This is a genomic window from Mesorhizobium sp. NZP2298, from assembly GCF_013170825.1.
In the GTDB taxonomy this organism is placed as follows: Bacteria; Pseudomonadota; Alphaproteobacteria; order Rhizobiales; family Rhizobiaceae; genus Mesorhizobium.
This window is the reverse complement of record NZ_CP033365.1, coordinates 1,980,785-2,093,662: the sequence shown is the minus strand read 5'-3', so window position 1 is coordinate 2,093,662 and position 112,878 is coordinate 1,980,785. Positions and strand designations below refer to the sequence as shown.

Sequence of the window (112,878 nt, the reverse complement as noted above, 5' to 3'; positions counted from 1 at the left end):
CAATCGCGGCGCCGCCAATCTGCGCAAGGCCCATTCCAACGTCATCGGCATGGTCATCAACGATCTCACCAATCCGTTCTTCGCCGAACTGGCGGTGGGCATGGAGCGCGTCTTCCAGTCGGCCGGCATCGTGCCCTTCATCGCCAATACGGCGGAAAATCCGGTGCGACAGGAAGAGGTGCTGAAGTCGCTGATGGAGCAAGGCGTCGCCGGCCTCATCGTGTCACCGGCACGCGGCACCACGCCAGGCGCTTTCCGGCGGCAGGAGATGGCTGGCGTGCCGGTTGTCTTCGCCATGCGCCGCTTGCCTGATAGCCGCATCCCGGTGATCGCGCCCGACAATCATCGCGGCGCCTATCTTGCCGCTGCTCATCTCATCGGCAAAGGCCATCGCCGGCTGGCCTTCTTCGGCGGCACTTCGGACCTGGTGGTCTATCAGGAACGGCTGGGCGGGTTTCGCGAAGCCTGCGAGACGCTGGGCATCGCCACTCGCGACGTGCTCGTCATCGAGGGCGAGACCAGCCGCAAGGGTGGCATTGCTTGCCTGGAAACCGCACTCGCAATGGTCGAGCCGCCGACATCGGCGCTTTGCTTCAACGATGCCGTCGCCTTCGGCGTGATGCTGGCATTGCGCAAGCGCCGGCTTGAGCCGGGACAGGATTTCGCCGTCGTCGGCTTCGACGACGTGGTCGAGGCCGAACACTACATGCCGGCGCTGACCAGTGTCGCGGTTGACACAGCCGGTCTTGGCGAACGCGCAGCACACGTCATGCTCAAGATGATCCAGTCGCGCACCACGCGTGCCGAAGACCATATCGGCGCGGTCAATCTCGTTGTCAGGGAAAGCTGCGGCCCGGATCGCCGCACACGAAACAGGCCCGCAGGAACGGGAGGCGCGGCATGAGCGTCAAGTGGGGACTGATCGGCGCCAGCACGATCGCCAGGCAATTCATGATCAATGCCATTCGTACGCAGGCCGATGGCAGGATCGCGGCGGTGATGAGTTCCAGCCCAGAGCGGGCCCAGGCATATGCCGTGGAAAACAACATTCCGCTTGCGGTCTCGACGCTTGACGAGCTCCTTGGCGAGGATATCGACGCCGTCTACATCTCGACCACCAACGAGTTGCATCTCGAGCAGGCGCTTGCCGCCATCAAGGCCGGAAAGCATGTGCTGTGCGAGAAGCCGCTGGCGCTGACCAGCGCTGATGCGCGCAAGATGGTCGCGGCCGCCAGCGCCGCCGGCATCGTGCTCGGCACGAACCATCATCTGCGCAACGCCGGCGCGCATCGCGCCATGCGGGACGCCATCGCCACCGGACGCATCGGCAAGCCGATCGCCGCACGCGTTTTCCATTCCGTCTATCTGCCGGAAAGCCTGCAGGGCTGGCGCATCACCAAGCCCGAAGCGGGCGGCGGCGTGGTGCTCGACATCACCGTGCACGATGCCGACACGCTGCGCTTCGTGCTCGGCGACGATCCGGTCGAGGTCTCGGCCTTCACGCAAGCCGCCGGCATGGCCGACAGCGGGCTGGAAGACGGTGCCATGTGCATCTGGCGCTTCAAATCGGGCCTCATCGCCCAGTCGCATGAAGGCTTCACGACCAAATTCGCCGACACCGGTTTCGAGGTGCACGGCTCGGAAGGCTCGCTGATCGCCGGCAATGTCATGACCCAGAAGCCGGACGGCTCGGTGCTGTTGCGCACGGCCAAGGGTGAGGAGCAATTGAGCTTCGACCGCGAGGATCTCTACGCCAGGTCCGTGCGTCAGTTCCATGCCGCGATCCACGGCGACGGCCAGCCCTCCGCCACCGGCGAGGACGGCATCTGGTCGTTGGCCTCGGCCGAGGCGGCATTGCAATCGGCCAGCTCCGGCAAGGCCGTCAAGATCGACCCGAAACTCGGGAGCATGAAGTGAGCAAGGTCGTTTCCGCAACGCAGGCAGCCAGCCTGATCAAGGACGGCATGGTTGTTTCCGTGTCGTCGTCGAGCGGTCTTGGCTGTCCGGACGCGGTGCTGGCCGCCATCGGCGAACGTTTCGACGCGGAAGGTCACCCGAAGAACATCACCACGCTGCATCCGATCGCCGCCGGCGACATGTATGGCATCAAGGGCATTGATCACCTCGCCAAGCCCGGCCTGTTGAAGCGCACCCTGTGCGGCTCCTATCCATCCGGCCCCTCCTCCGCCGAGCCGCCGCAGATCTGGAAGATGATCGGCGACAATTCGGTTGCCGCCTACAACGTGCCGTCCGGCATCCTGTTCGACATGCACCGCGAAGCCGCCGCCAAGCGGCCGGGCGTGCTGACCAAGGTCGGTCTCGACACGTTTGCCGATCCGCGCCATCAAGGCTGCGCCATGAACGCGGCGGCAAGCGAGCCGATCGTTTCGGTGCAGCAATTCGACGGCGAGGAATGGCTCTATTTCCGCTCGATCGTGCCGCAGGTGTCGATCATCCGCGCCACCACGGCGGACGAACGCGGCAACCTCACCTATGAGCATGAAGGTGCCTATCTTGGCGGCCTCGAGCAGGCGCTCGCCGCCCGCAACAATGGCGGCATCGTCATCGCGCAGGTCAAGCGCGTCGTCGAGAACGGCACGCTGAAGCCGCATGATGTGCGCGTGCCGGGCGTGCTGGTCGATCATATCGTGGTGGCGCCCGACCAGTTGCAGACGACGTTGACGCCTTACGACCCGGCGATTTCGGGCGAGATCTTCCGGCCGCTGTCGACCTTCCGCAATGCCGAGATGAACGTCCAGAAGGTGATCGCCCGCCGCGTCGCCATGGAGTTGCGCGACGGCATGGCCGTCAACATCGGCTTCGGCATCTCGGCCAATGTGCCGCGCATCCTTCTGGAAGAAGGCCAGCACGGCAAGGTCACCTGGGTGATCGAGCAGGGCGCGGTCGGCGGGGTGCCGCTGCTCGACTTCAAGTTCGGCTGCGCCTCCAACGCCGAGGCGATCATGCCGTCGCCGCACCAGTTCATCTATTTCCAGGCCGGTGGCTTCGATGCCTCACTGCTCTCCTTCCTGCAAATCGACCGCCACGGCTCGGTCAACGTGTCGAAACTCTCGGCACGGCCGCATGTCACCGCTGGCGCCGGAGGCTTTGTCGACATCACCGCGCGGGCGAAGAAGATCGTTTTCTCCGGCTTCTTCAATGCCGGCGCCAAGCTCTCGCTGGCCGATGGCGGCATCCGCATCGACCAGGAGGGCAAGGTCAAGAAGATCGTCAACGAGGTCGAGCACATCTCGTTTTCGGGCAAGCGCGCCGTCGCCCAGGGCCAGGATATCACCTATGTCACCGAGCGCTGCGTGATGAAGCTGACGCCTGATGGGCTGATGGTGACGGAACTGGCGCCGGGCATCGACCTCGAGCGCGACGTGCTGGCGCAGTCGGAAACACCGCTTGGCGTCGCAACCGACCTCAAGGTGACGCCGGCGACGCTCTATCAGGATCGGCCAATCGGCCTGTCGCTCAATCGCGGCGCCTCGCTCGGAGGCGCGCATGGCTGAGCCTCTCGTCACCTTCGAGCGGGACGGCGCCATCGGCATCGTTACCTTGCGGCGGCCTGAAAAATTCAACGCGCTGGATATTCCGATGCTGCGGGCGCTGGAAACGGCGCTCGACACGGCCGAGGCGGCTGAAGGCGTGCGCGTCGTGCTGCTGCGCGGCGAAGGCAAGGGCTTTTGCGCCGGCGGCGATGTCGAGGCGTGGGCGCAGATGAACGCGGCCGACTTCCAGGTGCAATGGGTGCGCTATGGCCACCGGGTGTTCGACCGGCTGGCGAGGCTGCGGCAGCCGACGATCGCCGTGCTGTCGGGCCATGCGCTGGGCGGGGGGCTGGAACTGGCCGTCGCTTGCGATTTTCGCGTCGCCGAGGCGCAGGTGAAACTGGGCTTCCCCGAAACCTCGATCGGCGTCGTGCCCGGCTGGTCCGGCACGCAGCGCGCCGTGCGCCGCTTCGGGGCCCAGACCGTGCGCCGCTTGGCTTTGGGTGGCGAGATACTTCTCGCTCCCGAAGCGCTGGCCCTTGGCGTGGTCGATAGGGTGGTTGAAACCGGCAACGGGCTGGCCCACGCCAGCGCCTGGGCGCAGACGATCGCCGAGCGCGGGCCGTTGGCGACCGAAGCCGCCAAGCTGATGATCGCCGTGGCCGAAGGCGAGGAAAGTGCGGCGGCAACGGAAGCACTGGCCAGCGGTTTCATCGCGCTCTCCGGAGACCTCAAGGCTGGTGTAAGCGCTTTCAAGACCAAGCAGAAACCCGCATTTTCTAGAAGTTAGAGAAAAAATCCTGATGAACGCCCCCCTCAACATCGCCATGCCCGTCGAAGCGTCAGCCGCGCCAAGAAACTATCGGCTGCTGATCGACGGCAAGCATGTCGATGCGCGCGACGGCCGCGCGATCGAGCGCAAGAGCCCTGGCCATGGCTTCACCGTTTCGCGCTATGCACAGGCCGGCGAGGCCGAGGTGGAAGCAGCCGTGCAGGCCGCGCACAGGGCGTTCGAGACCGGTCCCTGGCCACGCATGAAGGCGGCCGAACGCGCCGCGATCCTTTTCAAGGCGGCGGACCTGATCGAGACGCGGCTGGAAGACATCGCCCGGCTCGATGCACTGGAATCGGGCAAGCCGATCGCCCAGGCGCGCGGCGAGATCGGTGGCGCCGTCGACATCTGGCGCTACGCCGCCTCGCTCGCCCGCACGCTGCACGGCGAGAGCTACGCCAATCTCGGCGACGCCATGCTGGGCGTGGTCGTGCGCGAGCCGATCGGCGTCGTCTCGATCATCACGCCGTGGAATTTCCCGTTCCTGATCGTCAGCCAGAAACTGCCCTTCGCGCTTGCCGCCGGCTGCACGGCGGTGGTGAAGCCGAGCGAGATGACCTCGGCCTCGACTTTCGTGCTCGGCGATATCCTGCTTGAGGCCGGCGTGCCCGCTGGCGTCGTCAACATCCTTGCCGGCCTGGGCGGTGATGTCGGTGCGCCGATGGTCAGCCATCCCCTGGTCGAGATGGTGTCGTTCACCGGCTCGACCCGCGTCGGCAAGATGACCATGGCATCCGCTGCGCAGTCGCTCAAGAAGGTCTCGATGGAGCTCGGCGGCAAGAACGGCCAGATCGTCTTTCCCGATGCCGATCTCGAAGCGGCCGCCGACGCGGCGGTGTTCGGCGGCTTCTTCAATGCCGGGGAATGCTGCAACGCCGGCAGCCGGCTGATCGTGCACGAGGCGATCGCCGACGATTTTCTTGCCACCGTAAAGGCACTTACGTCGAGAGTAGCAGTGGGAGATCCACTGGACGATCGAACCAAGGTCGGCGCGATGATCTCGTCCGACCATCTGGCCAAGGTGACCGGTTACGTCACGGCAGCCGCAAGCGGCGGCGGCAACGTCTACAGCGGCGGCCGGCAGCTGGCCTCCAATGCCGGCCAATATCTCGACCCAACCATCATCCGCGGCGTCACCGAGGACATGGCCATCGCACGCGAAGAAGTGTTCGGGCCGGTGCTCTCCGTGCTGACTTTTGAAACGATTGAAAAGGCGTTGCACATCGCCAACAACACGCCCTATGGTCTGTCTGCAGGCGTGTGGAGCGCCAGCATCGACACTTGCATGTCGGTGGCGCGTGGGGTGCGTTCGGGGACGGTTTGGGTGAACACATTCATGGAAGGTTATCCCGAGCTGCCTTTCGGAGGCTACAAGCAGTCCGGTCTCGGCCGCGAACTCGGCAAACGCGCCGTCGAGGACTATACCGAGGAAAAGACAATCCAGTTTCATCGCGGCCAGCGCACAGGATGGTGGGTCGGCTGAGTTTGGAAGAACCCGGTGGGCTTCCACCGGTCGTGTAATGCAACAAGGGAGGAAGTACATGTTGCGCAAACTGCTTATCGGAACGGCTCTCGCATCGGGTCTGGCCTTCGCCGCCCATGCCGAGGACGTCAAGGAAGTGCAGATGCTGCATTGGTGGACGTCGGGCGGCGAAGCGGCCGCCCTCAACGTCTTGAAGGGCGATCTGGCCAAGGAAGGCTATGCCTGGAAGGATGTGCCGGTGGCCGGAGGTGGCGGCGACGCCGCCATGACCGCGCTGAAGGCGATGGTCGCGGCCGGCAACTATCCGACCGCCTCGCAGATGCTCGGCTACACCGTGCTCGACTATGCGGCGGCCGGCGTCATGGGCGACCTGACCGAGACGGCGAAGAAGGAAGGCTGGGACAAGTCGGTTCCGGCCGCCCTGCAGAAGTTCTCGGTCTATGACGGCAAGTGGGTCGCGGCCCCGGTCAACGTCCACTCGGTCAACTGGCTGTGGATCAACAAGGCTGTCATGGACAAGATCGGCGGCACCGAGCCGAAGACCTTCGACGACTTCGTTGCCCTGCTCGACAAGGCCAAGGCTGCGGGCGTGATCCCGCTCGCTCTCGGCGGCCAGAACTGGCAGGAAGCCACCATGTTCGACTCGGTCGTGCTGTCGACCGGCGGACCCGAGTTCTACAAGAAGGCCTTCAACGACCTCGACGACGCTTCGCTCAAGTCGGACACGATGAAGAAGTCGTTCGACAACCTGGCCAAGCTCGTCACCTATGTCGACCCGAACTTCTCGGGTCGTGACTGGAACCTCGCCACCGCGATGGTTATCAAGGGCGACGCCCTGGTGCAGGTCATGGGCGACTGGGCCAAGGGCGAGTTCCATGCCGCCAAAAAGACCCCGGGCACGGACTTCCTGTGCTATCGCTTCCCGGGCACTGACGGCTCTGTGATCTACAACTCCGACATGTTCGGCATGTTCAACGTTCCGGACGACCGCAAGGCCGCCCAGGTCGCACTGGCCACCGCCACCTTGTCGAAGAGCTTCCAGTCCGCCTTCAACGTCGTCAAGGGTTCGGTTCCGGCCCGTACCGACGTTCCCGACACCGACTTCGACGCTTGCGGCAAGAAGGGCATCGCCGACCTCAAGGCAGCCAATGACGGCGGCACGTTGTTCGGCTCGCTGGCCCAGGGCTATGGCGCGCCTCCGGCGGTCGCCAATGCCTACAAGGACGTCGTCTCGAAGTTCGTCCATGGCCAGATCAAGACCTCGGACGAAGCCGTGACCGAGTTGGTCAAGGCGATCGACGACGCCAAGTAAGCGCCGGCCACGAAAACACCTTCCCCGCTTCGGCGGGGAAGGTTTCATCCCACGATTGGCCGGCTCGACACCATGCCGACCAAGGACCCGTCCGCACGGGCCGCCTTGCCGCCTGACGGCAGCGCACGGACGACCCGAAAACGGGAGGAGCTCATGAGCACGCTAGCAACAAGCCAGATCAAGCCGACGCCCGAGCATGCACGGCCCCGCGCCACTGTGCGTTCGCGCCTGCAGGACGCCTTGCCGAAGATCGTGCTGGCGCCGAGCTTCGCCATCACGATCGTCTTCGTCTACGGCTTCATCCTGTGGACGATCTATCTGTCCTTCACCAATTCCAAGACCTTCCCGTCCTATGTCATCACCGGTCCGCGCGCTTATCAGCGGCTGTGGGGCTGGACCTTCGACACCGACCCGCCGTCGAGCTGGTACACGTCGATCACCAACATGGGCATTTTCGGCTTTCTCTACATCCTGATCTGCCTGGCGCTCGGCCTGTTCCTGGCCATCCTGCTCGACCAGAAGATACGCGGCGAAGGCGTGCTGCGGCCGATCTACCTCTATCCCATGGCCTTGTCCTTCATCGTCACCGGCGTCGCCTGGAAATGGTTCCTCGATCCAGGACTCGGCCTCGAGCAGACCTTGCACCAATGGGGCTGGACGAGCTTCCATTTCGACTGGATCAAGAACAAGGATTTCGTCATCTACACCGTGGTCATCGCCGGTGTCTGGCAGGCCTCCGGCTTCATCATGGCGATGTTCCTGGCCGGCCTGCGCGGCATTGACGGCGAGATCATGAAGGCGGCGCAGATCGACGGCGCCACCACCTTCCAGCTCTACCGCCGCATTGTCATTCCGCTGCTCAGGCCAATCTTCCTGTCGGCCTTCATCGTGCTCGCCCACCTCGCCATCAAGTCCTACGATCTGGTGGTCGCGCTGACTTCTGGCGGCCCCGGCGGCTCGGCCTGGCTGCCGTCCAACTTCATGTATGAGTACACATTCAAGCGCAACGAGATGGCTGTCGGCTCGGCCAGTGCCGTGATCATGCTGATGACCATCGTCGCCATCATCGTGCCCTATCTCTATTCCGAACTCAGGGAGAAGCCGCGATGAGCGCTATCACCGCTCCCGCCCGCCAGGCTTCCGGCGGCGTCAACGTCAAACTCGTCAACCGCATTGTCATCTACGGGCTTCTGGCGCTGTTTGCGCTGTTCTACCTGATGCCGCTGTTCGTCATGCTGGTCACCTCGTTCAAGACCATGGACGAGATCCAGAACGGCAACATGCTGGCGCTGCCACAATCGCCGACGTTCGACCCGTGGCTGAAGGCCTGGGGCGAGACCTGCGTCGGTCTCACCTGCGCCGGCATCAAGGGCTATTTCTGGAATTCCATCAAGATGGTGGTTCCGGCCGTGCTGATCTCGACCATGCTCGGGGCACTCAATGGCTACGTGCTGACCAAATGGCGTTTTCGCGGCGCGACACTGGTGTTCGGACTGATGCTGTTCGCCTGCTTCATCCCGTTCCAGTCGGTGCTGCTGCCGATGGCGACGATCCTCGGCAGCCTCGGCCGCTTCGGCGTCTTGCTGCAGAACTCGGTCGGCACCAGCTTCGGCCTCGGCAACCCGACGGTCAATCTGGTCTTCGTCCATGTCGTCTACGGCATCGGCTTCACCACTTTGTTCTTCCGCAACTATTACGAGGCCTTCCCGACCGAATTGATCAAGGCCGCACAGGTCGACGGCGCCTCCTTTTTCCAGATCTTCCGCCGCATCATGCTGCCGAACTCGATGCCGATCTTCGTCGTCACCGTCATCTACCAGTTCACCAACATCTGGAACGACTTCCTGTTCGCTTCCGCCTACGCCGGCACCGGCGACGCGATGCCGATGACGGTGGCGCTCAACAACGTCGTCAACACCTCGACCGGCGTCGTCGAATACAACGTCAACATGGCGGCCGCGATGATCGCGGCTCTGCCCACCCTGATCGTCTACGTCGTCGCCGGCCGCTATTTCGTGCGCGGGCTGATGGCGGGCGCGGTCAAGGGCTGACCACATTCAGAAGGAACGACCATGGCTTTTCTGGAAATTGATGGGCTGAAGAAGCGCTTCGGGAATGTTGAGATCCTGAAGGGCATCAATGTCGAACTCGAAAAGGGTGGCTTCCTGGTGCTGGTCGGCCCGTCAGGCTGCGGCAAGTCCACTCTGCTCAACACCATCGCCGGCCTGGAGCAGATCACGGAGGGCGAGATCCGTGTCGACGGCCGCGCCATCAACGATCTGCACCCGTCCAAGCGCGACATCGCCATGGTGTTCCAGAGCTATGCGCTCTACCCGAACATGACGGTGGCCGGGAACATCTCCTTCGGCATGGAAATGCGCGGCGTGCCCGCCGACGAGCGCCAGAAGGCGATCGACAAGGTGGCCAAGGTCCTGCAGATCGGCCATCTCCTGCAGCGCAAGCCAAGCCAGCTTTCGGGCGGCCAGCGCCAGCGTGTCGCCATGGGTCGGGCGCTGGTGCGCGACCCCAAACTGTTCCTGTTCGACGAGCCGCTGTCCAACCTCGACGCCAAGCTGCGCGTCGACATGCGCATCGAGATCAAGCGCCTCCACGCCACGACAGGCACAACCATCGTCTACGTCACCCACGACCAGATCGAGGCGATGACGCTGGCGACCAAGATCGCCGTGATGCGCGATGGCGAGGTGCAGCAGTTCGGCACGCCGGCCGAGATCTACAACAACCCGACCAATCTCTTCGTCGCCGATTTCATGGGCTCGCCGGCGATGAACCTCATCCCGGCGACGATCGGCACCAACGGCAATGCGCTGTCCGTCGTGCTGCAGCGCGAGGCGCGTCAGCCGATCACTCTGCCGATGGCCAATGCGCCAGCCGGGCTGTCGGCGTTCAAGGGCAAGCCGGTCATCTTCGGCGTCCGGCCGGAGGCCCTGACCGATCCGGAGGGTGCGGAGCGCAACGCCTCGCATATCGCCACCGCCGACTGCCATATCGAGGTTGTCGAACCGGCGGGCTCGGACACATTCGCCGTCACCAACCTCGGCGGCAAGGGCGTGGTCGCGCGTCTGCGCGCCGACGCCAACATCCAGCCCGGCACCAACACGCCACTAGCCTTCAACCTGACCAAGGCGGTGTTCTTCGATCCGGCGACCGAGAACCGCATCCGCTAATGTATGTCGCCCAAAAGTGGATCCGGTTTTGGGGCAACGACATGCATCAAAACAAAAACCCAAAGCGCGTCGGGACGCGATTTAGGCCATGACGAATCCGGACATCGTCATCATCGGCTCCGGCATCGGCGGCGCCACGATCGCCTCCGGTCTGGCCGGCAGCGGCGCCTCGATCCTGATGCTGGAGCGCGGCGAGCCCTTGCCGGCAACGCCGCATGCGCGCGACACGCGCTCCATCTTCGTCGACGGCCACTACCGGCCGAAGGAGATGTGGCGCGAAGCCGGCGGAGCCGCCTTCAATCCTGGCAACTACTATTATGTCGGTGGCAATTCGAAGTTCTACGGGGCGGTGCTGATCCGCTACCGCAAGGAAGACTTCTCCGCCATGGAGCATTTCGGCGGCGTCTCGCCGGCATGGCCATTTTCCTATGACGAGTTCGAGCCTTGGTATTCGAAGGCAGAGCAGCTCTTTCGTGTGCGCGGCACGCTGGCGGAAGACCCGACCGAGCCGTTCCACTCGATCCCCTACGCCTACAAGCCGGTGCCCGACGAAGCACCGATCGCGCGCGCCCGCGCCGAACTCAAGGGGCTGGGCCTGCATCCGGCCTCGCTGCCGCTCGGCGTCGATATCGACACCTGGCTGAAAGAAGGCAGAACCGGCTGGGACGCTTTTCCAAACACCGGTCAGGGCAAGATGGACGCCCAGACGGCACCGCTCGCCGCGGCGTTGAAGGACAGCAACATCCGGCTCGAGACCGGCTGCTATGTCGAATATCTCGAAGCGGCGCCCGATGGTAAAAACATCGCCGCCATTCACTACCGGCAGAATGGCGAGGCGAAGAAAGTCACGCCAAAACTGGTCATCCTGTCCGCCGGCGCGGTCAACTCCGCCGTCATCCTGCTGCGTTCGCCGTCATCCAACAACGGCAAGGGCCTTGCCAACCGCTCCGACCAGGTCGGCCGCAATTTCATGAACCACAATTCCAGCGCCATGCTGGCCATCGACCCGCGCCGCAGAAATGATGCCGTCTACCAGAAGACGCTGATGCTGAACGACTACTACCTCTCGGATGGCAAGGGCGGCAAACCACTGGGCAATGTCCAGTTGCTTGGCAAGATCGACGGCAACATGCTGAAGGCCAATGTGAAGACGATGCCGAGATTCGCGCTCGATTACATGGCCGGCCATGCCGTCGATTGGTACCTGATGTGCGAGGACCTGCCGGATCCCGAAAGCCGCATCATGGTCGACGGCAAGGACATCGTCATGCAGTGGCGGCGCTCCAATATGCAGTCGCTCGACGGGCTGACCAGGGTGATGCGCGAAAACTTCCGCGCCTGCGGTTATCCCATCGTGCTGTCGCGCCCCTTCGACAAACGCACGCCCTCGCACCAGTGCGGCACGGTCAAGATGGGCAGCGATCCGGCGACTTCACCGCTCGACCCGTTCTGCCGGTCGTTCGACCACCAGAACCTGTTCGTCGTCGACGGCAGTTTTCTGCCGACATCGGCCGCGGTGAACCCGGCGCTGTCGATCGCCGCCCAGGCGCTGCGGGTGGCCGAGCATATCCGCAAGAGCGAGCTTGCCGCATGACCCGCCCTGCGGCCATCGTCACCGGCGGCGCGCGCGGCATTGGCCTTGCCTGTGCCCAGGCGCTGGCCGATGCCGGCTTCGACATCCTGGTCGCCGATCTGGCCGAACAGGCGCCGGACGATCTGGCTACCGACATCACGGCACGCGGCGCGAAATTCGCCTATGTTCGCTGTGATATCGCCGATCTTGCCAGTCACAGCGCACTCGTCGACGCCACGTTGCGTGCCTTCGGCCGCATCGACTGTCTCGTCAACAATGCAGGCGTCGGTGCCGTGGTGCGCGGCGACCTGCTGGAGCTGAAACCGGCGAATTTCGACCATACGCTCGGCATCAACCTGCGCGGCACCGTATTTCTCAGCCAGGTCGTCGCCAAAGCGATGTTGGCCAAACCCGGCGACGACACAAGATCGATCATCACCATTACCTCGGTCAGCGCTGACATGGCCTCGCCGGAACGCTCCGAATACTGCATCTCGAAGGCAGGGCTTTCCATGTGGGTGAAGAACCTGGCGCTACGGCTCGCCCCGGAAAACATCGGCGTGTTCGAGCTGCGGCCCGGGATCATCCGCACCGACATGACGGCAGGCGTCACCGCCAAATACGATGCCCTGATCGACAGCGGCCTGGTGCCGGCCAAACGCTGGGGCGAGGCATCTGACATCGGCTCGGTGGTGGCGACGCTTGCCACGGGCAAGCTTGGCTTTTCGACGGGCTCGATCATCAATGTCGATGGCGCGCTCTCCGTGCCGCGATTGTAAGTGGAAAAGACATGACCGATTACATCATCGTGGGCGCCGGCCCGGCCGGCTGCGTTCTGGCCAACCGGTTGAGCGAGGATCCGGCGAATTCGGTGCTGCTGCTCGAAGCCGGCGGCAAGGACTGGCATCCCTACATCCATATGCCGGCGGGCTTCGCCAAGATGACCAAGGGCATCGCGTCCTGGGGCTGGTCGACAGTGCCGCAGAAAAACATGAAGGACCGCGTCTTCTGGTACACGCAAGCCAAGGTGGTCGGCGGCGGCTCCTCCATCAACGCCCAGATCTACACGCGCGGCAACGCCCGCGACTACGACGCCTGGGAGAAGGAAGAGGGCCTCGCCGGCTGGGGCTATCGCGATGTGCTGCCCTACTTCAAACGCGCCGAGAACAACCAGCGCTACGCCAACGATTTCCATGGCGACCAGGGGCCGCTTGGTGTTTCGAATCCGATCTCGCCGCTGCCGATCTGCGAGGCCTATTTCCGCGCCGGCCAGGAGATGGGTATTCCCTTCAATCCGGATTTCAACGGCGCTGCCCAGGAAGGCGTCGGCTATTACCAGCTGACGCAGAAGGACGCCCGGCGCTCATCCGCTTCGGTCGCCTATCTCAAGCCGATCCGCGCGCGCAAGAACCTCACCGTCCGAACCGACGTGCTGGTGACCCGCATCGTCGTCGAGAAGGGCCGCGCCATTGGCGTCGAGATCGTCGACAAACCGGGGGGCGAGAAGAAAATCCTGCGCGCCGATCGTGAGGTGATCGTCTCGTCCGGCGCCATCGGCTCGCCGAAACTGTTGATGCAATCGGGCATCGGTCCGGCCGATCATCTGAAATCGGTCGGCGTCACGCCGATGCACGACCTGCCCGGCGTCGGCTCCAACATGCAGGACCATCTCGATCTGTTCGTGATCGCCGAGTGCACCGGCGACCATACTTACGACAACTACGCCAAGCTGCACCGCACGGCCTGGGCCGGCCTGCAGTACCTGCTGCTCAAGAAGGGGCCGGTGGCTTCCAGCCTGTTCGAAACCGGGGGCTTCTGGTACGCCGACCCGACCGCCGCCTCGCCCGACATCCAGTTCCATCTCGGCCTGGGCTCGGGCATCGAGGCCGGCGTCGAGAAGCTGAACAACCCCGGTGTCACCTTGAACTCGGCCTTCCTGCGGCCTCGCTCGCGCGGCACTGTGCGGCTGAAGAGCGCCGACCCGGCCGACCATCCGCTGATCGACCCGAACTACTGGTCCGATCCCTATGATCGGGCCATGTCGCTCAAGGGGCTCCGGCTGGCGCGCGAGATCATGCGGCAGAAGGCGCTTGCCCCCTACGTGCTGCGCGAAGTGCTGCCCGGCCCGTCGCTGGCCAGCGATGACGAGCTGGTCGACTATGCCTGCCGCACCTCGAAGACCGATCACCATCCTGTCGGCACCTGCCGCATGGGCCATGACGAGATGGCCGTGGTGACGCCGGACCTGCGGCTGCGCGGCATCGAAGGCCTGCGCGTCTGCGACGCCTCGGTGATGCCGCGCGTACCTTCCTCCAACACCAATGCACCGACCATCATGGTTGGCGAAAAGGGCGCCGATCTGATCCTCGGTCGCGACCCGCTGCCGCCGGCTGTGTTTTCCGGAAACCGGGCTGCTTGAAAGGAAAGAAAATGATCAGGCACTGTGTGTTCGTCAGGTTTCGCGATGATGTCCCCGACAGCGAGCGCGCGGCGATCCATGCCGACCTGGAAGCGCTGCGACAGGTGATCGACGGCATGGACACCGTCCACTTCAGCGCCAATGTCAGCCCGGAACCTTTCGCGCGCGGCTTCAATCATGGCTTCACCATCGACTTCCGCGATGCCGCCGCGCGCGACGCCTATCTCGTGCATGAAGCGCACCAGCGCGCCGGCGCAAGACTGGTCGCCGCACTCGAAGGCGGCACCGATGGATTGATGGTCTTCGATCTCGATCTTACGAAAAAGTGACCGGCGGCTCTTCGAAAGCCGGCTGATCGCTGTTCTCTTTTGCGAGCAGGGCGACATATCGTTCCTTTGGGGGACCAAAGGAGGATGCCTTGAATCTTACTGCCGAGCAGAAAAAAACCGTTCTGGCCTCATTTCTGGGCTGGACGCTCGACGCTTTTGATTTCTTCCTTCTGACATTCCTGCTCACCGATATTGCGAGTGAATTCCACACAGATGTCCCGGCGGTCTCAAAGGCACTGTTCCTGACCTTGGCGACGCGCTTCATCGGCGCGTTCTTCTTTGGCATGCTCGCCGATAAATATGGGCGTAAACCCATGCTCATGCTCAACATCGTCAGCTATTCGGTGATCGGCGCGCTCGCCGCCTTCTCACCCAATCTCGGCATTTTCCTGGCGCTGCGCGCTCTGTTCGGCATTGCCATGGGCGGCGAATGGGGGCTCGGCAGTTCGCTCGCCATGGAATCCATCCCGCCGAGTGCCCGCGGCATGGTGTCGGGCATCCTGCAATGCGGCTATCCGGCAGGCTACCTGCTGGCGGCGGTGGTCTATGGCCTGCTTTATCAGCAGACCATCGGCGGCTATACGATCGGCTGGCGCGCCATGTTCCTGCTCTCCTTCGTGCCGGCGCTGATCGTGCTCTTCATCCGCTCGCATGTGCCGGAATCGCCCGCCTTCGTCGAGGCGCGGAAATCGGTGAAGCCGGGGCTGCTGGAAACGCTGCAGAAACACTGGGGTGTCGCGCTCTATGCCGTCGTCCTGATGATGTTCTTCAACTTCTTCAGCCATGGCACGCAGGATCTCTACCCGACCTTCCTGAAGAAGCAGCACGGCTTCGACCCGCACACCGTGAGCTGGATCACCATCGTCGCCAATCTCGGCGCCATTGTCGGCGGCCTGGCGTTTGGCGCGCTGTCCGAGAAGATCGGCCGCGTCAACGCCATCACGCTCGCTTGCCTGATTGCCCTGCCGTCGATCCCGCTCTGGGCCTACAGCACCACCCCCTTCATGCTGGCCATCGGCGCCTTCGTCATGCAGGTCGCGGTCCAGGGCGCCTGGGGCGTCATCCCGGTTCATCTCAACGAACTGTCACCGGGTGCGGTCCGCGCGACCTTGCCCGGCTTCATCTATCAGGCCGGCAATCTCGCCGCCTCCTACGGCGGCCCGTACCAGGCGGGAATCGCCGAGGCGGCTGGCGGCAGCTACGGCTACGCGCTGGCGCTTTTCGCCGGAGTGGTCGCCGTCTGCATCATCGTCGTCATCCGCTTCAGCCCGGAACGACGCGGCCAGGTGATGACGGTCCTGGGTTGACGAGGACTAGCCCAGTCTGAGGGCGATGACGCCGGCGACAATGCTGAGCGCGGCCGCGCCGCGCCAGCCCGTCATCTTCTCGCCGAGCGCGTAGACCGAGATCATCATGGCGAACAGGATCGAGGTCTCGCGCAGCGACGCCACCGAGGCGATGGGCGCCTTGGTCATCGCCCACATCACGATCCAGTAGGCCGCACCGCTGAGCACGCCGGTGAACAGCCCGGTCTTCCAGTCGCGCGCCAGAACGGGAAGCGCCTTGGGGCCACGAAAAATCAGGCACAGCACCAGCGCGCCAAAAGCATCGCAGATGAACAGCCAGGCGGCGTAGCTCTGGGCCGTTGCCGCCAGCCGCGCGCCGCTGCCGTCGGACAACGTGTAGCTGGCGATGAAGACCGAGGTGCCGAAGGCAAAACCGACCGCGCGCAGATTGAGCTTCTCCAGATGCGCGCCGCCGCGGAACGACATCACCAGCGTGCCGGCCGACAATAGCAGTATGCCGACAATGGCGAGTGGCGCGGGCACTTCGGCGACGACGAACATGCCGCCAATCGCGGCCAGCAAAGGTGCCGTGCCGCGCGCCAGCGGATAGGTCTGGGCGAAATCGCCGGCCTGGTAGGCGCCGATCAGGAAGGTGCGGTAGCCCATGTGGAAGATGACCGAGGCGATGATGTAGGGCCACACCTCAGCCTTCGGCACTTCGACGAAGGGCAGCACCGCGAGTGCGGCGGCGCCCATGCCGAGCGTCATCAGCGTGATCGACAGGAAGCGGTCGAGATGAACCTTGACCAGCGCGTTCCAGATCGCGTGCATGGCGGCGGCGGCGAGCACCGCGAAGAAGACGAAAAGCGTCATTTCAGGCTTATCGACCTCCCAAGCCGAAGGGCGTCTCGAGATCGATATCGATCCGGACCGGGAAGTGGTCGGAGGCCACCTCGCCTATGTCGGATCCCACCGAGCGCACCCGTCCGGCGAACACCCCGCCGACGAAACAATGGTCGAGCCGGCGCTTTGCCAATCTGCCGTCGATGATCTTCTCATGCGTGTGGAAATCCGCCGCCGGTTCGCTGGCAACGGAAGCCGCATCGACGAAGCCGTCGAGATAGGCGGCACCGCGATGATAGGGCGTGCTGCCGACGATGCGGCGGTATTCGGCGCTGCCCGGCTCCATATTGAAATCGCCCATCCAGATCGCCGCCAACGGATTTTCCGGCTCGGCCTCGCCGCTGGTCCAGTTGCGCGAAGGTTCGTCATCAGCGCCGCTCCACGGCCCGCCGTCAGACGGTGCGCGGCGATGCTCGGCCAGCAGATAGTCGATCTGTTCAAGCCGCTCTTCCGCGGCGATATGGGCGAGATGCAGGGAAAACACCCGCACCGGGCCGGCGGGCGTGCGGATCATGCATTCGAGTGCCGCGTTGCGGGTGTTGAGCGGCCGCAGCGTCCGGCGCATCGGCAGCGCATGCAGCCGAGACCAGACGATCGGCAGCCTTGACAGCACCATGGTGCCGAACTGCCGGCGCCGGTTGATCAGGCGGCCACCGCGCCGCTCGCTGGCATCCATGTCGAAGGCCGGCCCGTAAACCCAGTGATAACCGGGCAGCAGGCGCGACAGCAGTTCCGGCTGGTCGTCGAAATTGCTGCGCTGCCAGTGGCGTTCGACCTCCTGAAGCGCAATGATGTCGGCGCCGTCGACGACCCGCGCCGCGCGCGAAAGATCGTAGCGCCCGTCGCCGCCGAACCCGTACTGGATGTTGTAGCTGACCAGCTTCATTGCTTATCCGGCTCACTTTCGGTGATGGCAGTAGCGGTTCGGTGGATTGGTTGCAATGTGCAGGAGAATGGAAGCGGCTTGTGCCAGAAGCCTCCCCCTGCCCCTGCTGTGCGATCATGCACCGATTCCGGATCGCTTCGGTATTCTCCGCGCGCCGGAAAACGCCGCGAGGCGTCTCCTGCGTACGCAAGCGTGTCAGGTCCGGCGGTGGACCATCCTAATCCGTCGTCAGCGGCTGGAACCGGCCCGCCGGCGACGCCGCCAGTTCCGCCCAGTCGATCTCTTCCTCCAGCCGATGATAGGCCTCGTCGCCGATCGTGCCGTTGCGGCGCAACTCCTCCAGCGTGTCGCGCTGGCGATTGATGGCATAGAGGCGCAACCGGTCATATTCGGTTGCCGCCTGTGCGTCCTCCGGGTTTTCCGCGATAACGCGTTGGGCCTCGTACTGCTCTCGCACGACAGCCGCCGCAGCCGAATTCTTGCGGCTCAACACGTCGAGTGCTGCCTGCATGATGGCCACGCGTGCCTGGGCCACCTCGCGGTCTATCGTGGTATCCCGTTCGAAGTTGAGTATCCGCAGCAGGGGTTTCAGGCTCATGCCCTGCAGCACCAGCGTGCCCAGAACCACAGCGAAGGCGGCAAGCACGATCGGATCGCGGCCGGGAAAACCGGCCGGCAGGGCAATGGCCACCACCAGCGTCACAAGCCCGCGCATGCCGCACCAGCCGACAAGCACCGCGCCGCGAAACGTCGGCACGTCCGGCCTCCCGTCTTCGCCGCCAAAGCGGGCGAACCATCGGATGATGGCAACGTAACTCGCCACCCAGACCAGGCGTGCCACAATCACGACAACCAGCACCGTCGCGGCAAAGAGAAAGGCTTCGCCCTGCCCTTCGCCGGAGAGCCGGCCGACGATCGAACGCGCCTGCAGGCCCATCAGCACGAAAGCCAGCACGTTAAGCACGAACACCGCCGACTCCCAGACCGAATAGGTGCTGACGCGGCGTCTCGCCGATATGCGGCGCGGCGCCCGGCGCGCGATGGTGATCGCGTAGACGACGATGGTGATGATGGCGGAAAGACCGAGCCTGTCGGCCAGGATCCACACGCCGAATGTTCCGGCAAACTGCACCACGGTGCTGCTCGCCGCATCCTCGATGCGGGTGAGCGTCAGCAGCGAGAAGCGACCAAGCACATATCCCCCCACCAGGCTGCCAATGGTCGACAGCAAGATCGTCGGAATGGCGTTGCTCAGCATGATCGAGCCGAGCGCCGCCGAAACGGCCAGCCGGTAGATCAGGAGGGCCGTGGCATCGTTGAGCAGGCTCTCGCCCTGCAGGATGGCGGTGATGCGGTGCGGCACCTTGAATTGCCCCAGCACGGCGGATGCCGCCACCGCGTCCGGCGGCGCGACGATGGCGCCGAGCGCGATCGCCGCCGCTATTGGCAGGCCGGCCATCTTCCAGCCGACGAAGGCAACGACGACAGTGGTGAAGACAACGGCGCCAAGCGCCAGCAGCACCAGCGACAGCCTGTAGCGCTTCAGGTCGCGCAGCGAGGTGTCATAGGCGGCATCGAGAAGCACCGGCGCGATGAATAGCGCAAGCGCCAGTTCCGGATCGATCTCGATCATTGGCGCACCAGGCACGAAGGCAATCGCAACCCCGGCCAAGGCCAGCAGCGACGGATAGGGAATCTCCAGCCGCCGCGACAGCGCCGTCAGCGCGACCGCCGTCAAAAGCAGGACAAGCGTCAGTTCGAAAAGAGCCATGAGCGGTGCTTCCGTGAGACGGGATTGCCGGCGCGGATATGCCTGCAGGATGCGGTGGATTGGCCATCAAACTCAAGCCCTCTGGCAGTAGGCTTCAAACCACCTCCCGATTAAAAGACCGGTATGATCCTCATCGGCCAATATGGCTCGCCTTTCGTGCGCCGCGTCGGCATCGCGCTGATCCTGTATGGCATCTCCTTCGAGCACCGTCCGTGGTCGGCCTTCGGCGATGCCGAGAAGATCCGTCCCTACAATCCGCTGACGCGGGTGCCGACCCTGGTGCTGGACAATGGCGAGGTGCTGATCGAAAGCCATGTGATACTCGACTATCTCGACAGCCTTGTTCCTGCCGATCGCAGGATGTTTCCGGTGAGCGAGCCGATGCGTCATCAGGCGCTGAAAGTGTCAGCTCTGGCTACCGGGCTCGGCGACAAGGCGGTCAGCCTGTTCTACGAGAAGCGGCTGCACGAGAAGATTTCCCATGTCTGGGTCGGGCGCTGCCGCATGCAGATCGAGGCGGTGCTCGCCGAGTTGGAGGCCGAACGGGCCGAACGCCCGACAGCGTATTGGTTCGGCGACCATATCGGTCATGCCGATATCGTGGTCGCCGCGGTGCTGCGTTTTATCGGCGAGGCGCATCCAGGCTTGGTGTCGCTGGCCGATTTCCCGGCCCTCGGCGCGCACGCCAAGCAAATGGAAGCCTTGGCGGTCTTTCAGGAGATATCGCAGCCGTTCATTGCGCCGGCTTGAGGTCGGCGCTCAGCGAAATTTCAATGAAGGACCAGCATATCCCCCGACGAGAACGAAATCTCGGCCTTTTCGCCAACGGCGGGCGGCGGTGTGGCCGGACTGTTGAACGTATCGAGCGACACCGTGTTGCCGCCAATGCCGACACGAACCCGGATTACCGAGCCGAGGAAGTGCACTTCGGAAATCTCGCCGGACAGACTGGAATCGCGGCCGGGCTGGCGGCCGAGCGAAATCGCTTCCGGCCGCAGCGCCAGCGACAGCGTGTCGCCGGACTTCGAGCCGTTGAGCTTGCCCTTGAGCGAGACTTCCTGCGTGTTGACCTGAACCGTGCCGGCCGCGGCGTCGGTGACCTTGCCTTCGAGCACGTTGAGCGTGCCGACGAAATTTGCCACGAACTTGGTTGCCGGCCGGTTGTAGATCTCGAACGGCGTGCCGACCTGCTCGGCCTTGCCGCCATACATGACGGCGATGCGGTCGGAGATCGACAGCGCTTCTTCCTGGTCATGGGTGACGAAGATGGTGGTTATGCCGAGCTTCTTCTGGATGGAGCGTATTTCCTCGCGCAGCGACACGCGCACCTTGGCATCCAGCGCCGACAGCGGCTCGTCGAGCAAAAGCAGCTTCGGTTTCGGCGCGATCGCGCGCGCCAGCGCGATGCGCTGCTGCTGGCCGCCTGAGAGCTGGTAGGGATAGCGGTCAGCCATCTGCGGCAGCTTGATCATGTCGAGCATCTCGGCGACGCGCTTGTCGGCATCGGCCTTCGACATGCCGGCGACCTTCAGCCCGAAAGCGATGTTCTGTGCCACGGTCAGGTTCGGGAACAGCGCGTAGGCCTGGAACACCATGCCGACGTTACGCTGGTTGGGCTTCAGCCGCGTAATGTCCTTGCCGGCAACGACGATCTTGCCGGCCGACGGCTCCTCGAAGCCGGCGACCATGCGCAGCACCGTCGTCTTGCCGCAACCGGACGGTCCGAGGAACGAAACGAATTCGCCCGGCTCGACGTCAAGGCTGAAATCCTGGACCACGGTGTTGGAACCGTAGGACTTTCGCACATGCTGGATGGACAGGAATGGCTCGGCCATGGCTTTTTCTCTCAGGTCAGTTCGGTCGGTTAGCCGATTTCGGCGCGAAGCGGGACAGGATCTGGATGAGCGACATGCAGCCCCAGGTAATGGCGAAGGCGATGATGGCAAGGGCCGCGGGCTCATAAGCACGGTTGGCGCCGATATTCTGCAGATAGGGACCAAAGGCCGGGCGGTTGAGCAGGCTCGCCATGGTGAACTCGCCGATGACGATGGCAAAGGTGAGGAAGGCGCCCGACAGCACGGCAATCAGAACATTGGGCAGGATGACCCGGCCAATGATCGTGCCCCAACCGGCACCCAGGATCTGAGCCGCTTCCGTCAACGTGCGCACATCGATGGTGCGAAGGCCGGTGTCGACGGCGCGGTACATGTAAGGCAGTGACAGCGTTGCATAACCGATGACCAGCAGGGCGTTCGCACCCATATTGCTTCCCAGGAACGGCAGCGGCGAATTCGAGCCGTACATCCTGATATAGCCGAAGACGATGACGATGGCCGGAATGACCAGCGGCAGCAAGGTGATGAACTCGACGATCGGCCTGAGCTGCGGCAGACGCAGCCGGATCCAATAGGCCGCCGGCACAACGATCAGCACACCGAGTATGATGGTGAAGACGGCCGCGATCACCGAATACAGGAAGGTCGACTGGAAGCGCGCGTCGCCGAGCACGATCCGATAGGCGTCGAAGGAATGAACGCCGCGGCGCATGCGCAACGAGAACTCGACCGTCGCCATCAGCGGAATGAAGAAGTACGCGGCCCCGACAATGAAGATGACCCAGGCCCAGAACTTACCCGACTTCATTTGAGCCACCTTTCGGAGCGTGTCCGGAACCAGATGTAGAAGACGTTGGCCAAACCCGTGATGACGATCATGCCGAAGGCGATGGCATAGCCAAGCTGCGGATTGTGCAGCACGTCACCATTGATCTGCGAATAGAGCTTGATGGGAACGATGTTGAGCGCCGGACCGGCAAACGCGTAAGCCGTGGCGATGGCGCCGAAGGCGTTCGCGAACAACAGGATGACCGTACCGAGGAAGCTCGGCCATATAACCGGGATGACCACCATGCGCCAATACTGCGCCTGCGTGGCGCCGAGCGTGGCGGCCGCCTCGCCCCATTCCTTCTTCAATCCGTCGATGGCCGGCACGATGATGACCACCATCAGCGGAATCTGGAAGAACAGATAGACCGCGATCAGGCCCGACGTGGTGAGGAAATTGAAGCCCATCGCATAGATGTTGATATTGAGGACGTCACGCAAAAGCGTGGTGACGATGCCGACGCGGCCAAGCGTTGCCAGGAACGCGAACGCCAGCGGCAAGCCTGCGAAATTCGACGCGACGCCCGAAAAAGTCAGGGTTGCGGAGCGCGTCCAGCTTGGCAGTCCGCCGCGCACGATCGCGATGGCTATTGCGAGGCCGGCAAAGGCGCCGATGATGGCCGACCAGAAACTGATCTTGATCGAAACCCAATAGGAGGCGCTGATCGACGGGTCGGTCACCAGCTGCAGGATGTTGTCCAGGGTGAAGGAGCCGTCACCGCGTTGAAACGCGCCCAGCACGAGATAGAGCGTGGGCAGGATCAGGAACATCAGGGCAAAGATGAAGAAGGGCGCCACGCCGATCCATTGCGTCGGCAGGCGGAAGGCGGTCGCCTCGTTCGGCGGCGCGGGTTTGGTGGCAAGTGCCTGATTTGAAAGCGTAAGATCGGTCATGCGCCGGCTACCGTCTTCGAGGGAAAGCCGGGCGGCCTCGCGGCCGCCCGGTGGATTTCAAGTCTTACTTGACGTTGGCGCCGACAACGGCGTCCCAGTTCTTGCTGATCGCTTCCTTGGCCTTGCCCTGCTCGTCGAGCGTCGGGAACGCGGCCGAGGCATAGGATTCAGCCGGCGGCAGCTTGGCCAGCACGTCCGCGGGGATCTTGCCGTTCTTGGCGAGATCGTTGAAGCGGATCGGGTGGCAATAGCCCTTCAGCCAGCCAATCTGGCCTTCGTCGGAATAGAGATATTCCATCCACAGCTTCGCTGCGTTCGGATGCGGCGCATACGCGCTGATCGCCTGCACGTAGACACCGGCGACCACGCCGGTCTTCGGCACGATGACGTCGACGGGCGGGTTGCCCTTCAGCGTATCGCGGCCGGCGAGCGCATTGTAATCCCAGTTGATCAGGATCGGGGTCTGGCCCTGGGCGAGCGTTGCCGGCTTGCCGACGACCGGAACGAAATTGCCGGCGGCGTTGAGCTTCTTGAAGAAGTCGAGGCCAGCGGTGCCGGCGGCTTCACCAGCAGCCGCGCCACCGGAAAGGCCGGCGGCGTAGACGGCCTGGATGGCCTGGTTGGAAGCGCGCGGATCACCGGCAAGCGCCACCGAATTGGCGAATTCCGGCTTCAGGAGATCGGCCCAGTCCTTGGGCGATTCCTTGACCAGGTCCTTGTTCACCATGAACGAAAGAACGCCGTAATAGTCACCATACCAGGCGCCATCGGCATCCTTGGCGCTGTCCGGGATCGAGTCCCAGGTCGACACCTTGTAAGGCAGCAGCAGGCCGTCGGCCTTGGCGGTCGGGCCGAAGGACAGGCCAACGTCGATGACGTCGGGTGCCTGCGGACCCTTGTTGTCCTTGTTGGCCTTGATCGCCTCGACCTCGTCGCCGGAACCGGCATCGGGGTTGAGTTCGTTGATGGTGATTTCCGGATACTTCGCCTTGAAGCCGGCGATGACGTCGCCGTAGCCGCACCAGTCATGCGGCAGCGCGATGGTGGTGAGCTGGCCCTCGGCCTTCGCGGCCTTGACGAGATCGTCCAGCGAAGCCGCGGACGAAATCACCGACGACACCATAAGGGTCGCGGCCGAAAGGGAAAGCACCTTCCCCGTGAATTTGAACATGTGTTCTCTCCGTTGAACTGACGCTGTTGAACGCCTGCGATGCGGTATCGTTTTCATGTGACAGCCAGATGAAAGCTTTGTGAAACCCTTGGCCGGCAGCAGAAAAAGTTAACTCTTTTTAACCGACTGTAGCAATTAGCCGTCACTTATTTTTCCGGCTAATCACTTTCTGCCTTGCATCTCATCCTTCCCCCTTGGTTTGCCCTGATTTTCCAGATCAATTTTCTGGCAGTCATACGCCGTCAGATCGTACCGGCGATAGCGTTTTCCAGCAGCGTCAGCGCCGCCTTCTTGGTCAGCTTGACCGGGTTGCCGCCGGCCGTCGGATCGACCACCGCCATGTCCGCGATCAGCGCCTTGCGCTTCTTGTCCATGTCGAGCCCCTTTATCAGGCCCGGCAGCGCGTGCGGCACCTTCAACTCCTTGCGCAGCTTGATGATGGCCTTGGCAAAGCCATCGAAGCCGCCCTTGATACCGCAATAGGCGGCGAGCCGGGCAATACGCTCCTCGATGGAGTCGCGATTGAAGGCGAGCACGTAAGGCATGAACACGGCATTGGTCATGCCGTGATGGGTATCGTAGAGCGCGCCGACCGGATGCGACAGCGCGTGGATGGCGCCCAGCCCCTTCTGGAAAGCGGTGGCACCCATGGCGGCCGCACTCATCATATGGGCGCGCGCAACGAGGTCCTTGCCGTTGGCGAAGGCTTTCGGCAGGTTCTCGAACACCAGGCGAATGCCTTCCACCGCGATGCCGTCGGCCATCGGATGGTAGCCCGGCGCACAATAGGCTTCGAGGCAGTGGGCAAGCGCATCCATGCCGGTGCCGGCGGTGATGAAGCCCGGCATGCCGACCGAAAGCTCCGGATCGGCGATCACGATCGCCGGCAGCAGCTTCGGATGGAAGATGACCTTCTTGGTATGCGTCTCCTCATTGGTGATGACGCCGGCGCGGCCGACTTCCGATCCGGTACCAGCCGTGGTCGGCACCGCGATGATCGGAGCGATGGCGTCGGAGTTGGCGCGCGTCCACCAGTCGCCGACATCCTCGAAATCCCACACCGGCCGCGTCTGGCCCGCCTGGAAGGCGATCAGCTTGCCGAGATCGAGCGCCGAGCCGCCGCCGAAGGCGATGACGCCGTCATGCTTGCCCTTCTTGAAGACGGCAATGCCGGCGGTGAGGTTGGACTCGACCGGGTTCGGCCTCACCTCCGAAAAGACGCCGTATGGCACCTTGGCATCGTCGAGAATCTTCAGCGTCGAGGCGACGACCGGCAGTTTCGCCAGGCCAGGATCAGTGACGAAGAGCGGCCGCTTGATACCGGTGGCCGCCAAGACCTCTGGCAATTCCTTGATGCGCCCGGCGCCGAAGCGGACGGTGGTGGGGTAGTTCCATTTGGAAATCAGCTTGGACATTGCTTGTCTTTCGAAAAATCAGATGGCTTCGCGCAGGTGGAAGGATTTTGGCCGGGTCAGATTGTCGTAACCGATGGCTGACAGTGCCGCACCCTTGCCGGTGTCCTTGACGCCGGTCCAGACCAGGGCCGGATCGAGATAGTCGCAGCGGTTCATGAACACAGTGCCGGTCTCGACGCGGTTGCCGATCGCCACCGCATGCTCGGTATCTCTGGTCCAGATCGAGGCCGTCAGCCCATAGGGGCTATCGTTCATCAGCGCGATCGCCTCCTCGTCGTTGCGCACCTTCATGATGCCGACGATCGGGCCAAAGCTTTCCTCACGCATGACGCTCATCTGATGGTCGACATCGGTCAGCACCTCCGGCGCCAGATAGGGCGAGCCCGCCCTGTCGTTAGCCACCTTCATGTTGATGTGCGCCTTGGCGCCCTTGCGCAGCGCTTCGGCCTTCTGCTCGCGGATCAGGTCGGCGAAGCGCGCCTGCGCCATCGGCCCCATCGTCGTCGCTTGCTCCAGCGGATTGCCGACGACATAGTTCTTGGTCTCGGCGATGAAGCCCTCGACGAACTCATCATAGACATTCTCGTGCACATAGACGCGCTCGATGCCGCAGCAGCACTGGCCGGAATTGTAGAAGGCGCCGTCGACCAGGTTGGCGACAGCATGATCCATCTTGGCGTCAGGCAGCACATAGGCCGGATCCTTGCCGCCGAGCTCGAGGCCGAGCGTCATGAAGGTGCCCGCCGCCGCCTTCTCGATCGCACGGCCGCCGCCGACGGAACCGGTGAAGTTGACATGGTCGATCTTGCCCGAGCCAAGCAGCTTTTCGGTCTGGACATGGTTGAGCACGATATTCTGGAACACGCCCTTGGGCAGGCCGGCCTTGTCGAAGGCCTGCTGAAAGCGCTCGCCGACCAGCAGCGTCTGCGCCGCATGCTTGAGGATGACGGCATTGCCGGCCATCAGCGCCGGCACGATCGTGTTGACGGCGGTCAGATAGGGATAGTTCCAGGGCGCGATCACCATGACCACGCCGAGTGGATCCTTCTTCACATAACGCCGAAAGCCGTCCTTCGGGTTGGATGCCGGCACGGATTTCAGCGCCGCCTCGGCGATCTCGACCATGTAATTGGTGCGTTCCTTGACGCCGCCGAACTCGCCGCCATAGCGCACCGGCCGCCCCATCTGCCAGGCGATCTCGGGTACGATCTCGTCGGTCATCGCCACCAGCGCTTCGAGCATCGCCAGCATGTACTTTCCGCGCTCGACGATCGGCGTCTCGGCCCATTTCTCCTGCGCCGCCTTGGCGCGCTCGACAGCGGCATTGATCGCCTGGTCCGTTGCCACGGGCCGCTCGGCATAGATCGAGCCGTCTATGGGGGTAATGAGTTTGACCGTTTCGGTCATTTTGTAAGTCCTCGCACTTTTACAACAATCGAAAATCACATGGCTTGGGGCTACCCCCCATCCGCCTGCCGGCACCTTCTCCCGTACAGTGCGAGGAGAAGGGAAGCGCTCCAACGGCTGGCGCACCCTTTCCCATTCTCACCGGGGAAGGGTGAGGGCAGCGCCAGACGTTGGCTGCTACCCTAATACCGCTCGAACCCTCTGTGCAGTTCCCAATCCGTAATGCGGCGGTCGTATTCGAACTGCTCCCATTTTGCCGTGTGGACATAATGTTCGAGCACGTCCTCGCCGAGCGCCTGCTTCAGCATCTTGGACTTGGCCAGCGTCTCGGTGGCGTCACGCAACGTCTTCGGGATCTCCGGCAAGCGAGATGCCTGATAGGCATCGCCGACGAAAGGCTTCTGCAACTCCAGCTTCTCATCGATGCCGGCAAGGCCGGCCGCGATCAGCGCCGCGAAGGCGAGATAGGGGTTCAGGTCGGCGCCGCCGATACGGCATTCCATGCGGATGCCCTTGGTGCCCTCGCCGCACAGGCGGAAGCCGGCGGTGCGGTTGTCCTCGCTCCACATGATCTTGGTCGGCGCGAAGGTGCCGGCCTGGAAGCGCTTGTAGGAGTTGATGTAGGGCGCCAGGAACCAGGTGAATTCCTTGGCATATTTCAGTTGCCCGGCCGCCCATTGCTGGCCGAGCGTCGACAGCGTCCAGTCGGCCTTCTTGTCGAAGAACAGCGGCGTCTTGCCGTCGGCGCTCCACAGCGAGTTGTGGATGTGGCTGGAATTGCCGGCGAGCCCGTAATTGTACTTGGACATGAAGGAGATCGCCTTGCCCTCGGACTCGGCGATCTCCTTGGCGCCGTTCTTCAGGATGACGTGCCGGTCGGCCATGTCGAGCGCTTCGGCATAGCGCACATTGATCTCTTCCTGGCCCGGGCCCCATTCGCCCTTGGAATTCTCGATCGGGATACCGGCCGCTTCCATCTCGTTGCGAAGCCGGCGCATGACACCTTCTTCCTTGGTGGTGATGCCGATCTGGTAGTCACCGATATAGGGTGAAGCTGTATCGAGGCCCTGCCAGTGCTTTTTGCGAGCGGAATCGTATGTCTCGTTGAACAGATAGAATTCGAGCTCGGAAGCGAAGTAGCCGATATAGCCGCGCTCCTGCAGCCGCTTGACCTGCTTCTTCAGGATCGCACGCGGCGAATGCGGCAGGTCGTCATGGGTGTGGTGGTCAAGCACGTCACAGATCACCAGCGCGGTCTTTTCCAGCCACGGAATGCGCCGCAGCGTGGCAAGGTCCGGCTTCATGACGAAATCGCCATAGCCTTTCGACCAGCTCGCCGCCTTGTAGCCGGGCACCGGCTCCATATCGATGTCGGCGGCCAGGAGATAGTTGCAGCCATGCGTTTCGTCATGCGCGGAATCGACGAAGTACTGCGCCAGGAACCGTTTTCCCGCCAGTCGGCCCTGCATGTCGACGATGCAGGCGAGCACCGTGTCGATCTCGCCGCTGGAGACCGCTTTCTTCAACTGATCGAACGAGAAATTTCCGGCCATTCCTTTGGCGCTCCAGTGCTTGGTCGTTGAAAGGGATAAACGAAACCATGGCCGGCACGATGCCGGCCATGGCCTTGATGGTCGAGATCAGTGGCCGGTTTCGCCGACCGCCTGTTCCGCCGCCTTGATCGCCGCCTGGCGCGCGGCGATGATGTCGCCGAGCGGCGGCCCCTGGAAGCGGTTGCGTTCGAAGGCGAACCACACGATGGCCGTCAGGATGAAGAAGCCGACGGTGATGTAGAGCGCCCAGTCGTTCGGCGGCTGGATGCCGATGATGAAGATCAGGATCATCGATACGATCGACAGGAAGGCGAACAGCATGAACACGCCGCGCCCCATGTTCCACGGCCCCATCTTGTCCCACTTCGGCGTGCCCCAGGCCAGCATGCCGAGCACGATCGGCACGGTGAAGGACAGGAACAGGAAGATGACGGTGCAGGACACGACGATGGTGTAGGCCGAGGTGCCGGCGACCGAAACCAGCGTCGAGCCCCAGACGAACAGCACCGACAGGATCGATGCCGTCCAGATCGCCGCCACCGGCGTACGGTAGGTCGGGCTGACCTTGGCGAGCGCCGCCGAGCCGGGCAGGCCGCCGTCACGCGAGAAGGCGAAGATCATGCGCGACGCCGAAGTGACGGTGGCGAGACCGCACAGAAGCTGCGCTATGAACACGACGAGGTAGACGAACTCCTTGAGGCCGGGGCTGACACGCTGGTCGAAGGCCCAGAAGAATACGTTCCAGCCCTGCTTGGCGGCATCGTCCATGTTCGGGATCATCAGCACGAAAGCGGCCAGGAACAGGTAGCCGAAAACGGCCGACCAGATCACTGACATGACCATGGCGCGTGGCACCGAGGAAGCCGCCTTGATGGTTTCCTCGGAGGTATGAGCCGAAGCGTCGTAGCCGGTGATCGTGTAGATCGGCAGCAAGAGGCCAAGTGCGAACACCCAGGCATTGGAGACGGACGGCCAGACACCGGCGCCGGCGTCGCCCGAATAGTTGTGGAAGGTGAAGAGACGGCTGAAATCCCAGGTCTCGGCGGAGAACAGGCAGACGACCGCGATCAGGATCGAGCCGAAGAAGATCAGGTAGCCAGAGAAGTCGGTCAGCTTCGCCGTCAGCTTGATGCCGAGATGGTTGATCAAGGCTTGGGCGCCGGTGATGATGACCAGGAAGATCATCTGGTTGCTCAGCGTACCCTCGATGCCGAGCGCCGGCCCGAAGGCGCCGACGAAGAACGTCCAGGTGCCGACATTGATGGCGCCCAGCACGGTGATCAGGCCGAGCAGGTTGAGCCAGGCCGTCACCCAGCCGGTGCCGCGATTGCCGAGGATCGAGCCCCAGTGATAGAGCCCGCCGGCGGTCGGATAGGCCGAGCTGATCTGCGACATGGCAACGGCAAAGGTCAGCGACACGAAGCAGCCGACCAGCCAGCCGATGCCGATGCCGATGCCGCCGGCGCCGGAGGTTGCCTGGGCCAGCGAATTGATGCCGCCCGACAGGATGCAGATGATCGAGAAGGAAACCGCGAAATTCGAAAAGCGGCTGAGCCGCCGCTCCAGTTCCTGGGCATAGCCCATGCTGTGGAGGTGCTTTACGTCCTCCGCCTTGTCAACGTCTGTATAACCCGGTGCTGCCATTGGAAGTCCCCTGTTTGTTTTTCAGCTGGCCGATTGGACTGACTTTCTGACTGAATGCGATCTGGGCCGCGTGGCCTCCTCTGGTTCCAGATCCGAAAAAATGCCCGTGAGCAGATCCGCCCATTTCCGCTGCCCGGTCTCGCCGGAGATTTCATCGTTGCGGATTTCGATCATCGCGCAGGGTAGCCCGCGCGCGCGCGCATGCCGTTCCAGCGTGAAATAGACGCGGTCGGCTGGCGAATAGGGTTCGTTGACGCCGACGGTGATGCCGGCAAGCCGCCTGAGCGCCGATATCAGCGGCGAGGCCAGCCTGCGGTCCTCATCGTGGATGATGCCGATATGCCAGGGCCGGTTGCGGCCCTTGTAGACGGGCGTGAAGGAATGCACGGAAACCAGCCGGGTCTCCTGGCCGCGCGCCAGCCGTTCCTCGACGATGCGCTCGATGGCGCCATGAAACGGCTGCCATGACAGGGCGACCCGCGCCGCGCGCTGCTTGTCGGTCAGGCCGGCATTGCCGGGAATGACCGTCGTTTCGCTGACCGGCGGCACCAGGTCCGGCGCATCGAGCGGCCGGTTGCAGTCGATGACAAGGCGCGAAATTCGGGTTTCGACCAGCGTCGCATCGAGGGCCTGCGCCATGCGCAGCGCAACCGGCAGCGCGCCGGGATCCCAGGCGATGTGGCGCGACAGGTCCTCGGCGGCAAGGCCGAGCGTACCGAATTCGGCGGGCAGGAAATTGGAAGCGTGATCGCAGGTCAGCACGAAGGGGCTTGATCCGCCAGGGTTGGTCACCCCAACGGTATCAGACGATGCAAGGCTGGCGGGCCGTGCTTTCTCCATAGTCTGCGTCCCCGGGGAGCGCTGTATCGTATGTTACGTATTTTGCCTCATTGCGTCCCTATGGATGATTTCATACAGTTTGCCCGACTTTGTCAAATGCGATCTCATGGGCAGGGCCAGCGGGTGGGGAAAACATGATTTCCAGCATTGCCGAACTGATCGCCGACCGCATCGGCGCGATGCCGGCCGGCGAACGGCGCGCGGCCCAGACGCTGATCGCGAGCTATCCGATGATCGGCCTGAAGACGGTCGCCGAGTTCTCGGCCGCGGCCGGTGTCTCCTCGCCGACGATCCTGCGCTTCGTTGCCCGGCTCGGCTTCCAGAACTATCCGGAATTCCAGTCGACCTTGCAGGACGAACTGGCGGCGCAATTGCAATCGCCGGCGATACGAACCCTCAACCCGCCCTCGCCCGGCGGTGGTACGGTCTCGCCGATGCTGGAAGCAACGCTCGACAATATGCGCGAGACCTTCCGCCACCTTTCCGACAGGCAGCTTGCCGATATCGCGGCGCGGCTTGCCGATCGCCGTGGCAAGACATTTCTGATCGGCGGCCGCTTCACCGACCCGCTGGCGCGCTACATGGCCGCCCATCTCGCCGTTATCCAGCCCGATGTCTTTCACCTCGCCGGCCAGGAGAGCATGTGGCGTGACCGGCTGATCGACATGGGCAAGCGCGATGTGCTGGTGATCTTCGACATCAGGCGCTACCAGGACAGTCTCGTCCGCTTCGCCGAGAAGGCGCACCAGCGCGGCGTCCAGATCGTGTTGTTCACCGATCAGTGGCTGTCGCCTATCGCCCGGTTCGCCCGCCATGTCATCGCCGGACGAACCGCTGTGCCGTCGGCATGGGATTCTTCGGCGGCACTTTTCGTCGTCGCCGAAACGTTGATCGGCGCCGTCACAAGACAGCTCGAGGCCGACGGCGCCCGTCGCATCCGCGAGATGGAAGGCCTGCGTTAGGCCAATCGCATCCGCTCCAACCGGGCGTCCCGGATTTCACGTTACCGAGATTTAATGTGCACGATTGCGTGATAATTGCCATAAACCGGTGATATCGGGTGTGGCGTGGCCGGTGTTCGCTGCCAGCCCTTATCGTCGCTGCATCCGTTTCCACTTGGAACCGGCAGACGATTCTTGCCGCTGGAGTATCGATGCCGAGCTGGAAACAGATTGTCCTTGCGTTTGTGATCGTGGTCGCCGCCGCGGCCGCGTGGGCGCGCTTCTACCCCGGCGCTCCCGAAGTGCTGGCGCGCTGGGGTATCGACTGGGCCTATGGCGCGACACCTCCAACGAAAGAAACAGCGGCAGGTAGCTCCCGGCAGACGGGGGGCAACCGCGCCCAGATTGCCACCATCGTTGCATCGCCGGCCGCCTCGGCTGTTATCAACGATCGCCTGCAGGCGATCGGCACTGGCCGCGCCAACGCTTCGGTGACCGTCAATCCCTACAGTTCCGGCCGCCTTGCCGAACTGCTGGTCGAATCCGGCAGCCATGTCGACAAGGGACAGATCATCGCGACGCTCGATTCCGAGACCGAGGTCATCGCCCAGGACCGGGCGAAACTCGCTTTGCAGGACGCGCAATCCAAGCTCGATCGTGTCAAATCGCTGCGCGCCTCGAATGCCGCCACGCCGGTGGCGGTGGCCGACGCCGAGGTGACCTTGTCGAATGCCAAGCTGGCGCTCCAGGATGCCGAGCTCGCGCTGCAGCGCCGCTCCATTCTGGCACCGATCGCCGGCACCGTCGGCATCCTGCCGATATCGGCCGGCAACTATGTGACCAATCAGTCGGCGATCGCCACCCTCGACGACCGCTCCTCGATCCTGGTGGATTTCCAGGTGCCCGAGCGCTTCGCCGCCGCCGTCAAGGTCGGTGCTCAATTGACCGCGACGCCGATCGCCAATCCCAGCAACGCCTATACCGGCACGGTTTCGGCCATCGACAACCACATCGACGAGAAGAGCCGCACGCTGCTGGTCAAGGCCAAGATCGCCAATCCCGCCGATTCGCTGCGCGCCGGCATGTCGTTCTCCATCATCATGAAATTCCCCGGTGAGATCTATCCGGCCGTCAGCCCGCTGGCGATCCTGTGGGGGTCGGACGGCGCCTATGTCTGGCAGATCGAGGACGGCAAGGCCAAACGCGTGCCGGTGCGCATCATCCAGCGCAACACCGAGACCGTGCTGATCGACGCGGAGATCGACAGCGGCGACATGGTGATCACCGAAGGCACCCAGAGCGTCAGCGAAGGCGGTGAGGTCCGCATCGCCGGCCAGGAACAGCGCGCCGCCAACACCGCCGAAGGCTCATGACCGGACCCGCCAACGCCGCCAGCGATACCGGCTTCACCGCCCTGTTCATTCGCAGGCCGGTCATGGCCTTCGTGCTCAACGTGCTCATCGCGGTTGCCGGCCTCGCGGCCTTTTACGGCGTCGAAATCCGTGAATTGCCCGACGTCGACCGTGCGGTGGTCACCGTTTCGACCACTTTCGAGGGTGCTGCCGCCGAGACCGTCGACCGCGAACTGACCGACACGATCGAGGGCGCCGTCGCCCGTGTCTCCGGCGTCAAGTCGATCTCTTCTTCCTCCTCCTTCGGCTCGAGCCGTGTCACCATCGAGTTCAACGACGGTGTCGACCTCAACGTCGCCGCCTCCGACGTGCGCGATGCCGTTGGCCGCGTCGCCAATCAGATGCCGGACACGGCCGATCCGCCCCGCATCGTCAAGGCCGATGCCAATTCCGACCCGGTGATGCGCCTGGCGGTGACCTCGGACAGCATGTCGATCCAGGACATGACCGTGGTGGTCCAGGACCAGATCGAGGACGAACTGGCCGCCGTGCCTGGCGTCGCCGACGTCCAGGTCTATGGCGACCGCGACAAGATATTCCGTATCGACGTCGACCAGAACAAGCTCGCCAGCCTTGGCTTCACCGTGGCCGATCTCAGGGCAGCCCTTGCCTCGGTTGCTTTCGATTCGCCCGCCGGTTCGATCACCACCACCAACCAGGACCTGATCGTCCGCACCACGGCCGACGTGACCACGCCCGAGGAATTCGAAAACATCATCATCGGCGGCACGACGCGCATCCGCGATGTCGCCACTGTCACGCTCGGCCCCGATGTCGGCCAGACCACGTTGCGTTCCGATGGCAAGACCGGCATCGGTATCGGCATCATCCGCCAGGCGGAATCGAACACGCTGGACATTTCGACCGGCGTCCAGGCCGCCGTCGCCAAACTGCAGGAGAACCTGCCCAAGGGCATGGCGATCAAGATCACCAGTGACGACGCCGTCTTCGTCAAGGGCGCCGTGCACGAGGTCGAGATCGCGCTCGGCCTGTCCGTCACCATGGTGCTGATCGTCATCTACGTCTTCCTGCTCGACTGGCGCGCGACGCTGATCCCGGGCCTGTCGATGCCGGTCGCCATGATCGGCACCATCGCCGCCATCTATCTGGCCGGCTTCTCGGTCAACATCCTGACGCTGCTCGCCCTCGTGCTGGCCACGGGTCTTGTCGTCGACGATGCCATCGTCGTTCTGGAAAATATCGTGCGACGGCGCAACGAAGGCATGGGACCACGCGCTGCCGCCGTGCTCGGCGCCCAGGAAGTGTTCTTCGCCGTCGTCGCCACGACGCTGACGCTGGTCGCCGTCTTCGTGCCGATCTCGTTCCTGCCGGGCCAGACGGGCGGCCTGTTCCGCGAATTCGGCTTCGTGCTTGCCATGTCGGTGCTCCTGTCCTGCGTGGTGGCGCTGACCCTTTGTCCGATGCTCGCCTCGCGCATGCTGACAAACTCATCGCTCCACCATGAAGGCGGCCAGGGCATCGGCGCCCGTATCGGTGGCGCGTTGAATGCCACCTACAAGCGCGCGCTGCGCGCCTGCCTCGACGCGCCCTGGATCGTGGTTCTGGTCGCTGTGCTGTTTGCCGGCACCGCCTTCACCCTGTTCGGCACCATCCGCCAGGAACTGACGCCGACCGAGGATCGCGCGGCGGTGCTGCTGCGCATCAATGCCCCTCAAGGCGTCAGCCTCGACTACACGACGCAGCAGATGCAGAAGATCGAGAAGCTGATCCAGCCGATGCGCGATTCCGGCGAGATCCGCTCAACCTTCGAGAATGCCGGTCAGAACGGCTCGTACAATTCCGGCTTCATGGTGATGACGCTCGCCCCTTGGAACGAGCGCAGCCGCAGCCAGCAGGAGATCATGGCCGAGATCAGCCAGCTGACCAGGCAGGTGCCGAGTGTGCGCATCTTCCCGGTGCAGCCCAACAGCCTTGGCATCCGCGGCGCCGGCAACGGCCTGCAGTTCGCACTGGTCGGCAACGACCGCAAGGCGCTTGGCGACGCGGCGGTCAAGATCATCGCCGAGATGCAGAAGGACCCGCGCTTCCAGACGCCGCGCCTGTCGATCGACCCGACGCAGCCGCAGCTGGCCGTCGCCATCGACCGCGAGCGCGCCTCCGATCTTGGCATCGACATTACGGGGCTCGCCAACACCATGCAGGCCATGCTCGACGGCAATGATGTCGTCGACGTCTACATCGCCGACCGCAGCTATGGCGTGAAACTGGTCTCGACCACCAATCCGATCAACGATCCGACCGATCTTGAAAATGTCTTCCTGAAGACGGGCGACGGCCGCTTCGTGCCGATGTCGACCATCGCCAAGCTGACCGAACGCGCCGTGCCGCCGTCGCTGTCGCGCGAGCAACAGCAGCCATCGGTGGCCATCACCTCCAACCTGTCGGGCAATTTCGCGCTTGGCGACGCGCTGAGCCGCGCCGAGGAGATCGCCACGCCGCTGCTGCCGCCGGGCAGCCGCATCCTGCCGCTGGCCGAGGCCGCGACGCTGGGCGAAACCAACAGCGCCATGGTCACCATCTTCGGCTTCGCGCTGGTCATCATCCTTCTGGTGCTGGCCGCGCAGTTCGAAAGCTTCGTCAGCGCCGTCATCATCATGGCGACGGTGCCGCTCGGCCTTGCTTGTGCGATCTTCGCCCTGCTGCTGTCAGGCACCAGCCTCAACGCCTATAGCCAGATCGGCCTGGTGCTGCTGGTTGGCGTCATGGCCAAGAACGGCATCCTGATCGTCGAATTCGCCAACCAGCTGCGCGACCGCGGGCTCGGCGTGCGCGAGGCGATCGAGCAAGCTTCGATCATCCGCCTGCGGCCGGTGATGATGACGATGATCTGCACCATACTTGGCGGCGTGCCGCTGGTGCTGGCCGCCGGCGCCGGCGCCGAGGCGCGCGTGGCGCTCGGCTGGGTGATCGTCGGCGGGCTGGGGCTGGCAACCATCTCGACGCTGTTCCTGACGCCGGTCGCCTACCTCCTGCTTGGCCGCTTCGTCACCCCGAAGACCCATGAGGAGGCACGCCTCAAGCGCGAGCTCGAGGAAGCCGCCTACACCAATATGGAGCCGGCGGAGTAGGCAAAATCCGGGAAACGGGATGGCTGTTTTCCACCCGCGGCTTCGTCAGGGAAGATAGTGCCGCTACTTGAGCCGGCCTTCGATCGACCAGCGCGCGGCGAGGAAATTCAGCACCGCGGCCACAATGACACCGCCGATCTTGGCCGGCCACACGCCGGTGATGCCGGCGAAGAGTGCTATCGACAGGCTGGAAACGCCGAGCGAAATCAGCGCCCCAAGCGAGACGAAACGCAGGAAAGCGTCATGCAGCCGGATGGCGTGGTTGCGCTCGAACGACCAGAAGCCATTGGCCACGAAAGAGAAGACGACGGCGATGGACCATGAGACGACATTGGCCGGGAGCGGCGAGACATGCAGCTTGAGCAGCAGGAAAAAGCCGGCAAGGTCGATGGCCGTGTTCGCCAGCCCGACAATGGCAAAGCGCACGATCTTGCTGCCGGTCGAACGGCGGGGCTGATCCACGCCGCTCATCCCTTGCCGTCCATGATCTCGACACCGGCGCGGGCCAGGCTCGCGCCGAACGCGTCCGAGGCCAGGACCGAGAATTCCACCTCGCGCACGCTTTGCATCGGGTCGCGCGCCCGCAGCGTCTCGTCGACATGGCCGGGATGGCACATGAACAGGCCTCGTTGCGGCAGTGCTTCGACAGCAGCCTGCAGAACGGGGGCAAATCTCTCAGGTTGCCGCCAGTCGTAGATGCCGGCGAGCGGCTCGAAAACGATGAAGCCGGCGCGCGCCATCGATCGGTTGAAGCCGACGGCCAAGGCAGCGATTGCCGCCACTTTAGACGCCACGGCGGCCCCGCCAATTGCCGGAGCACCACGCAGCGCCGGCCTGCCGCCTTCGGAAAAACGCGCCCGCAGCCATGTGCGCACGGCCGGAAGGAAATGCACGTGCTGGTGCCCGTCTATGAAGTCAGGCTGGCGGCCCAACGCCTCGATGAAGCGGTTGTACTGCGCGTCGAGCTCGGCATGGACGTCCCACGCGTCGACGCGGCCGCGCAGGACCGGCAATGCCAGCGAACGCAGCGGCGGCAGCCGGCCTTCCGGCGCCAGGCTCGACCGACCGGTGACGGCCGGCTGGTCGGTAAGGGTCAGGTGCAGACCGACCGCCGCGCGGCCGCACAGCGGCTTTATACGCGCCGCCGCGTCAGGCCATTCCGGAAAGCCTGTCATGCAGCTGGTGCCGGTCAGGCGACCGCGATCGAGCAGGTCGAGAATCCCAGCGCAGACGCCGGGCGCCAGGCCGTAATCGTCGGCGATCAGGCGGATGCGCCGCGTCATGTTCCGGAAGCGCCCGGCGGCCTGTCAGGGGCCATCTCGCCGCGCATGACATCGCGCACGATATAGACCGGCCGGTCCTTGCTTTCCGAGAGCGTGACCCAGACATATTCGCCGATCAGGCCAAGCAAGGTGAGGTTGAGGCCGCCAAGCAGGACGACGGCGACCATGAGGCTGGGATAGCCGGGAACGGCGATGCCGTAGAACATCACCTCGAAGAAGACTTTGGCTCCGTAGACAAGGCCCGCCAACGCCGCCAACATCCCGCTCAGGCTGATGATGCGCAACGGAATGACGGAAAAGGAGGTAAACCCTTCCAGCGAGAAGGCGATCAGGTTGAGCCGGCTCCATTTCGACTTCCCGGTGACACGGTTCTCCGGCGAATACTGTATGGCTTTCTGGCGGAAGCCGGCCCAGGCGAACAGGCCCTTGTTGAAGCGCCGCTTGTCGCGCAGGCTCGTCAGCGCGCGCACCACGGCACCACGCATGACGCGAAAATCACCCGCATTCTCGGGAATGTCGAAACGCTGGCTGCTGTTGATCAGGCTATAGAAAAGCCGCGCCAGCTGGCTGCGCCGCCAGCTCGCCTCCCGGCGGTCGTTCTGCGCGTAGACGACATCGATATCGGGGTTTTCCACCAGCTCGGCGATCATCTTCAGGCTGGTGTCCATCGAATGCTGAAGGTCGGCGTCCATGACCAGCGCCATGTCGCCGCGCGACCGGTCGAGGCCGGCGAGCACCGCGACCTCCTTGCCGAAATTGCGGCTGAGCCGCACGATCTCCCAGGAACCCGACAGCGCCCGCGAAAACCGCTCGGCGCCATCGTCGCGACTGCCGTCGTCGACCAGGATCTTGTGGAGCTCCATGCCGAAACGCTGCGCCACCGCGGCTTCAAGCTTGTCGAGCAATGCGGCAAAAGCCGATGCCGATTGCGCCTCGTTGAAGAACGGCGCCACGATGTCGAGAACAGGCCGCGACTCAGCCATTTGCAGGCCTTTCATTCATCACCTTGCCTCGCGTCATCATGTCTCGCGCCCCCTTGTCGCCGGATCTCGCCCAAAACCACCAGATCAGGGAACTGGCGATAAGGGTGACCGCGATCGGCCGGAACCAGGGGTACGTGAAATCCTGGATATGGCGCTCGACGCCCGTCAATCCTGTCAGGAACAGCATCACGGACAGCACCGAGGCCAACATGCCGCCTCGTTCCTCGCGCCACAACAGGGCAATAGCGAGACCGGCGGGCACGGCGATCATGGCATAGGTGTTGGGCTCGACGCGCGGGTTGAAGACACACATGTAGAACGTCGCCGTCAGGAAGATGGCGAGGCCAGCCGTTCCGCGTTCGAGCTTGCGGTCAAACCAGATGACGGCTGAAAGCGTAAACAGGGCCATGACGATGCGCACGATCGTGGCGCCGAATTCCGGGATGGGCAGCCCCATTTTGGTGAACGGCGCCGTGAAGTCGGTGGGGACAAAATGGCTGGTGTTGTCGACCGCCATCGCGGTCAGCATCCCGGCGAAAGCACGATATTGGTCGTTGAGATAGCCGGCGGGCGCGAAAGCGTAGGGTAAGGCGAGCACGAACAGTACCGCCAGCACAAGCACCGGTATCAGCCGGAAACGCAGGGCTCCCACCAGCAAGAGCATGATGATCGCGGTCGGCTTGGCTATGATGGCAAGCGAAGCCCAGAAGAAGGTTTCGGCGCGCCGCCCTTCGAGCGCCGACAAAGTGACAAGCCAGCAGGCACCGGTCAAAAGGATTGTCGCCTGGCCGTTGCGGATCGCACCCAGCGCCATCGGCAGGGCAAGGAACAGCCCGAAGGAAAGCAGCCATGGCAATTCCCCGCCGCCGAGTTTGCGCACCTGCCGCATCGCGGCGAAGGTCAGCGCCGCGAAACCGATAGTATGCCACACCAGGCCGCCCAGATGCGGGCCGAGCTTCACTATCGGAACATAGAGCGCGGCAAAGGCCGGCGCATAGAGATATCCCATCTCGGACTGGATATTGTAGAGCGGCCGGTGGGCCAGCAGCGCCTCGCTGCCGTCTATATAGGCTTGCCAGACCGTCCGCGTATGGGGTGACCACAAGACCAGGACAAGAACGACCAGGAACGCTCCGATCCACAGGCCAAGTCCCAAACGGTCGAAAACCGGCTTGGACATCGTCATCAAGACACCCCAACAACATCCGGGACAGGCTCAGTCCAGCACTGTCCCGGTATTCGATGGCGGCGGCATATCACGGACAAAGCAGCACGGCATAGGGGGCTGAAAGACGCGGCCATCAACTTCGCGGGACGTCGCGGATGGTCAGGCATGGCAACGATCTCACTGGGAAAGGTGCTCGGAAAGCCTTCTGTTTCGCGCTTCCGCACTCCTGTGGATGGCATCAAGGCCGAATGAAAACCTTGCCATTGGGCTTGGCCAGTTCCGCCGGCACCCGCGCGATTGCCTCGGCGAGCGGCACCACGGCCGTCACGTTGGTCGACCAGCGCCCGTCGGAAAAACGCTTCTGCGCTTCCAGGATCGCTGGACCGCGGCGGTCGCGGAACTGGCGCATCCATTCGCTCAGCCAAAAGCCTTCGATATGCTTGTGCTGGAAAATCAGTTGGCCGGGCTCGCGGATGACGGTGGCGTCCGTGTCGAGCCGGCCATAGATGATCCAGCGCGCCCGTTTCGGCATGGCATTGAAGATGGCCGAAGCCAGCGGCCCGGTGACCGCATCGAGGAAGATGCGCGGCTGTTCGGCCTTCATCACCTCGCGCAGCGTGGCCTCGAAATCCGGCGCTTTCTCGTTGAGCACATGGGCAGCGCCAATCTCTTTCAACAGTGCGATCTGCTCGTCGCGGCGCACGGTGACGACGGGCCGGAAGCCTTCCTCCCTGGCGAGGCCGATGATCAGCTTGCAGAGCTGGCTGGCGCCGGCGGTCATGACGAAGGCCTTTTCGCCCTCCTGTTTGACGATGTCGAACATGGCGATCGCGGTGAGCGGATTGACGATCATCGCCGCGCCGTCCTCGTCGCGCACCGTGTCGAGCAGCGGAATGCAGGCCGCTGCCTCGGCGACGGCATATTCGGCCCACGAGCCCCAGTTGCTGAGGCCGGTGGCGAAGGCGACGCGCTTGCCGATGAGGCTTTTCGGATAAGGCTCGTCGCCACTGGCGACGATGGTGCCGATCCCCTCGAAGCCGGCCGGCCGGCCCTTGGCGCGCGGCTGGCCGTACTGGCCCTTGATGAAGGCGACGTCGGATGGATTGATCGAGGCCAGGCTGACCTTGATCAGCACCTGGCTCGGTCCAGGCGCCGGCACCGCGATGCTACCTAGCTCGAGATAGGGCTCCATCGCCTCGAGCACGCTGCCGCTCGGCGTCCTGGTATAGCCGTCACCGACGAGGAGCAGCGCCTTCATTTCGGAGGGAATGGCCATTGTCACACTCCATGTTTGTCGGCGAATCCGCAAATGTGATGGGCCGATCTGCTCAGATCTTCTCCTGCGTGTATTTCCTCAACTCCGTGCGCGCCACCTGGCGGCGATGCACGGCGTCGGGTCCGTCGGCGAGACGCAGCGTGCGCAGATGCGTCCATGAGCGCGCCAGCGGCGTGTCCTGGCTGATGCCTTGCGCGCCGAACATCTGCACCGCCTCGTCGGTGATCCTCAGCGCGACGCGCGGCGCGATGACCTTGATCTGGCTGATCCAGGGGGCGGCCGCGCGCGCGTCGCCCTGATCGATCATCCACGCCGCCTTGAGGCAGAGCAGCCGGGCCATCTCGATTTCCATGCGGCATTCGGCGATGATGTCGAAATTGGCGCCGAGTTTCGCCAGGGGCTGGCCGAAGGCCTCGCGTCGCACCGAACGCTGGCACAGCATCTCCAGCGCCATCTCGGCCTGGCCGATGGCGCGCATGCAGTGATGGATACGGCCGGGGCCGAGCCGTCCTTGCGCGATCTCGAACCCCCTGCCCTCGCCAAGAATGAGGTTCGAGACCGGGACCCGGACATTGTCGAAGCGAAGGTGCATGTGGCCATGCGGCGCATCATCGTCGCCATAGACCTGCATGGCGCGGACCTTGGTCACGCCCTTTGTATCCGAAGGCACCAGGATCATTGAATGGCGGCGGTGCTGCGGTTCCTCGTCGCCACCGGTCCGCACCATGACGATATAGATCGCGCAGCGTGGGTCGCCGGCGCCTGACGCCCACCATTTTTCGCCGTTGAGGACGTAGTCGTCGCCCTGCCGCTCGCAGCGCATCGAAATGTTGGTGGCGTCGGATGACGCCACGTCCGGTTCGGTCATCAGATAGGCCGAGCGGATCTTGCCCTCGAGCAACGGTTCCAGCCACGCTTTCTTATGGTCGGCCGAACCGTAGCGTTCCAGCACTTCCATGTTGCCGGTGTCGGGCGCCGAGCAGTTGAAGGTCTCGGCACCCAAATGCGCCTTGCCCATCTCCTCGGCCAGATAGGCGTATTCGACAGTGGAAAGACCGTAGCCGCGATCCGAGCTGGTCAGCCAGAAGTTCCACAGGCCGCGCTCCCTTGCGGTCTTCTTCAGCCCTTCGAGGATCACGCTTTGGCGAGCGCTGTAGACCCAGCGGTCGCCTGCCTTACCCACTTCGCCCAAGAATTCCTTGTCGAGCGGCATGATCTCATCGCGCACCATCGCCGCGACGCGTGCGTGGATCGGCTTCAGCCGCTCGGTCATGCCGAGATTCATCTCCGTCATCGGTCGCTAACCCTTCATGCAGGCCGGGCATTTTACCCGTGGCAAGGATGACCGTACTTCGGATAGCCTTGTCAACGCGAACTCTTTGCCCGACACCGAGGCGAAGCGTGGAGGATTGGAATGGCCTATCTCGACGAGCTGTTTTCTGTGGCCGGCAAGACGGCGCTGGTAACGGGAGCGGCAACGGGCATCGGCCGCATGGCGGCAACGGCGTTGGTGAGAGCCGGCGCCAGCGTGATGATCGCTTCGCGCAAGGGCGAGGATTGCGTCAAGGTCGCCGCCGAACTGAACGGGCTTGGCGCGCCAGGCCGGGCCGAGGGCTTTGCCGGCGACGTCTCAAGTGAGGCTGGCATCGCCGCACTCGTCGCCGAGGTCAAGGCGCGGACCGAAAAACTCGATATTCTGATCAACAATGCCGGCGTTTCCTGGGGCGCGCCGCTGGAGAGTTTCCCTTATTCGGCATGGGCGAAGGTTTTCGGCGTCAATGTCACCGCGGTCTTCCATCTGACGCGCGAATTGCTGCCACTGCTCGAAGCCGCCGCCAGCGATAGCGATCCGGCCCGGGTGATCAATCTGGGTTCGGTGATGGGCACGCAGCCGCTGGCCGACGACGCCTATTCCTACACGGCGTCCAAGGCCGCGGTGCATCACCTGACGCGTACGCTCGCGCTCGAGTTCGCCGCCCTCCGCATCACCGTCAACGCCTTTGCCCCCGGCCCCTTCCAGAGCCGCATGACGGCTTTTGCCACCGGCACGGATGAACAAGCCAGGCATGTCGGTAGCCACGTTCCGATCGGCCGTATCGGCGCACCGGATGACATTGCCGGCGCAACGCTCTATTTGTGCAGCCGTGCGGGCAGCTATGTCACCGGCGCCATCCTGCCGATCGATGGGGGGCAGTCGGTGCAGCATGGATTGACCTTGTTCAAGGAATGACATTTTCCGGCCGCAGAAGCCGGAGGTGAACTGGAGGACATGAGCGTGGAACCAATCAGTCTCGATGTGCTTCTGGCCAGTGTCGGCAAGGAAGTCGGCGTCTCACCGTGGCGGGTGGTCACGCAACGCATGATCGACCAGTTCGCCGACGCCACCGACGACCACCAGTTCATCCACTGCGACCCCGAGCGGGCCAAGCGCGAAACGCCGTTCGGCGGCACCATCGCGCATGGCTTCCTGTCGCTGTCGCTGCTTTCGGCGATGACGTTCGAGACCATGCCGCCGTTGGAGAACGGCAAGATGGGCGTCAACCATGGCTTCGATTCGCTGCGCTTCCTGGCGCCGGTGAAGACGGGCGCCCGCATCCGCACCCGTTTCGTGCTGGCCGATGTCAAGGTGAGACCCTCAGGTTGGGTGCAGACGGCACACGACGTGACGATCGAGATCGAGGGCTCGAAGAAGCCGGCGCTGACCGCTCGCTGGCTGACGCTGACCCTGATCGAACGCCAGCCCGAGACCGCATGAGCGACGCCAACGCGCTCGACCAGGCAGCGCTTGCGCCTTATCTTGAAGCGCATATCCATGGTTTTGCCGGGCTTCGTTCAATCGAAAAGTTCAAATCCGGCCAGTCGAACCCGACCTATCTGCTGACAGCGGACAGTGGCCGCTATGTGCTGCGTGCCAAGCCGCCGGGCCAATTGCTGAAATCGGCGCATCAAGTCGACCGCGAATTCCGGGTGATGAAGGCGCTTGCCGGCACCGCCGTACCGGTGCCCGCAATGCTGCATCTGTCGGCGGAGGACTCGCCGATCGGCCGCATGTTCTACGTCATGGATTTCCTCGACGGCCGCATCTTCTGGGATCCGGCGCTGCCCGAGGGGCGCGACAATGACGAGCGCGCCGCGATCTACGACGCCATGAACGGAACGCTCGCGGCCCTGCACGACGTCGATGTCGAGGCCGTGGGTCTCGGCGATTTCGGCCGGCCGGGCAATTATTTCGAGCGGCAGCTGGCGCGTTGGACCAGCCAGTATCGTGCCTCGGAGACCGGCACCATTGCCGACATGGACCGGCTGATTGCCTGGCTGGAAACGCACATGCCCGCGGATGACGGCCTGATATCGCTGGTGCATGGCGACTACCGGCTGGACAATCTGATCTTCGCGCCGGACCAGCCAAGGGTATTGGCGGTGCTCGACTGGGAACTGTCGACATCAGGCCACCCCTTCGCCGACATCGCCTATCAATGCATGCAATGGCGTCTGCCACATGCTTCCGGCTTTCGCGGCCTGGGCGGTATCGACCGCGCCGCGCTCGGGCTACCCTCCGAGGAGGCATACGTCGCCGCCTATTGCCGGCGGCGCGGGCTCACCGGCATCGGCAACTGGACCTTCTTCCTCGCCTTCTCCTTCTTCCGGTTGGCGGCGATCTGCCAGGGCGTCTACAAGCGCGCGCTGGACGGCAACGCCTCCAATCCCGAAAAGGCCAGAACCTATGGCGAGGCGGTGAAGCTGCTTTCGCATCTCGCCGCCAAACTGATCGAGAAGCAGAGATGATGGGGAGCCATGATGGGCCGCTTTGACGGAGCAACGGTGCTGATCACGGGTGCCGCCGGCGGGCTCGGCCGTGGTGCCGCGAAAGGCTTTGCCGCCGAGGGTGCGCGGCTGGTGCTGTCGGACATCGACGAAAGGGGGCTCGCCGATCTTGCAGCTTCCTTGCCGGCTGAAACGGCGATCCTGGCCGGCAACATCGCGGACGAGAAACTGTCCGAGGATCTGGTCGGGCTGGCGGTCGAGAAATTCGGCCGGCTGGATGTCGCCGTCAACAATGCTGGCATTGTCCAGAGTTTCGTGCGCCTGCCACAGGTGCCGTCGGACGAAGCCCGCCGCGTGCTTGAGATCGACCTGCTCGGCGTCTTCTATGCCATGAAGCACCAGATCCCGCAGATGGAGCGGCAGTTCAAGGCTACGGCCAAGGGCGGCGCCATCGTCAATATTGCCTCGGTTGCCGGACTGGTCGGCGCGCCAAAGCTCTCGGTCTACGCGGCAGCCAAGCATGGCGTCGTCGGGTTGACCAAATCGGCGGCGGCCGAATACGCGACCAAGGGTGTGCGCATCAACGCCATCTGCCCTGCCCACACCAGGACGGCGATGGTCGATAGTTTCGTGCGCGTCTCCGGCGCGCCGGAGGCAGAGGCGTTGGCCGAACTGACACGCGGTGTGCCGATGAAACGCGTGGCTGAAGTCGATGAAGTCATCACCGCCATCCTGTTCGCCGCCGCCCCGGCCAATTCCTTCATGACCGGCCACGCGCTGGCCATCGACGGCGGCGTCGGCGCCATCTGAACCATGCCGCATGGGAACTTCCCGTGCCCTTGTCCGTTTCCGTACAGCGTATATAATTTAGCCAGGCACTAACCAAACGAAGGCACCAGATTTTGCCGCCGAGCGTCCAGAAACGCCGCGAAAAACAAAAGGCCGAACTGCGCTCCGAACTGCTCGAAGCCGCGCACAAGCTTGTCCAGGAAGAAGGCTATGAGGGCCTGACCATCCGCAAGCTGGCGAAGCGGGTCGGCTATGCGCCGATGTCGGTCTATTCCTATTTCGCCGACAAGCAGGACATCCTGTTTGCACTTGCCGAAGACGCCTTCGAGACGCTTGCCCGCCGCATCGAGGGGCACTCGTCAGATGATCCGATCGAAGCCCTGCAGGCGGTGATGACTGAATATGCAGCTTTCGGCCTCGGCAATCCCAATGAATACCGCACCGTTTTCATGACCGAAAAGACCACGCCACCGGAAGGCCGGAGTTTTGAAGAAATGCACGAGGCCAACCCGGCGATGAAGGCGCTGATCACGCGAGTCGAAGCCTGCGTCGCCGCCGGAAAATTGCAAGGCGATCCACGCGCCATCGCCACCATGCTGTGGGCGGTCGGCCACGGCACGATCTCGTTGCTGATCACCTTTCCCTTCTATCCCTTCGGCGACCCGCATGCCTTCGTGAAACGCATGTGCGATTTCCAACTGGCCGCACTCAGCACGCAGAACGTGCCGCCATTGACCGACACACCGGTCAACTGCTGAACGATATCTCCTTCGTTTCCACGCTTCCTCGCCACCTTTCGAACCGAGAGCAGATTCTTGGTTAACAAAAAATTTATCGTACGCGTACGATCCTGACTTGAACTTCGCGATCGGCGGTCGTATTTGTACGCCGTAACGTACATGTACGAAGAAATTTGACCGTCGAAAACGGAGACTGGCAATGAAAAAGACGCTCCTCACCCTCGCCGCCGTGCTGGCCCTTTCCGGCTCGGCCTTCGCCGCCGGTGCCACCCAGCCGGTCAAGCACCTGCCGGCCGCGACCTGCGTCGACACCAGGACCAATGTGAAGCTCGATTGCGCATCGACCGGCTCGGTCGAGAAGAAGGCCGCCACGGAAAACAAGGCCGAAGGCAAGGGCCCGCGCCTTGGCATCAGCATCAATCCCTGGATCGTGCCTAGCGCGTTCTAAGAGCAATTCCAGGAAGAGTGTGTAGCGGTTTTCCCGGGACAAGCGCGTAGCGCTTGCCTTTGGGAATTGCGTCCAAACAAAGAGTTACGCCGAAACGCACCTGGCCGGTACAAGCCGGTCGGGCGAGCATGTCAGCCGGTTGTAATCGGCAGCTTGGCAGCTGAACTCTCAAAGGCAGCGTCGATCAGCCTCTGCATGTCGGCGGCGCGCCGGAAGGACGGATCGCCGTTCTGCCGGCTATCCAGCGCATCGGCGAAGCGCTGGGCGTTGCGCTTGACATCCGGCAGGGCCAGCTCTCGCCAGAGCTGAACATCGACGTCCTCTCCCAGGCACGCCGACAGCCGCGCCGCCTTGCCATCGGTCTCGACCTTGAGCGCTCCTCTGGTGCCATGCAGCGCCAGCGACAAATCATTGCCATGGCCGGTTGTGTAGCGGCTCGCCATGATCGTCGCCAGCGTGCCGGATGTCAGCCGTGCCGTCATCGCCACACTGTCATTGGCGTCCAGCACATAGTCGCCGATCCGGTTGCCGTCGGCCTTCGGAAACGTCACCAGATCGGCGTGCAGGCTGACAATATCCTGGGCCGCGCCATAGGTGGCGAAGTCCAGGATGTGGATGCCGACATCGCCCAGAACCCCGGTTGAACCGTGCCGGCTCGACAGGCGCCACAGCCATTTGTCCTCGACGCGCCAGTCCCCCCAGGATTTGCTGACCAGCCAGCTCTGCTTGTAGCTCGCCTCGACATGGCGCAATTCGCCGATCGCGCCCGCCAACACCAGACGCCGTGCTTCCTGGATCGCCGGTGAATTGCGGTAGGTGAGATTGACCATGTTGACGAGGCCGGCGGCCTCGGCCGCTTCGGTCATGGCAAGCGCATCGGCATGGTTCGGTGCCAGCGGCTTTTCGCAAAAGACATGTTTTCCCGCGGCAAGCAGCGCCAGCGTCGTCGCCTTATGCACACCGTCCGGAGTGGCGTTGATGGCGGCGTCGAAATCGCCCCAGGCGATCGCCGCTTCAAGGCTCTCGAAAGAAACGCCGATCTCGTTGGCAGCGGCAAAGGCCGCCGCGCGGCCAGGCAGCTGATCGACACAGGCGACAATGCTGCAGCCAGGAACCTTTGCGAACTCTTCGATATGATGTCCGGCGATCCAGCCGGTGCCGAGCAAGAGCAGGCGATGCATCAGATCAGGTCCCCCATTAACTCAGGCCCCCCATTAACTCAGACCCTTGTCGCCATCGGCATGCAGGCGCAGGCCCTTCTGCTCGATCTTCTCCTTGGCCTTGTCCGTCGGCACGTTGGGCGCATTGGTGATGCCCGACCATGCGGGCGCCGGATTGTGCGCCCAGTGCACCGCATTACGCAGCACCTGCTGCACGCCCTCATTGTGATAGATCGGATAGGTCTCGTGGCCGGGCGAGAAATAGAAGATGCGGCCCGCGCCGCGCTGATAGGTCAGCCCGGACCGGAACACCTCGCCGCCCTCGTACCAGGAGATGAACACCGTCTCCAGCGGCTCCGGCACCGCGAACGGCTCGCCATACATTTCCGTTTCGCCGATCTCCAGGCATTCGCCGATGCCTTGCGCGATCGGGTGGCCGCGATTGATCGCCCAGACGCGCTCGCGTTCGCCCGCCTCGCGCCATTTCAGCGAACAGGGCGTGCCCATCAGCCGCTTGAAGATCTTCGAGTAATGGCCGGAATGCAGCACGATCAGCCCCATCCCTTCCCAGACCCGCTTCTGCACCCGCTCGACGATCTCGTCCTTGACCTCGCCATGCGCGGCATGCCCCCACCACAAAAGCACATCGGTGGCGGCGAGGCGCTTCTCGTTCAAACCGTGTTCGGGTTCCTGCAGAGTTGCGGTGGTGGCCTCGATGCCCTGGTCCTGGTTGAGCGCCGCGGCAATCGTGCCATGCATGGTCAGGGGATAGAGGTCGCGCACGGCGGCATTGGTCTGCTCATGGACGTTCTCGCCCCAGACGACAGCTTTTATCGGCATTTTTCCTCTCCAAAGCGCTTTGAATATCTCAACTGACGATGCCTTGGGAAGATGCCTTTCGACCAAATTGCTGAAAATCAGGGCTTGCGGGGTTTCCGCCCGGGAACGGTCTTGGCCTTGCCCGGCTTGGCTGGCGCGCCGGGGATCGCCGAACTGGTAATGGACACCGGATCGCTGGCCGGGAACGTGTCCTCGAGGCCTTCCTCGAGTTCCTGTTCGGCGCTTGGCGCTTCGTGTTGCTCATGCTCAAGCGAGCGGACGGCCGACGTCTTTTTCACCGGCGACTTCGGTGCGGACTTCGATGGCATCGGCATTTCTCCCTCGACCTGTTGCCGCACAACGGACGCGGACGGCAAACGTTCCGGGTCAGCCAGCCGCGTCGCGGGCTCCCTCGGACAGGAAAGTAAAGACATAGTCCGAGAAAGAACGCCAGCACTCGACCCGGAAGGCGTCCTCGGCCGTGCGCAACAGCACGATCTCGGCCTTGCCGAGAATGGTGCGCGAGGCCGCCCCCACCGGGAAGGCGTCGAGCGAAAGGTCTTGCGGGCAGCCCGAATTGATCGCGGCTTCGGCCGCCGCACCGGCGACGGATATCGCGACGTTGCGATGCGAGATGCCGACCGCCGAATGCAGCGCGGCAACCCCTGCGCAATCAGCGAGCGGGTCTTTGCCAGCCTCGTCGATGACAAGCCATTCGTCTGGGCCGAGCCACAGAGCGGTGCGGCCCGCCTTCGACACCGAGGTCTTCGGCTTCCTCGGCAAGGCCAGGCCAAGCGCCTTCGAAAGCGCCGCGACCGATGCCTCAGGCGCCCGCAGCGAGATACGCTCGGCCGGCGGCAGCACTTCAACCTTCACGCCGGCCCCCGATGTGGCGCGGCCGGCCAATGCCGGACGGCGGTCCACCGAAGGCGACGCGGCCGCAGCCGTCTTCTTTGCAGCAGCCTTAGCCATTGAGGCGGCCTCCCGTCTCGTCGAAGAACACCATGCCGGTAACCTCCACTTCGATCACCCCGTTCGGCATCGGCACATAGAGGGTGTCGCCCATCCGGTCGCGGCCGCCGGCGACCAGCGCCAGCGCGATCGAGCGGCCGCAATTCTGCGACCAGTAGCTGGAGGTGACATGGCCGATCATCTTCATCGGGATCGCCTGCTTGGGATCCTCGACGATCTGTGCGCCTTCCTCCAGCACCACCTTCGGGTCCTTGGTTTTCAGGCCGACCAGCTGCTTGCGCCCCTTGGCGACCAGATCCGGCCGCGCCATGCCCCTGATGCCGACGAAATCGGCCTTCTTCTTGCCGACCGCCCAGTCAAGACCGGCATCGTTCGGCGTCACCGTGCCGTCCGTATCCTGGCCGACGATGATGTAGCCCTTTTCGGCGCGCAGAACGTGCATCGCCTCGGTCCCGTAGGCGGCAGCGCCATGTTTCTGGCCCTCGGCCCACAGCGCTTCCCACACGGCCTGGCCGTAGTCGGCCGGCACGTTGACCTCGAAGCCGCGCTCGCCGGTGAACGACATGCGGAACAGCCTTGTCGGCACACCGCAGATCCTGCCTTCGCGCACCGACATATGCGGCAGCGCCTCATCCGACATGTCGATGCCTTCGACCAGCGGCGCGATGATGTCGCGCGACTTGGGACCCTGCACCGCGATGACAGCCCACTGCTCGGTGATCGAGGTCAGCCAGACATTCAGATGCGGGAACTCTGTCTGGAGATAGTCTTCCATATGGTTCATGACGCGCGGCGCCCCGCCCGTCGTCGTCGTCACATGGAAACGGTCAGGCGCCAGCCTGCCAACGACACCGTCATCATAGATGAAGCCGTCCTCGCGCAGCATGATGCCATAGCGGCAACGGCCGGGCTCCAGCTTCTCCCACGGATTGGTGTAGAGCAGTTCCATGAATTTGGCCGCGTCCGGCCCGACCACTTCGATCTTGCCGAGCGTCGAGGCATCGAACAGGCCCGCCGTCGTGCGAACCGCGACGCACTCGCGGTCGACCGCCGCATGCATGTCCTCGCCGGCCCTGGGAAAATACCAGGCACGCTTCCACTGGCCGACATCCTCGAACACAGCACCTTGCGCCTCGGCCCACGGATGCGTCGCCGTCCTGCGCGTCGGGTCGAACAGCGGACCGCGCGCATGGCTGACGATCGCGCCGAAGGTGACCGGCGTATAGGGCGCGCGGAAGGTGGTCAGGCCGACTTCGGGGATCGGCTTGCCCAGCGTCTCGGCGGCAATCGCAAGCCCATGCATGTTGGAGGTCTTGCCCTGGTCGGTCGCCATGCCGTTGGTGGTGAAGCGCTTGACGTGCTCGATCGAGCGCATGCCTTCATGCACCGCCTGGCGGATGTCCTTGGCGGTGACGTCGTTCTGGAAATCGACGAACGCCTTGACCGTCGTGTCCGGGCCGGCGCCGGGTGCCGCACCCAGCATGCCGCGCGACCAGCTTTCCGAGGCGTCGACCTTCGGCTTCGTGCCCTTGCCCGCCTTGGCGCTGGAATCCTTCGCGCCGGCATCCCTGGCCGCCTTGGCGCCGGCCGCATAGGCCTCGTCAACCGTTGCCGAGAGGCCGTCGGTGCCATTGCAGGCGCCGACCGAGACGCAGTCCTGCGCATAGGTGCCCGGCACGAAGCGCTTGGTCTCGTCGTTGAAGGCGACCTTGCCGCGCGACTGCGAGAACAGATGCACCGACGGCGTCCAGCCGGCCGACATCAGGATCGCGTCGACAGGAATGGTACGTTCGCCGCCGCCATTCTTCGGCTGTACGGTCATCGAGGATACACGCAATTTGCCGCCCGCGCGGATCACAGCGCGGCCGAAATTGATCTCGATGCCGAGCGCCCTCGCCTCGTCGATCACCGGGCCTGTCGGGTTGTCGCGCAGATCGACGATCGCCGCGACATTGACGCCGGCCTTCTTCAGGTCGATCGCCGCCGCGTAAGCGGAATCATTGGCGGTGTAGACGCCGACATTCCTGCCGACCGCCACGCCATACTGGTTGAGGAAGGTCCGCGCCGCGCCCGCCAGCATGATGCCGGGCCGGTCATTGTTGGCGAACACCATGTGGCGCTCGATGGCGCCCGAGGCCAGTACAACACGCTTGGCACGCACCTGCCACAGCCGCTCACGCGGCAGATCATGGCCGGGGGCCTTCAGATGATCGCTGACGCGCTCGACCAGGCCGACGAAATTCTGCGCGTAGTAGCCAAAGGCCGTCGTGCGCGAGAGCACGCGGACATTGTCCATGGCGGCGAGCTTCGCCACCGTCGCTTGAGCCCAGGCGAAACCGTTCTGTCCGTCGATCTTCGCGCCGGTCTCGAAACGCAGGCTGCCGCCGAACTCAGCCTGCTCGTCGGCGAGGATGACGCGCACGCCGGTTTCGGCCGCGGCCAATGCCGCCGCGATGCCGGCGGCACCACCGCCCAGCACCAGCACGTCGCAATGCGCGTAGCGCGAGGAATAATGGTCGGGATCAGGCTTGTCCGGAGACACACCAAGGCCGGCGGCTTCGCGGATCTTGGGCTCGTAAAGGCTCTTCCAGGCCGCTTTCGGCCACATGAAGGTCTTGTAGTAGAAGCCGGCCGAAAACATCGGCGACGCCAAATCGTTGACCGCGCCGACGTCGAAGGACAGCGACGGCCAGCGGTTCTGCGAGTTGGCGGCGAGCCCGTCATAGAGTTCCTGGACGGTAGCGCGAACATTCGGCGTCTTGCGCGCATCGTCCCGTACGATCTGCACCAGCGCGTTAGGCTCTTCAGCGCCGGCGGACAGGAAGCCGCGCGGGCGGTGATATTTGAACGAGCGGCCGACCAGATGCACGCCATTGGCAAGCAGTGCGGACGCCAGCGTATCCCCCTCGATGCCGGTATGGGACTGGCCGTCGAAGCTGAACCGCACGGTCTTGGCCTGGCTGAGGCGACCGGCGCCCGGAATGCGGAACGCGCCGCTCATTTGGCAACCACTTCGTTGGAGTTTTTGGGCAGCTTGGCGGGTTTGGGTTCGCCGGCCTTGTAAGTCATGAGGAACTTGTCGGTGACGGTGTCGCGCACGGCATTGAAGAAGCGCGCGCAGCCATGCATGTGCCGCCAGCGCTCATAGATGATGCCCTTGGGGTTCGAGCGGATGAAGAAGAACTTCTCGAAGTCGTCGTCGCTCTCGCCGGCAATGTTGGCCGAGCGCGCTATATGCGCCTCGCCGGCGTTGCGGAATTCGAGTTCCGGGCGCTCTTCCTCGCAATAGGGGCAGCGGATGAGAAGCATTCTGTTCGTTCCTACAATTCGCCGTGGCCGACGCGGGCGCCGGGGGGTTGGTCACAAAGCTTCTGGCCCATGGTCACGAACGGCGCGACAAGCCGCAGCCGCTCCTCGACATCAGAGGAATTGCGGAACAGGGCGCGGTTGGCCATGTTGCCAAGCGTCAGTTGCACCGGGTCGGTCGTGACGATGACGCCACGCGGTTTGAAATCCTCGTCTTCATCCAGGCCCTTCGGCCGGCCTTCAAAGAACATCACCACTTTCTGGCCGGCGCTCCACACACAGGCAAGCGTTCCCTCATCAACCGAAAACGGCCATCCCGCCTCGTTGCCTGCGCATGTGATCGGCTGCAGCCGCACCTCTTCCGCCGACGGCAAATGGAACATGCCCTGTTCCCCCGCCAGCATCAGCGGCATCGCGACAGCCATTTCGGCCATCATCATCAGTGCGCCACAGCCGCCGCAGCCGCCTCGTCGATGAGCCGGCCAGTGCGGAAGCGTTCGATGGTGAAGGGCGCGTTGATCGGATGCGGATCGTCCCTGGCGATGGTGTGGGCAAAGACATGGCCCGAACCAGGTGTCGCCTTGAAGCCGCCCGTGCCCCAGCCGCAATTGACATAGAGGCCGGGCACCGGCGTCTTGGCCAGGATCGGCGAGCGGTCGGGCGTCACGTCGACAATGCCGCCCCAGGAGCGCAGCATCTTCATGCGCGTGAAGATCGGGAACATCTCGCAGATGGCGTCCAGCGTGTGCTGCAAGATGTGCAGGCCGCCGGTCTGCGAATAGGAGACGTACTGGTCGGTGCCGGCGCCGATCACCAGCTCGCCCTTGTCGGACTGCGAGATATAGGCGTGCACCGTGTTCGACATCACCACGCAAGGCACGACCGGCTTGACCGGCTCGGAAACCAGCGCCTGCAGCGGATAGCTTTCCAGCGGCATGCGCACGCCGGCCATGTTCATGATGACCGAGGAATGGCCCGCGGCCACCACGCCGACCTTCTTGGCGCCGATGAAGCCTCGCGTCGTGTCGACACCCATGACCGCGCCATTCGGCGCGCGCTTGACGCCGGTGACCTCACAATTCTGGATGATGTGGACGCCGCGCGCCGAGGCGCCGCGCGCATAGCCCCAGGCAACGGCGTCGTGGCGCGCCGTGCCGCCGCGGCGCTGCAGGGCAGCCCCGACGACCGGGTAGCGTGCGTCCTTCGAGATGTTGAGCGGCGGGCAGAATTCCTGCGCCTGCTCCGGTGTCAGCCACTCATTGTCGATGCCGTTCAGCCGGTTGGCATGGACATGGCGCTTCAGCACCTGGATGTCGTGCACATTGTGGGCGAGCATCATGACGCCCCGCGCCGAATACATGACGTTGTAGTTGAGCTCCTGGGAAAGCCCATCCCACAGCTTCAGCGCATGGTCGTAAATCCCGGCGCTCTCGTCATAGAGATAGTTGGAGCGGATGATGGTGGTGTTGCGGCCGGTATTGCCGCCGCCGAGCCAGCCCTTTTCCAGCACCGCGACATTGGTGATGCCGTGCACCGTGGCGAGGTAATAGGCGGTGGCCAGGCCGTGGCCGCCGGCGCCGACGATGATGACGTCGTATTCCTTCTTGGGCTCAGGCGAGGACCATTGTTCCTCCCAGCCCTTGTGGCCGCGCATGGCCTCGCGGGCGATGGCGAATACCGAATATTTTTTCAACGTCCCAGCCTCGCGCCAACAGATCTCGCGGATTGCAGCCGGGCTTTTGTTTGGCCCGGCGCGCGAGGTGTATCACTAGCGAAACAGCGCTTCCACCCTTGCGCTGTTTGCGACGGCGCTTGCCGTTTTGCGCCACGCCGAAAAAGACCGGGGGCGTCGCAACCAATGCAAAGCACGAACCTATGCGGAAGAGGCACGTTTTCTAGACAAGGTAGAAGACCAAACCGCATAGATCGGCGTCAGTTGGATACGATATGAGGCTGCCGCGATCTCCCTGACTTCGACGTCATGCGACGCTTCAGCCATCGCCAAGAACTGCTCGTCAACCACAGAGCGCGGTCTGGCGGCGACGGCCGCACCAAAGCGCCGCACGAGGGGGTTCGGGTGATCGAGCAACCATCGCACTGTCGTGGTAGTCGCGGTGAGGTACTGGCCGTGAGCCTTAGCCAGGATTGGGAATGCTGAATCTGGGCAGAGTTCGGCGGCATTCTCCACTGCCAGGCGTAGCTGCCATCGCTCTGCAAGGCGGATGAACTGCGCTACCTTCCATCGGACGCCGAACACCTCATCGTCCAGCCTGAGCATCACGCGGCCGAGAATGGCTCCATCGGCCGGTGTCGTGCAGCCCAACAGCGCCTCTATCGCGTCGAACCTGATCCGTACAATTTCGCTGTCGAGCAGATCGGCGATCTCCCCAACAACGCAATTCATGCTGAAGCTGGGGCTAATTTCGGCCACCAAGTAGGCGGCGGCGGCCTGCGTATGAAGGTTGTCGGACGTCAGCAGCGGCCGAAGGTTTTCGAGCGGAAAGCCTTTTTCAAATGCCGATTGAAGAGCGAACGTCAACTCGCTGTCGCCCTCGAAGCCGGGGGCCAGCAACTTGCTCATTATGTCTTGGGGGGTCATTGAAATGGGTGGCGCGTCCACCCGCAAGGTTGAATGGCGACTTGGTAGCCCGGTGTCCATCCGGCGTCAAGAATCTTCGCCGATGCCTTCGCAGGTATCGGGTGGCTCGCGCCGCCCTAGGCTGCGATCAACATCCCGATTGCCGGCAAGATCGGCACGAAACAGGGATGCCAAAAAGATGCTCGCACTCGCCAACAAGATCGCCATCGTCACCGGTGCCAGCTCCGGCATCGGCCGCGCCACCGCGAAACTCTTCGCCGAGGAAGGGGCGAAGCTTGTCGTCTCCGCCCGCCGTCAAGCCGAGCTCGACACGCTGGTCGCCGAGATATCGGATGCGGAGGGCACGGCCGCCGCCCTTGCCGGCGACGTCAGGGACGAAGCCTATGCGAAGGCTCTTGTCGATCTGGCGGTCGAAAGCTTCGGCGGTCTGGACATTGCCTTCAACAATGCCGGCGCCGTCGGCCTGATGGCGCCGCTGCCCGACATGATGCCGGCGGCATGGCACGAGACGATGGACATCAACCTGACCAGCGCCTTTCTCGGAGCGAAGTACCAGATACCGGCGATGCTGGAGCGCGGCGGCGGCTCGCTGATCTTCACCTCGAGCTTTGTCGGCTACACCGCCGGCATGCCGGGCATGGCCGCCTACGCCGCAGCCAAGGCCGGCCTGATCGGCCTGACACAGGTTCTGGCCGCCGAATACGGCCCGAAAGGCCTGCGCGTTAACGCCTTGCTGCCGGGCGGCACCGACACGCCAGGCGCGACGACGACGACACCCGAGGCCCGCGCTTTCGTCGAAGGCATCCATGCCTTGAAACGCATGGCGCAGCCTGAGGAGATTGCCCGTTCGGCGCTTTATCTCGCCTCCGACGCCTCGAGCTTCACCACGGGAACCGCGCTGTTTGCCGATGGCGGCGTCTCGATCAACCGGACGTGAAGGTTTTTTGCAGGCAACAGGCCGGTTCGCCGCTTTGACGCAGGCAGCCGGTCTTGCTTTTTCCGCGTGATTTGGCGATTCCGTTTTGGTGTCGAAACGGGTCCCGAAACCATGATGCTGATCCGAACCTATGTCGCCGCGAGCGCAATCGAGGGCGTCGGCATGTTTGCCGCCGAGCCGATCCGGAAAGGCGCCTCGATTTGGCGGCTCGACCCGGATTTCGACCGGCTGATCCCGATGGACAAATACGAGGCCGCGCCCCAGCCTCTGAAGGAATTGCTCGACCGCTACGCCTATCCGAGCCCGGATCGGCCGGGTTTCATGGTCTATGAGGTCGACAATGGCCGCTTTATGAACCATTCGGCGACGCCGAACACCGATTTTTCGCAATATGGCGGCGCCACCGCGACGCGCGACATTGCCGCCGGCGAGGAGATCACCTGCGACTACGGCGAATTCTTCCAGGATTTCGAACGGCTGCACCTGGCCACGGCGTAGTCGGCGCCCTATCTCGCGCCTACCGTGGCAATTTGGCTGTTGTCCTGCATTTCGACTGTGGACAGCGCGGCTTGATTCTGCTATCAGCCGCCACAATTCGTGGTGTCGACCGCCGCGGAGGCTAGTGGCTATGGCCGCTTGCCTGTTGATATCAAACCCGAAAGACAGGATTGCCCGTGCAGGTACTCGTCCGCGACAATAACGTTGATCAGGCGCTTCGCGCGCTCAAGAAGAAGATGCAGCGCGAAGGCATTTTCCGCGAAATGAAGATGCGCGGTCACTACGAGAAGCCTTCCGAGAAGCGCGCCCGTGAAAAGGCCGAGGCCGTTCGCCGCGCCCGCAAGCTGGCTCGCAAGCGCGCTCAGCGCGAAGGCCTGCTGCCGATGACCCCGCGTCCCGTTCCCGCCGGTGGTGCTGCTGGTGCAGCGCGTCCGCCGCGCTGATTATCGCCAATATTTCGTCCTTTTCGAAGGATACTGAGGTGGCGCGATGCGGAATCGCCGCCACCTTTTTGTTTAGAGCGACTCGCGCCCATCTGGGCGCACAAATCACGCTCTGACAGTTTATGACATTGTGACCCGGCCCGGAGGGGGGAACCGGACCTGAACGACGGCGCAAGTGAGGACAGGGCAGACATGAACGCAACGAGCGTGGAGCGCGGGACCGCATTGCGTGGTTTCGCCCTGACAGCGGCCCTGCTTTCCGGATTGGTGCTTGCCGGCTGCCAGACATCGGGCCCGACCGGCGAGTTCAACAACATCGACAAGGCGCAAGGATCGAGCGAGAATATCTCCTCGCTGTCGGCGGTGATCCAGCGCAATCCCCAGGATCCGGAAGGCTATAACGTCCGTGGTTCGGCCTATGGCCGCGGCGGCCAATACCAGGCGGCGCTCAAGGACTTCAACCAGGCCATCCAACTCAACCCGAATTTCTACCAGGCCTATTCCAACCGGGCTCTCATCCAGCGCTTCCTCGGCAACCAGGAAGCCGCTCTCGCCGACTACAACCGATCGATCCAGATCAACGGCAGTTATGATGCCGCCTATATCGGCCGCGGCAATCTCTACCGCAAGGCGGGCCGGACCCAGGATGCCTTCAACGACTTCCAGAAAGCGATCCAGCTCGACACGACGGACGCCCGCGCCTACCACAATCGCGGCCTGATCTATCAGAGTCAGGGCCAGCACAAATTCGCCATCGAGGACTTCTCGACCGCCATCTCGCTGGCGCCGGATGCGGCAGAGCCCTACAACGGCCGTGGCCTCTCCTATCTGGCGACGGGCGACGAGGACAATGCCTTCTCCGACTTCAACATGGCCATCAAGCTCGACGGCAAGAACGCCGAGGCCTGGGCCAATCAGGCGCTGATCTACGAGCGGCGCGGCGACAAGGCCAAGGCGGCGAAATCCTATCGCGAGGCCGTGCGCCTCGACCCCACCTATCAGCCGGCCAAGGATGGCCTCGCCCGGGTCAGCTGACCTCGACTTAGACGGATCCGATATTAAAGCGCCATCCCGCGTGTCCAAAAGGACACGCGGCGCTGAAGATCGCCCGCAATCCGGCAACCGTGCATTAACCCCTGCGGCAGACCGTTAACCCTTGCCTTGTTCGCGCCAAGTTTTCAGCGGAACGGTCTGGCCATTCAAGCCGTTATTTCCAAGCGATTTGCGAAAGGACCCTCCCATGATCAAGAAACTCGTCTGCGCCGCTGCCCTTGCAACGACCGTGTTCGCTGCCGCCCCGGCCAGCGCCGGCAGGCTGCAGCTCGGCACGCTCGACTGCACCATCGACGGCGGCACCGCCTATATCGTCGCCTCCAACAAGGGCGTGTCCTGCGTCTTCCGTCCCTATCATCACGGACCGTCGGAGATTTACACCGGCGTCATCTCCAAGATCGGTGTCGATCTCGGCCAGACACATCAGGGCCAGCTCGTCTGGGCGGTTTTTGCCGCAACCCGCGACCGCGATGCGGGCGATCTTGCCGGCAGCTATTACGGAGTCAACGCCGAGGCGAGCGTCGTTACCGGCGGCGGCGCCAATCTGCTGGTTGGCGGCTTCGACAGCGCCTTCATGCTGGAGCCGCTCAGCGTCCAGGCGCAGACCGGCGTCAATCTCGCCGTGGCTGTGACCTCGCTTCAGCTGATCCACTCGCTCAAGTGATCGCAAGGAGCTACGCGCTCCTCTCTACCTTGCGGCGCGGAACCATATAGGATGGTTCCGCGCCGTTTGATTTTGAGGGGAACGCCATGTCGAAGACAGCCGCTGCCGTGATTGCACTCGTGCTCGGCGCCACACAGACGCAGGCGCAGGACCGCGGCATCGAACTCGGTACCCTTGAATGCGCCATAGGTGGCGGCACCGGCTTCATCTTCGGTTCGTCCAAGGACCTCAGCTGCACCTTCACCCCGACCGACAAGACCTTCGCGCCGGAGGCCTATTTCGGCGCGGTCAACAAATACGGCCTCGACATCGGCACGACAAAGCAGGCGGTGATGCGCTGGCTGGTGCTGACGCCGCTGAAGAACATCTACGCGCCCGGTGCGCTGGCGGGCGACTATATCGGCGCCAGCGCGGAGGTCACGGCTGCCGTCGGAGCCGGCGCCAATCTTTTGGTCGGCGGCTCTTCGCGGGCTTTCACGCTCCAGCCACTCAGCCTGCAGACCCAGACAGGCGTCAATCTCGCCATCGGCGTCAGCCAGTTCCAGCTGCGCAGCACCGAGAACTGACCTCTTGAAAAAACCGCTTGTCCTCAACCGCGGTTGAGGTCCTACAAGCCCACCCCGACCGGACCGGCACCTCGATAGGCACGCTATCCGGCGCTATGGCCGCGCATGGTCCTGCCGGAAAGCCTTGCTGGCTTCTGGTGCCGTACGCCGCGATCGAGATATGCAGAGCATAGGGTGGATATGACTGAAATCAGCACAAACAGGGTCGACTGGCGCGCATTATGGGCGAGCGGCGACCTGGCGCGCTTCTGCTTCATCAGCCTCGGCATCCTGCTGCACGCCACCAATGAGACGATGGTGGCGACCGTCATGCCGGCCATGGTCGGTGAAATGGCCGGCGTACAGCTCGTCGGCTGGTCGCTGGCGGTCTACGAGCTCGGTGCCATCGTCGCCGGCGCCGCGGCCGGACGGCTGGTGAGCTATGTGGCGCTGCGCACCAACATGGTGGTCGCGGCCCTGCTCTACGCGGCCGGCGCACTGATCTGCGCCACCTCGCCTTCCATGCAATTGTTCCTCGCCGGCCGCCTGATCGAAGGACTTGGCGGCGGCGCGCTGGTGTCGCTGGCTTTCGTCTCGGTCGAGCGGCTGTTTTCGCGCGCCATCTGGCCGCAGCTTTTCGGCATCATGTCGGCGATCTGGGGCGTCGCCGCCTTCAGCGGCCCGTTGCTGGGCGCGATCATGACCGAGCTCCTGTCGTGGCGCTGGGCCTTCGGCGTCTTCACCTTCGGCGGCACCGCCATGGCTCTGGCCAGCTTCCTCGTTCTGAACACCCCGGAGGCGAAGCGACCCATCGCCGGCGCGGGCAAGGCACCCCCCTTCCCGTTCGCCGCGCTTGGCTGTCTTGCCGTCGCCGTGGTGCTGATCGCCTCGGCCGGCGTCGATATCGCGCTGCTGCGCTCCTCGCTGCTGATCGTGCTGGGCCTGGCCGGCCTGGCGCTGTTCTTCTTCGTCGATGCGCTGAAGCCGCGCTCGCGGCTTTTCCCGGCGCGACTGTTCTCGTGGCGGACGCCGGTGGGCGCGGGCATGACCATGGTCGCCGCCTTTTCCGTCGCGACCTGTTCCTTCGGCGTCTACGGACCGCTGCTTTTGACCAGCCTGCACGACATTCCGCTGCTGACCACCGGCTACATCATCGCCGCCGAATCGATCGCCTGGTCGATCCTGTCGATCCTTGTCGCCAACGCCCCGCCACAGCGCGAGCGCCTGATCATTGTCTGCGGCGCATTGATGATCGCGGCGGGCATCGCCGGCTTCGCCTATACGATACCGCTGGGCTCGATCCCGCTGATCCTGATATGCGCCCTGTTGCAAGGCGGCGGCTTCGGCATCGCCTGGCCGTTCCTGACCCGCGTCATCGTCGCCTCCGCTCCGGACGACGAACAGACCATCGCCTCGGCCGCGGTGCCGACCATGCAGCGCATCGGTTACGCCGTGGGCGCCGCCCTTGCCGGCATCGTCGCCAATGCCAGCGGTTTTTCGCAAGGATTGAACCACGACGCGGCAGCCAACGTCGCGAGCTGGCTGTTCCTCGCCTTCGTGCCGCTCGGCGTCCTCGGTTGCGTCGCTGCCTTGCGGACATCCACGGCCGCAAACCGGCCGCTGGAAGCCACCGGCTGACGCAGATTCAATCGATGAGGCTGTCTCAGTCGACACGCAACCGGTAGCCGACACCGGTCTCGGTGGTGATGTGGTGCGGCTGGTCGGGGGTCTTCTCGATCTTCTGCCTGAGCTGCCTGACATAGACCCTGAGATATTGCACGTCGGTCGAGTCGCCCCAGATCTGCTTCAGGATGAAATGATGGGTCAGCACCTTGCCGGCATGCTGCACCAGGATGCGCAGTATGTCGTATTCCTTCGGCGAGAGTTTTATCTCCTTGCCTTCGACCTTGACGATGCGCTTGACCAGATCGACGCTGAGGTCGCCGCTCTGGAAGACAGGCTTCTCGCCCTGCTGCTGGAACTTGTGCCGCAGCGCCACGCGGATGCGCGCCACCAGTTCGTTCATGCCGAACGGCTTGGTGACATAATCGTCGGCGCCGAGTTCGAGCGCATTGACGATGCCGGCCTCGTCGGTGCGGCTGGAGAGGATGACGACGGGAATGTCGAGGCCGTCGTCACGCCATTTGCGCAGGAGCTCATGGCCACTCATGCCGGGCAGGCCGAGGTCGAGCAGCACCAGGTCCGGCTTTTCCTGTTCCATCAGCTCGATCGCCGCCTTGGCGTTCGGCGCCTCGCTGACCGCATAGCCCTGGCTGCCGAGGCCAACGCGCAGCAGTTTGCGGATCGGCGGCTCGTCATCGACAACCAGTATCCTGACATTCGAGTTGGTCATCACGGCTGATCCACGCTGGTCTCTTCGCCACGATTGTCGGCATCGCGTACTTCCGCCGGCACCGGCATCCTGATGGTGAAAGCGGCACCGGGACGGTCGGTCCGGTTCGCGGCCGAGATCGTGCCACCCATCGATTCGACGAAGCCACGACAGATCGATAGGCCAAGCCCGGTGCCGGCGCGCACCTGGTCACCCTTGCGCACCCGATAAAAAGTGTCGAAGACGCGTTCCAGGTCCTGCGCCGGGATGCCCGGTCCCTCATCCATGATCTGCACGATGACGGACCCATTGTCTGCCCATCCCCGCACGCGGATTGTCGAGCCGGGCGGGGAATATTTCGAAGCATTGTCGAGAAGATTGAACAGAACCTGTTCGAACAGCACGGGATCGAGCTTCAGCATCGGCAGATCGGATGGAATATCGACCTCGATCTTGTGTTCGCTGGTGATCTTGCGGGCGCGGTTGAGCGCCGTGCCGGCGATATCGCCGACATAATGGAGAGCGTAATTCGGCTCCATCGCACCGGATTCGATCTTGGTCATGTCAAGCAGGTTGGCGATGAAGCGGTTCAGCCGCTCCGATTCGTCGATCACCGTCGACAGAAGCTCCGCCCGGTCCTGCTCGGGCAGATCGGGCGCGAATTCCTTGAGCGTGCCGGCCGCCCCCATGATGGCTGAGAGCGGCGTTTTCAGATCATGCGAAATCGAAGTCAGCAAAGCCGAGCGCAGCCGGTCGGCTTCGGCGGCGAGCTTGGCGCGATCGACATCGGCGACGAGCTGGATGCGTTCGATCGCCACCGCCGCCTGATCAGCCAGCGCGTCGAGCAGGCGCTGTTGCTCGGGCGTCAGCAGCGGGCCCTGCTTGTCATTGTCGAGGCCGACGACACCGATCGCGGTGCGCCCCGTGCGCAAGGGGAGGTAGAGGCGCTTGGCGCCAGGCAGCGTGTCGGCGCCGCGCCCGGCGGCACGGTTGTGCTCCCAGGCCCAGCGGGCAGCCGCAATGTCGGCCTCGGCCAGCGTGTCGTCGGGCGGATAGCCGGCCTTGACGGTGATGGTGCCGTCTTCGGGCAGAAGCAACACCACCCGCAGCTTGAGCATCGAGGCGATCTGGAAAGCGGTTGCCCACAGGACGTCGTCGAGCGTGCCGGCACCGGCGAGCTTCTTGGAAAAGAGGTAGATGTCCTCGGTGGCCCGCGCACGCGAGCGGGCGGCGACGGCCTGGCGCTGCACGCGCGCCGTCAGATTGCTGGCGATTACGGCAACAACCAGGAAGACCGCAAGTGCGACAATGCTTTCCGGATCCCGGATCGTCAGCGTGTAGCGCGGCTCCAGGAAAAAATAGTTGAAGGCAAGGGCGCTGGCGAGACACGCGTACAAAGCCGGCCACAGCCCGCCGGTGACCGCCGATGCCAGCACGGCAATGAGAAAGATGATCGCGAGATTGCGCACGTCGAGAAACTGGTCGAGCAGGGCGGCGAAGGCGAGCGAGCCGGCAACATAGGCCGTAGCCTTCAGATAGGGCCAGATCTGGAACTGCTGCTGCTCGTCCACCGTCCGGAGGCTTCTCGACGTCGCCTCGGTATTGCGCTCGGTCCCTGAAATGACATGGACGCTGATATCGCCGGCATTGCGGATGAGATCATAGGTGAGTGAGCCCTCGATCAGTTCGCGCCAACGCGACCGCGTCGGCCTGCCCACCACGATATGGGTGAAATTGTTCGCCGTCGCGTGGCGCACAATGTCCTGCGCGACATTCTGGCCCGGAATGGTCGTCACCTCGGCGCCAAGCTGCTCGGCAAGGCGCAGGAGCGTGGCGAGCCGGTCCTTGTCTTCCTCGGACATGCCGGCCGAGCGAGGCGTATCGACATGAAGCGCCGTCCATGGCGCACGAAGCCGGTCGGCCAGCCTGCGTGCGTAGCGAATGCGGGCCGCGCCGCCCGGTCTTGCGTCGACGCAGACGAGCACCCTCTCCCCCGCGGCCCAGGGACCTTGGATGGCATGGGACTGCATGTGATTGAGCAATTGCTCGTCGACACGCTGGGCCGTGCGGCGCAGCGCCAGTTCCCGCAGTGCCGTCAGATTGCCTGACGAGAAATAATTCTCGACGGCGCGCTGCGCGGTGTTGGGGAAATAGACCTTGCCCTCCTCCAGCCGCTTGATCAGGTCGTCGGGCGTCAGATCGATGATTTCGACGTCATCGGCCTGGTCGATGATGGAATCGGGAACCGTTTCACGCACCCTGACCCGCGTGATCTGCGCCACGACATCATTCAGGCTTTCGACATGCTGGATGTTGAGCGTCGTGTAGACGTCGATGCCTCGCGCCAGGATCTCCTGGACGTCGAGGTAGCGCTTGGGGTGACGGCTGCCGGGCGCGTTGGTATGGGCGAGTTCATCGACGAGAACCAGCGCCGGGCGTCGCGCGAGGATGGCGTCGATATCCATCTCGTCGAGCATGCGCCCCTTGTAGTCGACCTTGCGGCGGGGGATGACTTCGTAGCCCTCGACCAGGGCCTGTGTTTCCTTGCGGCCGTGTGTCTCGACGACGCCGATCACCACATCGATGCCGTCGGCCAGCCTGGCGCGGCCCGACATCAGCATTTCGTAGGTCTTGCCGACACCCGGGGCTGCACCAAGGAATATCCGCAGACGGCCGCGCCCCTCCCGCTCGGCATGCTCGAGCAGCGCGTCGGGGGAAGGTCTGTTTTCGTTGCTTCGGTCTTCCGGCATCGGGATCAATCATGGAGAGGCCCGGGGATGCTGTCGATCCCCGGACCTCGCCATCAACTATTTAGCGGCGTCCAGCGCGATGTTGAGCGCCAGCACGTTGACCACCGGCTCTCCCATGAAGCCGAGTTCCCTGCCCTCGACCTGGCCGTCGACAAGCGCCTTGATCTTGGCTTCATCGACGCCCCTGGCCTTGGCCACCCGAGCGACCTGGAAATAGGCGGCTTCAGGGCTGATATGGGGATCGAGGCCGCTGCCCGATGACGTCACCAGATTCATCGGAACAGGCTGGTTCGGATTCTCCGCCTTCAGCTTCTCGGCGTCGCCCTTGATGCGGTCGATCAGCTTGGGATTGGTCGGGCCGAGATTGGTGCCGCCCGACGCCGTGGCGTCGTAGCCGTTGCTGCCGGCCGCCGAAATCCGGCCATGGAAATACTTGTCGCTGGCGAAGCCCTGGCCGATCAGTTCGGAGCCGATGACCTTGCCGTCCTTCTCGATCAGGCTGCCATTGGCCTGGCGGGGGAACAGCGCCTGCGCAATGCCGGTCATGCCGATCGGATAGATCAGGCCGGTCAGGACCGTGAAGAAGACGATCATGATGATCGCGGGTCTTATCTGGGTGAGCATGAACGTAATCCTTAAGCAAGGCCGAGGGCGGTGACGATCAAATCGATCGCCTTGATGCCGACGAAGGGGACAATGATGCCGCCGAGACCGTAAACCAGGAGGTTGCGGCTGAGCAGCGCGCCAGCGCCGATCGCCCGGTATTTGACGCCGCGCAGCGACAGCGGGATCAGCGCGATGATGATGAGCGCGTTGAAGATAATGGCCGACAGGATGGCGCTCTGCGGCGTCGCCAGATGCATGATGTTGAGCGCCTGCAGCGGGCCGGTGGTCTGCCCCGGCGCGACGTAGAAGACGGCGAACATTGCCGGGATGATGGCAAAATACTTGGCCACGTCGTTGGCGATCGAGAAGGTCGTCAGCGAGCCGCGCGTCATCAGCAGAGCCTTGCCGATCTCGACGATCTCGATGAGCTTGGTCGGGTCGCTGTCGAGATCGATCATGTTGCCGGCTTCGCGCGCGGCAACCGTGCCGGTGTTCATGGCGACGCCGACGTCGGCCTGGGCAAGGGCCGGCGCATCGTTGGTGCCGTCGCCGCACATGGCGACCAGCTTGCCCTTGGCCTGTTCGTCGCGGATCAGCTTCAGCTTGTCCTCGGGCGTCGCCTGGGCAAGGAAGTCGTCGACGCCGGCTTCCGCCGCGATCGCGGCCGCCGTCAGCGGATTGTCGCCGGTGATCATCACCGTGCGGATGCCCATGCGGCGCAGCTCCGTGAAGCGCTCGCTGATGCCGCCCTTGACGATGTCCTTGAGATGGACGACGCCGAGCAAGCGTCCGTCACGCTCGACCGCCAGCGGCGTGCCGCCGGACTTGGCAATCTCGTCGGCGACCGCCTGGAGATCCCGCACGGAATCGCTGCTTGGACGCGTGCCGTGGGCGGCGACCGTCGACTGGTTGACATGGGCAAGCACGGAATCGACGGCACCCTTGCGCACCGACGAGCCGTCGACGTCGACGCCACTCATGCGGGTCTGCGCGGTGAAGGGAACGAAGGTTGCGTGCAGCGTTGCCATATCACGGGCGCGGATGCCGTATTTCTCCTTGGCCAGCACGACGATCGAGCGGCCTTCCGGCGTTTCGTCGGCGAGCGAGGCGAGTTGCGCCGCGTCGGCGAGTTCCTGCTCGGTGACGCCCTTGACCGGACGGAATTCCGTCGCCTGGCGGTTGCCGAGCGTGATGGTTCCGGTCTTGTCGAGCAGCAGCGTGTCGACGTCGCCCGCCGCCTCGACGGCGCGGCCCGACATGGCGAGCACGTTGAAGCGCACCAGACGGTCCATGCCGGCGATGCCGATCGCCGACAGCAGCGCGCCGATCGTGGTCGGGATCAGGGTGACGAACAGCGCGACGAGCACGGTCACCGAGATATAGCCGCCCGAATAGGAGGCAAAGCTCGGGATGGTCGCCGTGGCCAGCACGAAGATCAGCGTCATGCCGACCAGCAGGATGTTGAGCGCGATCTCGTTCGGCGTCTTCTGGCGCTCGGCGCCTTCGACCAGCGAGATCATGCGGTCGAGGAAGGTGTGGCCCGATGCCGCGGTGATACGCACCCGGATCCAGTCGGACAGCACCTGCGTGCCGCCGGTCACCGCCGAACGGTCACCACCGGATTCGCGGATGACCGGTGCGGATTCGCCCGTTATCGCCGCCTCGTTGACCGAGGCGACGCCTTCGACCACCTCGCCGTCCGACGGGATGATGTCGCCGGCCTCGACCAGCACGGCATCGCCGACTTTCAGGCTGGTGCCGGGCACCAGCTTGTATTTCGTGCGATCCTCACCGGTCAAAAGCTTGGCCTGGGTCTCGGTGCGAGCCTTGCGCAGCGAGTCGGCTTGCGCCTTGCCGCGGCCTTCGGCGACGGCTTCGGCGAAATTGGCGAACAGCACGGTGAACCACAGCCAGATGATGATCTGCAGCGTGAACTTGAAATCGCCACTACCGGTGATCAGGTCCCTGATGAACAGGATGGTCGTCAGAGCCGAGACGACGGCGACGACGAACATCACCGGGTTCCTGATCAGGGTACGCGGGTTGAGTTTCCTGAAGGCCCCGCCGATGGCGGGCCACAGGATGCTGGCATCCATGATGCTAGCGGATTTGGACTGGCTCATTTGTTGGCTCCAGTATCGATGTTGTTGGCAGGCACCGATCGATCGGATGCCGAAGGAAGATGCGGCGGCCCATAGACCAGCAGCCAGATGACGATCATGACTGCCGCAATGCCGAGGAATGTGGACACGGTCGGGAAAGGAGGGGGGATTGTCTCCCCCTCCCTTTCGGTCCGACGCTCAACGTTGCGTCGCATGAGGTTGAACCAGGACATGGCGGTCTCAGAAGGTCTGCCCATGGACCATGGCCAGGTGTTCGACGATCGGGCCAATCGCCAGCGCCGGGAAGAAGGTGAGGCCGACGACGATCAGGATGACGCCGACCAGCAGCCCGACGAACAGCGGACCGTCGGTCGGGAAGGTGCCGGCGGAGGCCGGAACCGTCTTCTTCGCCACCAGCGAGCCGGCGATGGCAAGCGCGGGGATGATGACCAGGAAGCGGCCCATCAGCATGGTGATGCCGAGCGTTATGTTGTACCAGGGCGTGTTGCCGGAGAGACCGCCAAAGGCCGAGCCGTTGTTCGCCGCCGCCGAGGTGTAGGCATAGAGCACCTCCGAGAAGCCATGCGGCCCGCCATTGGCCATGGAGGCGACGCCGGTCGGCAGAACGACCGCGATGGCCGTGAAGATCAGCATCGCCAGCGGCAGGCACAAGATGGCCAGCATGGCCATCTTGACCTCCTTGGCCTCGATCTTCTTGCCGAGATATTCGGGCGTGCGGCCGACCATCAGGCCGGCAACGAAGACGGCGACGACGATGAACATCATGATGCCGTAGAAACCGGCGCCGACACCGCCGACGATGACCTCGCCGAGCTGCATGTTGATCATCGGGATCAGGCCTCCGAGCGCGGTGAACGAGTCATGCATGGCGTTGACCGCGCCGCAGGAGGCAGCCGTCGTGATGACGGCGAACAGTGCCGACATGGCGATGCCGAAACGGGTCTCCTTGCCTTCCATGTTGCCGCCGTCGATGCCAAGCGCATGGACAAGGGGATTGCCGGCGGCTTCGGCCCAATAGCAGATGGCGACGCCGCCGACGAACAGGACACCCATCGCGGCCAGGATCGCCCAACCCTGGCGCTGGTTGCCGACCATGCGGCCGAACACATTGGTCAGCGCGGCGCCGAGGGCGAAGATCGTGACCATCTGGATGAAATTGGAGATCGCGTCGGGGTTTTCGAAAGGATGCGCCGAATTGGCGTTGAAGAAGCCACCGCCATTGGTGCCGAGCATCTTGATGGCGAGCTGCGAGGCGACAGGGCCGACCGCGATCGTCTGCTTCGCGCCCTCGAGCGTCGTGGCGTCGACATAGGACCCAAGCGTCTGTGGCACGCCGAGCCAGACATAGACAAGGGTGAGCACGATGCAGGCCGGCAAGAGGATGTAGAGCGTGCAGCGCGTGATATCGACCCAGAAATTGCCGATCGACTTGACCGAATGCCGGGCAAAGCCGCGGACCAGCGCCACCGCGATGGCGATGCCGACCGCCGCGGACATGAAATTCTGCACGGTCAGGCCGGCCATCTGCACGAGGTAGGACATCGTGCTTTCGCCGCCGTAGTTCTGCCAGTTGGTGTTGGTCGGGAAGCTGACGGCGGTGTTGAAGGCGAGATTGGGTTCGACGGCCGTCATGCCGGCCGGATTATAGGGCAACACGCCCTGCAGCCGCTGCAGGAAATAGAGCACGAGGAAACTGGCCAGGCTGAAGAACATGATGCCTGCCGCGTAAGTGGTCCAGTGCTGCTCTTCGCGCTCGCTGGTCCCCGAAATGCGATAGAGACCCCGTTCGAGGGGGCCAAGAACCGGTGAGAGAAATGTGCGGTCGCCGTTGAAAACGCGGTACATGTAGCCGCCGAGCGGCTTCACCAGCAGAACGAGTATCACGCAGTAGAGGAGGATCTGTAGCCATCCGTTGAGAGTCATTGAAGTAGCTTTCCGTGCCTTGCACCAGTTGCCGTCAGAAGCGTTCTGGGCGAACGAGGGCGTATGTCAGGTAGGCGAGCAGGAACAAGGTCACACCGCCGCCGAGGATATAGTCGAGAAGCATGTTGCGGTCCTCCGGCTAAAGAATGTCACAGGCTTTGATGTAAGCGAAGGAGAGGGCAAAAAATAAAACCCCTATCCCGAGAACGACGATATCCATCGTGGATGTTCCTTATCTTCGTTTTATTTGTGTTTTCTACTCTACGCCTGGAGTCGACAGGCGCAAACCATATAAAAACGCTCCGTCACGATAGATGATCGTGGCCGAGCTGTGTGTCTCCTGGAGAATATGGACCCGATCGCCATAAAGGGTCGAGACGGCGCGGGGCGGAAAGAAATAGGAATTTTATAAAGATTTTGCCGGACGCAGATCAGGCGGAACAAATCCGCCGATGCGAGATTGTCGACCTGAGGGCCCCACCAAAGGAGATGACAATGGCAAAACAGAAAATGCTCGACGACCTCTTTCACGACACGCTGAAAGACATCTATTTCGCCGAAAAAAAGATATTGGCGACACTGCCGAAAATGGCCAAGGCCGCGCAGAGCACCGAATTGAAGGCCGCCTTTGAAAAGCACCGCACCGAAACCGAGGGCCATGTTGCGAGGCTGGAGAAAGTCTTCGGCGTCATCGGCAAGAAGCCGGCCGGCAAGACCTGTGCGGCCATCATGGGTATCACCGAGGAAGGCGCCGAAATCATGGAGGAGTACAAGGGATCGCCCGCGCTCGATGCCGGCCTGCTGGCCGCCGCGCAAGCGGTCGAGCACTATGAGATCTCACGCTATGGCACGCTGAGGACGTGGGCCGGTGAACTCGGCTTGAACGAGGCCGTGACACTCCTCGAAGCGACACTCAAGGAAGAGAAGGCGACTGATGAAGCGTTGACGCAGATCGCTGAGTCGGCGGTCAACGTCGCGGCAGAAGCAGCATAGATCTGCAAAGCAGCTCCTAAGGCGTGCGAGATTCAAGGTTAGGCCGCGCCGAAAGCGGTGGTTTTCGAGAACCGGAGCGGAGCGTACTTGAAGTACGTGGGCACCGGGGTCGCCGAAAGCCATCCTTTGCAGGCCGGCCTCACCTGAATATCAACATACCTTAGCGCGGTTCCCGCATCATGCTGAGGTAGGTCGGATCGAACTCGGCGATTTCCTGCAGCCGGTGCCAGTCGAGAATGGTCACCGTGTGGTTTGCCCAGTTGACAACGCCGACCTTTCGCAGGGCGCCGATGACCCGGTTCATGTGCACCACGGACAGGCCAAGCACGTCGGCCATCTCTGCTTGCGAGAGCGGCAGATGGAAGCTCATCCCGTTGGTCCGCTGCACCACCTGCAGCCGCACGAAAAGCTCACAGACGAGATGGGCCAGATGCGAGGTCTTGGAGCGCCGCCCCATGGCGACGATCCATTCGCGGTGGATGGCGCCGTCCACTAGCGTGTCCAGCCATAGCAGCCGTGTCAGGTGCGGCGCCTGCTCGGTGATGGCGCGAAGCCGGCTGTGGTCGGCGAACATGACATGGCAAGGCGACAGCGCGACGATGCCGTGATCCATCGTCTTCAGCAGGAAGGCATGGAGATCGACGAAGTCACCGGGCACCTGCAGCGAGGTGAACTGCCGGCCGCCATCCTCCAGCACCTTGTAGCGCGCCGCCAGCCCGTCGAGGATCAGCGTCGAATAGGTCGGCCGCGACCCGGAAGCCACGATATCCTGGCCGGTGGCGAAATGCCGCTCGAAGGTCATGGCGCCGGCGAGAAGCGCCTTCTCGGCATCTGTCAGCGCGTCATGCTGGCCCAGGTTGAGGTAGAGGGATTCAAGCACCGCAATCTCCCGCGAAAGGGCTTCGGAAGCCATCGCCATGTGTTCTGTCGGGAGCAAAGGCGGCTCGGGATGCACTAAGCCTTTGGCCGCTGATAGGCATTAACATTTGTTAGAGCTGCTTGTTCCACAGCAAATGCCGCCGCTGATGGAACAACTGTCTAGTCTGCGAATTGTCGGTTGAATATCTCGCCATTTCATCAGTCTGAGGTCCAGCCCATCATGCCTCGATATTATCTTGACCTTTACAATGGCGACGGCCTCACGGTGGATGACGACGGCCAGGTCTTCGAAACGCGCGAGCGCATGCGGCGCGAGGCAATCCGCATTCTGCCTGACATCGTCCGTGACGAGATCATCGAGAACGACCACACCGCCATCACGGTCAAGGTACGCGACGAGGGCGGACGCCAGATCTTCGAGGCGTCGCTCGTCGTCTCGTCCGGTTGGTGTGACTGACAGCTCCTCGCTTCAGGCATCGATGGCAAAAAGCGTACCGACCATCATTTGTAATCGCGCCCCTTGCCGCAACGCCGCACCATGCGGAGCCGGGAGATGATGGAGGCGGCGATTGTTCCGAACCAACGCCCCGTGGGATGGAGGTAGCAGCACATGGTCCGTGCAAAAGTCGACACCCAGCGTGACGAGCGCGCCAAGCGTGAAGCGCAGATCGTGATTGACGCCGAGCGCGCGGCTCGCGAGGCAAAGACAGCCAGGCTGAGAGAATTGCGTCTTGCGGCGCAGTCAGCGCCGGGGCCTGATCCGGGGAGGCCCAAGCCGACGCGCCGGGACGCACATTCGAAAGGCTAATGCCTCAAAGGCGCCGCGCGACATTACCGGTAAATAGCTGTGATCTTTGCGATCTTCGCGCGGCAAAGGCGAAAGCCCGGCTCGGGAGGGCCAAGCCGGGCTTTTTTCATGGTGCTCGATACGGAACTGGCCACCATGACGAAGGTGGCCTCAAACTCAGGCGGCGTAGCCGCCGTAGCCGCGCGCGACGGCGCGCGCCACGATGACCGGCTCGATCTCCGGCCAGAGGATGCCAGCGGCTTTCGCGAATTCGACGAGCGCATGGCGCGCCTCATCCCTGGTGATGCAGCCTTCCAGCGCGAGGCCGCACGCCTCGACGGCATTGCGATGGAGGGGACCGCGGCGCGAGGTCGTCCAATTGGTCAGGAAATCGTGCATTTCGGCCAACGAGGCAATCTCGCGCTTGAAGCCGAGGCCGACGGTCAGTGCGACCGGTGAATGAAACAGCTTGTCGTGCATGAAGCGGGCTCCTGATTGTCGCAGCGCCAGGAGAGATATCCGGGCTGGTCCTCGAATGGGACGCCGTGAAACGCGCGGAGGGCCAAGAGGTTCCGGGCCAAGAGTTGCCCGTCGAGTCCGGAAGTCGCAGACCAGCGCGCGTGGGAACGCAGGGTCATCCAGCATGGGGGTGCTGCTGGGGCGATCAGATGGAAACTCATATGGCCTTGGCGCGCTGGGCGTCACGGGTATGTGGCGTCGCTTGTCACTGCGTACTGGACCTGGCGCGCACTGCGGGGGTAGCACCTCGCATCATCTGTTCAGGTAGCCAATTCTTGGCCGCAAACCATATCGCCAGCGCGATCAGCGCAATGAATTGTTGCGTATTCTATTGGACGGCGCGGAGCAGGCATGAACGACGCTCAGGCTGAATAGGACTGTGGAGACATAGGCCTGCATGCCGGAAGGGGAATAGCCGATTCGGCTTGTTGGGTTGCGGTGGTAGTCGCAACCAACTCCGCGGCAGCTCGTTGATCTGTGCTGGTTGATCCCAGCACTTAGACCCTGGCCCGCTGCCATTACCTATCCGGCAGTGGGCCTTTTTGACGCCTGTTGACTCGCGAAGCCGGGGCAACGATTTTGCTCCGCTGCGGACAGGGACATAAAAATGGCCTCATACGTCAGGCAAAGACTTGCGGAAATCAGGGCAAACCCCGCTCTGCGGTGGCGGCCGGCCAAGCGCCTTACGCTCCGCAAGCAGGCAGGCGTCGCGGCGCGGTGGGTTGCTGTCCTGGCGCAGGACAAGCGCCTGTTGATAGTTATTCATTTGGTGGATCAGGAAAGAACTGTGACCGACCTGGTCTCCCGGGTGGGCGGCAGCCAGACCACCCTTTCAAAACATCTCAGCGTGCTTGTGGAACACGGGATTGTGGAATGCCGCGCCGAAGGCACTTGGCATTACTATTCCTGCAAGTCGGAAGACGCCAAGGCTGTCATCCGGCTGCTGGATGATCTGGCCCGAAATGACATGCTTCCTGGGGCAGCCTCAAATCCGCTGGGTTGACAATTTTGGTTGGCGCAAGGCACGTTGCCGGCTTGAGGGGTAACCGGGGGATTCCCATGAAGAAAGCTTACGAGAAGCCAATCCTGACCAAACGTGAGCGTTTGGCGGCGGTAGCGGCGCAGGCAATTTCACCGACGTCGAAGGAATTCTAGGAACGAAGAGAGTCTACGAAAAGCCCTTGCTCACGAAACGGGACCGCCTTTCGATCGTCACTGCTGCATCGGGCCCTTCAATCACACTGCCGGTTGGTTGATCGCCGAAAGCAAAGCATCGAAGGCCCGCTGGCTCCGACCGGCAGGCTTTTTGCGTTTTGGGCTGCGCATTGATGCTTGCATGCTGGCGGCTTCACCGCGGTTGGCGCAGATTTCCCGCCGAAGGCAATGCCTGGAATTCCCAAAGGGCGCGCTCGCAGTGCCGATCATTCACAGCGAAGCTCGTATCTTTTGGTGGGGGCGAAACACCGCTTACGTCCAACGGCCACGGCTCGAAGTTCCTGTGATTTGGCGGAGAGAGCGGGATTCGAACCCGCGTTACGGTCTCCCGTAAACACACTTTCCAGGCGTGCGCCTTCAACCACTCGGCCACCTCTCCGTCCTTGCCTTCGCGCCGGCCGGTTTCGCCGCGCGGGTTGGGGAGATGCTCTCCCTCGGGGTTTCGGTGCGGAATGTCCGCGCCGTGGACGCCGCCCAACCAGCGGACATCCTTCCCAGGCACCTGAGCCGTCAAAGCAACAGGCGCGGGGCTCATCTAGTCGATCCCGCGCCGAATGCCAAGCCATAACGGCGGTCTATTCGCTTTGCTGGCCACATGGTGTTTCGCAAGGCCGCTGTCGCCCCCGTCTTTCGAGGCGCCCGCGCCGCGAATGATGTGCACAGGCAAGCCAGCGGGGCCGGCCGTGCTTGACTTCGCCGCCGGGCGCCTGTCGAGTGAAGCAGAGGCTTTGCGGGGGGCATCGTCCGGACATGACATCAGGTGAGCAACCGGGCAGTGGACGAATGCCGGCCGGGCGCCCGGGCAACGACCTGTCCTACGTCCCCGTGGGCTGGCTCATCTTCGTCATGGCCTGGTCGGTCTATGGCTTGGCGTCGGCCTGGTGGCTGGTCGGAAATTCCGGCCTGCCGGACAAGATCTTCTATTTCCTCCTTGGCGGGCTCGTCGCCAATGTCATCACCATCCTGTGGGGGCTTTATCTGCTTGGCCTTGCCTTCGGCCGTTCCGGGCGTTTCCCACGCCATTTCACCATCTGGCAGGTCGCCATCATCGTCTGGCTGCTGGCAAGGCAGGCCTATGTGCTTACCGTGCCGGATTTCGTCTTCTCCGCCAGGGGCCTGAGCATCACCGCCATCGAGATCGGCATCGGCCTGCTTTGCATCTACCTGCTGCGCCGCGGCTCCGGCGCCGAGACCGTTTATGCCAAGCCGCAAACCGAGGCACCGCCGGTCTTCGTTTCGATTGTCGCCGCCTTGCTCGGCATCATCCTCGGCGCCGTTGTCGGCGCCCTGGGCGGCTTCTTCGCCGGTTCCGTGATCGCCAAGGTCGCCGAGGTCAGTTGCTTCGAGGGCGGCTGCGGCTATTTCGCCGCCTTCATCGGCCTGGCCGGGCTGGTTATCGGCGCGATCGGCGGCGGTATTCTCGCGGTCTGGTTCGTTCACCGGCGCGGACGCAAGCCGATGGCGTAGGGGCGGCAGGCCCAAGCCTTCAAATTCGCGTATCGCGGTTGCGGCCACGTCGCGCGCATTCTATTTCTCGTTTCGGGACATGTGCCGGAGATCCCAGGGAAAGCGTCTGGGATCGGTCGGGGGAGAGCTTGATGTTTCGCTTCATTTTTCGTCTTGCCGCCATGGTCGCGCTGTCGGTCTCCGTCATCATGGCGGTGCTCGACACGACGCGCACGGTGGCGGCTTCGGCCCTTGTGCTGACCCCGCTCAACGCCAGCTGGCTGGCCGTCTCGCCGGACACGCGGGCGGCATTCGAAACCTTTGTCCGCGCCAAGGCCGGCCCGCTTCTGTGGGATGGCGCCGTCGCCTGGGTGCTCAACCAGCCGGGCTTTGCCGTGTTCGCGGTGCTGGCCTTCCTGCTTTACGCCATCGGCTACAAGCGCCAGCGGCGCACAGGCCAATTCGCCGACAATTGATCGATTTCTTTGCATCCTGCCAAGGGAAGGAAGGCCACGAATGTTCTTTCTGAGCGACATGCTGAACCGGAAACTCAATCTGCCGAAGCCGTCCGAGGCGCTGCCCGGCCGCGCCAGGTCGATCGCGACCGCGCCCAGGCACTTTGTTTCGAAACGGCCGCTCAAGGGCCCCTATCCCGATGGGCTTGAGACGGCGATGTTCGGGCTCGGCTGCTTCTGGGGCGCAGAGCGCCTGTTCTGGCAGACCGAAGGTGTCTGGGTCACGGCTGTCGGCTATGCCGGCGGCATCACGCCCAACCCGACCTATCAGGAAACCTGCACCGGCCTGACCGGCCATGCCGAAGTGGTGCTGGTCGTCTTCGACCCGGAAACCGTCTCCTATGCCGACCTTCTGCGGCTGTTCTGGGAAAGCCACGACCCGACCCAAGGCATGCGCCAGGGCAATGATGTCGGTACCGTCTACCGCTCCGCGATCTATACATCGGGCGATGCGCAATTCCAGGCGGCGCGCGCTTCGCGCGAGGCCTACCAGGCCTCGCTGCGGAGTGCCGGCCACGGCGGTATCACCACCGAGATCGCGCCGGCGCCCGCCTTCTATTTCGCCGAAGCCGACCATCAGCAATATCTGGCGAAAAACCCTCACGGCTACTGCAACCTCAAGGGCACCGGCATCGCCTGCGCCGTGCCGTCCGCCACCTCCTGACGGCCAGAGAAATTCCAGGAAAAGTGCGAAGCGGTTTTCCCGGGGAAAGCGCATGGCGCTTTGCCAACAGGAATTGCGTCGAAACAAGAAGTTAGAGCGCTTCGGCATATCCGTGAAACGACGAACCACTCTATCGCGCAAGGATCGGACTGCGGCACGGCCTGCCCGCGGCACGCTTTTCCAAAAGGTCAAAATTCCGCGTGAATTTTGTTTCGGGCCGTGCCAGATTGCCGCCGAGCGGGAGGAAATACACTCCTGGCTGACGTCGCGTGCCTGCCGCAGAACCGGGCGGGCAAGCGGGGCGTAACGGAAAAATAACCGACAGGGTGTGGATCACATGAAACGTATCGTTCTCGGCCTCCTGGCCGCAACCGCAATGGTTCTTCCGGCTTTCGCCGCCGATGTCCAGCCGGCCATCCTCTATGATCTGGGCGGCAAGTTCGACAAATCCTTCAACGAGGCAGCCTACCATGGCGCCGAGAAGTTCAAGACCGAGACCGGCACGCCCTATGTCGAGTTCGAGGTGTCCAACGCCTCGCAGCGCGAGCAGGCGCTGCGCCGCTTCGCCGAGGACGGCCACAACCCGATCGTCATGGCCGGCTTCGCCTGGGAGGACGCGCTGAAGAAGGTCGCGGCCGAATACCCCGATCTCAACTTCGCCATCATCGACGATGCCGTCGACCTGCCCAATGTCCGCTCGCTGGTGTTCAAGGAGAACGAAGGCTCCTACCTCGTCGGCATCATGGCCGCGATGGCATCGAAGTCCAAGAAGGTCTCCTTCATCGGCGGCATGGACATCCCGCTGATCCGCAAGTTCGAATGCGGCTATGTCGGCGGTGCCAAGGCCGCCGGCGCGACCGAAGTCATCCAGAACATGACCGGCGACACGCCTGCTGCCTGGAACGATCCGGCCAAGGGCGGTGAAATCGCCAAGACGCAGATCGACCAGGGCTCCGACGTGGTCTATGCCGCAGCTGGCGGCACCGGCGTCGGCGTGCTGCAGGCGGCGGCTGATGCCGGCAAACTCGGCATCGGCGTCGATTCCAACCAGAACGGCCTGCAGCCCGGCAAGGTGCTGACCTCGATGATGAAGCGCGTCGACGTTGCCGTCTACACCGCCTTCATGGACGGCAAGAACGGCACCTTCAAGGGCGGCCTCGAGAACCTCGGCCTCAAGGAAGGCGGCGTCGATTATGCCATGGACGACAACAACAAGGCGCTGGTGACCGACGAGATGAAGGCCGCCGTCGAAAAGGCCAAGGCCGACATCATCGCCGGCAAGATCCAGGTGCACGACTATACGGCCGACAACGCCTGCCCATATTGATCGGCAAACACCAATTTGCGAACCGCCGGGCTTGTCCCGGCGGTTTTTTATTTGGAAGATCCTGACGGACGACGCACCGAGGCAAGAGTGACGCCGATCATAGAACCCATGACCGAGCACGACGTCGAGGCGGTGGTACGATTGCGTGCTGCCGCATTTTTCGAGGGCAGCGCAAGGACACCGGACGAGGACACCGCCGGGCTCGGCATGCTGCTGGCCGGGAACGGCTTCGAGGCGGGGCTTGTCGCCCGGATCGGCGGCATTGCGGTCGGGACCTGCCTGCTGGTTCGCCACGAGTTGGAACCCGCGCATGAGCTGACGCCATGGCTGGCCGGATTGGTCGTCGATCATGACCACCGCAACAAGGGAATCGGTCGCGCGCTGGTCGCGGCCATCGAAGCGCATGCGGCGTCGATCGGCGTGGAGAGGCTCTACCTCTATACCTGGGAAGCGCGTGATTTCTACGCAGGGCTCGGCTGGGTAGTGGTCGAGGCGCTCGAGCAGGACGGTCACCCAATGCTGCTGATGGCGCGCGAACTCGGCCTATAATTGGCCCATCAGATAGCCGAGCGCGAAGACCGCGATCAGCACGATGGCGATGACGGTGCCGCGCCGGCCGCCAAGCGAATGAACGCCAACGCCGTAAGGCCTGCGCTCCAGCCTGCGGATCACCGCCGAAGGTTTTGCCTCGTCATGGCCGCGCATCTGCGGCAGTTCGGCAATGCGTTGCGAGATCAGCCGCCACCGATCGTGGCCGCCCGACGGCGGGGCGCGGTCGAAGACATGCATGCGTTCGGCAAGCCGCACCACCGTGTCGCGGAAGGCAGGATCGATCTCCAGATCGCGCTCTGCCCGTTCACGCTCGGCATCGTTCATCAAGCCGAGCACATAGTCGCCGGCCCGTGCGATACGATCGCTTTCACTGGCCATGGCTCCCGCCCCCTCCCCTACCAGTGCGGCGGCTTGGTCACGGGCACGTCGGGCGCCGCCTGTTCCTCCAACGCCAGGAAGCGCTCGGTCAGGGCGTCAAGCTTGCGCTGCATGCGCTCGATCACCGCCCACTGCTCGGCGATCTGGCCCGACAATTCCTCGATGGTCTTCTCCTGCTCTGCGGCGCGGATTTCCAGCGTCGTCAGCCGGTCGGCGGGCATGGTCATGCAAAGTCCCCAGTTCTGTACCGCGATGCCTTGCGCCACAAATGTCAAATCGGCTTCGCCATATTAGCGAATGTGAGAGCGTCGGCCACGTTCGAAATTGACAAGCGCGCGGGGATTTGTCGAGAGTGGGCTCTGCTCGGGCCAATTGGCATGAGCGGAGCGTCATGCTAGGCATTTTGACCAAGCGATAAAAAAATAAGAGTGGGACAAGGCTGCATGGTGCAAGCGGCAATCGAACTGATTGGCATCAACAAGAGTTTCGGCGCGGTTCGCGCCAACCGCGACATCAATCTGGAGATCGCGCGCGGCACCATCCACGGCATTGTCGGCGAGAACGGCGCCGGCAAGTCGACGCTGATGTCGATCCTCTACGGCTTCTACCAGGCCGACAGCGGCGAGATCCGCGTCGGCGGCAAGCCGGCTTCGATCAAGACGCCGAATGACGCCATCGCGCTCGGCATCGGCATGGTGCACCAGCATTTCATGCTGGTCGACAACTTCTCGGTGCTGGAAAACATCATCCTCGGCGCCGAGAACGATGCGCTCCTCAAGACCAGCATCGCCAAGGCGCGTTCGGAGCTGGAGCGGCTGGAGCGCGAATACGGGCTGGAGGTCGATCCAGACGCCATCATCGAGGAACTGCCGGTCGGCCTGCAGCAGCGCGTCGAGATCCTCAAGGCACTCTACCGCGGCGCCGAGATCCTGATCCTCGACGAGCCGACGGGCGTGTTGACGCCAGCCGAGGCCGACCACCTCTTCCGCATCCTCAGGCAGCTGAAGGAACAGGGCAAGACGGTGGTGCTGATCACCCACAAGCTGCGCGAGATCATGGCCATCACCGACACCGTGTCGGTGATGCGCCAGGGCACGATGGTGGCGACCAGGGAGACGAAGAAGACCACTGTCGAGGAACTGGCCGAACTGATGGTCGGTCGGCGCGTGCTCTTGAGGGTCGAGAAGGGCGAGGCGCAAGCCGGTGCCGTCAAGCTCGCGGTCGAGAAGCTGACGGTCAAGGATACGCGCGGCGTCACGATGGTCGACGACATCTCCTTCGACGTGCGCGCCGGGGAGATCGTCGGCATTGCCGGTGTCGCCGGCAATGGTCAATCCGAACTGCTGGAGGCGATTTCCGGAATCAGGCGTGCCGTTTCCGGCTCGGTCCTGCTCGACGGCAAGCCGATCGACCTGACCGGGGCGGCCGATCCGGGCGAACTGCGCGACCGGGGGCTGGCCCACGTGCCGGAGGATCGCCACCATGTCGGCCTGGTGCTGGCCTTCGAGGAGCACGAGAATTCGATCCTCGGCTATCACGACGACCCCCGCTATCTCAAAGGGCCGTTCCTCAACGTCGATGCCATCATGGCCGATGCCAGGGACAAGATCGAGAAATACGATATCCGTCCGGCCAATCCGCGCCTGAAGACCGCCAATTTCTCCGGCGGCAACCAACAGAAGATCGTGCTGGCGCGGGAGATCGAACAGGATCCCGGCGTGCTGATCGTCGGCCAGCCGACGCGCGGCGTCGATGTCGGCGCCATCGAATTCATCCACAAGCGCCTGATCGCCATGCGCGACCAGGGCAAGGCGGTGCTGGTTGTGTCGGTCGAGCTCGACGAGATCCGCTCGCTCTCCGACCGCATCCTGGTGATGTTTGCCGGCCGCATCGTCGGCGAGCGCGGTCCGGAGGCGACCGAGGGCGAGCTTGGCCTGCTGATGGCGGGTGTCGAGCGCCAGGAGGCCGCCCTTTGAGCACGCCTTACGCCAAATTGCCGGCCTGGGCCGATTATGGGCTGATCCCGCTGATCAACCTGTCTGTGGCCTTCATCGTCGCCGGCTTCGTCGTGCTTCTGGTCGGCGAGAATCCGTTCCGTGCCGCCGTCATCCTGGTCGAGGGTGCCTTCGGCAAGGGGACAGGCATCGCCTTCACCCTGTTCTATGCCACCACCTTCATCTTCACCGGGCTTTCGGTGGCGGTGGCGGCGCATTGCGGCCTCTTCAACATCGGCACCGAGGGACAGGCCTACATTGCCGGTCTCGGCATCGCCATCGTCTGCCTGTCCTTCGACAGCGTGCTGCCCTGGTGGCTGACCTTCCCGCTGGCCATCGCCGCGTCGGCGCTGGTGGGCGCCTTGTGGGCGCTGATCCCCGCCTATCTGCAGGCCAGGCGCGGCTCGCACATCGTCATCACCACCATCATGTTCAACTTCATCGCCGCCTCGATCATGGTCTACCTGCTGGTCGGGCCGTTGAAGCCGGCCGGGTCGCAAGCCCCGCAAACCCGCAACTTCCTCGCCGGCGCCGAACTGCCGAAGCTCAACTGGATCATCGAACTGTTCGGCGCCAAGATCCGTTCGGCACCGCTCAACGTCACCTTCCTGCTGGCGCTGGTCATGGCCTTCCTGGTCTGGCTGCTGATCTGGCGCACCAGGCTCGGCTACGAGATGCGCACCTATGGCCACAGCCCCAAGGCGGCGCGCTATGCCGGCATCTCGGAAACCCGCATCATCATCACCGCGATGATGATCTCGGGCGCGCTGGCCGGCATGATGGCGCTCAATCCGGTGATGGGCGACCAGCACAATGTCGCCATCGACTTCGTCTCCGGCGCCGGTTTCGTCGGCATTGCCGTGGCGCTGATGGGGCGCCTGCATCCGGTCGGCATCGTGCTGGCGGCGATCCTGTTCGGCATGCTCTATCAGGGCGGCGCCGAACTCGCCTTCGAGATGCCGGCGATCAGCCGCGACATGATCGTCATCATCCAGGGGCTGGTGATCCTGTTCGCCGGCGCGCTCGAACACATGTTCAGGCCCTATATCCAGGCGCTGTTCGCCTCGTTCAGTCCGCGGTCGGTCGGCATGGAAGCGGTCAAGGGAAAGGGTGCCTGAGATGGATCTTCTCAACGCTGTCGTCCAGGTCCTCGACTCCACCATCCGCCTTTCGGTGCCGCTGTTGCTCGCCTGCCTTGCCGGCCTCTTCTCCGAGCGATCCGGCATCTTCGACATCGGCCTGGAAGGCAAGATGCTGGTCGGCGCCTTCGCCGGGGCGGCCGCGGCCTCGGTCTTCCACTCGGCCTTTCTCGGCCTTGGCATGGCCATCCTGATCTCGGTCGCCTTCGCCATGGTGCACGGCTTCGCCTCCATCACCCATCGCGGCAACCAGATCGTGTCCGGCGTGGCAATCAACTTCATCGCCGCCGGATCGACCATCATCCTGGGCCAGGCCTGGTTCCAGCAAGGCGGGCGCACCCCGGCCCTGCAGCCGGGCGAACGGTTTGAATCGATAACGGCTGATGTGATCTCGAACTTCTTGTCCACCTACAGCTTCAACACCGCAAGCCTCACCGATGTCCTGGCTTCGATACGCGGGCTCATCCTTTATCTGCCGGCGCTGCTGTTCGATGCGCTCGCCAGGATCCCCGGCTTCGGCCCGGTGTTCGCCGAGCTTGTGCTTGGTCATTCCATCCTCGTCTATTTCGCCTTCGCGATGGTGCCGTTCACCTGGTGGGTGCTGTTTCGCACCCGCTTCGGCCTCAGGCTGCGCGCCGTCGGCGAGAACCCGGCCGCCGTCGACACCGCCGGCATCTCGGTCGCCTGGCTGCGCTATCGCGCGCTGATCTGCACCGGCATCCTGACCGGCGTCGCCGGCGCCTATCTGTCGATGGTGCAGAATGGCGGCTTCGTGAAGGACATGACCGCCGGCAAGGGCTACATCGCGCTCGCCGCGCTGATCTTTGCCAAATGGAAGCCGGTCAACGCCATGTTCGCCTGCCTGCTGTTCGGCTTCCTCGATGCCGCGGCAATCCGCCTGCAGGGCTCGCCGCTGCCGATCATCGGCAAGGTGCCCGTGCAGTTCATGCAGGCGCTGCCCTATATCCTCACCGTCATCCTGCTCGCCGGCTTCATCGGCAAGGCAATCCCGCCACGTGCCGGCGGCGTGCCCTACGTCAAGGAACGCTAGTGCATGTCGCCCAAAAGTGACCTCGGTTTTGGGAGAACGACATGCATAAGACAAAGAGTTGAAGCGCGTCGCATGAATCCGTTTCGACGCGACGCGCTTTAGGGAGCGGCGGCACGGCGCAAGGACGCGCCGGCTTTTGGACACGATCATCGGAGAGAACAACTGAAATGTCGCATGATCTGTTCGAAGCGGCCAGAACCGCCATGGCCAAGGCCTATGCGCCCTATTCGAAATTTCCGGTGGGTGCCGCCTTGCGCACCGAGGACGGACGCGTCTTCACCGGCGCCAACATCGAGGTTGCCTCCTACCCGGAGGGCTGGTGCGCCGAGACGACAGCGCTTGGCCACTACGTCATGGCTGGCGGCGGCAAGATCGTCGAAATCGCCGTCCTTGCCGAACGCATGGCCAAATGCTCGCCTTGCGGCGGCTGCCGCCAGCGGCTGGCCGAGTTCTGCCGGCCGGACACAAAACTCTACCTCTGCGACAATACCGGCGTCGTCGAGACCGTGACCATGGGCGACATGCTGCCCTATGGTTTTCGCGGCGATATCTTGAAATGACGGGCTGGCTGCAATGACCGAAAAGGCGGTGGACCATCTTATCGAAAGGCTGGACGGCCTGGCGCCGTCGACGGCGCTGGTGCTGGGTTCGGGCCTCGGCGGCCTTGTCGACCGGATCGAGCACCCGGTCCGCGTCTCCTATGCCGACCTGCCTGGCTTTCCCAGGAGCGGCGTCAGCGGCCATGCCGGTGAGGTGGTAGCGGGACTGTTTGCCGGCACGCCGGTACTGATGCTGTCCGGCCGCGCCCACTACTACGAGCATGGCAACGCGGCGGCGATGCGCCCGGTGCTGGAAGTGCTCGCCGGCATCGGCATCACGAAACTGATCCTCACCAATGCCGCCGGTTCAGTCGATCCCGACATGTTGCCGGGATCGGTGATGCTGATCACGGACCACATCAATTTCTCGGGCACCAACCCTCTGATCGGCGAACCGAGCGACCGCCGCTTCGTCGGCCTGACCGAAGCCTATGATGCCGGCATCCGCAAGGCCATCGAGCGCGCCGCGAAGGCGACCGGCACCGTGCTGCACAAGGGCGTCTATATGTGGTTTTCCGGCCCCTGTTTCGAAACGCCGGCCGAAATCCGCATGGCGCGCATCATGGGCGCCAACGCCGTCGGCATGTCGACGGTGCCGGAAGTCATTCTCGCCCGCTTCCTTGGCCTGCGCGTCGCCGCCTGTTCGGTCATCACCAATCTGGCCGCCGGCATGACCGGAGCCGAGCTTTCACACCAGGAGACCAAGGATATGGCGCCAGTCGGCGGGTCGCGGCTGGCAACGGTCCTGCACAGAGTGTTCCGCGACGGGCTGCTGGAAAGCTGATGCTTCCGCAGGAAATCATCCGCCACAAGCGAGACGGCCACAGGCTCTCGGCCGGTGAAATCGCTGCCTTCATCGACGGCGTGACCTCGGGCGCCGTCACCGATGGCCAGGCCGCGGCTTTCGCCATGGCGGTGTTCTTCAACGGTATGAACCGCGACGAGGCCGTGGCGTTGACGCTCGCCATGCGCGATTCCGGCGACGTGCTCGACTGGTCGGACCTGCCCGGCCCGGTCACCGACAAGCATTCGACCGGCGGCGTCGGCGACAATGTCTCGCTGATGCTGGCGCCGATCGTCGCCGCCTGCGGCGCCTATGTGCCGATGATCTCGGGCCGCGGCCTTGGCCATACTGGCGGCACGCTGGACAAGATGGATGCGATCCCCGGTTACACCAGCCAGCCCGATATCGCGCTGTTTCGCAAGGCGGTGCTGGAAACGGGCTGTGCCATCATCGGCCAGACCGGCGACCTGGCGCCGGCCGACCGCCGGCTCTATGCCATCCGTGACGTCACCGGCACCGTGGAATCGGTGCCGCTGATAACCGCCTCGATCCTGTCGAAGAAGCTGGCAGCCGGCCTGGGCTCGCTGGTGCTCGACGTCAAGGTCGGCAACGGCGCCTTCATGGAGAAGTCGCGCGACGCGACCGCGCTCGCCAACAGCCTCGTCGAGGTCGCCAGCGGCACCGGGCTAAAGGTTTCGGCGCTGATCACCGGCATGAGCGAACCGCTGGCCTCGGCCGCCGGCAATGCCGTCGAGGTGCGCAACGCCGTCGATTTCCTCACCGGCCGTCTTCGCGACAAGCGGCTGGAGGACGTGACGCTGGCGCTGGCCGCCGAAATGCTGCAGTCGGCGGGGCTGGTGTCGTCCAACCAGGATGGCATGCGGCGCGCCACGGAGACGCTTACCAGCGGCCGCGCCGCCGCCACCTTCGCGCGCATGGTGGCGGTGCTTGGCGGCCCAACGGATTTCATCGAGAGGCCGGAAAAATATTTGCCCGACGCGCCAACCGAATTCGTGGTCAAGACGACGGCTAACGGGTTCGTCACCGGCATCGCCACCCGCGACATCGGGCTTGCGGTGGTTGGCCTGGGCGGCGGGCGCACAAGGCCTGACGATAAGGTCGACCCGGCGGTCGGCATCACCAGGCTGCTGCCCATAGGCGCGGAAGTACATGTTGGAGATGCTCTGGCGTTGATCCACGCCCGCTCACCCTCTGATGCCGAGGTCGCCGCCGCGACTGTGGTTTCGGCCTATGCGATCGGCGCTTCGAAACCACCGGCGGACAAAACCGTCATCCGGCGGATCTTGCCGCGCGGCTGACCGAGCCAAGAGCGCCTGCTATTGGACGAGCAGCAGAGTGCCGTTTTCGGCCTGATATTTGCCGAGCCGATTGAGGAAGCTCATGCCGATCAGGTTGGTGCGTAACGCCTTGTCGTCGAGCACGATGGCCTGCACACCATCGACGCTGATGCTGCCGATCTGCAGTCGGTCGATCATCACCACAGCCGCCTTGATCGAGCCGTTGGCGGTGTTGACCTCATGGCTGAAATCGGACGGATTGAGCGACAGCCCGATCCGACGCGCCGTCGACGTATTGACCGCGACCAATGTCGCGCCGGTGTCGATCATGCCGTCGACCTGACGGCCGTTGAGTTTGAAGGTCGACGAGAAGTGTCCGCGCCCATCCGCCGCGACGACGACCTTGCGGCCGGTCGGCAGCGGCGCCACCGGCTTGTCGGGAACCGACGCCAGGTTGACATCCGGTCGCGTCTGCGCCTCCGGTCTGGCCGTCACCGTCGATTTCAGCAGGTTTTCGAAAATCTGCGGATTCGATTGATAGACGACAGGGATCGACGCCGACGTACCGGCAAAGACGCTGAGGATGAGAAGCTTGCGCAGCATGGATCGGCCTTTGTTACGGTCGATCCTTTAGCGCCGGATGGTGTTTGCCGCTTTAACGCGGGGCCAAACCATGTCTTTTGCGTAAACGCTTGGTAAATCCTACCAGGCAACTTTGCCTGTATTATTTCGTCCCGTACATGCGATCGCCAGCGTCACCGAGACCCGGCATGATGTAGCCCTTCTCGTTCAGTTGCCGGTCGATGGACGCGGTGAAGACCGGAACGTCCGGATGTGCCTTGGTGAAGCGCTCGATGCCTTCGGGTGCCGCCAACAGGCACAGGAAACGGATGTTGGTGGCGCCGCGCCCTTTCAGCTTGTCGATCGCCGCGATCGCCGAATTGGCGGTCGCCAGCATCGGGTCGACCACGATCACCAGCCGGTCGGCGAGATCACTTGGCGCCTTGAAGAAATATTCGACCGCCTCCAGCGTCTCATGGTCGCGATAGAGGCCGATATGGGCAACGCGCGCCGCCGGCACCAGGTCGAGCAGGCCTTCCAGCAAGCCGTTGCCGGCGCGCAGCACCGAAGCGAAGACCAGTTTCTTGCCTTCCAGCGTCGGCGCTTCCATGGTCTCGATCGGTGTTTCTATGGTCGTCGTCGTCAGTTCGAGATTGCGGGTGACCTCGTAGCCGAGCAGCAGCGATATCTCGCGCAAGAGGCGCCGGAAGCCGGCCGTCGAAGTCTCCTTCTTGCGCATGATGGTCAGCTTGTGCTGGACAAGCGGATGGTCGACGACGGTGACGCCCTTCATGATGTTCTCCTGATGCGTGTCGCCCGAAACCGCGCGCATGGATCCTTTCGGACGTGTCGCGCTTCAAGCTACCTGGCCGAACCCTAGCGACAATGGACCGGCCAAGGAACCGCTTGGCCGCCACCGACCACAGCTTTGTCGGAAGAAATCAGCGCGCCGCGCCGTTCAGCCGGGCCAGAAGTGCCGCCTTGGTCTTTCTGTCGACGAAGGCGGCCTCGATGGCGGTCCTGGTGAGGGCTGTCAGCGCCTTCTCGTTCATCGCGAAATGCTCCGCCGCGATATCGTATTCGCGCTTCAGCGAGGTCCAGAAATAGGGCGGATCGTCGGAGTTCAGCGTCACCTTGCAGCCTGCCGCCTGCAGGGCGGGAAAAGGATGATCGGCAAAACTGTCGAACACCTTGAGCGCGATGTTGGAGCCGGGGCAGCATTCCAGAACGATGCCCTCTTCGGCGATACGCCGGACAAGGTCAGGATTCTCGATGGCACGCACACCGTGGCCGATACGGGAGGGCTTGATATGATCGAGCGCCGCCTGCACGGTTTCCCACCCCGTCAGTTCGCCGGCATGAACGGTGATGCCCAGCCCGGCCTCGCGGGCGATCTCGAAAGCCCTGACATAGTCCTCCATGTCGCCGATGCGCTCATCGCCGGCGACGCCGAAGCCGGTGACCAGCGGATGCCCGCAGCGCGCCGCGAAGCGCGCGGCCTGTTCGATCGACTCGACGCCGACATGGCGCACGCCGGTGACGATCATGCGGCCCTCTATGCCCGTCTTGGCCTTGGCGCGAAGCATGCCTTCGCCGAGCGCGTCCGTATAGGCCTTGGGCGACAGCCCGGCTTTCGTCGCATGATCCGGCGAAGTGAACACCTCGGAGTAGATCGCCCCATCGCGGGCAAGGCTGGTCAGATAGTGGTCGGCCAGCCGCGCATAGTCCTCCTCCGTGCGAAACAGATCGGCGGAAAAGTCATAAGCCGCGAGAAACGAGGTAAAGTCGTGCCAGACGAAGGAACCGTCCTGGATATAGGGCGAAGTGTCCTTGCCGTATTTCTGCGCCTGCCGGATGACGAGTTCGGGCGCCGCTGCCCCTTCGACGTGGCAGTGCAATTCCGCTTTCAAAGGCATTCAAACATCCCGTCGGTCAGTCCAGGTCTTGAAAACCCACCACCTGGAAGCGCGGCTGAACACCGCGCCTTAAACAATAGCGCCCACAGCATCGATCGGCTATGGTCCCGCCGGTTTTATGACGGATCAAAAAAATGTCAGTTGAGAGAACCACGGCCGCGGGCGGCATGGAAACCTCCTATGGTTTCAAGCGTGTGGGGGAAGGCGAGAAGCAGTCCCTGGTCAACGATGTTTTCCACAAGGTCGCCAACCGCTACGACCTGATGAACGACCTCATGTCGGCCGGCCTGCACCGGCTGTGGAAGGACGCCATGGTGACATGGCTCAATCCACCGAAGCGGGCGGGCTGGAAGGTTCTGGATGTGGCCGGCGGCACCGGCGACATCGCCTTCCGCATCGTCGACGCCAGCCATGGCAACGCGCATGCGACCGTGCTCGACATCAACGGCTCGATGCTCGCCGTCGGCCGCGACCGGGCGCAGAAAAAGGGCTTGTCCGGCAACACCGATTTCGTCGAGGCCAATGCCGAGGAATTGCCCTTCGCCGATGCCACATTCGACGCCTACACCATCGCTTTCGGCATCCGCAACGTGCCGCGCATCGATGTCGCGCTGAGCGAAGCGTTCCGCGTGCTGAAGCCAGGCGGCCGCTTCCTGTGCCTCGAATTTTCCGAGGTCGAGATGCCGCTGCTCGACAAGGCCTATGAAGCCTGGTCGTTCAACGCCATTCCCAAGATCGGCAAGATGGTCACCGGGGACGGCGAACCCTACGCCTATCTGGTTGAATCGATCGCGAAATTCCCCAACCAGCGGAACTTCGCGGCAATGATTTCACGCGCCGGTTTCGATCGCGTTTCCTTCCGCAACTATTCCGGCGGCATCGCGGCACTGCATTCGGGCTGGAAGCTTTGAGGCTGCACCGCATTTCCCATCCTCGCCATGGCCTGTGCCGGTTCGAAGAGCCGGCGGGATCGGTCCAGCCATGAGCACGGTCAGCGCAGGATTCCGGCTGGTACGGGCCGGCTGGGTGCTGGTGCGCGAAGGCGTCGTTGCCGCCTTGCCCGGCGAGGAACTGTCCGGCCTGCCGAAATTCGGCTGGCGGCTGGCGCGGCTGTTCACCCGCCGCCGCGCGCTGGACTATGAGCGCAGCGACCGCTTGGCCAAGGCCGTGGTCCGGCTCGGGCCCTCCTATGTCAAGCTCGGCCAGTTCCTGGCGACGCGCCCCGACGTCGTCGGCAACGACATGGCGCTCGATCTCGCCATGCTGCAGGACAAGATGCACACCTTCCCGAAAGCCGAGGCGGTCGCGGCCATCGAAGCCTCGCTCGGGCGCAAGGTGGGCGATCTCTACGCCGAGTTCGGCGACCCGGTCGCCGCAGCCTCGATCGCGCAGGTGCATGCCGCCGAAACCATCCATGACGGCGCCGCGACCAAGGTGGCGGTGAAAGTGATCCGGCCCGGCGTGCGCCGCCGCTTCTTCCAGGATCTCGAAAGCTATTTCCTCGCCGCTCGCCTGCAGGAGAAGTACATCCCCTCCTCACGCCGGCTGCGGCCCGTCGAGGTCACCGAGACGCTGGCGCAGACCACCAAGATCGAAATGGACCTGCGCCTCGAGGCGGCGGCACTCTCCGAACTTGGTGAGAACACGAAGGACGATCCCGGCTTTCGCGTGCCATCCGTCGACTGGGAACGCACCGGCCGCGACGTGCTGACCATGGAATGGGTCGACGGCGTCAAGATGAACAACATCGCGGGCCTCGAAGCCGCCGGCCACGACCTCAAGGCGATCGCCGCCAACCTCATCCAGTCGTTCCTGCGTCATACTTTGCGCGACGGCTTCTTCCACGCCGACATGCATCCCGGCAATTTGTTCGTCGAAGCCAACGGCACCATCGTTGCTGTCGATCTCGGGATTGCCGGCAGGCTCGGCAAGAAGGAGCGCCGCTTCCTCGCCGAAATCCTCTACGGCTTCATCACGCGCGACTACCTGCGCGTCGCCGAAGTGCATTTCGAGGCCGGCTACGTGCCGCGCCAGCACAATGTCGCGGCCTTCGCGCAAGCGATCCGCGCCATTGGCGAGCCGATCCACGGCCAGCCGGCCGAGACCATTTCGATGGCCAAGCTTCTGACGCTGCTGTTCGAGGTGACCGAACTCTTCGACATGGCGACGCGGCCTGAACTGATCCTGCTGCAGAAGACCATGGTGGTGGTCGAGGGCGTGGCTCGCACACTCGATCCGGCCTTCAACATGTGGAAGACGGCCGAACCGGTGGTCGGCGGCTGGATCGCCGGCAACCTTGGCCCGCGCGGCATGATGATCGACGCGCGCGACGGCGCCAAGGCGCTGCTGACGCTCGCCCGCCAGGCGCCCGAGCTTGCCGCGCGCACCGACCGGTTGTCGCGTGAGATCGACTTGATGGCCGAGCACGGCCTGCGCTTCGACGAGACCACGGCGCGTGCCATCGGCAAGGCCGAGGCGCGCTACAGCCGCTCCGGGCGGGTGGCGCTGTGGGTGATCGCGCTGACGCTGGTTTATATCGCCTGGAAGATTCTTTAGGCCCGACCGTCGAGGCTTGGTCCGCAACTTGCAGCGATTTGATTGCATCGCTATCATTGCTATCGATAAAGATGAGCAGAGTGCAATCAGATGGCAAGCATCACGATCCGCAACCTTGATGACGAGGTCAAGGAGTTGCTGCGCCGGTTGGCGGCGGAAAATGACCGTTCGATGGAAGAACAGGCACGGGTGATGATCCGGGCAGCTGTCGACGGCCAGATCGGACCCAGCCGTATCGACCAGATCGAAAAGACCCTTCGCGAACTCACCAGTGCGCACGGTACGGCGACGCCGGTGGCCTCTCCGGCAGGCAAGATCTTTCCACGAGGCACGCTTTCCGGCAAGCGCATCCTGCTCATCATCGGTGGCGGCATTGCCGCCTACAAGGCGCTCGACCTGATCCGCCGGCTGCGTGAGCGCGGGGCGGCGGTGCGGGTGGTGATGACATCGGCAGCACAGGAATTCGTCACCACGCTTTCCGCCGGCGCGCTCTCGGCCGACCATGTCTTCACCGAACTGTTCGACCGCAACGATGAGCATGATGTCGGCCATATCAGGCTGTCACGCGAGGCCGACCTTCTGGTGGTGGCGCCCGCCACCGCAGACCTGATGGCCAAGCTCGCCAACGGTCACGCCAACGACCTTGCCTCGACCGTGCTCATCGCCACAGACAAGCCCGTGCTGATGGCGCCGGCGATGAACCCGAAAATGTGGTCGCATGCCGCAACACGTCGCAATCGCGCGACATTGGTCAAGGACGGCATCACCTTTGTCGGCCCGGCCAGGGGCGAGATGGCCGAGAGCAATGAGGCCGGCGAAGGCCGCATGGCCGAACCGCTGGAGATCGTCGCCGCGGTCGAGGCGCTGCTCGATGCCGGCCCCAAGCCGCTGGCAGGGCGCAAGATCATCGTCACCTCCGGCCCGACGCATGAGCCGATCGACCCGGTGCGCTATATCGCCAACCGTTCGTCCGGCAAGCAGGGCCACGCCATCGCTGCGGCATTGGCAAGGCTCGGCGCCGATGTGCACCTCGTCTCCGGTCCCGTGAGCATTGCCGATCCAGCCGGCGTGAAGACCATCCATGTCGAACGTGCGCAGGAGATGCGCGATGCGGTCGAACAGCTTTTGCCCGCCGACGCCGCGGTGTTCGTTGCCGCCGTCGCCGACTGGCGCAGCGAGAATTCGGCCGGCGAAAAAATCAAGAAGGTGGCGGGTGAAGGCCCGCCGGTGCTGCACATGGTGGAGAACCCCGACATCCTTGCCGGCGTCGGTCATCACAGCCAGCGGCCTGGCCTTGTTGTCGGCTTCGCCGCCGAGACGCAGGATCTCTTGCGCAATGCCGAGGCCAAGCTCAGGAAGAAAGGCGCCGATTTCATCGTCGCCAACGATGTGTCGCACGAGAGCGGCATCGGCCCTTCGGGTGTCATGGGTGGTGATCGCAACCGGGTGCGGATCGTGTCGAAGACCGGTGTCGAGGAATGGCCAGAGATGACCAAGGACGAGGTGGCGGCGCGGCTCGCCGCCCTCATTGCCGAGAGGCTGAAGACAACAGTCGTTTGACGCGCATTGGATAAGATACGCGGCGCCTGTTGGACGCCGTGTATCAGATACCGCCCTGAGCCGTCAGTTTGACAAGAGTTCCGCTGTGCGGGCGAGCGCCCCGCTGAAGCCGTTGAGCGGAATGGAAAAGCTCACTGCTTGCCCGGTATCGGCCGCGAAGGCGTCGATCTTCAGCGTGGTGCCGTTCTTGAGCAGCGGCGTGATATTGGCGTCGAACGCCACAGGCACCAGGCAGCCGACCACCTGGCAGGTGTTGAACGCCAGGCTGCCGTCCAGCTTCTGGTCGTCGATTGTCAGGGTGACACCCTTGGCGAGCGCCAGTCCAAACGGCAGGGCGAGCGTGCCGGTCGCATCGTCGCCGGTCTTGCTCGACAGTTCGATCGCCAGCAGCCGCTGGTTGCTCTGCTTGTTGAACTGCTGATGCGACAGGCTGCAGACCTTGGCTGTTCCCGATATCTGGCAATTGACCGTCCAGTCGCCATGGGTTTCGGACAAGGCCGATGCACCGCCGGGCAGCTGCGGCGCATCGGCGGCGGCCGGCGCCACCACCTTGTCACCCTTGGTCTGCGCGGCCATGGCCGGCAGACCGACAATGCAGGCCGCACTCAGCACTGCCGCGAAATACACGTATTTCCTCATCAAGACCCCTCCCGCCCGGCTCGGTCCCGGGCCAGCTAGAAGCTGACCTTGAGAGACGCGCTGACTGCGTTCTGTTTCACCATTTCGCCGAAGGCGCCGTTGTACCTGACGGACATGCCGACGCCATTGACGCCATTCAGCTCAAGCCCGGCGCCAACCCGATAGAGCGGCGAATCGACCGTTTCCGTCAAGTGCAATGCGGGATTGCCGGGCAGATTCTGCGCCGCCGCGAAACCGCCTTCGATTTCCCAGTCCTTGTTGGAGAACTCCACTCCGGCCTTTCCGTAGAGGCGAAGGCTGGCAATATCGCTGAGCGCGATATCCGTGCCGATCTCGAGCGCGGGTGTCGCCGAATAGTATGTATTTGCACTGCCGTCGAAGTTGAAGGCGGCGACCGAGCCCTCTTCCTTTCCGGAAACGCGCAGCCAGCGCGCGTCGAACTGCAGCGTAGGCTGCAGGTAGAACGCACCCATCTGCTGGGTAACGCCGAACCGCGCCGAGCCGCCGAACATGGCGGTTTTCTGGGTGTAGGTAACGCTGTCGCCGATGCCCGGCAGCATTTCCGCGTCCAGATAGTGCCCGTCCAAAGTCTCGCCGGGGATGAAGAACGCCGGATCGATATGGGTGTCGCGTTCGCCGTTGAACGAACCAGTTCCGCCGCCAAGCGCAAAGTCGGCAAAATAGTTATGGTTGGCGTATTTGGCCAGCGCGTAAGCCTGCCAGGCTTCACCGGTGGTTTGTGAGAGCAATTGTCCGTTGAACCCGATCTTGGAATCGAACTCTGTACGCCCGATCGTGGCACCGAGCGACCAGTTCTGGCCGACCTCGCCGATGCCGCCAAGCGACATCGTCTTCAAGACGTCATCGCGGCTTGTGGTTCCAGCACCCGCATCGCGGCTGTACTCGGCCTGCGGGCTGATCGACGCCCAGATGCAGCGGCCATCAGCGTTCTTGTAGGCTGGCACGCCGGTGCACTCGCGCGCCGCCTCCAGCATCATGTCGGTTTCGCGATTGATCATGTCGAACGTATGCACGGCATAGTGCGGCGCCAGCCGGGTCAACGCCTCGCCAATTTCTGCTTTGCTTGGCAAGAAGCGCACCAGGTTGATCAGCCGCGCCATCGGATTGTCCGGGCTGGACGACGCCTCGACGTCATCGAGATATTGCGCCATCTGGTACACGCCCGGATCATTGACGCCGGACTGCGGATCGTGCGCGAGTTGCAGGAAGGTCTGGTTGTCGGTGGTCAGTACCAGATCGGTACCGTGTTCGACCTCGAATATGAAATTGAAGCCCGCCGCCGGATGGTCCACGGGCATCGTCGCCACGATCTGCGAATTCGCCGCCATGGAAGACCCCGTGGCTATCGTATAGGCGGTAAACAGCTTGTCGATGGATAGGAAATTGAGCGGCGCGGTGCCATCGAACTTGCCTGCTCCTGTCAACGCAAGAGCATCGGTGGTCTGGTTGTTGAGGTCGATGTCGGTAACGAAACGGCCGGAACCGTCCTGGTTAAATCCGCCGCCGACGTCGACCTTCGCAACCAAGCCGATGCCCTGGTTTGTATACAACCCGTCATTGGTGTACATCCCGCCGCCGAGATCGATGGTCTTGAGCCCGACCATCGAGGCATCGGCGAAATTGTGGAAGCTGTTGTTGCCGCCGCCGAGATCGATGTTGCCGATGACGCGTCCGAGCGTGTCGCCCAGCGGCGAATTGTCGACATGGTCATCACCCGAGGTGCCGGTGATGGCCAGCGGGCTGAAATCGTCGAGCAGGGATTCCAGGATTGCGTTCGTCGGCACCACCGGACCTGGCGCCAGCAGGAAGGTCTGGAACGCCTGGAACTGCGAAGCCTGAATCTCGAATGTCGGCGCCGCTCCCATCGCATAGAGCAGGCTGTGGTTGGTCAGCGTGTTGTTCGCGCCGCCGACGAGCATGGCCGCGACGCCGGTACCGGCGCCGCCGATCGTGTATTGGCCATTCAGGTTTATGGTGATGTTGCCTTTTGCGCCCTTGGCCGTGCTCTCACCATAGACGGCCACCGAATCCGCGCCCTGCGCGAACAGGCTGTCTCCGGCGGTCAGATCGACCGCGTGCGCATCACCGTCGCCGGTCGCGCTCTGTCCAAACATCGCATAGGAGCTCGCACCCTTCACCCAGACCTGGCTCATGGCCGTTGCCGACGCCGCCGCCGCATCGCCGATGCCACCGCCGGAACCGGCGGCGCCGGTGGAGAGCGTGCCGGCCAGACCGCCGCCGCCCCCGACCGCTTGGGCCACGATGCCATGTGCCCGCTCGCCATCAGTGACGATCGCGCCATCTTGCTCGATGGTCACCGTGCCGCCATTGCCCTTGGCGCCTGCAAACGTATTGAACCCGATGGTGTTGTTGTCGATGCCGCTGCCGCCATCCGCCGTGGCCCCGAAGCGCCCGAAGCCGGCGCCGCCGATGCCGCCACCGCCTCCGACTGACTGCGCGATGATGGCGACCGCATCGACACCATGCGTGGTGATAGTGCCGGTGCGGATCACGGTCACATCGCCGCCATCGCCACCGTTGCCGCCAAGGCCGCCGATGCCGAGCGCGTTCGAGGTTTTGCCTTTTGCATCGCCGCCCACGCCGCCGCCGCCCCCGACCGACTGCGCCACAACGCCATGCGCGCGGTCGCCAAAGGTTTCGATCGAGCCGGAAACCTCAACCCGGACATCGCCGCCATCGCCGCCATTGCCACCCTTGCCGCCGAGGCTGAGGGCAAAGGAATCGGACCCGGCGAAGTCGGACGAAACCGTTCCGCCATAACCGCCGCCGCCGCCGATGGACTGGGCGAAGATGCCGTATGAACCGTCCTTGTGTGTGATGATCTCGCCATCGTTGGTGACGGTGACCTTGCCGCCATCGGCCTTGTTGTCGGGGCCGCCGATCACCGGGATCGGAATCCCGTTGGGTACGCTGGCGCCGCCACCGATTGTCATGTCCGCTTCCGATGCACCGGTCGCGGCGCCCGAAGCGCCGCCGCCGCCGCCGACCGACTGGGCAAAAATGCCGTGCGAGATATAGCCCAGCGTTTCAATCCTGCCGGAGTTGTTGACCACCTGCCGCCGGTGCTGCCGCTGCCGCCTGGCCGCCGATATACATGGTGACTGCCGTCTCGGCCTTGCCGGTCTCCGTCGAGCCCGCGCCGCCCGCGCCGCCGCCGCCGCCCACCGACTGTGCGAAGATACCGTGCGAGTTGTCGTCTTGCGTCAGGATCGAACCGCTCTTCAAGTTCTGGACGTGAACCTTGTCGCTGCTACCGCCGGCACCGCCAGCCCCACCGAGGCTCAGCGTGATGGCGATCTTCGAATCGTTGGATGACGTGCCCGACGCGCCGCCGACGCCGCCGGAGCCACCGATCGACTGCGCCAGGATACCGTGGGAATTGGCCTTGTCGGTTTGAATGATGCCGCCGTTTTCGACATTGACCTTGCCGCCATTGCCGCCGACGTCACCCGCGCCGCCAAGCGACAGGTTTACCGCGACTTCACCGCCATCGCTCTTGCCCTTGCTTTCGCCGGCACCACCTGCGCCGCCACCGCCGCCGACCGACTGCGCGAAGATGCCGATTGAACGCTCCTGCTTGGTCCATATCGTTGCGCCGGCCAAGTTGGAGACATCGACCTGGTTGCCATTGCCACCCTTGCCACCCGCGCCGCCGAGCGAGCCGCCGATTGCGTAGGTACCAAGCACGCCGGAGCTGGACGAGCCGCCGACGCCGCCGCCACCACCGATCGAATTGGCGCTGATGCCATAGGAATCGGCGCCGTCTGTGATGATCAGATTGCGGTTGGTGACCGAAACCGTGCCGCCGTTGCCGGCACCGCCGGCTCCAAGCGCGATCGCTGCGCCGATACCGACCGAGGTTTCCCCGGCGTCGCCTGGGCCGACGATATCCTCTTTGGTCGAAGCCGAGCCGCCGCCGCCGCCGCCGCCGCCGATGGACATGGCGAGGATGCCGACCGAGTTGAACCCGCTGGTGCGGATTTCGCCCGAATTGTCGACCGCGACACCGACCTTGCCGTCGAAACAAGTGGCATTACCGCCCGCGTCCGCGGCGCATGCGGCATCGTTGCCGTCGCCGCCATTGCCGCCGATGCTGACATTTGCGGTAACGCTCGTGCCCGCGGTGCCGCCGACATGGAACGCCTGCGTGTTTGTTGCACCGCCCATGCCGCCGCCGCCGCCGATCGATTGGGCAACAATGGCGGACGAATAATCGCCGTCGGTGGTCAGATTGGCGGAGTTCGTAACATCCACGGCACCGGATTTGTTGCCTGTGCCACCCGCGCCGCCAACACCGACGTTGACCGCGACGTTGACGCCGTTTTCAGTGCCGAGATCGGCCGTCGCGCCATTGGTCGCCCCGCCATTGCCGCCGCCGCCGCCGATCGACTGGGCAACGATCGCGGCGCTCATGTCCCCACTCGTGTTGATCGTCATGGCGTTATGAACGGAGACATCGCCACTGATGTTGCCCTTGCCACCGCCGCCGCCGATGGTAACCGTCGCATTGATACTGGCATTGACCCCGAAGCCGCCCGCGGCTCCCCAGGAATCGCCGCCATTGCCGCCGCTGCCCGCCACCGATTGTGCGAGAATGCCGATCGCGTTGGCGCCTTTGGTAACGATGCTGCCGCCGCCATTCATGCCGCTGTCGACGATGACGCGGTCGCTCATGCCACCATCACCACCCCAGCCGCCAACCGTGACACCGAGTGCAACGCTGACTCCGGTGCTGGCAGCACCCGAAATCGTAGCGGCGCGACCGCCATTACCGCCGCCGCCGCCGATCGACTGGGCGACGATGCCGCCGGAACCGGCTGCGTCCGTATCAGCAATCAGGTTGCCATCGGCCCGAACCGTTACCTTGCCGCCATTGCCTCCGTTGCCGCCCTCGCCGCCCACGGCAACCCCGACCGAGGCGGACACGTAGAGACCGGCGCTGACCGCGCCTGAATAGGCCGAGCCGCCATTGCCGCCACTGCCGCCGACAGATTGCGCGAGGATGGCCTTCGAGCCCATGCCGCCGACATGAATGTCACCTTTGTGGGTAACCGTGACCTGGTTGCTGAGATTGCCATCGCCGCCACCGCCGCCGATCGCCACGGAAGCTGCGCCGAACACACCGACAGCAAACGTTCCGACAGATCCGCCATTGCCGCCACCGCCGCCGACCGACTGAGCCAGAATGCCGTGTGAGAGAGAACCCTTCGTCGTGATGTTGGTGGTGTTCTTGACCTCTGCCTCGCCTGCGGCACCGCCGGCCCCGCCTTTGCCCCCGATGCCTACCGCGGCAAAGGCGCCGGCCGCCATCGCGAACCCGCCATCACCGCCCGAGCCACCGACCGACTGCGCGAAGATGCCGATCGACATATCCCTGTCTGTGTTGATCTGGCCTGTGTTTTCGACATAGACCTTCTTACTTCCACCGCCCGACGCGCCATCGCCGCCAAGCGAGAAGGACGGCCCGCCAATCGAGACGGCAAAGCCGCCTGAACCGCCGCCGCCACCGATCGACTGCGCCAGGATGCCGTGAGACTGGACACCTTCGGTGTGAACTGTCGCGCCATTGGTGACATCAACGGTCCAGCCCGCGCCGCCGCCACCGCCCTTGCCGCCGATGGTGACGTTGGCACCGAGGCCGGCCGAGGCCGTGCCGCCGCCATTGCCGCCACCGCCACCGATCGACTGGGCGATGATGCCGGTGGAGCGGTCACCCAAGGTGTGAATCAATCCTGAATGGATGCCGACCGTCACCGCCTTGGCGTCGCTGGCCGTGCCAGCCTTGCCGCCAATGCTGACTGCAGCCACCAAACCTGCGCCATTCAACGAAAAGCCGCCATTGCCGCCGCCGCCGCCCACCGACTGCACGATGACGCCAGCCGAATCCGACTGATGGGTCGTGACATTGAGTGCTGTCGTCGAGAAGAATTTTGCCGTCCCGGCTTCGCCGCCGCCGGCGCCTGAACCACCGATGCCTACGCTTGCATTCACGCTCAGGCCGAACTGGCCGCCGCCATTACCGCCACCGCCGCCGATCGACTGCACGATGATACCGGCCGACCTTTCGCGAAAAGTCTCGACCGAACCGTTATAAGTGGCTTCCGTCGCCACTCCCTTACCGGCAGCGCCGCCTTTTCCACCCATGCCGAAGCCGGCAATCGCCGACAAAGTGCCGGCAAAACCGCCATTGCCGCCACCGCCGCCGACCGACTGTACGATCAGGCCAGCTGAATCCGCGCCGTCCGTGGTGATCGATTGCATCGCGCCCTCGGCCGTGCGCAACGTGACGGTATCGGCATCGCCGCCGCCTGCACCGTTGCCGCCGATACCCACACTGGCGCCGAAGCTAGCGGCGCCGGAAAAGCCGCCATTGCCGCCGCCGCCGCCGATCGATTGGGCGACGATGCCTGTCGCGCGATCGCCGGACGTGTTGACGCTGCCGCCGACCGTCGCGTCGACGACGCCGCCCTTACCTGCCGCGCCGCCGCTGCCGCCGACACTCACTGCCGCGGCTGTAGAGCCGGAAAGCGCAAAACCGCCATTGCCGCCACCGCCGCCGACCGACTGCACGAGCACGCCAATGGAATCGTCCCCGAGCGTGGTGACCTTGGCGTTCGCAACTTTATAGTTCACGCTGTCGCCGTCACCGGCGGCATTGCCCGACCCGCCTACCGATACGCCCACCAATCCGCCGATGGCAACGGCGCCGCCGCCATTGCCGCCGCCGCCGCCAACCGACTGTGCGATGATGCCGCTCGCGGAACGGCCGTTCGTTTCGACGCTCACACCGGCGCCGGCTTGGTTGACGTTGACCACGCCACCCTTGCCGCCAGTGCCGCCACCGCCGCCGATGGCGACCGAGATCGCGGGGGCTACGCCGATGGCATAGCCGCCATTGCCACCGCCGCCGCCAACCGACTGGATCAGGATGCCATGCGCGCCATCGCCGCCGTTTCCATCGACGCCGGTCTTGATGACGCCGCCAATATTGCCGGTGGCCGTACCGCCCTGGCCGCCGCCACTTGCCTTGCCACCGATCGAAACGAGACCGAATGCGCCGCCGCCATCGCCGCCGCCGCCGCCAACCGACTCGACCAGCATGCCAATGGCGCCTAGGCCGCTGGTAGTGATGTTGCCGGTATTGGTGCCCGTTGCCGCCCGGCCGTCATTGCCATCCGTACCCGCGCCACCCCCTCCGAACAGACCGAGGCCGCCACCGCCATCGCCGCCGCCGCCGCCAACCGACTGCACGACCATGCCGCTGGCAAAATCTCCCCGGGTGGTAATGGTCCCCGAATTTATCCCCTCGGCATTGCCGCCGATTGTCGGCACACCGCCGTTGCCGCCCTCGCCGACGATACCGAAACCACTTGCGCCATCACCGGCGACGCCGCCCGCGGAACGCACAAGCATACCCTTCGAGAAGGTCCCATCCGTGGAAATGGAGCCGGCATTATCGCCTTTTGCGTCGCCGCCATTGCCGCCATTGCCGCCATTGCCGCCCTTGCCGGCACCGATCGCACCGCCCAAGCCGCCATTGCCGCCTCGCCCACCGCTGGAATTGACGGTGATGCCGTTCGAATTATTGCCATGCGTGATGATGTTGCTTTCGATCGTGGTGGTGACGGTCGCCGTTCCGCCATCGCCACCCCGCCCGCCGACACCGCCCTTGCCGCCGACCGCGACGGCGAATGCCCATGCACCGTTACCGCCATCGCCACCGCTGGCGTCACCCGATATGCCGGGAGCATTATCTCCCGATGTCTCGAGGGCTCCAGATGCATTGTTTGTTATATCGACCGTTCCGCCCTTCGCGCCGTCGCCGCCTTTACCGCCTTTGATCTCCACAAAAGGCGGGACGGCAGTTGCATGGACAGCCGAGCCGCCATCTCCGCCGCGCCCACCCCGGGCGCTGCCCACGAAAGCGGCCTCGCCGGAGGTCGTGCGGCCAACACTATTCGTGCCTGTGGCCGGCGCGGTCGGTGATTTGCCGGGCTCGGCGTCGGCGGTACCGATCCCGTCGTCACCATCATCGCCCCGCGCACCATCCGTATTGATGGACAATTGCTGCGCATGGGCCGGGGACTGAGCATGAATCGAAACGAGCCCGACGAGCGCCGTCGCGCCGAGCAGGAGGGCAAGTCGTCTTTTAAGAACGGCAGGATGTTTGCCCACCTGCCCGGATAACCCCTCTGGCGGGGCCTCACGGGTCTGATCCGACTTGTTTGGGTCTCCGCCAGTCAATCCAAAAGGCCAGCGCGCAACAGTACGCTTTGAAACCAAAGCCATGCACTTCCCCCTTTAGGCAGGCGCTCTCAATCCCTCCTTGAGTTTGGTGCCCCCGCCAACCCACACAATAAAATGCCGGCATTCTGCAATAAGTCCCATGCATCGAGGCCGGCGTATCCGCATTCTCACTTGTTGAGTTCTGGCTAAATTAGACTACATTGACTTGTGCCAGATGAATTCGAGAACTTCCGTAAGGGACACTGGCCAAAGCCTTCGGCCTTTCATAGTCGTCATATGACGGCAATCTGCGGTCACGGACCGCACAACGGTATGATTGACTTATGGGAGATCCATGCATGGCCATGGCATCACCCGACAGGCCGCCCTATATATTGGGAATGAATAGGATCTTTTCGCAGAATGGGCGCATGTCCGCGCGTAGGCCACCGTCGATTCTGGCATCGGCAGCGCTGGCTACGATGGTTCTGGCCGGGCTTGGGTTGCCCGCCTCCGCGCAGGTGCTCAATCCCTCTGCCAAAAGTAACGCGCTAATCCAGCAGAATGATCTGCAGATCTTGCAAAACAGGATTCAGCGGCAGCAATTTCAGCAGCAGCAACAGCAGTATCGCGACCAGGACCGCGTGATCGTCCAGCAGCCGCCGCCGGTGGTGCCGCAGGTCAGGCCGAGCTGCCAGACGCAGATAATCGGCAACACCGCCGTGAGCACCTGCCGCTGACAGGCGGGACCACTCTTTTAATTAGCCGACTTACATGATAGGGGCCTTCGAGTGCCCCTGCGGCAGTTTGGGTTTTGCAAAGGCGCCGCGTCACGCTATGGGGCACTGCACCGACTGGATTGTTACGAATGGCAGCCACCAAGAAAAAGGCCGTGCGCAAGGCCAAGAAAGGCGAGCGGATCCGCCAGGTCGCGGCGATCCCCTTTCGGCGGAACGCGCACGGCGACATCGAGGTGATGCTGGTCACATCGCGGACGACGCAGCGCTTCATCGTCCCCAAAGGATGGCCGATGAAAGGCAAGAGTGGCCGCAAGGCAGCCACCATCGAGGCGATGGAAGAGGCCGGCGTGCTCGGCAAGACGTTGAAGGAACCGGCGGGCACCTATTCCTACTGGAAACGGCTGGCCAACAACTTCATTCGCGTCGACGTCATCGTCTATCTGCTCGAAGTGACCGAAGAGCTTGCCGACTGGCAGGAAGCCAAACGGCGGCAACGGGCATGGCTGGCGCCGGCCGACGCGGCAATACTGATCGACGAGCCTGACCTGGCGACGCTGGTGGAGACCTTGAAGCTTCCCATGCCTGCGTCGGCCGGCCGGGCATAGGCTTCACCCGCCGGCCTCGCCGTCTCCCGGAAACGGCCGCAGTGGTGTTCCAGTATAAGCCCACAGCCATTCGCGCGGCAGCGGCCCCTTGTTGCGCTCGCTCTGCTGCGACTGTTCCCAGGTATGCGCAAGAATGCCGACAGAACGCGACAGCACGAAGAGTCCCCGCGTCAGCGGCGGCGGGAAGCCGAGCTCGCCATAGATAACAGCCGTTGCGCCATCGATATTGAGCGGGATTTTTTTCCCCTTGCGCCGCGCGACCTCCGCCTCAACAGCCTCGGCGATGTCGGCGAACCGTCCATTGATGACGCCACGCCCGGCAAATTCGCGAGTCAGTTCCAGCAGCCGCGGTGCGCGCGGATCGACCGGGTGAAAGCGGTGGCCAAGCCCTGGCACATACCTTCTTTCCTCGGCGAAGAACCGGTCGACCCTTACCGAGACCGCCTCATCCAGCACCGTCCCGCCATCGATCGCCACGGCGATATCGCCGTAGAAGGACAGCGCCTGTTCGCCCGCGCCGCCATGCACGTCCCCGAGCACATTGATGGCCGAAGCCATGGCGCTGTTGATGCCGACGCCGCAGGTGGCGGCCATGCGGGCAATGGCAATCGACGGCGCCTGCGGCCCATGATCGACGGCCGCCCCCAGCGCAATGCCGAGCAAGGCTGCCTGGTCCTCGCTGGGCAGTTCACCACGCAACATCAGCCAGATCATCGCAGGGAAGTTGGCGCGACCGATCAGGTCCTGGATTTCATAGCCGCGCAGCCGAATGACGCCGGGGCTCATCTCGATGATGCCGGTCTGCCACCATTCCTCGCCGCGTTCACGGCCTGACTTCTTCCCGGAACTGCTCATGCCCGTGCCTTTGCCTTGGCACGCGGCGGCAGGTGGGCGAAAACCTCGTCCATATGCTCCCCGAGCACCGGTGGCGGCTTTGTCGGCAATGGCGCCTTGCCATCGACCATGAAGCCGCCGCGCAGAACGGTCAGCGGTCTGTCCATCCCGGCGACATCGTTAAAATTCGCAGTCACCTGCCGTTCCAGTACTTGCGGTTCGCCCAGCACTTGCGGGATCGTCAGCACCCTGCCCGCCGGGACGCCCGCATGATTGAGCGTCTCTTCCCAGGCCGCCGCCGACGCGCCTGCCAGGGCCTCGTCGATCTCGACTTTCAGCGCCGCACGGTTGCGCTTGCGTGTCTCGCGCTCGGCAAAGCGTGGGTCCAAGGCCAGCTCTGGTCGCCCGATCAGCCGGCAAAGCGTTACGAACTGCTCCTGCTTGTTGGCGGCGATGTTGAGCAGCCCGTCGCCGGTTCGGAAGGCGCCGGAGGGTGCTGCCGTCATGTTCTCATTGCCCATCGGCTTGGGATCGACCCCGGCCGTCAGATAGTTCGACACCGGCCAGCCGAGTGCGGAAAGCGTGCATTCGAGCATTGAGACGTCGAGGAAGGCACCCTCGCCTGAGGTCTTCTGCTTGACCAGCGCCGATGCAATCGCGAACGCACCGGCCAGCCCGCCCAGCGTATCGGCGACGGGATAGCCGACACGCAGCGGCGCTGTTTCGGGCGTGCCGGTGATGCTCATGATGCCTGACAGGCCCTGGATGATCTGGTCATAGGCGGGATTGTCGCGCATCGGACCGGTCTGGCCGAAACCCGATATCGCGCAATAGACAAGGCCGGGGCGGACCGCCTTCAGCGCTTCGTAGCCAAGGCCGAGCCGATCCATCACGCCGGGGCGGAAATTCTCCACCAGCGCGTCCGCACTGGCGACAAGGTCGAGGAAGCGTTCACGATCGGCTTCTGTCTTCAGATCGAGCATGACGGATCGTTTGCCGGCGTTCTGAGCCAGGAACGAGGCGCCCATGCCGGCTTGGTTGAGCCTTGGCGAACCGCCGAGCTGGCGCGCCAGGTCGCCGCCTTGCGGCCCCTCGACCTTGATCACGTCGGCCCCCAGCAGCGCCAGCTGATAGGCACAATAAGGCCCAGCCAGAACATTGGTCAGGTCGAGGACGCGGATACCGGAAAGCAGGTCAGTCATATCTTCTCAAATCGGTCAGGCATCGCCCGGCACGTGCTCTGGACCACGCCGACGGCGATGCTCGATGAAGGCCCAGATATGCGGTCCGACCAGGCCGATGAAGGCGAGCGTCAGCAGCGTCAGCGACAGCGGATGCTTGTAGAACACCGACCAGTCGCCATTAGAGATGGTCATTGCCCGGCGGAACTGGGTTTCGGCGAGCGGCCCCAGGATCATGCCGATGATGACCGGCGCGGTCGGGAAATCGAAACGCCGCATCAGGAAGCCCGCCGCCCCCAGCAAATAGAGGATGACGAGATCGATGGGCGATTGCGAAATGCCGTAAGTGCCCACGGTCGCGAACACCAGTATGCCGGCATAAAGCTGCGGCGCCGGGATCTTCAGCAGCCGCACCCACAGCCCGATCAACGGCAAATTGAGGATGACGAGGATGACGTTGGCGATGAACAGGCTGGCGATCAGGCCCCAGACCAAATTGGCCTGCGTCGTCAAAAGCAGCGGCCCCGGGTTGATGCCGTAGCTCTGGAAGGCCGACAGCATGATCGCGGCCGTTGCCGAGGTAGGCAGGCCAAGCGTCAGCATCGGCACCAGCACGCCGGCGGCGGACGCGTTGTTGGCGGCCTCGGGACCGGCGACGCCCTCGATGGCACCGACCGTGCCGAACTCCTCCTTGTGCTTCGACAGTTTCTTTTCGATGGCATAGGACAGAAAGGTCGGGATTTCGGCGCCGCCGGCCGGCATGGCGCCGATCGGGAAGCCGATCGCCGCACCGCGCAGCCAAGCCTTCCATGAGCGGCCCCATTCGGCCGCGGTCATGTAGAGCGACCCTTTCAGCGGCACGATCTCGTCCTTTCCGGCATAGCGGCGCGAGGCCATATAGAGCGTCTCACCGACCGCGAACAGGCCGACGGCGGCGATGATGACGTCGACGCCGTCGAGCAGTTCTGTCGTGCCGAAGGTGAACCGCGGCTGGCCGGTCTGCAGGTCGACGCCGATCATGCCGATAACGAAGCCGGCAAACAGGCTGGTGAGTCCGCGCACCGAGGATGAGCCGAGCACGGCCGAAACCGTGATGAAGGCCAGCACCATCAGCGAGAAATATTCGGCCGGGCCGAAAGCCAGCGCGAACTTGACAACCACCGGCGCCAGGAAGGCGACGCCGAGCGTGCCGAGGGTACCGGCGACGAAGGAGCCGATCGCCGAGGTGGCGAGTGCGGCACCGCCACGGCCGGACCGCGCCATCTTGTTGCCTTCCAGCGCGGTGACGATGGTGGCGCTTTCACCTGGCGTGTTGAGCAGGATCGAGGTTGTCGAGCCGCCATACATGGCGCCGTAATAGATGCCGGCGAACAGGATGAAGGACGCCTCCGGCGCCACCTGATAGGTGATCGGCAGAAGCAGCGCGATGGTGAGCGCCGGCCCCAGGCCTGGCAGCACGCCGATGGCGGTGCCGAGCGTGGTGCCGAGCAGGCACCACAGAAGATTGACCGGGGTGAAGGCGACCGAGAAGCCGTGGGCGAGTTGTTCGAGCGTGCTCATGGCCTCACGCTCCAAACGCGCCGATGATCGCATCGATCGCCGTGTTCAGCTGGTTCTCGATGAAACCCGCACCGATGTTGACGCCGAGCGCCCTGGCGAAACCGAAATAGGCGGCCAGCGCCAGGACAAGGCCGGTGAACGCGTCACGCAGCGTATGCCTGCTGCCGAAGCCGTAGCAGACGAGAACGAACATGATGACCGAGGCCGCCGTGAAGCCGAGCGGCCGGATAAGCAGCAGGTTGGCGACAAGGCCGATGACGACGAAGCCCATCGCCTTCCAGTCGGTCGGCGTTTCCTTTTCCTCCTCCGGTTGCCAGCCACCGCGAAACGCGGCGAGGATGAGCAGCAGCGAGAGCACCGCCAGACCAACCATGGTGAGATAGGGAAAGACGGTCGGCCCGACCTTGGAATAGAGCGGCGACACCGGGATCGCCAGCGTCTGCCAAGCCACGGCGCCGGCACAGGCGAGAAGCCCAATGCCAACAAGCAATTCGGGCACGGCAAGGCGCGAGGACGCCGTCGGCTGGTTGATGGTGCTCATGGAATGTCCTCCCCAGGATTACGGGCCAAGACGGCTGTCACCGGCCCTCATGCTGCCAGCCATGATCGCTGCGATGCGATCGATGGACTTGAGAATTGGGGGACGGCTCGCGCCATCCCCCTGGGGAAAATCACGCGAGGCCGAGATCCTTGAGGATGGCCTCGATGCGCGCCGAATCCTCGGCGACGAATTTTGCATAGTCGTCGCCGGTGAGCAGGATGGGCGTCCAGTTGCGGTTCTTGCACTCCGTGGCCCAGGCATCGCTCTTGGCCATGGTCTCGACCAGCGTGATCATCGCCGCCTTGTCGGCGTCGGACACGCCGGGAGGCGCGAAAACGCCGCGCCAGTTGAACAGTTCGACATCGATGCCGGTTTCCTTCAGCGTCGGCGCGTCGATGCCGTCCTGGCGCTTGTCGGCCGAGATGGCGAGCAGCCTGAGCGCACCGGCCTTGACCTGTTCGGAGAATTCGCCAAAGCCGGAGATGCCGGCCGCCACCTGGTTGCCGAGCAGCGCCGACAAGGCCTCGCCGCCGCCGGCGAACGGGACATAGGAAAGGCTGGTCGCCGGAACGCCGACGGTCTTGGCGATCAGGCCGAACAGGATGTGGTCGGAGCCACCGGCGGAGCCGCCGGCCACGGGAACCTTCGTCGGATCGGCTTTGAGCGCGGCTACGAAATCGGCGGCGGTCTTGAACGGCGATTCCGCCGGCACCACCAGGGCTTCGAATTCACCGGTGAGACGGGCGATCGGTGTCACCTGCGTCAGATTGTTGGCGGCCTTGTTGGCGATGATGGCGCCGACCATGACCATGCCGGCGACCATCAGCGAATTGCCCTTGCCATTCCACTGGCTGATGAACTGCGGCAGCCCGACCGTGCCGCCGGCGCCCCCGACATTGGTGATCTGCGAGCCGGAGATCAGCTTCTCTGAGCGCAGCACCTGGTCCATCGTGCGCCCTGTCTGGTCCCAGCCGCCGCCGGGTGCCGCCGGCACGAAAATCTGGATCTGCGGTGCGCCATCGGCGAAAGCGGGAGTGAGATGAAGTCCTGCAAGGCCGGCAGCGCCTGCCGCCGCCGTGCTCATCAAAAATCTGCGTCTGTTCAGCATGGGATTCCTCCAAATCACGACACCTCCTCCGGTGCCTGCCAAACGTGCCTGCATTCACAGACCCGTGATCGAGTTCAAGCAGATGTTAGCAAGTTCTGTCAACCGGAACGATATTCTGCTGGACAGAACGATCCAGGAGCGCGACAGAGTGGCCCCGCTCGGGTTTCTGCGAACTGGGAACTGCAATGGACTCACCAAGCAAATCGGCGGATACAGAGCTTCGGCGTACATCGGCCGAAGGTGTCGCGGCACTTGATCGGGCGATTGCGATCCTCGATGCCTTTACAACCGCCGACCGCTCACTCAGCCTGGCCGAACTCGCGGCGCGCACCGGCCTCTACAAGAGTACGATCCTGAGACTGACGAATTCACTGCTGCGCGGGCAGTTGCTCGAGCGCCTCGACGATGGGCGCTACCGCGTCGGGCCCACCGCCTTCCGGCTCGGCGCCCTCTATCAGCGTTCGGTCGTGGCGGTCGACATCCTGTTGCCGATCATGCGCGACCTTTCAGAGCACAGCTGGGAGAGCGTCGCCTTCTATGTCCGGTCGGGTGACGTCCGCACCTGTCTCTACCGCGTCGAATCCAAGCATCCGATCCGCTACACCATACGCGAGGGCGACGTATTGCCCTTGCTTGTCGGCTCGGGCGGACGCGTGCTTGCGGCGTTTTCCGGCCAGCCGGGTGAACCCTACGAGACCATCCGAAGAACCTGCAACTGCCTCGCCGTCGGCGACCGCGACCCCGAGACGGCGGGCGTCTCGGCACCGGTATTCGGGCCGGGGCGCAACCTGCTTGGCGCGTTGACGCTGGCGGGGCCGAGCACGCGCGTCGATGCCGCCTTCCTTCAGCGCATGAAACGTCCGCTGCTCGAGGCGGCGGCCCGCGCCACCCGTGCCTTCGGCGAGGACGCCTCCCTGCTCGAACAGGCAAGTCTTGCGGCGGAGGCGCTGCCTAACCCGCTCGGTTACGGGCTCGAAAAGGATCGATAAGCTTCGAATACAAACTGATTCAACTTGAAGCAGTCACTTGACGCTGCGTAATATTCAGCCGCCCAAATCAAGAAATGGCTTTGTAGAGAACGGAACTATTTATTTGCTGTTAAGTCCCCCGTGATACCCGGTTGTTGTCGCCATTTGCGCGACATGAGGGGAAGAAAATCGTCTCAACCGACGGGTGAAACAGTCGGACAGACACGCTGACAGGATCATGGCACGTTCGTGAATTCGAAGAAGCCGTCATCGATGGACGCCAGCCCCCGTCTTCTCGGGCTCGTGTGGCCGTTCATCGCCGTCGTGCTCATCCAGGCGCTGGTCGCCAGCCTCAGCCTGTACACGCTTTCGGCGGTTCGCGCCTATGTCGGCGGGGAAAGCCAGTGGTCCAAGGGGCAAAAGCACGCCATCTATTTCCTCAGCCTGTATGCGGACACCGGCAATGAGGAGTTCTTCACCGAGTATCGCGAGGCGATCGCCGTTCCGATGGCCGATCGCTCGGCGCGCTTGGCGCTCGAGCAGCCCGAGCCCGATACAGAGGCAGCGCGCACAGGCTTTCTGCAAGGCAGAAACCACCCGGACGACGTCGCCGGGCTGATCTGGCTGTTCCAGAATTTCCGGACGTTCAGCTATCTTGATACCGCTATTCAGCACTGGGCGGCGGCCGACACGATGATACTCGCCATCCAGCGGCTCGGCGACACCATGCATGCGGCGCTGGGCAAGGGGCCTGCGTCGGCAGCCGAGATCGGCGCCTGGAAAGCGGAAATCCATCGGCTCGATCGTCAGGTCACCCCATTGTCCAAGGCCTTCTCGGACAGTCTGGGCGAGGGATCGCGCTTCATCCGTATGCTGCTCACCTTTGCCAATCTCGTCACCGCCGCCTTGCTGATCCTGCTGGCGGTGTGGCGTACCCGCAAGCTTCTGGCGCAGCGCCAGGCCTTCCAGCTGGCGCTCAATGCCGAGCGCGAGCGCGCCCAGGTTACGCTGGCGTCTATCGGCCAGGCCGTCATCAGCACTGGCCGTGACGGGCGGCTGGACTACATGAACGCGGTTGCCGAGAAACTATTGGCTTGTCCGCTCGGCACTGCCAGGGGCAAACCGGTCGCATCGCTGTTTCGCCTGGTCGACAAGGATACCAGCGTCGAGGATTCGCAGCTGGTCGAGCGTCTCCTGGCCGGCGAACCGCGCCGTTCCAGCGCCCGTCCGCAATTGCTGCAGCGGCTGGACGGCTCCGTTGTTCCCGTCGCGCTGACCGGCGCGCCGCTGATCGTTTCCGGTGAAATCGTCGGCGCGGTGCTCGCCTTCCACGATATGACGCGCGAAGAGGATTATATCGAGCGACTTTCATGGCAGGCTTCGCATGACGCATTGACCGGGCTCGCCAACCGGCGCGATTTCGAAAGCCGGCTGGAAAGGACGATCGTCGAACTGCAAGGCAAGCCCCGGCAGCACGCCTTGATGTATCTCGATCTCGACCAGTTCAAGCTGGTCAACGATACGTGCGGCCACGCCGCGGGTGACCAGTTGCTGCGCCAGATTTCCTCACTGCTGACCCGCGAATTGCGGTCCGGCGACGTACTCGCCCGGCTGGGCGGCGACGAGTTCGGCGTGCTGCTCGTTGATTGCGATGCCACCAACGCAGCCGACATCGCCGAAAGGCTTCGCGCGGCGGTGCAGGACCTGCATTTCGCCTGGGACGGAAGACCCTTCAACACCAGCGTCAGTATCGGCATGGTGGAGCTCGCCAACGCGCAGGTGACGATCGAGGAAACGCTGCGCGCCGCCGACGTCGCCTGCTACATGGCCAAGGAGAAAGGCCGCAACCGCGTCCAGATCCACAGCGATGGCGACATGGCCTTGCGCGAGCGCTTCGGCGAGATGGCCTGGGTACAGCGCCTGCACGCCGCGCTGGAGCAAAACCGCTTTGGGCTTCACGCCCAGGAAATCTGGCCGCTCAACGACGACGTCGTCGAGGCGGGAGCGCATATCGAGATCCTGCTGCGGCTGACCGACGAAGACGGCAGCTTCGTCACCCCTCAGAGCTTCATTCCCGCTGCCGAGCGCTACGGCCTGATGCCGTCGATCGATCGCTGGGTGGTGCGCAACACCTTCCGCATCCTGGCCGCCCGGCAGGCCGATCCGCGCACGCCGCCGATTGCCACATGCGCCATCAATCTTTCCGGAGCGACTTTCGGCGACGAGACGTTTCTCGGCTTCCTGCGCGAGCAGTTTCTCGTCTATGGCATTTCGCCTGCCATGATCTGCCTTGAGATCACCGAAACCAGCGCTATCGCCAATCTCACCAATGCCATGCGTTTCATTGCCGATCTGCGCGGCCTGGGCTGCCGCTTCGCGCTCGACGATTTCGGCTCCGGCATGTCATCCTTCGCCTATCTGAAGCACCTGCCGGTCGACTACCTCAAGATCGACGGCAGCTTCGTCAAGGACATGCTTGACGACCGCATCGACCGCGCCATGGTCGAGATGATCCATCATATCGGCAAGGTCATGGGCAAGCGTACCATCGCCGAGTTCGTCGAGAGCGACGAAATCGCCGCCGCACTGAAGACCATCGGCGTCGACTATGCCCAGGGCTATGGGATCGCCCGGCCGACGCCGTTCGATGCCTCGACGGTGCTGCTGGGCCGGGGCGTCACACCGGCCGCGCAGAGCGCCGATCCGTGGGCCGACCTTGCTCGGAAACTGCGCCGCCAAGCGGGGTAGAGGTCTCAATTCCAGTTCAGGACAGCCGCTCCAGCAGCACTGTCGGGGCGTCATGATAGGTGGTCCGCAATACTTCGCGATAGCCGACCTTGCCAGCGACATTCAACGATGCGGCGTTCTCCGGATCGATGATGCAGACGGTTTTCGTACGTCCAAAGGTTTCTTCTCCCCAGGCCAGCACGCGGCCGACGACCTCGGTGGCGAGACCGGCGCCGTGCACGGCCGGCGCCAGTGCCCATCCGGCCTCGGGAATGCCCTCGATCGACGGTTCCATGTCACGCTTCAGGTCGTGAAAACCGGCCTCTCCGACAAAGCGGCCCGTCGCTTTCTCCTCAATCGCCCAGAAGCCGTAGCCGAGCAGCGACCACAGGCCAGCATGACGCAGGAAGCGCATCCAGCTTTCCTCGCGCGTGCGCGGCCTGCCGCCGATGAAGCGGGTGACGGCCGGGTCTGCCCACATCGTGGCATAGGCGTCAAAGTCCTCCAGCCGGTGCGCCCTTAGAATGGTTCGCTTCGTCTCGATGACCGGAGCGCCGTGCGGATTGTTCATGGGATTGCCTCGCTGAAGTTATCCGCGCTTAGCAAATAGCCCGTGCGGTGCAAGGGCCAGCGCGAAACGCGCCATCATCCAGAAAAGCCGCATGTCCGGTGCCGTGGCTCCGCTATGGGAATTCCGCCCGACGGTGTTATTTTCCCGGCCGGCTGATTTCAGCACATTGCGACGCGATCTTCTCCGACGCGGGCTGGTGCTCAAACCCAAGGGAAGAAGCATGGACACGACCGACCTTGTGCTTGCCATTGTCCATCATCTGCTGGTGTTTTCCCTGGCGGGGATCATCGGCGCCGAATTCGTGCTGATCCGCGGCGACCTGCCCGCCGCGACGCTCGAGCGGCTCGCCAGCATCGACCGCCACTATGGCATCATCGCCGCGCTGATCATCATCGTCGGCATCGGCCGCGTCTTCTGGGGTCTCAAGGGATGGGAGTTCTACGTCTACAACTGGGTGTTCTGGGCCAAGATGGTGGCCTTTGGCATTGTCGGCCTGCTGTCGATCGTCCCGACCGTGCGCTTCATTTCCTGGAACAGGCAGGCCAGCGCCAATCCCTCCTTCGCCGTGCCGGCGGGCGAACTGGCCTCGGTGAAGACATACGTCCCCGCGGAAGCCTTCGTCTTCCTGCTGATCCCGGTCTTCGCGGCGGCGATGGCGCGCGGTTACGGCTACTAGGGTGTCGAGATTCGGGTCAGGCCGAGCCGAGAATGGTGGT

At 63.7% G+C, this 112,878-nt stretch carries 104 protein-coding genes and 1 tRNA gene (1 of these 105 running past the window's edge); 54 read left to right on the top strand and 51 right to left on the bottom strand.

What is annotated here, in order from left to right; genetic code table 11:
* From EB231_RS10130 to EB231_RS10065, 14 genes are all read left to right on the top strand, one after another.
* Positions 1-904 carry the 3' portion of a LacI family DNA-binding transcriptional regulator gene (locus EB231_RS10130; RefSeq protein ID WP_172348683.1) on the top strand. The gene continues 155 nt to the left of window position 1, outside the view, so only the last 904 of its 1,059 coding nucleotides appear in the window; its start codon lies off the left edge, out of view; its stop codon occupies positions 902-904.
* Positions 901-1,917, top strand: coding sequence for a Gfo/Idh/MocA family protein (locus tag EB231_RS10125; RefSeq protein WP_172348682.1), 1,017 nt, complete (start codon positions 901-903; stop codon positions 1,915-1,917). The genes EB231_RS10130 and EB231_RS10125 overlap by 4 nt, the downstream gene beginning before the upstream one ends.
* A gap of 47 nt (positions 1,918-1,964) precedes the next feature.
* Positions 1,965-3,515, top strand: a complete 1,551-nt coding sequence (locus EB231_RS10120) for an acyl CoA:acetate/3-ketoacid CoA transferase (protein WP_246741007.1) — start codon at positions 1,965-1,967, stop codon at positions 3,513-3,515.
* A complete protein-coding gene (locus EB231_RS10115; protein ID WP_172348680.1) occupies positions 3,508-4,284 on the top strand; it encodes an enoyl-CoA hydratase/isomerase family protein in 777 nt (258 codons plus the stop codon). Before EB231_RS10120 ends, EB231_RS10115 begins: the two co-directional genes overlap by 8 nt.
* Positions 4,285-4,297: 13 nt before the next feature.
* Positions 4,298-5,809 carry an aldehyde dehydrogenase family protein gene (locus tag EB231_RS10110; protein ID WP_172348679.1) on the top strand — a complete coding sequence of 504 codons (1,512 nt, stop codon included), beginning with the start codon at positions 4,298-4,300 and terminating at the stop codon, positions 5,807-5,809.
* 58 nt (positions 5,810-5,867) lie between these two features.
* Positions 5,868-7,121, top strand: a complete 1,254-nt coding sequence (locus EB231_RS10105) for an ABC transporter substrate-binding protein (RefSeq protein WP_095084589.1) — start codon at positions 5,868-5,870, stop codon at positions 7,119-7,121.
* Between the two features lie 153 nt (positions 7,122-7,274).
* Entirely contained in the window at positions 7,275-8,231 is a 957-nt protein-coding gene (locus EB231_RS10100) for a carbohydrate ABC transporter permease (protein WP_172348678.1), read from the top strand.
* The gene (locus EB231_RS10095) at positions 8,228-9,172 is read left to right on the top strand and encodes a carbohydrate ABC transporter permease (protein ID WP_172348677.1); all 945 of its coding nucleotides are present in this window, start codon (positions 8,228-8,230) and stop codon (positions 9,170-9,172) included. Before EB231_RS10100 ends, EB231_RS10095 begins: the two co-directional genes overlap by 4 nt.
* Positions 9,173-9,193: 21 nt before the next feature.
* On the top strand, positions 9,194-10,309 hold the full coding sequence (locus EB231_RS10090; protein WP_172348676.1) for an ABC transporter ATP-binding protein: 1,116 nt from the start codon (positions 9,194-9,196) through the stop codon (positions 10,307-10,309).
* Positions 10,310-10,397: 88 nt separating this feature from the next.
* Positions 10,398-11,903, top strand: coding sequence for an FAD-dependent oxidoreductase (locus tag EB231_RS10085; protein ID WP_172348675.1), 1,506 nt, complete (start codon positions 10,398-10,400; stop codon positions 11,901-11,903).
* Positions 11,900-12,661, top strand: coding sequence for a 3-ketoacyl-ACP reductase (locus EB231_RS10080; protein ID WP_172348674.1), 762 nt, complete (start codon positions 11,900-11,902; stop codon positions 12,659-12,661). Before EB231_RS10085 ends, EB231_RS10080 begins: the two co-directional genes overlap by 4 nt.
* A gap of 11 nt (positions 12,662-12,672) precedes the next feature.
* Positions 12,673-14,301, top strand: coding sequence for a GMC family oxidoreductase (locus EB231_RS10075; protein WP_172348673.1), 1,629 nt, complete (start codon positions 12,673-12,675; stop codon positions 14,299-14,301).
* An 11-nt stretch (positions 14,302-14,312) separates the two neighbouring features.
* Positions 14,313-14,630 (top strand): Dabb family protein, encoded by a 318-nt coding sequence (locus EB231_RS10070; protein WP_172348672.1) that lies wholly within the window; start codon positions 14,313-14,315, stop codon positions 14,628-14,630.
* 89 nt (positions 14,631-14,719) lie between these two features.
* On the top strand, positions 14,720-15,937 hold the full coding sequence (locus tag EB231_RS10065; protein ID WP_172348671.1) for an MFS transporter: 1,218 nt from the start codon (positions 14,720-14,722) through the stop codon (positions 15,935-15,937).
* A gap of 6 nt (positions 15,938-15,943) precedes the next feature.
* Here the strand turns inward: EB231_RS10065 and EB231_RS10060 are convergent, their stop codons facing one another.
* The 3 genes from EB231_RS10060 to EB231_RS10050 all read right to left on the bottom strand — a co-directional run bounded on the left by EB231_RS10060 (position 15,944) and on the right by EB231_RS10050 (position 19,476).
* Positions 15,944-16,789: an EamA family transporter gene (locus EB231_RS10060; protein ID WP_172348670.1), complete on the bottom strand. Its 846-nt coding sequence runs from the start codon at positions 16,787-16,789 to the stop codon at positions 15,944-15,946.
* A gap of 7 nt (positions 16,790-16,796) precedes the next feature.
* The gene (locus EB231_RS10055; RefSeq protein WP_172348669.1) at positions 16,797-17,705 is read right to left on the bottom strand and encodes an endonuclease/exonuclease/phosphatase family protein; all 909 of its coding nucleotides are present in this window, start codon (positions 17,703-17,705) and stop codon (positions 16,797-16,799) included.
* 217 nt (positions 17,706-17,922) lie between these two features.
* On the bottom strand, positions 17,923-19,476 hold the full coding sequence (locus EB231_RS10050; RefSeq protein WP_172348668.1) for a cation:proton antiporter: 1,554 nt from the start codon (positions 19,474-19,476) through the stop codon (positions 17,923-17,925).
* Between the two features lie 123 nt (positions 19,477-19,599).
* Here EB231_RS10050 and EB231_RS10045 point away from each other — a divergent pair, with 123 nt between their 5' ends.
* Positions 19,600-20,226 (top strand): glutathione S-transferase family protein, encoded by a 627-nt coding sequence (locus EB231_RS10045; RefSeq protein ID WP_172348667.1) that lies wholly within the window; start codon positions 19,600-19,602, stop codon positions 20,224-20,226.
* Positions 20,227-20,246: 20 nt separating this feature from the next.
* On the opposite strand, the gene EB231_RS10040 is transcribed toward EB231_RS10045, so the two are convergent.
* The 9 genes from EB231_RS10040 to EB231_RS10000 all read right to left on the bottom strand — a co-directional run bounded on the left by EB231_RS10040 (position 20,247) and on the right by EB231_RS10000 (position 31,063).
* Positions 20,247-21,311 (bottom strand): ABC transporter ATP-binding protein, encoded by a 1,065-nt coding sequence (locus EB231_RS10040; protein WP_056577610.1) that lies wholly within the window; start codon positions 21,309-21,311, stop codon positions 20,247-20,249.
* Positions 21,312-21,327: 16 nt separating this feature from the next.
* Positions 21,328-22,119, bottom strand: coding sequence for an ABC transporter permease (locus EB231_RS10035; protein ID WP_172348666.1), 792 nt, complete (start codon positions 22,117-22,119; stop codon positions 21,328-21,330).
* Positions 22,116-23,033: an ABC transporter permease gene (locus EB231_RS10030; RefSeq protein WP_445299303.1), complete on the bottom strand. Its 918-nt coding sequence runs from the start codon at positions 23,031-23,033 to the stop codon at positions 22,116-22,118. The genes EB231_RS10035 and EB231_RS10030 overlap by 4 nt, the downstream gene beginning before the upstream one ends.
* 64 nt (positions 23,034-23,097) lie before the next feature.
* Positions 23,098-24,204: an ABC transporter substrate-binding protein gene (locus EB231_RS10025; protein WP_172348665.1), complete on the bottom strand. Its 1,107-nt coding sequence runs from the start codon at positions 24,202-24,204 to the stop codon at positions 23,098-23,100.
* Between the two features lie 242 nt (positions 24,205-24,446).
* Complete coding sequence (locus tag EB231_RS10020; RefSeq protein WP_172348664.1) at positions 24,447-25,619, bottom strand: iron-containing alcohol dehydrogenase; 1,173 nt, start codon at positions 25,617-25,619, stop codon at positions 24,447-24,449.
* Between the two features lie 18 nt (positions 25,620-25,637).
* A complete protein-coding gene (locus EB231_RS10015; RefSeq protein ID WP_172348663.1) occupies positions 25,638-27,026 on the bottom strand; it encodes an aldehyde dehydrogenase family protein in 1,389 nt (462 codons plus the stop codon).
* 182 nt (positions 27,027-27,208) lie between these two features.
* Positions 27,209-28,579, bottom strand: a complete 1,371-nt coding sequence (locus tag EB231_RS10010; RefSeq protein ID WP_056577936.1) for a glutamine synthetase family protein — start codon at positions 28,577-28,579, stop codon at positions 27,209-27,211.
* 87 nt (positions 28,580-28,666) lie between these two features.
* The gene (locus EB231_RS10005) at positions 28,667-30,223 is read right to left on the bottom strand and encodes an amino acid permease (protein ID WP_172348662.1); all 1,557 of its coding nucleotides are present in this window, start codon (positions 30,221-30,223) and stop codon (positions 28,667-28,669) included.
* A 21-nt stretch (positions 30,224-30,244) separates the two neighbouring features.
* Positions 30,245-31,063, bottom strand: a complete 819-nt coding sequence (locus EB231_RS10000; protein WP_172348661.1) for an N-formylglutamate amidohydrolase — start codon at positions 31,061-31,063, stop codon at positions 30,245-30,247.
* Positions 31,064-31,197: 134 nt separating this feature from the next.
* On the opposite strand from EB231_RS10000, the gene EB231_RS09995 reads away from it, so the two are divergent.
* The 3 genes from EB231_RS09995 (at position 31,198) to EB231_RS09985 (ending at position 36,505) form a co-directional block, all read left to right on the top strand.
* Positions 31,198-32,025 carry a MurR/RpiR family transcriptional regulator gene (locus EB231_RS09995; protein ID WP_135881356.1) on the top strand — a complete coding sequence of 276 codons (828 nt, stop codon included), beginning with the start codon at positions 31,198-31,200 and terminating at the stop codon, positions 32,023-32,025.
* A 191-nt stretch (positions 32,026-32,216) separates the two neighbouring features.
* Positions 32,217-33,377 carry an efflux RND transporter periplasmic adaptor subunit gene (locus tag EB231_RS09990; protein WP_172348660.1) on the top strand — a complete coding sequence of 387 codons (1,161 nt, stop codon included), beginning with the start codon at positions 32,217-32,219 and terminating at the stop codon, positions 33,375-33,377.
* On the top strand, positions 33,374-36,505 hold the full coding sequence (locus EB231_RS09985) for an efflux RND transporter permease subunit (protein WP_172348659.1): 3,132 nt from the start codon (positions 33,374-33,376) through the stop codon (positions 36,503-36,505). The genes EB231_RS09990 and EB231_RS09985 overlap by 4 nt, the downstream gene beginning before the upstream one ends.
* 63 nt (positions 36,506-36,568) lie before the next feature.
* On the opposite strand, the gene EB231_RS09980 is transcribed toward EB231_RS09985, so the two are convergent.
* From EB231_RS09980 to EB231_RS09955, 6 genes are all read right to left on the bottom strand, one after another.
* Entirely contained in the window at positions 36,569-36,976 is a 408-nt protein-coding gene (locus EB231_RS09980) for a GtrA family protein (RefSeq protein WP_172348658.1), read from the bottom strand.
* Complete coding sequence (locus EB231_RS09975) at positions 36,973-37,788, bottom strand: ChbG/HpnK family deacetylase (RefSeq protein WP_172348657.1); 816 nt, start codon at positions 37,786-37,788, stop codon at positions 36,973-36,975. The genes EB231_RS09980 and EB231_RS09975 overlap by 4 nt, the downstream gene beginning before the upstream one ends.
* Positions 37,785-38,771: a glycosyltransferase family 2 protein gene (locus EB231_RS09970; protein ID WP_172348656.1), complete on the bottom strand. Its 987-nt coding sequence runs from the start codon at positions 38,769-38,771 to the stop codon at positions 37,785-37,787. The genes EB231_RS09975 and EB231_RS09970 overlap by 4 nt, the downstream gene beginning before the upstream one ends.
* Positions 38,764-39,957, bottom strand: a complete 1,194-nt coding sequence (locus EB231_RS09965) for a glycosyltransferase family 87 protein (protein WP_172348655.1) — start codon at positions 39,955-39,957, stop codon at positions 38,764-38,766. Before EB231_RS09965 ends, EB231_RS09970 begins: the two co-directional genes overlap by 8 nt.
* A 220-nt stretch (positions 39,958-40,177) precedes the next feature.
* Positions 40,178-41,215: a zinc-binding dehydrogenase gene (locus EB231_RS09960; protein WP_172348654.1), complete on the bottom strand. Its 1,038-nt coding sequence runs from the start codon at positions 41,213-41,215 to the stop codon at positions 40,178-40,180.
* Between the two features lie 52 nt (positions 41,216-41,267).
* A complete protein-coding gene (locus EB231_RS09955) occupies positions 41,268-42,509 on the bottom strand; it encodes an acyl-CoA dehydrogenase family protein (protein ID WP_172348653.1) in 1,242 nt (413 codons plus the stop codon).
* Positions 42,510-42,629: 120 nt separating this feature from the next.
* Between EB231_RS09955 and EB231_RS09950 the strand changes: the two genes are divergently transcribed.
* The 6 genes from EB231_RS09950 to EB231_RS09925 all read left to right on the top strand — a co-directional run bounded on the left by EB231_RS09950 (position 42,630) and on the right by EB231_RS09925 (position 46,957).
* Positions 42,630-43,445 (top strand): SDR family oxidoreductase, encoded by an 816-nt coding sequence (locus tag EB231_RS09950; protein ID WP_172348652.1) that lies wholly within the window; start codon positions 42,630-42,632, stop codon positions 43,443-43,445.
* A gap of 39 nt (positions 43,446-43,484) precedes the next feature.
* Entirely contained in the window at positions 43,485-43,970 is a 486-nt protein-coding gene (locus tag EB231_RS09945) for a MaoC family dehydratase (protein ID WP_019861112.1), read from the top strand.
* The gene (locus EB231_RS09940) at positions 43,967-45,001 is read left to right on the top strand and encodes a phosphotransferase (protein ID WP_172348651.1); all 1,035 of its coding nucleotides are present in this window, start codon (positions 43,967-43,969) and stop codon (positions 44,999-45,001) included. The genes EB231_RS09945 and EB231_RS09940 overlap by 4 nt, the downstream gene beginning before the upstream one ends.
* Positions 45,002-45,013: 12 nt before the next feature.
* Positions 45,014-45,790: an SDR family NAD(P)-dependent oxidoreductase gene (locus tag EB231_RS09935; protein WP_172348650.1), complete on the top strand. Its 777-nt coding sequence runs from the start codon at positions 45,014-45,016 to the stop codon at positions 45,788-45,790.
* A 92-nt stretch (positions 45,791-45,882) separates the two neighbouring features.
* A complete protein-coding gene (locus tag EB231_RS09930) occupies positions 45,883-46,527 on the top strand; it encodes a TetR/AcrR family transcriptional regulator (RefSeq protein ID WP_172348649.1) in 645 nt (214 codons plus the stop codon).
* 181 nt (positions 46,528-46,708) lie between these two features.
* A complete protein-coding gene (locus EB231_RS09925) occupies positions 46,709-46,957 on the top strand; it encodes a DUF680 domain-containing protein (protein ID WP_172348648.1) in 249 nt (82 codons plus the stop codon).
* A gap of 131 nt (positions 46,958-47,088) precedes the next feature.
* On the opposite strand, the gene EB231_RS09920 is transcribed toward EB231_RS09925, so the two are convergent.
* The 9 genes from EB231_RS09920 to EB231_RS09880 form a co-directional block, all read right to left on the bottom strand.
* Positions 47,089-48,138, bottom strand: a complete 1,050-nt coding sequence (locus EB231_RS09920) for a Gfo/Idh/MocA family protein (protein ID WP_172348647.1) — start codon at positions 48,136-48,138, stop codon at positions 47,089-47,091.
* Positions 48,139-48,171: 33 nt separating this feature from the next.
* The gene (locus tag EB231_RS09915; RefSeq protein ID WP_172348646.1) at positions 48,172-48,957 is read right to left on the bottom strand and encodes a ThuA domain-containing protein; all 786 of its coding nucleotides are present in this window, start codon (positions 48,955-48,957) and stop codon (positions 48,172-48,174) included.
* Between the two features lie 77 nt (positions 48,958-49,034).
* Positions 49,035-49,265, bottom strand: a complete 231-nt coding sequence (locus EB231_RS09910) for a hypothetical protein (RefSeq protein WP_172348645.1) — start codon at positions 49,263-49,265, stop codon at positions 49,035-49,037.
* Between the two features lie 58 nt (positions 49,266-49,323).
* A complete protein-coding gene (locus tag EB231_RS09905; RefSeq protein ID WP_172348644.1) occupies positions 49,324-49,908 on the bottom strand; it encodes a sarcosine oxidase subunit gamma in 585 nt (194 codons plus the stop codon).
* The gene (locus EB231_RS09900) at positions 49,901-52,909 is read right to left on the bottom strand and encodes a sarcosine oxidase subunit alpha (protein ID WP_172348643.1); all 3,009 of its coding nucleotides are present in this window, start codon (positions 52,907-52,909) and stop codon (positions 49,901-49,903) included. The genes EB231_RS09905 and EB231_RS09900 overlap by 8 nt, the downstream gene beginning before the upstream one ends.
* Positions 52,906-53,217: a sarcosine oxidase subunit delta gene (locus tag EB231_RS09895; protein WP_172348642.1), complete on the bottom strand. Its 312-nt coding sequence runs from the start codon at positions 53,215-53,217 to the stop codon at positions 52,906-52,908. Before EB231_RS09895 ends, EB231_RS09900 begins: the two co-directional genes overlap by 4 nt.
* A gap of 11 nt (positions 53,218-53,228) precedes the next feature.
* Positions 53,229-53,651, bottom strand: a complete 423-nt coding sequence (locus EB231_RS09890; protein WP_172352856.1) for a hypothetical protein — start codon at positions 53,649-53,651, stop codon at positions 53,229-53,231.
* Between the two features lie 2 nt (positions 53,652-53,653).
* Positions 53,654-54,907 carry a sarcosine oxidase subunit beta gene (locus EB231_RS09885; protein WP_172348641.1) on the bottom strand — a complete coding sequence of 418 codons (1,254 nt, stop codon included), beginning with the start codon at positions 54,905-54,907 and terminating at the stop codon, positions 53,654-53,656.
* A gap of 180 nt (positions 54,908-55,087) precedes the next feature.
* On the bottom strand, positions 55,088-55,795 hold the full coding sequence (locus tag EB231_RS09880; RefSeq protein ID WP_172348640.1) for a hypothetical protein: 708 nt from the start codon (positions 55,793-55,795) through the stop codon (positions 55,088-55,090).
* 196 nt (positions 55,796-55,991) lie between these two features.
* Between EB231_RS09880 and EB231_RS09875 the strand changes: the two genes are divergently transcribed.
* The 7 genes from EB231_RS09875 to EB231_RS09845 all read left to right on the top strand — a co-directional run bounded on the left by EB231_RS09875 (position 55,992) and on the right by EB231_RS09845 (position 61,591).
* A complete protein-coding gene (locus EB231_RS09875) occupies positions 55,992-56,750 on the top strand; it encodes an SDR family oxidoreductase (protein WP_172348639.1) in 759 nt (252 codons plus the stop codon).
* A gap of 111 nt (positions 56,751-56,861) precedes the next feature.
* Entirely contained in the window at positions 56,862-57,248 is a 387-nt protein-coding gene (locus EB231_RS09870) for an SET domain-containing protein (protein WP_172348638.1), read from the top strand.
* A gap of 176 nt (positions 57,249-57,424) precedes the next feature.
* On the top strand, positions 57,425-57,691 hold the full coding sequence (gene rpsU, locus EB231_RS09865) for a 30S ribosomal protein S21 (RefSeq protein ID WP_027056687.1): 267 nt from the start codon (positions 57,425-57,427) through the stop codon (positions 57,689-57,691).
* Between the two features lie 192 nt (positions 57,692-57,883).
* A complete protein-coding gene (locus tag EB231_RS09860) occupies positions 57,884-58,726 on the top strand; it encodes a tetratricopeptide repeat protein (protein WP_172348637.1) in 843 nt (280 codons plus the stop codon).
* 205 nt (positions 58,727-58,931) lie between these two features.
* A complete protein-coding gene (locus EB231_RS09855; RefSeq protein ID WP_172348636.1) occupies positions 58,932-59,408 on the top strand; it encodes a DUF992 domain-containing protein in 477 nt (158 codons plus the stop codon).
* 86 nt (positions 59,409-59,494) lie between these two features.
* Entirely contained in the window at positions 59,495-59,974 is a 480-nt protein-coding gene (locus EB231_RS09850) for a DUF992 domain-containing protein (protein ID WP_172348635.1), read from the top strand.
* 180 nt (positions 59,975-60,154) lie between these two features.
* Positions 60,155-61,591 (top strand): MFS transporter, encoded by a 1,437-nt coding sequence (locus EB231_RS09845; protein ID WP_172348634.1) that lies wholly within the window; start codon positions 60,155-60,157, stop codon positions 61,589-61,591.
* A gap of 25 nt (positions 61,592-61,616) precedes the next feature.
* On the opposite strand, the gene EB231_RS09840 is transcribed toward EB231_RS09845, so the two are convergent.
* The 7 genes from EB231_RS09840 to kdpF are packed head-to-tail and all read right to left on the bottom strand — an operon-like array spanning position 61,617 to position 69,811.
* Positions 61,617-62,306, bottom strand: a complete 690-nt coding sequence (locus tag EB231_RS09840; RefSeq protein WP_172348633.1) for a response regulator transcription factor — start codon at positions 62,304-62,306, stop codon at positions 61,617-61,619.
* Complete coding sequence (locus EB231_RS09835; RefSeq protein WP_172348632.1) at positions 62,306-65,035, bottom strand: sensor histidine kinase; 2,730 nt, start codon at positions 65,033-65,035, stop codon at positions 62,306-62,308. Before EB231_RS09835 ends, EB231_RS09840 begins: the two co-directional genes overlap by 1 nt.
* 57 nt (positions 65,036-65,092) lie before the next feature.
* Positions 65,093-65,659 carry a potassium-transporting ATPase subunit KdpC gene (gene kdpC / locus EB231_RS09830; protein WP_172348631.1) on the bottom strand — a complete coding sequence of 189 codons (567 nt, stop codon included), beginning with the start codon at positions 65,657-65,659 and terminating at the stop codon, positions 65,093-65,095.
* A gap of 11 nt (positions 65,660-65,670) precedes the next feature.
* Complete coding sequence (gene kdpB, locus EB231_RS09825) at positions 65,671-67,764, bottom strand: potassium-transporting ATPase subunit KdpB (RefSeq protein WP_172348630.1); 2,094 nt, start codon at positions 67,762-67,764, stop codon at positions 65,671-65,673.
* Positions 67,761-67,976, bottom strand: coding sequence for a hypothetical protein (locus tag EB231_RS09820; RefSeq protein ID WP_172348629.1), 216 nt, complete (start codon positions 67,974-67,976; stop codon positions 67,761-67,763). The genes kdpB and EB231_RS09820 overlap by 4 nt, the downstream gene beginning before the upstream one ends.
* A gap of 7 nt (positions 67,977-67,983) precedes the next feature.
* Positions 67,984-69,687 (bottom strand): potassium-transporting ATPase subunit KdpA, encoded by a 1,704-nt coding sequence (kdpA, locus tag EB231_RS09815; RefSeq protein ID WP_172348628.1) that lies wholly within the window; start codon positions 69,685-69,687, stop codon positions 67,984-67,986.
* Between the two features lie 34 nt (positions 69,688-69,721).
* Positions 69,722-69,811, bottom strand: coding sequence for a K(+)-transporting ATPase subunit F (gene kdpF / locus EB231_RS09810; protein ID WP_032918612.1), 90 nt, complete (start codon positions 69,809-69,811; stop codon positions 69,722-69,724).
* 371 nt (positions 69,812-70,182) lie between these two features.
* Between kdpF and EB231_RS09805 the strand changes: the two genes are divergently transcribed.
* Entirely contained in the window at positions 70,183-70,680 is a 498-nt protein-coding gene (locus EB231_RS09805; RefSeq protein WP_172348627.1) for a YciE/YciF ferroxidase family protein, read from the top strand.
* Between the two features lie 160 nt (positions 70,681-70,840).
* Here the strand turns inward: EB231_RS09805 and EB231_RS09800 are convergent, their stop codons facing one another.
* Positions 70,841-71,560 (bottom strand): Crp/Fnr family transcriptional regulator, encoded by a 720-nt coding sequence (locus EB231_RS09800; protein WP_172348626.1) that lies wholly within the window; start codon positions 71,558-71,560, stop codon positions 70,841-70,843.
* A 219-nt stretch (positions 71,561-71,779) separates the two neighbouring features.
* Here EB231_RS09800 and EB231_RS09795 point away from each other — a divergent pair, with 219 nt between their 5' ends.
* Both EB231_RS09795 and EB231_RS09790 read left to right on the top strand, forming a co-directional pair.
* Positions 71,780-72,016 carry a DUF6894 family protein gene (locus EB231_RS09795; protein WP_140771976.1) on the top strand — a complete coding sequence of 79 codons (237 nt, stop codon included), beginning with the start codon at positions 71,780-71,782 and terminating at the stop codon, positions 72,014-72,016.
* A 153-nt stretch (positions 72,017-72,169) separates the two neighbouring features.
* Positions 72,170-72,367 (top strand): hypothetical protein, encoded by a 198-nt coding sequence (locus EB231_RS09790; protein WP_172348625.1) that lies wholly within the window; start codon positions 72,170-72,172, stop codon positions 72,365-72,367.
* A 156-nt stretch (positions 72,368-72,523) separates the two neighbouring features.
* Here EB231_RS09790 and EB231_RS09785 read toward each other — a convergent pair whose 3' ends face one another.
* Positions 72,524-72,826 carry a DUF982 domain-containing protein gene (locus tag EB231_RS09785; RefSeq protein WP_172348624.1) on the bottom strand — a complete coding sequence of 101 codons (303 nt, stop codon included), beginning with the start codon at positions 72,824-72,826 and terminating at the stop codon, positions 72,524-72,526.
* 646 nt (positions 72,827-73,472) lie between these two features.
* Between EB231_RS09785 and EB231_RS09780 the strand changes: the two genes are divergently transcribed.
* The gene (locus tag EB231_RS09780) at positions 73,473-73,868 is read left to right on the top strand and encodes an ArsR/SmtB family transcription factor (RefSeq protein ID WP_172348623.1); all 396 of its coding nucleotides are present in this window, start codon (positions 73,473-73,475) and stop codon (positions 73,866-73,868) included.
* A 501-nt stretch (positions 73,869-74,369) separates the two neighbouring features.
* On the opposite strand, the gene EB231_RS09775 is transcribed toward EB231_RS09780, so the two are convergent.
* Positions 74,370-74,459: transfer RNA gene (locus tag EB231_RS09775), tRNA-Ser, on the bottom strand.
* A gap of 404 nt (positions 74,460-74,863) precedes the next feature.
* Between EB231_RS09775 and EB231_RS09770 the strand changes: the two genes are divergently transcribed.
* The 5 genes from EB231_RS09770 (at position 74,864) to EB231_RS09750 (ending at position 78,581) form a co-directional block, all read left to right on the top strand.
* On the top strand, positions 74,864-75,547 hold the full coding sequence (locus tag EB231_RS09770; protein ID WP_246740906.1) for a hypothetical protein: 684 nt from the start codon (positions 74,864-74,866) through the stop codon (positions 75,545-75,547).
* 131 nt (positions 75,548-75,678) lie between these two features.
* Positions 75,679-76,002 carry a hypothetical protein gene (locus EB231_RS09765; protein WP_172348622.1) on the top strand — a complete coding sequence of 108 codons (324 nt, stop codon included), beginning with the start codon at positions 75,679-75,681 and terminating at the stop codon, positions 76,000-76,002.
* Positions 76,003-76,042: 40 nt separating this feature from the next.
* Positions 76,043-76,705, top strand: coding sequence for a peptide-methionine (S)-S-oxide reductase MsrA (gene msrA, locus EB231_RS09760; RefSeq protein ID WP_172348621.1), 663 nt, complete (start codon positions 76,043-76,045; stop codon positions 76,703-76,705).
* Between the two features lie 337 nt (positions 76,706-77,042).
* Complete coding sequence (locus EB231_RS09755) at positions 77,043-78,032, top strand: BMP family lipoprotein (RefSeq protein WP_056577707.1); 990 nt, start codon at positions 77,043-77,045, stop codon at positions 78,030-78,032.
* A 108-nt stretch (positions 78,033-78,140) separates the two neighbouring features.
* Positions 78,141-78,581, top strand: a complete 441-nt coding sequence (locus tag EB231_RS09750) for a GNAT family N-acetyltransferase (protein WP_246740905.1) — start codon at positions 78,141-78,143, stop codon at positions 78,579-78,581.
* Here EB231_RS09750 and EB231_RS09745 read toward each other — a convergent pair.
* Positions 78,576-78,962 (bottom strand): hypothetical protein, encoded by a 387-nt coding sequence (locus EB231_RS09745; RefSeq protein WP_172348619.1) that lies wholly within the window; start codon positions 78,960-78,962, stop codon positions 78,576-78,578. The two genes, EB231_RS09750 and EB231_RS09745, sit on opposite strands and share 6 nt — an antisense overlap.
* Positions 78,963-78,979: 17 nt before the next feature.
* A complete protein-coding gene (locus tag EB231_RS09740) occupies positions 78,980-79,189 on the bottom strand; it encodes a SlyX family protein (protein WP_172348618.1) in 210 nt (69 codons plus the stop codon).
* Positions 79,190-79,405: 216 nt separating this feature from the next.
* Between EB231_RS09740 and EB231_RS09735 the strand changes: the two genes are divergently transcribed.
* From EB231_RS09735 to deoA, 6 genes are all read left to right on the top strand, one after another.
* On the top strand, positions 79,406-80,938 hold the full coding sequence (locus EB231_RS09735; RefSeq protein WP_172348617.1) for an ABC transporter ATP-binding protein: 1,533 nt from the start codon (positions 79,406-79,408) through the stop codon (positions 80,936-80,938).
* Entirely contained in the window at positions 80,935-82,074 is a 1,140-nt protein-coding gene (locus EB231_RS09730) for an ABC transporter permease (protein ID WP_172348616.1), read from the top strand. Before EB231_RS09735 ends, EB231_RS09730 begins: the two co-directional genes overlap by 4 nt.
* Position 82,075: 1 nt before the next feature.
* Positions 82,076-83,146 carry an ABC transporter permease gene (locus EB231_RS09725; RefSeq protein WP_172348615.1) on the top strand — a complete coding sequence of 357 codons (1,071 nt, stop codon included), beginning with the start codon at positions 82,076-82,078 and terminating at the stop codon, positions 83,144-83,146.
* A 167-nt stretch (positions 83,147-83,313) separates the two neighbouring features.
* Complete coding sequence (gene cdd / locus EB231_RS09720; protein WP_172348614.1) at positions 83,314-83,706, top strand: cytidine deaminase; 393 nt, start codon at positions 83,314-83,316, stop codon at positions 83,704-83,706.
* A 13-nt stretch (positions 83,707-83,719) separates the two neighbouring features.
* The gene (locus EB231_RS09715) at positions 83,720-84,529 is read left to right on the top strand and encodes a purine-nucleoside phosphorylase (protein WP_172348613.1); all 810 of its coding nucleotides are present in this window, start codon (positions 83,720-83,722) and stop codon (positions 84,527-84,529) included.
* Positions 84,529-85,848, top strand: a complete 1,320-nt coding sequence (gene deoA, locus EB231_RS09710) for a thymidine phosphorylase (RefSeq protein WP_172348612.1) — start codon at positions 84,529-84,531, stop codon at positions 85,846-85,848. The genes EB231_RS09715 and deoA overlap by 1 nt, the downstream gene beginning before the upstream one ends.
* Positions 85,849-85,866: 18 nt before the next feature.
* On the opposite strand, the gene EB231_RS09705 is transcribed toward deoA, so the two are convergent.
* The 3 genes from EB231_RS09705 to EB231_RS09695 all read right to left on the bottom strand — a co-directional run bounded on the left by EB231_RS09705 (position 85,867) and on the right by EB231_RS09695 (position 88,304).
* Entirely contained in the window at positions 85,867-86,430 is a 564-nt protein-coding gene (locus EB231_RS09705) for a TIGR02281 family clan AA aspartic protease (RefSeq protein WP_172348611.1), read from the bottom strand.
* A 121-nt stretch (positions 86,431-86,551) separates the two neighbouring features.
* Positions 86,552-87,181, bottom strand: coding sequence for a uracil phosphoribosyltransferase (upp, locus tag EB231_RS09700; RefSeq protein WP_010911460.1), 630 nt, complete (start codon positions 87,179-87,181; stop codon positions 86,552-86,554).
* Between the two features lie 148 nt (positions 87,182-87,329).
* Entirely contained in the window at positions 87,330-88,304 is a 975-nt protein-coding gene (locus EB231_RS09695; RefSeq protein ID WP_172348610.1) for an adenosine deaminase, read from the bottom strand.
* 134 nt (positions 88,305-88,438) lie between these two features.
* Here EB231_RS09695 and ubiE point away from each other — a divergent pair, with 134 nt between their 5' ends.
* The 3 genes from ubiE (at position 88,439) to coaBC (ending at position 92,420) form a co-directional block, all read left to right on the top strand.
* Positions 88,439-89,215: a bifunctional demethylmenaquinone methyltransferase/2-methoxy-6-polyprenyl-1,4-benzoquinol methylase UbiE gene (gene ubiE / locus EB231_RS09690; protein ID WP_172348609.1), complete on the top strand. Its 777-nt coding sequence runs from the start codon at positions 88,439-88,441 to the stop codon at positions 89,213-89,215.
* Between the two features lie 70 nt (positions 89,216-89,285).
* On the top strand, positions 89,286-90,860 hold the full coding sequence (gene ubiB / locus EB231_RS09685; RefSeq protein WP_172348608.1) for a 2-polyprenylphenol 6-hydroxylase: 1,575 nt from the start codon (positions 89,286-89,288) through the stop codon (positions 90,858-90,860).
* A gap of 90 nt (positions 90,861-90,950) precedes the next feature.
* Complete coding sequence (gene coaBC / locus EB231_RS09680) at positions 90,951-92,420, top strand: bifunctional phosphopantothenoylcysteine decarboxylase/phosphopantothenate--cysteine ligase CoaBC (protein ID WP_206681903.1); 1,470 nt, start codon at positions 90,951-90,953, stop codon at positions 92,418-92,420.
* Between the two features lie 63 nt (positions 92,421-92,483).
* On the opposite strand, the gene EB231_RS09675 is transcribed toward coaBC, so the two are convergent.
* The 3 genes from EB231_RS09675 to EB231_RS35505 are packed head-to-tail and all read right to left on the bottom strand — an operon-like array spanning position 92,484 to position 101,165.
* Complete coding sequence (locus tag EB231_RS09675) at positions 92,484-93,059, bottom strand: invasion associated locus B family protein (RefSeq protein ID WP_172348607.1); 576 nt, start codon at positions 93,057-93,059, stop codon at positions 92,484-92,486.
* A 35-nt stretch (positions 93,060-93,094) separates the two neighbouring features.
* A complete protein-coding gene (locus tag EB231_RS35510) occupies positions 93,095-96,154 on the bottom strand; it encodes an autotransporter outer membrane beta-barrel domain-containing protein (RefSeq protein ID WP_281411434.1) in 3,060 nt (1,019 codons plus the stop codon).
* A complete protein-coding gene (locus tag EB231_RS35505) occupies positions 96,129-101,165 on the bottom strand; it encodes a beta strand repeat-containing protein (RefSeq protein ID WP_281411433.1) in 5,037 nt (1,678 codons plus the stop codon). The genes EB231_RS35510 and EB231_RS35505 overlap by 26 nt, the downstream gene beginning before the upstream one ends.
* 593 nt (positions 101,166-101,758) lie before the next feature.
* Between EB231_RS35505 and EB231_RS09665 the strand changes: the two genes are divergently transcribed.
* On the top strand, positions 101,759-102,067 hold the full coding sequence (locus EB231_RS09665) for a hypothetical protein (protein ID WP_445299315.1): 309 nt from the start codon (positions 101,759-101,761) through the stop codon (positions 102,065-102,067).
* A 128-nt stretch (positions 102,068-102,195) separates the two neighbouring features.
* Positions 102,196-102,672, top strand: coding sequence for an NUDIX hydrolase (locus EB231_RS09660; RefSeq protein WP_172348606.1), 477 nt, complete (start codon positions 102,196-102,198; stop codon positions 102,670-102,672).
* Between the two features lie 3 nt (positions 102,673-102,675).
* On the opposite strand, the gene EB231_RS09655 is transcribed toward EB231_RS09660, so the two are convergent.
* From EB231_RS09655 to EB231_RS09635, 5 genes are all read right to left on the bottom strand, one after another.
* Positions 102,676-103,527, bottom strand: a complete 852-nt coding sequence (locus EB231_RS09655) for a citryl-CoA lyase (RefSeq protein ID WP_172348605.1) — start codon at positions 103,525-103,527, stop codon at positions 102,676-102,678.
* Positions 103,524-104,708 carry a CaiB/BaiF CoA transferase family protein gene (locus EB231_RS09650; protein ID WP_172348604.1) on the bottom strand — a complete coding sequence of 395 codons (1,185 nt, stop codon included), beginning with the start codon at positions 104,706-104,708 and terminating at the stop codon, positions 103,524-103,526. The genes EB231_RS09655 and EB231_RS09650 overlap by 4 nt, the downstream gene beginning before the upstream one ends.
* 15 nt (positions 104,709-104,723) lie before the next feature.
* Positions 104,724-106,247, bottom strand: coding sequence for a tripartite tricarboxylate transporter permease (locus EB231_RS09645; protein WP_056577744.1), 1,524 nt, complete (start codon positions 106,245-106,247; stop codon positions 104,724-104,726).
* A 4-nt stretch (positions 106,248-106,251) separates the two neighbouring features.
* A complete protein-coding gene (locus EB231_RS09640; RefSeq protein WP_172348603.1) occupies positions 106,252-106,788 on the bottom strand; it encodes a tripartite tricarboxylate transporter TctB family protein in 537 nt (178 codons plus the stop codon).
* A 130-nt stretch (positions 106,789-106,918) separates the two neighbouring features.
* On the bottom strand, positions 106,919-107,896 hold the full coding sequence (locus tag EB231_RS09635; protein ID WP_172348602.1) for a Bug family tripartite tricarboxylate transporter substrate binding protein: 978 nt from the start codon (positions 107,894-107,896) through the stop codon (positions 106,919-106,921).
* A gap of 185 nt (positions 107,897-108,081) precedes the next feature.
* On the opposite strand from EB231_RS09635, the gene EB231_RS09630 reads away from it, so the two are divergent.
* Positions 108,082-108,885: an IclR family transcriptional regulator gene (locus tag EB231_RS09630; RefSeq protein WP_172348601.1), complete on the top strand. Its 804-nt coding sequence runs from the start codon at positions 108,082-108,084 to the stop codon at positions 108,883-108,885.
* A 252-nt stretch (positions 108,886-109,137) separates the two neighbouring features.
* A complete protein-coding gene (locus tag EB231_RS09625; protein WP_172348600.1) occupies positions 109,138-111,612 on the top strand; it encodes an EAL domain-containing protein in 2,475 nt (824 codons plus the stop codon).
* Positions 111,613-111,628: 16 nt separating this feature from the next.
* Here the strand turns inward: EB231_RS09625 and EB231_RS09620 are convergent, their stop codons facing one another.
* The gene (locus tag EB231_RS09620; protein WP_172348599.1) at positions 111,629-112,162 is read right to left on the bottom strand and encodes a GNAT family N-acetyltransferase; all 534 of its coding nucleotides are present in this window, start codon (positions 112,160-112,162) and stop codon (positions 111,629-111,631) included.
* Between the two features lie 220 nt (positions 112,163-112,382).
* Between EB231_RS09620 and EB231_RS09615 the strand changes: the two genes are divergently transcribed.
* Entirely contained in the window at positions 112,383-112,838 is a 456-nt protein-coding gene (locus EB231_RS09615) for a DUF2214 family protein (RefSeq protein ID WP_172348598.1), read from the top strand.
* Positions 112,839-112,878 lie beyond the last annotated feature (40 nt).

What these genes read in the sequence shown, in the direction of transcription:
- EB231_RS10125 (WP_172348682.1), top strand. Translation starts at nt 901, where the DNA reads ATGAGCGTCAAGTGGGGACTGATCGGCGCCAGCACGATCGCCAGGCAA.
- EB231_RS10120 (WP_246741007.1), top strand. Translation starts at nt 1,965, where the DNA reads ATGGTTGTTTCCGTGTCGTCGTCGAGCGGTCTTGGCTGTCCGGACGCG.
- EB231_RS10115 (WP_172348680.1), top strand. Translation starts at nt 3,508, where the DNA reads ATGGCTGAGCCTCTCGTCACCTTCGAGCGGGACGGCGCCATCGGCATC.
- EB231_RS10110 (WP_172348679.1), top strand. Translation starts at nt 4,298, where the DNA reads ATGAACGCCCCCCTCAACATCGCCATGCCCGTCGAAGCGTCAGCCGCG.
- EB231_RS10105 (WP_095084589.1), top strand. Translation starts at nt 5,868, where the DNA reads ATGTTGCGCAAACTGCTTATCGGAACGGCTCTCGCATCGGGTCTGGCC.
- EB231_RS10100 (WP_172348678.1), top strand. Translation starts at nt 7,275, where the DNA reads ATGAGCACGCTAGCAACAAGCCAGATCAAGCCGACGCCCGAGCATGCA.
- EB231_RS10095 (WP_172348677.1), top strand. Translation starts at nt 8,228, where the DNA reads ATGAGCGCTATCACCGCTCCCGCCCGCCAGGCTTCCGGCGGCGTCAAC.
- EB231_RS10090 (WP_172348676.1), top strand. Translation starts at nt 9,194, where the DNA reads ATGGCTTTTCTGGAAATTGATGGGCTGAAGAAGCGCTTCGGGAATGTT.
- EB231_RS10085 (WP_172348675.1), top strand. Translation starts at nt 10,398, where the DNA reads ATGACGAATCCGGACATCGTCATCATCGGCTCCGGCATCGGCGGCGCC.
- EB231_RS10080 (WP_172348674.1), top strand. Translation starts at nt 11,900, where the DNA reads ATGACCCGCCCTGCGGCCATCGTCACCGGCGGCGCGCGCGGCATTGGC.
- EB231_RS10075 (WP_172348673.1), top strand. Translation starts at nt 12,673, where the DNA reads ATGACCGATTACATCATCGTGGGCGCCGGCCCGGCCGGCTGCGTTCTG.
- EB231_RS10070 (WP_172348672.1), top strand. Translation starts at nt 14,313, where the DNA reads ATGATCAGGCACTGTGTGTTCGTCAGGTTTCGCGATGATGTCCCCGAC.
- EB231_RS10060 (WP_172348670.1), bottom strand. Translation starts at nt 16,789, where the DNA reads ATGACGCTTTTCGTCTTCTTCGCGGTGCTCGCCGCCGCCGCCATGCAC.
- EB231_RS10055 (WP_172348669.1), bottom strand. Translation starts at nt 17,705, where the DNA reads ATGAAGCTGGTCAGCTACAACATCCAGTACGGGTTCGGCGGCGACGGG.
- EB231_RS10050 (WP_172348668.1), bottom strand. Translation starts at nt 19,476, where the DNA reads ATGGCTCTTTTCGAACTGACGCTTGTCCTGCTTTTGACGGCGGTCGCG.
- EB231_RS10045 (WP_172348667.1), top strand. Translation starts at nt 19,600, where the DNA reads ATGATCCTCATCGGCCAATATGGCTCGCCTTTCGTGCGCCGCGTCGGC.
- EB231_RS10040 (WP_056577610.1), bottom strand. Translation starts at nt 21,311, where the DNA reads ATGGCCGAGCCATTCCTGTCCATCCAGCATGTGCGAAAGTCCTACGGT.
- EB231_RS10035 (WP_172348666.1), bottom strand. Translation starts at nt 22,119, where the DNA reads ATGAAGTCGGGTAAGTTCTGGGCCTGGGTCATCTTCATTGTCGGGGCC.
- EB231_RS10030 (WP_445299303.1), bottom strand. Translation starts at nt 23,033, where the DNA reads ATGACCGATCTTACGCTTTCAAATCAGGCACTTGCCACCAAACCCGCG.
- EB231_RS10025 (WP_172348665.1), bottom strand. Translation starts at nt 24,204, where the DNA reads ATGTTCAAATTCACGGGGAAGGTGCTTTCCCTTTCGGCCGCGACCCTT.
- EB231_RS10020 (WP_172348664.1), bottom strand. Translation starts at nt 25,619, where the DNA reads ATGTCCAAGCTGATTTCCAAATGGAACTACCCCACCACCGTCCGCTTC.
- EB231_RS10015 (WP_172348663.1), bottom strand. Translation starts at nt 27,026, where the DNA reads ATGACCGAAACGGTCAAACTCATTACCCCCATAGACGGCTCGATCTAT.
- EB231_RS10010 (WP_056577936.1), bottom strand. Translation starts at nt 28,579, where the DNA reads ATGGCCGGAAATTTCTCGTTCGATCAGTTGAAGAAAGCGGTCTCCAGC.
- EB231_RS10005 (WP_172348662.1), bottom strand. Translation starts at nt 30,223, where the DNA reads ATGGCAGCACCGGGTTATACAGACGTTGACAAGGCGGAGGACGTAAAG.
- EB231_RS10000 (WP_172348661.1), bottom strand. Translation starts at nt 31,063, where the DNA reads ATGGAGAAAGCACGGCCCGCCAGCCTTGCATCGTCTGATACCGTTGGG.
- EB231_RS09995 (WP_135881356.1), top strand. Translation starts at nt 31,198, where the DNA reads ATGATTTCCAGCATTGCCGAACTGATCGCCGACCGCATCGGCGCGATG.
- EB231_RS09990 (WP_172348660.1), top strand. Translation starts at nt 32,217, where the DNA reads ATGCCGAGCTGGAAACAGATTGTCCTTGCGTTTGTGATCGTGGTCGCC.
- EB231_RS09985 (WP_172348659.1), top strand. Translation starts at nt 33,374, where the DNA reads ATGACCGGACCCGCCAACGCCGCCAGCGATACCGGCTTCACCGCCCTG.
- EB231_RS09980 (WP_172348658.1), bottom strand. Translation starts at nt 36,976, where the DNA reads ATGAGCGGCGTGGATCAGCCCCGCCGTTCGACCGGCAGCAAGATCGTG.
- EB231_RS09975 (WP_172348657.1), bottom strand. Translation starts at nt 37,788, where the DNA reads ATGACGCGGCGCATCCGCCTGATCGCCGACGATTACGGCCTGGCGCCC.
- EB231_RS09970 (WP_172348656.1), bottom strand. Translation starts at nt 38,771, where the DNA reads ATGGCTGAGTCGCGGCCTGTTCTCGACATCGTGGCGCCGTTCTTCAAC.
- EB231_RS09965 (WP_172348655.1), bottom strand. Translation starts at nt 39,957, where the DNA reads ATGACGATGTCCAAGCCGGTTTTCGACCGTTTGGGACTTGGCCTGTGG.
- EB231_RS09960 (WP_172348654.1), bottom strand. Translation starts at nt 41,215, where the DNA reads ATGGCCATTCCCTCCGAAATGAAGGCGCTGCTCCTCGTCGGTGACGGC.
- EB231_RS09955 (WP_172348653.1), bottom strand. Translation starts at nt 42,509, where the DNA reads ATGACGGAGATGAATCTCGGCATGACCGAGCGGCTGAAGCCGATCCAC.
- EB231_RS09950 (WP_172348652.1), top strand. Translation starts at nt 42,630, where the DNA reads ATGGCCTATCTCGACGAGCTGTTTTCTGTGGCCGGCAAGACGGCGCTG.
- EB231_RS09945 (WP_019861112.1), top strand. Translation starts at nt 43,485, where the DNA reads ATGAGCGTGGAACCAATCAGTCTCGATGTGCTTCTGGCCAGTGTCGGC.
- EB231_RS09940 (WP_172348651.1), top strand. Translation starts at nt 43,967, where the DNA reads ATGAGCGACGCCAACGCGCTCGACCAGGCAGCGCTTGCGCCTTATCTT.
- EB231_RS09935 (WP_172348650.1), top strand. Translation starts at nt 45,014, where the DNA reads ATGGGCCGCTTTGACGGAGCAACGGTGCTGATCACGGGTGCCGCCGGC.
- EB231_RS09925 (WP_172348648.1), top strand. Translation starts at nt 46,709, where the DNA reads ATGAAAAAGACGCTCCTCACCCTCGCCGCCGTGCTGGCCCTTTCCGGC.
- EB231_RS09920 (WP_172348647.1), bottom strand. Translation starts at nt 48,138, where the DNA reads ATGCATCGCCTGCTCTTGCTCGGCACCGGCTGGATCGCCGGACATCAT.
- EB231_RS09915 (WP_172348646.1), bottom strand. Translation starts at nt 48,957, where the DNA reads ATGCCGATAAAAGCTGTCGTCTGGGGCGAGAACGTCCATGAGCAGACC.
- EB231_RS09910 (WP_172348645.1), bottom strand. Translation starts at nt 49,265, where the DNA reads ATGCCATCGAAGTCCGCACCGAAGTCGCCGGTGAAAAAGACGTCGGCC.
- EB231_RS09905 (WP_172348644.1), bottom strand. Translation starts at nt 49,908, where the DNA reads ATGGCTAAGGCTGCTGCAAAGAAGACGGCTGCGGCCGCGTCGCCTTCG.
- EB231_RS09900 (WP_172348643.1), bottom strand. Translation starts at nt 52,909, where the DNA reads ATGAGCGGCGCGTTCCGCATTCCGGGCGCCGGTCGCCTCAGCCAGGCC.
- EB231_RS09895 (WP_172348642.1), bottom strand. Translation starts at nt 53,217, where the DNA reads ATGCTTCTCATCCGCTGCCCCTATTGCGAGGAAGAGCGCCCGGAACTC.
- EB231_RS09890 (WP_172352856.1), bottom strand. Translation starts at nt 53,651, where the DNA reads ATGATGGCCGAAATGGCTGTCGCGATGCCGCTGATGCTGGCGGGGGAA.
- EB231_RS09880 (WP_172348640.1), bottom strand. Translation starts at nt 55,795, where the DNA reads ATGAGCAAGTTGCTGGCCCCCGGCTTCGAGGGCGACAGCGAGTTGACG.
- EB231_RS09875 (WP_172348639.1), top strand. Translation starts at nt 55,992, where the DNA reads ATGCTCGCACTCGCCAACAAGATCGCCATCGTCACCGGTGCCAGCTCC.
- EB231_RS09870 (WP_172348638.1), top strand. Translation starts at nt 56,862, where the DNA reads ATGATGCTGATCCGAACCTATGTCGCCGCGAGCGCAATCGAGGGCGTC.
- EB231_RS09860 (WP_172348637.1), top strand. Translation starts at nt 57,884, where the DNA reads ATGAACGCAACGAGCGTGGAGCGCGGGACCGCATTGCGTGGTTTCGCC.
- EB231_RS09855 (WP_172348636.1), top strand. Translation starts at nt 58,932, where the DNA reads ATGATCAAGAAACTCGTCTGCGCCGCTGCCCTTGCAACGACCGTGTTC.
- EB231_RS09850 (WP_172348635.1), top strand. Translation starts at nt 59,495, where the DNA reads ATGTCGAAGACAGCCGCTGCCGTGATTGCACTCGTGCTCGGCGCCACA.
- EB231_RS09845 (WP_172348634.1), top strand. Translation starts at nt 60,155, where the DNA reads ATGACTGAAATCAGCACAAACAGGGTCGACTGGCGCGCATTATGGGCG.
- EB231_RS09840 (WP_172348633.1), bottom strand. Translation starts at nt 62,306, where the DNA reads ATGACCAACTCGAATGTCAGGATACTGGTTGTCGATGACGAGCCGCCG.
- EB231_RS09835 (WP_172348632.1), bottom strand. Translation starts at nt 65,035, where the DNA reads ATGCCGGAAGACCGAAGCAACGAAAACAGACCTTCCCCCGACGCGCTG.
- kdpC (WP_172348631.1), bottom strand. Translation starts at nt 65,659, where the DNA reads ATGCTCACCCAGATAAGACCCGCGATCATCATGATCGTCTTCTTCACG.
- kdpB (WP_172348630.1), bottom strand. Translation starts at nt 67,764, where the DNA reads ATGAGCCAGTCCAAATCCGCTAGCATCATGGATGCCAGCATCCTGTGG.
- EB231_RS09820 (WP_172348629.1), bottom strand. Translation starts at nt 67,976, where the DNA reads ATGTCCTGGTTCAACCTCATGCGACGCAACGTTGAGCGTCGGACCGAA.
- kdpA (WP_172348628.1), bottom strand. Translation starts at nt 69,687, where the DNA reads ATGACTCTCAACGGATGGCTACAGATCCTCCTCTACTGCGTGATACTC.
- kdpF (WP_032918612.1), bottom strand. Translation starts at nt 69,811, where the DNA reads ATGCTTCTCGACTATATCCTCGGCGGCGGTGTGACCTTGTTCCTGCTC.
- EB231_RS09805 (WP_172348627.1), top strand. Translation starts at nt 70,183, where the DNA reads ATGGCAAAACAGAAAATGCTCGACGACCTCTTTCACGACACGCTGAAA.
- EB231_RS09795 (WP_140771976.1), top strand. Translation starts at nt 71,780, where the DNA reads ATGCCTCGATATTATCTTGACCTTTACAATGGCGACGGCCTCACGGTG.
- EB231_RS09790 (WP_172348625.1), top strand. Translation starts at nt 72,170, where the DNA reads ATGGTCCGTGCAAAAGTCGACACCCAGCGTGACGAGCGCGCCAAGCGT.
- EB231_RS09785 (WP_172348624.1), bottom strand. Translation starts at nt 72,826, where the DNA reads ATGCACGACAAGCTGTTTCATTCACCGGTCGCACTGACCGTCGGCCTC.
- EB231_RS09780 (WP_172348623.1), top strand. Translation starts at nt 73,473, where the DNA reads ATGGCCTCATACGTCAGGCAAAGACTTGCGGAAATCAGGGCAAACCCC.
- EB231_RS09770 (WP_246740906.1), top strand. Translation starts at nt 74,864, where the DNA reads ATGCCGGCCGGGCGCCCGGGCAACGACCTGTCCTACGTCCCCGTGGGC.
- EB231_RS09765 (WP_172348622.1), top strand. Translation starts at nt 75,679, where the DNA reads ATGTTTCGCTTCATTTTTCGTCTTGCCGCCATGGTCGCGCTGTCGGTC.
- msrA (WP_172348621.1), top strand. Translation starts at nt 76,043, where the DNA reads ATGTTCTTTCTGAGCGACATGCTGAACCGGAAACTCAATCTGCCGAAG.
- EB231_RS09755 (WP_056577707.1), top strand. Translation starts at nt 77,043, where the DNA reads ATGAAACGTATCGTTCTCGGCCTCCTGGCCGCAACCGCAATGGTTCTT.
- EB231_RS09750 (WP_246740905.1), top strand. Translation starts at nt 78,141, where the DNA reads ATGACCGAGCACGACGTCGAGGCGGTGGTACGATTGCGTGCTGCCGCA.
- EB231_RS09745 (WP_172348619.1), bottom strand. Translation starts at nt 78,962, where the DNA reads ATGGCCAGTGAAAGCGATCGTATCGCACGGGCCGGCGACTATGTGCTC.
- EB231_RS09740 (WP_172348618.1), bottom strand. Translation starts at nt 79,189, where the DNA reads ATGACCATGCCCGCCGACCGGCTGACGACGCTGGAAATCCGCGCCGCA.
- EB231_RS09735 (WP_172348617.1), top strand. Translation starts at nt 79,406, where the DNA reads ATGGTGCAAGCGGCAATCGAACTGATTGGCATCAACAAGAGTTTCGGC.
- EB231_RS09725 (WP_172348615.1), top strand. Translation starts at nt 82,076, where the DNA reads ATGGATCTTCTCAACGCTGTCGTCCAGGTCCTCGACTCCACCATCCGC.
- cdd (WP_172348614.1), top strand. Translation starts at nt 83,314, where the DNA reads ATGTCGCATGATCTGTTCGAAGCGGCCAGAACCGCCATGGCCAAGGCC.
- EB231_RS09715 (WP_172348613.1), top strand. Translation starts at nt 83,720, where the DNA reads ATGACCGAAAAGGCGGTGGACCATCTTATCGAAAGGCTGGACGGCCTG.
- deoA (WP_172348612.1), top strand. Translation starts at nt 84,529, where the DNA reads ATGCTTCCGCAGGAAATCATCCGCCACAAGCGAGACGGCCACAGGCTC.
- EB231_RS09705 (WP_172348611.1), bottom strand. Translation starts at nt 86,430, where the DNA reads ATGCTGCGCAAGCTTCTCATCCTCAGCGTCTTTGCCGGTACGTCGGCG.
- upp (WP_010911460.1), bottom strand. Translation starts at nt 87,181, where the DNA reads ATGAAGGGCGTCACCGTCGTCGACCATCCGCTTGTCCAGCACAAGCTG.
- EB231_RS09695 (WP_172348610.1), bottom strand. Translation starts at nt 88,304, where the DNA reads ATGCCTTTGAAAGCGGAATTGCACTGCCACGTCGAAGGGGCAGCGGCG.
- ubiE (WP_172348609.1), top strand. Translation starts at nt 88,439, where the DNA reads ATGTCAGTTGAGAGAACCACGGCCGCGGGCGGCATGGAAACCTCCTAT.
- ubiB (WP_172348608.1), top strand. Translation starts at nt 89,286, where the DNA reads ATGAGCACGGTCAGCGCAGGATTCCGGCTGGTACGGGCCGGCTGGGTG.
- coaBC (WP_206681903.1), top strand. Translation starts at nt 90,951, where the DNA reads ATGGCAAGCATCACGATCCGCAACCTTGATGACGAGGTCAAGGAGTTG.
- EB231_RS09675 (WP_172348607.1), bottom strand. Translation starts at nt 93,059, where the DNA reads ATGAGGAAATACGTGTATTTCGCGGCAGTGCTGAGTGCGGCCTGCATT.
- EB231_RS09665 (WP_445299315.1), top strand. Translation starts at nt 101,759, where the DNA reads ATGTCCGCGCGTAGGCCACCGTCGATTCTGGCATCGGCAGCGCTGGCT.
- EB231_RS09660 (WP_172348606.1), top strand. Translation starts at nt 102,196, where the DNA reads ATGGCAGCCACCAAGAAAAAGGCCGTGCGCAAGGCCAAGAAAGGCGAG.
- EB231_RS09655 (WP_172348605.1), bottom strand. Translation starts at nt 103,527, where the DNA reads ATGAGCAGTTCCGGGAAGAAGTCAGGCCGTGAACGCGGCGAGGAATGG.
- EB231_RS09650 (WP_172348604.1), bottom strand. Translation starts at nt 104,708, where the DNA reads ATGACTGACCTGCTTTCCGGTATCCGCGTCCTCGACCTGACCAATGTT.
- EB231_RS09645 (WP_056577744.1), bottom strand. Translation starts at nt 106,247, where the DNA reads ATGAGCACGCTCGAACAACTCGCCCACGGCTTCTCGGTCGCCTTCACC.
- EB231_RS09640 (WP_172348603.1), bottom strand. Translation starts at nt 106,788, where the DNA reads ATGAGCACCATCAACCAGCCGACGGCGTCCTCGCGCCTTGCCGTGCCC.
- EB231_RS09635 (WP_172348602.1), bottom strand. Translation starts at nt 107,896, where the DNA reads ATGCTGAACAGACGCAGATTTTTGATGAGCACGGCGGCGGCAGGCGCT.
- EB231_RS09630 (WP_172348601.1), top strand. Translation starts at nt 108,082, where the DNA reads ATGGACTCACCAAGCAAATCGGCGGATACAGAGCTTCGGCGTACATCG.
- EB231_RS09625 (WP_172348600.1), top strand. Translation starts at nt 109,138, where the DNA reads ATGGACGCCAGCCCCCGTCTTCTCGGGCTCGTGTGGCCGTTCATCGCC.
- EB231_RS09620 (WP_172348599.1), bottom strand. Translation starts at nt 112,162, where the DNA reads ATGAACAATCCGCACGGCGCTCCGGTCATCGAGACGAAGCGAACCATT.
- EB231_RS09615 (WP_172348598.1), top strand. Translation starts at nt 112,383, where the DNA reads ATGGACACGACCGACCTTGTGCTTGCCATTGTCCATCATCTGCTGGTG.